Here is a 110,770-nt window from a genome sequence, read left to right on the forward strand (position 1 = left end):
GAACGGGCGGAGCCTGCGGCACGGGCGGGGGAGGCGGTGGCGCGGCCGCGCGCTCGGCGCGCACCGGGGGCACTTTCACCGGCTCGGTCTGCCGCGGGGGACGTGGCATCAGCGGAGGCTCGTTGCGGGCGATGCGCGGCGGAACCGGCTCGGGGCGTGCCTCGCGCTCGGGGCGCGGCGGCAGGATCGGCTCAGGCGGAAAGCCGGCCAGTGGCGGTTCGTTGCGGCGCTCGGCCAGTGCGGGAGCGGGCCGGCGTACCTCGTCGGCGAAGGAGGGGCGCGGCCGCGGCGGCGGCTCGGGCATTTGCGGTTCGGGATGATCGAGCAGTTCGGGCCGCGGAGCTTCGTCGGTCCAGCTGCTGGTATCGGGCATCGGGGCAAGGCGCGGCGGCTCGGCGGCATTGGAACGCTGCGGAAGCTGGTCGCGGCCGGGCGCTGCGCGCACGATATTGGGCTCGACGACGATGTCGGTGGGACCGCCAATCATCAGGAGATGCTCGACATTGTCACGCCGGACCAGCACCAGGCGGCGCCGGCCATCGACCGCGGCGGCATCGATCACGGCAAGCCGGGGCATCCGGCCGCGCTGGGTGTTGGCACCGAGCCGGCTGCTGGCGAATCGGCGAACCAACCATGCGGCGACGCCGATCAACGCCAGAACGACGATGAACGCCACGATGAAGGTGATTGGGCTGCCTTGCATACTTGTCCCCGACAAATGGCGCTTTTCTCGTGCCCATGGTCAGACGCGCCAACCATCGGCGTGGGATGCCCCAAACTGCGATTTCTTAACGTCCCACGGCAAGTTTTGCCGTCCCCAGCTCTTAATAACCTATGAATCGCTCGATCCAAAACGACTTCTTGGCCTGTGCATGGCCCGCCAAACGGTTGGGTTAATGCCGCTTTTGGATGCGTAGAATCACGGGGGGCGCAAAGTGGTGTTCCATCAAGGGACATGCATCGACGCCATCTTTAACCACCTGTTAACCATACACGCGGCAAATTCTGCCTAGCTTCGGGCCTTTGGTCCGAGAGGCGGAAGGAGCCGCAACGATGTCCATCAACGACCTCCCGGTGCTGTCGGCGCTTCGCACCAAGATGCAGTGGCACCAGGAGCGCCAGCGCGTCCTGTCCGAGAACGTCTCCAATTCCGACACGCCCAAATTCCGGCCGCGCGACCTGGTCGAGCCGAAGCTCGACAAATCAGGCGCCGTCACTGGCTCGATGGGCCCCCTGGCGCTCACCCGCACCAGCGGCTCCCACATGACGCCATCCGGCGCGGCCTCGGGCTTCGACCAGAACAGGAATGCGGGTTTCGAGACCCGTCCCGCGGGCAACGCCGTCAATCTCGAGGAGGAGATGATGAAGGCCGCCAGCAACCAGATGGACTACGCGGCGGCGACCTCGCTCTATTCCAAGAGCCTGCATCTGCTCAAGACCGCGATCGGCAAAGGCTAGAGCATGATCCGGAAAAGTGTGCGGGCGGTTTTCCCTCGCGACAAACGCGGAACGCGTTTGCGCGGAGATCATGCTCAAGAGCTGAGGGAAGCGCATCATGGCGAATGACAGCAGCGACTTTGCCCGCTCGATGGCGATCGCGACCTCCGGCCTGCGCGCGCAGGCCGGGCGCATGCGGGTGATCTCGGAGAACATCGCGAACGCGGATTCGACCTCGCAGACATCAGGTGGCGATCCCTACCGGCGCAAGGTGCCGACCTTCTCCTCCGCGCTGGACCGCACGCTCGACGCGCAGGTCGTCACCCTCGGCAGGATCAAGCCGGACCAGTCGAACTTCCGCACCAAATTCGAGCCGAACAATCCGGCCGCCGATGCGACCGGCAACGTCAAATATCCCAACGTGAACTCGGTGATCGAGATGACCGACATGCGCGACGCGCAGCGGTCCTATGAGGCCAATCTCAACATCATCAGTGCGACGCGCCGGATGATCCAGCGCACGCTCGACATCCTCAAGAGCTGAACAGGACAATTAAGCCATGGCATCACCGACAATCGCAGCCAATGCTTATGCCAACCTCGCCCGCGTGCTGGAGAACAGCGGCGCCGGCAAGGGCAGCGAAGCGAGCGGGCAGTCCTTCGCGTCGCTCCTGAAAGACGCTGTCGGCAGCGTCATGGAGTCCGGCCGCAAGTCCGACGCGCAGACGGTGGCGATGGCCGCCGGCAAGGCCAACGTGATGGACGTGGTGACGGCGGTCGCCGACACCGACGTCGCGGTGTCCACGCTGGTCTCGGTCCGCGACCGCGTGATCGCGGCATATGAAGACATCATGAAGATGCCGATCTGATCGGTCCTGTCATTCCGGGGCGCGACGAAGTCGCAAACCCGGAATCCATAACCACGATCGGGAGTATGGATTCCGGGCTCTCGCTTCGCGAGCCCCGGAATGACGAACAACTCATAGTGAGAAAAAGAACATGACCGGACCTGAAACCCTCGACGTCGCGCGTGATGCGATCTGGACCATCGTGATCGTGTCGTCGCCGCTGATGGTGGTCGGCCTCGTGGTCGGCGTCGTCGTGTCGCTGTTCCAGGCGCTGACGCAGATCCAGGAGCAGACGCTGATCTACGTGCCGAAGATCCTGGCCATCTTCGCCACGATGCTGCTGGCGCTGCCGTTCATGGCCGACGCACTCCATTCCCACATGATGCGGATCTCGTCGCGAATCATCGGCGGCTGAGGCACAATGCGCTCGTCATGCGCATCGACGTCTCGCTGCTGCCGGCGCTCGCCGCTTCCTTCATGCTCGCCTTCGCCCGGGTCGGTGCGATGGTGATGCTGTTGCCGGGGCTGGGCGAGACCAACATTCCGACGCGGATCAAGCTGGCGATCGCGCTGCTGCTGACGCTGATCATCCTGCCGCTGCATCGCAACGCCTACCACGTCGACATGGGCTCGATCGCGCCGCTGCTGGTCATGATGCTGCATGAGATCGTGATCGGCATCGTGCTGGGGGCGACCGCGCGCGTGACGTTGTCGGCGCTTCAGGTCGCGGGCGCCGTGATTGCGCAGCAGATGGGGCTCGGCTTCGTCACTTCGGTCGATCCGACACAGGGACAGCAGGGCGTGCTGGTCGGCAATTTCCTGACCATGCTCGGGGTGACGCTGCTGTTTGCCACCGACAGCCATCATCTGGTGATCGCTGCGCTGAACGACAGCTACACGATCTTCGCGCCCGGCGAGACCGTATCGAGCGGCGACGTCGCTTCACTGGCGACGCGCGCCTTTGCCGCCGCGTTCAGCCTGGGCTTGCAACTTTCCGGACCGTTTCTGGTGTTCGGCCTCGTCTTCAACATCGGGCTCGGCGTGCTGGCGCGGCTGATGCCGCAGATGCAGGTCTATTTCGTCGGCGTGCCGCTGTCGATCTTCGTGGGCTTCCTGGTGCTCGCCGTGGTGCTCACCGCGATGATGGGCACGTATCTCGACTATTTCATCGGTGTGATGCACCAGATGATGCCGCTCAAATAGGTGATCGATGGCAGACGACAACGATCCCGACAGTCAAACAGAAGACCCGACACAAAAGCGTCTCGAAGAGGCGCTCGAACGCGGCGACGTCGCCAAGAGCCAGGAGATCAACACCTGGTTCATGATCGCGGGCGGCACGCTCGTGGTCTCCACCTTCTCGGGCTCGGTGGGCAGCGGGCTGGTGACGCCGATGCGCAACCTGCTTGCCAATTCCTGGATGATCAAGACCGACGGCAGGGCTCTGCTCGCGCTGATGCAGCAGATCGAGGTCGCCGTGCTCGCAGCGATCGGCGTGCCCCTGCTGATGCTGGTGCTGGCGGCGATTGCCGGCAACGTGCTCCAGCACCGCCTGGTCTGGTCGGCCGAATCCCTCAAACCCAAATTCAGCAAACTGTCGCCGGCCGAGGGCCTCAAGCGCATCTTCGGCAAGCAGGCGGCCGCGAACTTCCTCAAGGGGCTCGGCAAGCTGATCGTGCTCGGCGCGGTCATGACCGTGGTCCTGTGGCCGGAGCGCCATCGCATGGAGGCGATGGTCAGGCTCGATCCGGCCGCCATGCTGGGCGCCAGCACCAGCCTGACCATTCATCTGCTCGGCGCAGTGGTCGCGGCGCTCGCGATCATCGCCATTGGCGACTATTTCTTCCAATATCGCAGCTGGTTCCAGCGGCAGAAGATGTCGCTCCAGGAGATCAAGGAAGAGTTCAAGCAGTCCGAAGGCGACCCGCACATCAAGGGCAAGCTCCGGCAATTGCGCCAGCAGCGCTCCAAGAAGCGCATGATGGCGGCGGTTCCCAAGGCCTCCGTGATCATCACCAACCCGACCCACTATTCGATCGCGCTGTCCTACGAGCGCGGCATGTCTGCGCCGATCTGCGTCGCCAAGGGCGTCGACAACCTCGCCTTCAAGATCCGTGAGATCGCGCGCGAGCACGACATCCCGATCGTCGAGAACGTGCCGCTCGCCCGCGCGCTCTACGCCACCGTCGAAATCGACCAGGAAATCCCGACCGAGCACTACCATGCGGTCGCCGAGGTCATCGGTTACGTCATGCGGCTGAAGCAGGGATTCGGCGCCGGACGCGGATAAAATGCCCGAAAAGTACCGGAAATGGCCGTAATCTGGGAATCAGCGTACCTTTCGCCCTTGCTGCCCTTGCGCCTGCGGGTCCGATTCAGGCAGGGAGGACCCCACGCGCCCCGTAGCGCGTTGATTCTCTGCCGACAGGCTGTGCCAGCTTGAAATGACTGCCGAGACCGACCACGACCTCACACGCGAGCCCGTTGCGGCGCACGAGCCGTCGCCGCGCTCGGGCAGCATTGCGCTGGTGCTGCTGGTGGCCGCCGGCCTCGTCGCCGTCGCCGTCGGGCTGATGACGCTCGGGCGCGCGCAGGCGCAGCCCTATATCCTCGGCATCCTCGCCGTGCTGGCGATGGTTGGCCTGTTCAACCTGTTCGCCTTCGCCGCCGGCATCATCCGCTTCGTCGACCGCAGTCTCGACGATCCCGTGATGGGGCGCATTGCCGACCACGCCTTCGACGGCCTGGCCGTGACCGATCCCCGCGGCCACGTGGTCTATTCCAACGCCGCCTATCTGACGCTCACCGGCGCCAGCGGACCGCAGGAGGTGCGGCCCGTGGAGCGCGTCTTCATCGGCAACCCCGACGTCTCCGAAGCCGTGTTCCGCCTGCTCAAGGCTGCGCGCGAAGGAAAACGGCAGCAGGAAGAGGTGCGCATCTCCGGCCATGACGGCAGCCAGGGCCGCTGGCTGCGCATGCGGGTGCGCCCGCTCGGCACCGGGAAGCGCGAGGCGAAATACGCGGTGTGGTCGATCTCCGACATCACCCGCGACCGCGAGCGCCAGGAGGACGTGTTCCAGGAACTCCAGCACGCGATCGAATATCTCGATCACGCGCCCTGCGGCTTCTTCTCGGTCAACCCGGCAGGCGAGCTCGCCTATGTCAACGCGACACTGGCGAACTGGCTCGACTACGATCTCGCCGAGATCGGCTCGGGCGGGCTGAAGCTCACCGACATCGTCTCCGGCGACGGCGCCTCGCTGCTCACCGCGATCGTGGCGGTGCCGGGCGAGGTGAAGACGGAAGTCTTCGACATCGACTTGCGCATGCGCACCGGCAAGACCATGCCGGTGCGGCTCTATCACAAGCTCGCCTTCGGCGCCGACGGCGCGCCGGGGCCGTCGCGCACGCTCGTCATCAGCCGCGCCCGCGACGAGCGCAGCGATCCCGACCGCGCCGCCGAAGTGCGCTTCATGCGCTTCTTCGACCATACGCCGATGGCGATCGCGACCGTCGACCGAGGCGGCAACGTCGTGCGCGCCAACGCGCGCTACGCCAAGCTCGGGCAGGCGCTCGGGCTCGACAGCGCCAGCAAGTCGATCTTCCGCGCGGTCAATTCGCGCGACCGGCAACTTTTGATCACGGCCATCAACCAGGCCGCGGAGGGCCAAGCCGACGTCGCGCCGGTCGAGGTGGCGCTCGAGGGAGCCAAGGAGCGCTGGGGCCAGTTCTTCGTCACGCCGGTGGATGCGGCCGAGAACGAGGCCGAAGCCGCCATCGTGCACATGCTCGAGACCACCGAGCGGCGCGCGCTGGAGAACCAGATCAACCAGTCGCAGAAGATGGAGACGGTCGGCCAGCTCGCCGGCGGCATCGCCCACGACTTCAACAACGTGCTCTCCGCCATCATGATGGCGAACGACTTCCTGCTGAACGCGCACAAGCCGACCGATCCGTCGTTCCAGGACATCATGCAGATCAAGCAGAACGCGACGCGCGCGGCGACGCTGGTGCGGCAGTTGCTGGCGTTCTCGCGGCGGCAGACGTTGCGGCCGCAGGTGCTCGACCTCGGCGATGCGCTGTCCGATCTCGCCATGCTGCTGCGCCGGCTGATCGGCGAGAAGGTCAAGCACGAGACCATCCACGGCCGCGATCTCTGGCCGGTGAAGGTCGACGTCTCCCAGTTCGAGCAGGTAATCGTCAACTTGGCGGTGAACGCGCGCGACGCCATGCCCGACGGCGGCAAGCTGATCATCCGCACCGCCAACGTCACCGCGGAAGAAGCGGCCAAGCTCGCCTACAAGGGCATGCCGGCCGCGGACTATGTGCGGATCGAGGTCGCCGACACCGGCACCGGCATCCCCGCCGATATCCGCGACAAGATCTTCGAGCCGTTCTTCTCGACCAAGGAAGTGGGCAAGGGAACCGGCCTCGGGCTCTCCACCGTCTACGGCATCGTCAAGCAGACCGGCGGCTTCATTTACGTGGACTCGGAACCGGGGCAGGGGACTTCGTTCCATATCTTCCTGCCGCGCCATCACGCCGAGCCGGAGGTGCAGGAGCAGCCCGCTGCAGTGGTCGGCGCGGCCAATGGCGCCGCGAAGGAGACCGCACCTGCGGCGGCGGAGGCCAAGCCGCGCACCGATCTCACCGGACAGGGCACCATCCTTCTCGTCGAGGACGAAGAGGGCCTGCGCGCGCTGAACGCACGCGGCCTGCGCTCGCGCGGCTACACCGTGGTCGAGGCCGAAAACGGCGTCGAGGCCATGGAGGTCCTGGAGGAGCAGAGCGGTGCGATCGATCTCGTCGTCTCCGACGTCGTGATGCCCGAGATGGACGGCCCGACGCTGCTGAAGGCGATGCGCGAGAAGAATCCCGACATCAAGTTCATCTTCGTCTCCGGCTACGCCGAGGATGCCTTCGAGAAGAGCCTGCCCGAAGGCCAGCAATTCGACTTCCTGCCAAAGCCGTTCACGCTCAGCCAGCTCGTGGCGGCCGTAAAGGAGACGATGGCAAAGGCGGGATGACGGCGACTATCACGGTCGATTTGCGAGAGTTCCTCGAAATGACGAGGAAAAAGCGGCATTCCTGTCGTAAACCCGCCGGTAACCCGCGACCGCAGTTCCTCCGGCTCCCCGGCCAAACCCCCGCCAAATATGGGCTTTTGCCACATCCCCGCGACTGAGGGCCGCAGCCATAAGTTCCGAAACCGGCTTCACTTTTCGGGAAGTCTGCCCATCTTAGGAGCACGTCCCCATGCCGGGGATTTGGGAAACGCACATGACTTTCTCGCAACGCTCCCGCACTCTCTTCAAGACCCTCGCCGTCATGCTGGCGCTTGCGCTGCCGACTGCGCTGGTGATTTCGTCCGCGGACGCCCGCGTCGGTGGTGGCATGTCGTCGGGTTCGCGCGGTTCGCGCACCTATTCGGCGCCGCCGTCGACCACGACCGCGCCGGGCTCGACCTCGCAGTTCAACCGCACCTATACCCAGCCGGGTGCCGGCATGAATTCGGCTGCCGCCGCACCCGCGCGTGGCGGCCTGTTCGGCCGCGCCGGTGGCTTCATGGGCGGCCTTGCGGCCGGCTTCCTCGGCGCAGGCCTGCTCGGCATGCTGTTCGGCGGCGGCCTGTTCGGTGGCCTCGGCGGCCTGTCGTCAATCATTGGCCTGATCATCCAGATCGCGCTCGTGGTGTTGGTGGTGCGGCTGGCGATGTCCTGGTGGCAGCGCCGCCACTCGCAGCAGGCGGCCTATGCCAATGCTGATGCAAGCAGCGGTCAGGGACCGCAGCCGAACTATCGCAGCGGCCTCGGTGGCGGTAGCGTCGGTGGTGGACTTGGCGGTGGTCTCGGCGGCTTCGGCTTCGGCGGCGCCAACAACGCGCCGCTCGAGATCAAGCCGGATGACTATGAGGCGTTCGAGCGCCTGCTCGGCGATGTCCAGGCCGCCTGGTCGAACGAGGACGTGGCCAAGCTGCACACGCTCGCGACGCCGGAAATGGTCTCCTATTTCGAGCAGGACCTCGGCCAGAACCGCGCGCGCAACGTCGTCAACAAGGTGACCAACGTCAAGCTGTTGCAGGGCGACCTCGCGGAAGCCTGGCGCGAAGGCGAGACCGAATACGCCACGGTAGCGCTGCGCTTCGCCCTCACCGACAAGACGCTGGACCGCAACAGCGGTACGGTTGTCGCCGGCAGCGAGCAGCCGGGCGAGGCGACCGAGATCTGGACCTTTGCCCGCCGTCCGGGCAGCGGCTGGGAATTGTCGGCGATCCAGCAGACCAACTGATCGTACGCAGATTAAAGACAAGGGCGTCGTGCTTCGGCACGGCGCCCTTTTTCTTTGAGCCGCTTATATCCTGATACGGCCGACCATTTTGCGCGAAGCACTTAATTGCTTGTTGCCCGCGCAGAGCTCCCGCAATTTCGCGCCTGCCGGTTAGAGAGGGAGATATTCGGTGAGCCAGTCTGTCGCGCGCTCCAGGACAAATCACGAAACCATTGCCAGGAATTCGTCCCTGCCGCTGGAGGCGATCGAAACGGCGTATGACCGGATCGAGGCCGAGCGCGACCGCAATTGCTGGATCTATCTCCGCCCGCGGGAGGAGGCGCTCGAAGCATGCCGGAAGCTTGTGGCGCGCGCGCGGACAGGCGAAAATCTTCCGCTGCTCGGCATTCCCTTTGGTGTGAAGGACAATATCGATGTCGAGGGAATGCCGACCACTGCCGCATGCCCCGCGTTCAGCTACACGCCCTGGCATTCCGCGCACAGCGTCGAACGCCTGACCGCGGCCGGCGCAATTTGCCTCGGAAAGACCAATCTCGATCAGTTCGCCACAGGCCTGTCCGGTGCGCGTTCGCCCTATGGCCCCTGCGCGTCGGTTGCCGATGCGCGCTATATTGCGGGCGGCTCCAGTTCCGGGTCCGCGGTCGCCGTCGCGGCGGGGCACGTCGCGTTCGCGCTCGGCACCGATACTGGCGGGTCCGGCCGCATACCTGCCGGCTTCAACAACATCGTCGGAATCAAGCCGACCGTTGGGCTGGTGTCATCACGCGGGCTGGTGCCGAATTGCCCGACGATCGATTGCGTTTCGGTGTTCTGCAACACTGTCAGCGACGGCGAGGCGATCATCGAAATCATCGAAGGGTTCGATTTCGAAGATCCCTACAGCCGCTTGCCCCGGGCCTTTTCTTTCGCCACAGGGACGGTGCCATCCTTCCGCTTCGGCCGTATCGCGTCCGCCGATCTCGAATGCTTTGGCATGCCGGAATGCGGCGAGCTCTATGAGCGCGCCTGCGAGCGTTTCACGCAGATCGGGGGAACGGCGATCGAGGTGGACTTCGCGCCGTTCCGCCAGGCCGGGGAGTTGATGTTCAGCGGACCCTGGGTCGCGGAGCGGCACTCGGCCATCGCTTCGCTTATGGACATCGATTCTGGCTCCCTGCTTGATGTCACGAGGACCGTGCTGGGCTCGGCCGCCGGCTATTCAGCGATCGACACATTTGGTGCCATTCACCGGCTGCACCGGCTTCGCCGCGACGCCGAGGCGATCTTTGCGGGTATCGATGCGCTGGTGGTCCCGACCGCACCGCGGCCGTTCACGCTGGAGGAGATGGATCGCGATCCGATCACCCTCAACAATCGCCTCGGCTACTACTCGTACTTTGCCAATCTGCTCGATCTCTGCGGCGTGGCGGTTCCGAACGCGACATTGCCGAACGGCATGCCGATGGGCGTGACCCTTCTGGCGCCGGCCTGGCATGATCGCGCGCTGATCGGACTGGCGCGGCGGTTCGAGGCCAGTGCGGGCCGAGCGGCGTTCGAATTGAAGTCTGGCGGTTGACGGACGGAATTTATTCCATCTCTTGCTCGAGTGTCGAAAGATCCAGGATCGAAATCACGGATCTGTCGTACCTGATCACGCCTTCCTCCTGGAGCCGCGCGAGCTGTACTGTCACCCATTGGCGGGTGGATCCGATGAGATTGGCGAGATCGCCGTGGGTAAACGGCATCCCGATGACGACCTCGCCGTCGCGCTTAACGCCGTAGACGTGCGACAGGAAGATCAACAGGCTATGCAGCCGCTCGGTCACCGAGCGCGTCCCGAGCATCTGGGCCATCGCCGAATAGCATCGCGCCTTGAATGCCAGGGCATCCAGCAGGGCGACGGCGATCGCCGGCGATTCCAGCGCAAGCCGCCGCAGCGCCAGTCCCGGCATGAACGTCAACAGGCTGGGTTCGGCCGCAACCGATGACCACATGTGCGGGCCCGTTCCGAATATATCGGGGCCGCCGACGAAGTTGCCGGGAAACCAGTAGGCGAGCGTGACCTCGCGCCCCGACGGCGCCGCATAGTAGCTGCGTATGCGTCCCTCGCTGATCAGGTAGATCCCAGCCTGTGTGTCGCCCTGAGACCAAACCAGTTGGCCGGCTTCCAGGGCCTTCTCGCGTCCGATCGCGCGCAGCCGATTGCAATCAGCCCGGTTGAGACCATCCAGCAAGCCGGGCAGCGGCCTGACGAGATTGTCCGACTCGGCCAGCATCACGCCTGCCGCTATCGCGCTATTCGCCCTGTGCATCGCCGGCTCCACGGTGAGACCCGGCATCGATTATTCAAGAACCATGCCAGCGCGCTGCGGGCTGCTTCGCGATTTCCAAGTTCTGGGGGATCAGCTCGCGTCCGACTGATTGAACGCCCGCAACCCTTCTGCGCGGATGACGTCGAGACAATCCTTCTTGAGGGAAAGATAGGTTGGCTCGACCATGACAGAGCTCGACCGCGGGCGCGGCAGCTTGACCGCGACTTCGCGCAGGATGCGGCCGGGTCCCGCGCTCATGATGAGAACACGGTCGGCCAGCACGATGGCCTCATCTATGTCATGCGTGACGAACACGATCGTCGCCTTGATCCGGTCGCGCAGCTCCAGCAGATTGTCTTGCATCACCGCCCGGGTCTGCGCATCGAGGGCCCCGAAGGGCTCGTCCATCAGCAGCACGCGGGGCTGATTGGCCAACGCTCGCGCGATCGCCACGCGCTGTTGCATGCCCCCGGACAGCGTGTTCGGATATGCGTCGGCGAAACGCTTGAGACCGACCATCGCGATCAGATCGTCGGCGATGGCATTCGCTTCCGTCCTGGACTTCCCAAGCATCCTGGGGCCGTGGGCGATGTTCCTGCGGACAGACTTCCAGGGGAAAAGATGCGGCTGCTGGAACACCATTCCGACATCGGGTCGCGGGCTGTAGACACGCGAGCCCTCTACCAGGATATCGCCTTCAAACGGCACCTCCAGTCCGGCGATCGTATTGAGCACCGTCGACTTGCCGCAGCCGGAGGGCCCGACGATGCAAACGAACTCGCCAGGTGCCACGTCGAAGGAAACGCGATCCACCGCGATGGTCTGCCCGCGGCGGGTGTCAAAAACGATGCTCAGGTCTGAGACTTGAATGGCCGGTTGTTTCCGCGCCGATTCGACGGAGGCTGGCGAATTTGCCAGAGCCAGTTTCATGGTCGATCGAGCTCCAGACATCAACGCCACCAGACAGTACGTTCCGCAAGAGCCGAAAACAGCCGGTCGGCAGTGAACGAAATCAACCCGAGCGCTGCGAGCCCGCCCATGACCTGGCCCGTTTGCAAATTCTGCTGCGCAATCTCGATCCTGTAGACGATGCCGGCGAAAGCGCCTGCGAGTTCGGCCGCGACAAGCGTGTAAAAGGAGATGCTGACGGCGGTGCGCAACCCGACCACGATGTAGGGAAGCGCGCCCAGCAGCACGATCTCCTGGAGCATCTGCCGCCGGGGCGTGCCGAGCATCAACGCCGCCCGAATCAGGCCGCGGTCGACCTTCTGCACGCCGATGTGGGTCGAAAGCCAAACCGTGAAGAACACGCCCCATACGACGAGGAATAGTTTTCCCGCCTCCGACAGGCCGAACCACAGGATGACGATCGGCACGAAAGCAATCGGCGGAATTGGCCGCAGGATGTGGAATAGCGGGGACAGCAAGCTCGAAACAACAGGGAATTGGCCGGTGAGGATACCGAGCAGGATGCCGAGCGCGCCGCCTAAGATGAACCCCGTGGTGACGCGAAAGAGGCTGGCCAGCAGATCGCCAAGGAACTGCCCGCTTCGTATCCACTCAAGGACCGCCGCAGCTACCACCGTCGGCGGCGGAAACAGCACCATGTTGACGGCCCCGGAACGAGAGACCAGTTCCCAGAGGCCGACGAACAGGGGAAGCGAAAGCGCCCCGATTAGAATATTGAGGCGGCGAAGACGAGCTGAATCCGGCCGCCGACCGCGACCGTCGGTGCGGAGAGCAATTTCTTGTCCTGCTGAAGTGCCGTCCTGCATGGCTGTGCGGGTGCCTATTTCCACGAGAGCGTCACGCGTGCGGGGTCGACCTTCTTCAGCGGCTCGGCGACGACGACCTTGCTGAAGTCGGGCATCGCCGCTCCCGGAGGATGGTTGCCGCTCTCGAGGCGCCATGCGGAGTGGGTCTTGAGAATCTCGATCAGCCGGTCGTCGAGACGCACCCGGTAAACATAGTCGGCCCAGATCGGAGCGAGGTCGTCCCGCTTCATGCCGACCGCGTCCGCCACGACCGTGATCGCTTCATCCGGGTGTGCTTTCATCCAGACCTCGGCGTCGATCAGTGAGGCGATGAACTTCTCAACCAGCGCAGGGTTGGCATCCAGATAGGTCCTCATGACAACGATGTTGAACGTCTCGGAGTAAGTGCCCGTTGTATCGAGCTCAACGACGGCTTCGCCGAGGGCCTTCTTGGCGTTGGCGATGTGGGGTTCCCAAGTGTCGATCGCGTCGATGCTTCCTGCTGCAAGTGCCGGCAGCATCTCCTGCGGCCGCAGGTTGACGAGGGTGACATCCTTGGGAGTCAATCCCGCCGACTTCAGCAAAGTCGCCGTGTAGACCTCGCTGCCGGTGCCGGCAGTGAATCCGATTCGCTTGCCGCGAAGATCTGCCTTGGTCTTGACGCCGGCCTTGGCCGCGACGACCGTCTTGAGGTCGGAATATTCCATGCCGGCGACGAAGGCGATGGGCTGGTTTGCCATCGCCGAAGCGGTGACCGGCGCCTCCGCCGTCGTCGCGATGTCGGCGCCGCCCCCGATCACGGTGTCCAGGCACTGCTTGCCGGACGTGAAGTTCGAGACGGTGATGTCCAGTCCGTTCTTTTCGAAAATCCCCTTCGATTTGGCGACGATCGCAAGGCCGGAGATCGGTCCGAGGTTTTGCGCAAGCCGGGCTTTGAGCAATTCCGCGGCCGAGGCGCGGCCCGGACTGATGGCAAGGCAGCAAAGCGCGGCATAGCCGGCAATTGCCGCGATTGGGCGGACGGTGTTCCAGTGCATGACGATCTCCCCTCGCGCCGCGCCCGGCGGCAGCCCCGATGTGATCGCGGATGCCGCCCTGAACGGCCCCGCAGCAGACTCCCGCGTCCCCTCCTGGGCGATCTCTTGAGGATCGGCCCCACGTTGGTATGCTCGCCCGGCGCTACGGTCTCTGGAAGCAATTAATCGACATGGCCCTCGGGGCGACCGGTCGAGCGCCGCCGCTCAAGGTGATGCGCGTGCGGCGGATGGCCGCTGGAATAATGTCTGTCGTGACGGGTTCATGTCAGCGGATCAAAGACCGTCCAGCGAGGCGCAATCGCAGGAACAATCGGGAGGATAGGATGAGCATTCTTGCCAGGGTCATCGTGCCAGCAGGCGTTGCGTTCGCGGTCTTCGCAAGTCCATCGGTGTGGGCGCAGTCAGCCGACATGACCTTCTTCGTGACTTCGAGCGGGCCGGGCAAGGGAGCCGATCTCGGCGGCCTGGAGGGAGCCGATGCGCAGTGCCAGAAGCTGGCGCAGGCCGGCGGCGCCGGCGGCAAGACCTGGCGCGCCTATCTCTCGACGCAGGCCGCTGACGGCAAGCCCGCCGTCAATGCCAAGGACCGCATTGGCAAGGGACCGTGGCAGAATGCCAAGGGTGCGGTGATTGCCAAGGACGTTGCCGACCTGCACGGCGCGGCCAATAACCTCACCAAGCAGACAGCGCTCAGCGAGAAGGGCGAGGTCATCAACGGCGCCGGCGACACGCCGAACCGGCACGATATCCTCACGGGATCGCAACCGGACGGCACCGCTTTTGCCGCGGGCGACGACAAGACCTGCAGGAACTGGACGTCGAGCACGCAGGGCGCGGCGGTCGTCGGCCATGCCGATCGTAAGGGCCTGCGCGACGACGAGCCGTCAAAGTCCTGGAACAGCTCTCACCCCTCGCGCGGTCCTGACGGCGGCTGCTCGCAGGCCGATCTGAAGAGCACCGGCGGCGACGGCCTGCTGTTTTGTTTCGCGGCGAATTGAGTTAGGGCGCGCAGCTCTCTCCCCGCGACATTGCGAGCGTAGCGAAGCAATCCAGACTGTCTCCGCGGAAAGATTCTGGATTGCTTCGCTTGCGCTCGCAATGACGGGGTATGTGGTGCCGCCGTTCCGTCTCGCTCTCACGGAACCTTCGGCCGCATGTTACATTGGTCCGACCGCTTCCACGCTCACGGACCCTTCCCATGAAATACGAGCTCTACTACTGGCCTGAGATCCAGGGCCGCGGCGAATATGTGCGGTTGGCCCTGGAGGAGGCGGGGGCGGCTTATGTCGACGTCGCGCGGGGGGCGCGCGGAACAGCTGCGATGATGAAGATGATGGACGCGCATGGCGGCACGCCGCCCTTCGCGCCGCCGTTCCTGAAAGCGGGCAAGCTCGTCATCGGCCAGACCGCCAACATCCTGCTCTATCTCGGCGCCCGTCATGGGCTCGCGCCGAAGACGGAAGCGGGCAAGCTTTGGGTGCACCAGCTTCAGCTCACCATCACCGACCTCGTGACCGAGATCCACGACACCCATCACCCGCTCGGGCCTTCGATGTACTATGAAGATCAGAAGGCGCCGGCGAAGAAGCGCACGGCCGAGTTTTGGGACGAGCGCGTGCCGAAATATCTCGGCTATTTCGAAGAGCTTTTCGCCGGCAATGGCGGCGCCTATGTCACCGGTCGAAGGCTGACTTACGTCGATCTCTCGCTGTTCCAGATCGTCGCCGGGCTGCGCTACGCCTTTCCCAAGCGCATGAAGGCGTTCGAGGGAAATATCCCGGGCCTCGTCGATCTGCATGACCGCATCGCCGCGCGGCCGAACATCAAGGCCTATCTCGAAAGTGAGCGCCGCATTCCCTTCAACGAGCAAGGCATTTTCCGCCGCTACAAGGAATTGGACAATTAGCCGGTCCGGATAGCGGCTCACCAAACGCCGGGCAGCAGGCGATAGCGCACGCGCGTCATATAGTCGGAATAGCCCGGCAGGCCCTCACGCAGCGTGCGCTCCTCGATGCCGATGCGAACAGCAAACAAAACGACGATGACCGGCGCTATCGCAAGGCCCCACCACGAGCCCAGCAGCAGCGGCACGCCGGCGAAGAACAGGATCATGCCGTTGTACATGGGATGGCGCACATGCGCGTAAGGCCCCGTCGAGACCACGCGCTGTGCGCGTTCGGCCTGGAGCTTCACCACGGGCGCGGCGAACGAGTTCTCGCGGAACACCCACAGGATGAACAGCGTCGAGAGGACGAACAGCACGAGACCGAGCGCCTGCAACGCAACCGGCACGTCGGAGGACTGCGTGCGCCGGTCGAGCCCCATCGCGGCCAGCCAGGCCAGCATCGCAATGGCGAAGACGATCATGAAGGCCTTGTCGGCGGCAGGCTGGTCCTTTTGCAGGACCGGCCGCAGACGTTCGGCGAGCAGCGCCGGATCGACCCGATAAAGCCACCAGCCGCAGAGCGGGCCGAGCAGGGCGCAGGTGGCGAGGAACACCCAGGCCGAAGGCCAATGCATCGTCCCGGCGCAAGCGAACAGCAGCGCGCCCATGCCGGCGGTGGTGATCGTGTTCTGCAACAGCAGTTTTGCGATCATGTTCGATCTGATTCAGTCATACGCCGGTGCATTGATAGCATTGTTCGGGCAAACATGCGGCCGGTGCGACAGGGTTGGCTTCAGATCTTGATGGGCGACGTAAAGGCCGCCAGGAGCCGAACCAGATCGGCCTGTCGTTTGGTTCCGGTCTTCGTGAAGATCCTGGTGAGATGGGTCTTGATCGTCGTTTCGGCGATGCCCATGCTTCTGGCCACGTCAGGAACCCCGCCGATTTCGACGATGGCCAGAAAGACGCGCAGCTCGGCCGGTGTCAGCTTGAAGAGCTTCCGGATGAGGTCGGGCGCGACGATCGTCTCGAGCGCTGCCTTGCTGACGAACAGGACGGCGCAGGCCTCATAGCCGGCCCCGAACATTTGCCGGCGTCCAGCCGTGAGCGGCAGGAGATTCCCGACATAATGCGAGCCGTTGCGGGCCGTCAGATGCAGCGAGATGCTCGCGCTCGTCATCGACCGGTCGCCGAGAGCGGTGCCCGCCAGTGCCTGCCGCAGCATCCGATCGGCATTCAGGTCCGACGTCACGAGCCGGCCATGGACCGAACGAAGGACGTCGGCCTCGTCCAAAATCTCTCGCGCGCTCGCATTGGCGTGCGTGATATGACCGTCGGCATCGAGCAGCAGAACGGCGGTGCGCAGAGCGTCGAGCGTGCGGACCGACGTCGTCTCCAATGCATTCTGCTGCTGCAGCTTCTGTCTGACGAGCATGGCCCGTTGCATGTGCGGCGTCAGGTGAGAGATGGTCTGATACATCCTGCGATCGACAGGCCCGCCGCCCTTCATGATCGAGAGACGGGATATTCCCTCGGCAGACTTGCCGAGCAGGATGTTGGCGGCGTCCTCGAGACCCTGCGGCTGCGCCCATTCGTTGTAGAATGTGGTCGTCCGGAATTCGTCGACGTCGATCCAGTCCCTGATCGTCTGGATTTGGCCGACCGCGGCGTGGAGCACGCTGCGCGACGGATCGAATGGCTCGTAGGTTTCGATGTAGGACTGAACATGGGCGGGTTCGACACCGACGGCATGCGAGATCACGGCCCCGCCGGCTGCCCCGATCCAGACCAGACCACCGCTCTGGCCGCCCGCTAGGTCGACGATGCTGCCAAGTGTCGCCGTCCATTGGGAATCGTCGAGCGCTGCATCGTAGATGTCCGTCACCAGCGAGAGCAGCTTTTCATTCAGTTCCATAGGCGTGTCCATGAACGGATGGATGGACTCGTTCAGCCTCACAGATGAGCACGCCGGATGTGGAAATTTGATGAGCCGGATCACACTTGAAGACGCTCTCGAAGCCCTGGCGGGCGCTGAGCGAGATGCCGGGAGGAACGGGCCGGCCGGACGTGGCGTGGGAACAGTCAGGCCGAAGGCCAGTGCATCGTTCCGGCGCAAGCGAACAGCAGCGCGCCCATGGCCGCGGCGGTGATCGTGTTCTGCAACGGCAATTTTGCGATCATGCGCAGGTCAGCCGCGCACGATGTTGGTCCCGCTATCCGGCGAAGATGCGGCTGGACACGCGAAAAGCCCGATCGACCGGATCGGGCGTTTCATCTTTGACCGGTCTGATCAGGCGAGCTGATCGATCCGCGTGCCCTGACCCGGCGGCAGCGGCGCGGGCGGCGGCGGCTTGTAGGTCGGGTCGTTGTCCTTGGTCTTCTGGTCGTCCTGCTGCTTGGTCGCGTCGTAGCTCGGCACCACGATCGCGATCGGCGGCGGCGCAACGGTAGAGACGCTCATCCACAAATCCTCACACATGGAAACAATCGACCTTGCGCTGCGAGGAGCGAAGCTTCCGTCAAGCCAATCGTTAAAATGCGAGGGAGTTGGTGCGGTGGGATGTGCCTTTTGTGCCTCCTTCGCTGTACGAGGGAGCGGACGAACCTCTCCTCGTCATTGCGAGCGCAGCGAAGCAATCCAGGACTGTCACCGCGGAGGGATTCTGGATTGCTTCGCTGCGCTCGCAATGACGGAGCGTGTGGAAAGAGCGAGTGCCCCGCTTATTCGTCCTTGCCGCGCGTGATCGCGATGGACGCATCCGTCTTGGTACGCGTGCATTCCATGTTGAGCCGGCGGTAGCGCATGACGACCTTGTCGCCGCGCAACAGTCCCATCCGCTTCAGGCAGCGTGTCGCGCCCGTCGTGGTGTCGTCCTTCGTGACGGTGAAGACGATCGCCGCCATCGACCCCACCAGTGAAAAGAACTCCGGTGTCGGCTTGCGATCGCCCTTGGCATAGAGCTCGATGGAATATTTGTCGCCGCGGCAACCCACGGACAGCTCCTTGGCCGCGGGGTGCGAGAGGTAGACGATGTTGGCGGCCCGGAAATTCACCTTGAGGCGCTCGACCTGGTTCGTCAGCTCCTTGGCGCTGTCATCGCAGCGATCCGCGCGGGCAGGCGAGGCGAGGGTCACAAGGCCGGTGATGGCGGCGGCGACCAGGATCGCGCCGCGGACGTTCAGTTTGAAAATCATGATGAAAAGCCCCTTAGGCCGCGCATTCAACCTTCGTCGCGCGCCGAGCGCAAGGGGTGCACCCAGAGCCTGCCGGGGACGGTCGTCGCCACCTTGCGTCCGGCCGACGGCAACCAAAAAGGGCCGTCGTGACGCCGAATCGGGATGCCTCGGCCGCGCCAGAACGCCTTCCATTCGCGGCAAAAAAGCTTAGAACGCTTCTACGCTTAGAGGCCCGCGAGGGCTCCAAAACCCCGAGATTTGCCCATGAACGCTCCCACCGCCTTCCCCGACCCCGCAAAACCCGTTCCGCCCTACAAGCACACCCCGCTGTTCCCGCTTGGCAAGGACGAGACGCCCTACAAGAAGATCACGGCCGAGGGTATCAGGGTCGAGAAGGTCCTGGGGAAGGACATGCTGGTGGTGTCGCGGGAGGCGCTGCGGGCGCTGTCAGAGGCGGCCTTCGGCGACATCAACCACTATCTGCGCCCCGGCCATCTGAAGCAGCTCCGCGCGATCCTGGAGGACGGCGAGGCGAGCCCCAACGACAAGTTCGTCGCGCTCGACTTCTTGAAGAACGCCAACATCGCGGCCGGCGGCGTGCTGCCGATGTGCCAGGACACCGGTACCGCGATCATCATGGGCAAGAAGGGCTGCAACGTCATCACCGATGGTGACGACGAGGCGGCGCTGTCGGAAGGTGCGCGCGACGCTTACCTCCGCCGCAATCTGCGCTACTCGCAGGTCGCGCCCTTGTCGATGTACGAGGAGAAGAACACCGCCAACAACATGCCGGCGCAGTGCGAAATCTACGCCGAGGGCGACGACGCCTACAAGTTCATGTTCATGGCGAAGGGCGGCGGCTCTGCCAATAAAAGCTTCCTGTTCCAGGCCACGCCCTCGGTGCTGACCAAGGACCGCCTGCTCGCCTTCCTCAAGGAGAAGATCCTGACGCTGGGCACCGCGGCGTGCCCGCCCTATCACCTCGCCATCGTGATCGGCGGCACCTCGGCCGAGCTGTGCATGAAGACGGTGAAGCTCGCCTCCGCCCGCTATCTCGACGCGCTGCCGACCCACGGCTCGCCCGACGGCAACGCCTTCCGCGACGTCGAGATGGAGCAGGAAATCCACAAGATGACGCAGTCGCTCGGCGTCGGCGCGCAGTTCGGTGGAAAGTATTTCTGCCACGACGTGCGCGTTATCCGCATGCCGCGCCACGGCGCCTCGCTGCCGATCGGGCTCGGCGTGTCGTGCTCGGCCGACCGCCAGGTGCTCGGCAAGATCACCAAAGATGGCGTCTATCTCGAAGAGCTTGAGCACAACCCCGCGCAATATCTGCCGCAGGTCGAGCAGTCGCTCGGCGGCGAGGTCGTCAAGATCGACCTCAACCAGCCGATGAAGGACATCCTGGCGACGTTCTCGAAGTACCCGACCAAGACGCGGGTCTCGATGACCGGCACTATGATCGTCGCGCGCGATAGCGCGCATGCCAAGCTGCGCGAGCGCCTCGAGAGAGGCGAGCCGCTGCCGGACTATTTCAAGAACCATCCGGTCTACTACGCCGGTCCCGCCAAGACGCCCGAGGGCTACGCCTCCGGCGCGTTCGGCCCGACCACCGCGGGCCGCATGGATTCCTTCGTCGACCAGTTCCAGGCCGCCGGCGGCTCGATGGTGATGGTGGCCAAGGGCAACCGGGCGCCTGCCGTGCGCGAGGCCTGCAAGAAGTATGGCGGCTTCTATCTCGGCTCGATCGGCGGTGCGGCTGCGAACCTCGCCGAGCACTGCATCAAGAAGGTCGAGGTGCTCGAATATCCCGAGCTCGGCATGGAAGCGATCTGGCGCATCGAAGTCGTCGACTTCCCGGCGTTCATCATCATCGACGACAAGGGGAACGACTTCTTCAAGGAATTGAATCTGGGCTAGCGCTCCGCGCAGTTGAACGGCGGTCCGCTGCTGATGGTGCGCTTTAGCGCGGCACCAGATACTGCGTCGGCGCGCCGTTTTCGGGCCCATCGAACATTACGAGCACGCGCCATGGCTCGCCGCTGATGTCGCTGAGCACCAGCAGGGTCTCTGCCTTGGCGGTGCTGTCGGCGACGTTGAGCGTGTGGATCGTTCCAAGCTTGCCGCTGCTGGTATTGTAGAAGACGACGGCGGGCGCAATCTGCTGTTCGTTGACCGGCCCGGTCAGGAGAAGCAAGCCGCCTGACACGGCGGCGATGTCCCTGATACCGGTCGTTGTACCAAGCGGCAGCGGAGGGTCGATGAGCTTGGCCTTGAGCGGCAGGTTCTCGGTGAAGACGGCCTTTGCGTCGACCGTGAGAATATAAGCATTGCCGTCTTTGGAAGGACCACGGAAACCAAGATACATTAGGTCCGCCTTGACCGCGATGCCTTCGATGTTGGCGCCGTTGTCGCCGAGGGGCTTGTCGTAATCCGCGGGCAGTGCGTCCTTGATTGCACCGCGCAGGCGCGTCACAGATGCTTCGACGCCGATCACCTCGTCCGCGGAGATCGGGAAGGGTGGCTCTCCAGTGAGCTTGTCGACGGGAAAGCGAAAGAGGTGATAGCTCGTCGGATTGCTGTCGTCGGGATGATAACGTTTGCGGCCGTGCGATCCGACCACGTAGAAATAACCGTCATCGTAAGCGGCGCCCTCGGCATCCGGATCGCCGCTGGCCTGATCGCTCATCGTCGTTGACGACGAGGCAGGATTTGAGGGGCGGGGATGTGGTCGCGCACGCCGCTCCACTGATGTTGGTGCGGGCATCCGCGCTCTTCTTGAACGGCTCGCTCAGTTGCCACGCCGGTGACTGCGGCTCGAGCACATCGGCACTCGCCGGCGCTGCTCCAGCAAGCGCGGCCACGGCGGAGGTCAGGAACAGGTGGATGCGATTGCGAGCGGGGAGGGAGACCATGCAAATTCCCCTTCTGCTGCAAGTGTGTTGAGATCAATAAAAATCTTTAGTTGTATGCTGTATCCTGCTCGTGAAGCCGGCTGTGGTCAACGACCTGAGCGCCTTGGCCCCGTGGCCAATGACCGCAGCCCGTTAGCTGCAATTCGTAACCTGGTTCGAGCACAGCGAGCGCCACCAGCCGCGGACGCCGTCCTGGCTCTCGACGAGGCCCCAGAGCCCGCTACAGGCAAAGATGCGCTTCGGGCCGCCGTCGGTGTCGATTGGGCCGCCGAGCTCGCGCTGGGCAGGCATCCATTTCGCATCGACGAACGGCGCCTGGAAAACTCCGCCCATGCGCGTCGCGCCATTGGCGTAGGACGCGCCGACCTTGTTGGACGCGACCCAGCCGCGCCCCGCATAGGGTTTTGGCGCGCTGCGCGGATATCTCTTCTCGTCCTCGTAATCCTTGCCGGGCGGCTTCGCGCCTTCAATCAGGAACCAGCCGTCCTTGAAGCCGATGATGCGGAATTCGGTGAGCCAGCCGCCGTCGGGCGTGTTCTCGGCGCCGCCAAGCTTCAGCCGGTAGGGCGGCGGCAGCGTGCCGAGCACGCGCGCTTTCGCCGAGGGCTCGGCGCGCACGTTGAGGCCATCAGGATCCTTGTCGATGGACCAGGCGCCGAGATCACACGGCTCGGTCCCATCGGGCAGCGTTGCGCGCCTGGCGGCGAGATCGGCGTGGAGCTTTGCGAAGTCAGTGTCGTCGTTATCAGGATCCGGCGCGCTGCGCGGCTTCAATTCGGCCGAGACCGCGCGCGTCGCATCCGGCGTCAGCGTGACGACGAGGGCCTGGCGTGCAGCGAACACGCTTGCCGGTGTCTTCGGATCATTCGACGAGGCCGGATAGACGGCGAGGGTGCCGGTCGAGCCTTCGGTCCGATAGGCCGTGCCGGTGACATAGCCCGCCGGCACCATGGCGAGCGCGCTTGCGCGCCACGCCGGTTCGGTGTCATCCGCGCGCGCCGCTTGCGTCGCGACACACAGGATCGTTGCCGCGATGAGACGGAGCACGCGCATGGTTCGCAACGTGCCTACGCGCGCGCGCCCGTGAACGGAAAGCTGCCCATCGGGCCGATGCCCATCTCGCCGCTCATGCTGTCGCCAGAGACCGTTCCGATGAACTCGAGCGTCAACGGCATCGGATTGGTGATCGAGACTTTCCAGTTGACGGCGTCGCCGCTGATGGTGCCGTCGAAGATCTCGGCCGAATTGCCGTCGGCGCCCTGCGTTCCGGTCAGTGTGCCGCCGGAGTTCAGCAAGGTCAGCGTGGCCTTGCGCTCGCCCATGGGCGTCGTCATGGTCAGAGTCCAGTTGCCGTCCACGGCCATTCGTGTCTCCCAACTTTTTCCCGGCACCTCGCGACAATCCGCAAGGTGAGCCAGGGACGCCTATAGCCTAACTCGGGGGACGTGCCTAACGCTCTCTTTGACGCGCCCTTAAGCGCGGGCTGCGCGAATACGGCTGCCGATGAGCAGGCGGAAGGCCACGTACTGGATCGCGAACGCAACGATCTTCGCGCCGATCAGGACCACCGAAATATAGAAGGCCCACAGCTTCATGTCGCCGGTCATGGCAACCGCAACGGTCCCCGCGGCGAGCGCAAACATCAGCGCGGCCCAGGCGTAGCCCGCGACGGTAACGTATTCCGGAATGGTCTCGGTCACGATCGCCGGCAGATAACGCAGCATCCAGCCGCGCTTGAGCATGATGATGCCGATCGCGACATGCCCGATCGCGGGCTTCGCCAGCACGAAGCGCGGATCGTGGGTGAGCAGCGTTGCGCCACCGAGCACGATGACGAGGCCGAGGCTCGCCCAGGTCATGTAGCCCAGCGTCTGGCCCTTGACCCGCGACCAGACCACCTGGCCGATGGCGCCAAGGATCGCGACTGCGGTCGCGAGGATGACGTTGTCGGTCACGAGATAGATTACCAGGAAGACGATGGTGGAGAGGAAATCAGAGACGAGCCGGCGGAATACGTCTTTCATCGTCTGTCCTGTCTTCAATGGGGGTGGGGCAGCGCGGCGGCGGGCGCAGCATATTTGATCTGGCGATACTCGGGATACCATTTTGTGAAGTAGATCGCGCTGTTGCGGGCGGCGAAGGCGACCGCAAGGCCCGACCAGAGCGGCAGGCCGGGGACGTAGAGCAGCGCGATGTTGGCGGCCATCATCAACAGCGCGGCGGTGGTCCAGGCGCCGGTGATGACGTAGTTGGCGGTGAGGAAGCCGGGCATCGCCGCCGTCTCGGCCGGGACCGTTTCAACCGCATATTGCAGCGTGAACGGGTGGCGGACCAGCATCGAGCCGAGCGAGATGACGAAGATGCCGATGTCGACCGACAGCTTGACTCCCAGCGTGCTGAGCTTCGGGTCGATCAGCGCGAGGTAGAGGCCGATTGCGGCGAATACGATCGCCGAGCCCGTCGCTAGGATCTTCACGGAGCGGCCGCGCGCGACATCGACCGTGATGGTGGCGAGGCAGATCGCAGACGCGGCAAACACGCTGATCGTGGCCGACGTCACCAGCATCAGGAAAGTGTAGGCGCCGTAGGGCGCGAGGATCAGGAAAATCGCCATGAGCCGCCTCGGTCTGGCTAATCTTTACGATGTAAAGATCAATAATTCAGGAGCGATGCTGGGTCAAGCGAAATCTTTACAGTGTCAAAATAACGTAGGTGACTTCCAAAAAGTGAAGGGCAGCAATGGCTTGGTCGGACGCCTCGTCGGCGAATTCCGCCCAGGGCAGGCGCGACAGGATCGGCAGCGCGGCGGCGAGCAGGAGGCCGACCGAGAGCAAGATGCCGCCGTTGAAGATGACATGGCCGCTCCGTCGCAGCCGGATCATCCGGAGTGCGAGCGCTGCGCAGGCCAGGGCGAGGACGGCAAGGCAATCTGCGGTGATCGAGGGCATATGCATGCGAGGCCTCTTTGGTGACATCCGCGATGTCATTCCGGGGCTCGCGACGTCGTCGCGCCCCGGAATGACAAGAGTTACTGCGCGCCCACCCAATTGCCGTGAAAGCCGTCGGGCACGCGGTGGCCGAGCTGCACCAGCGCAACGGGGCCGGCTTCGACATCGGTGGCGTTGAACACCGCGAGGTCGCTGCGGTTCTCCCGCGCGCGCCAGACCACCGCCAACAGCCAGCCGTCGCCTTCCGTGGCATCCGTCGCGCGCTCGACGAACACCGGCTCGGAGATGGTATCGCCGGCCGGCAGCAGATAATGACCGAGCCGTCTGCCGTTGCCGTCGACATGGACGATGCCCGACAGCGCGCCGAACATCGGCAGCCGCGGATTGGCGCAGGCGTACCAGCCGTGATGGCTTTTCAATCCGGCGCGGCGGTCGTCGATGCGGGGGAATTCGCCGGTGAGATCGTCGAGATAGGTCTGCTGGAAGCGGTCGGTCTTCCCCGAGAGATCGAACGTCCAGCGGCAATGGCGCGCGCGTGATTTCTCCGGATCCGTCGGCCGGCCATCGGGATGCGGAAACAGCGGCGCTTCCTCGAACTGCATGACGTCGGCGATGATGCGGTTGCCGTCCTCCCACGCGTTCATGATGTGGAAGACGTAGCAGGCTTCGCCGCGAAACCAGACGATGTCCTTCGCCGTGCCGTTGCGCTTCATCACGCCGACATAGGCGCCCTTGTCCGGCTCCCAGGCATAAGGCGGCCGTCCGCTCATCGCGCGCTCCATGCTGCCGGTGATCGGCAGGATCGGAAACAGCGCATGGTTCTCGGTGACGATGAAGTCGTGCACCATGCTGGCATAGGGCGCCTCGAAACGTTCGAAGCGCGTCGCCTTGCCGGAGGCGTCGATCGATCCGTAGGAGAGGGCAGGCGTCAGCGGACCCGCGGCGTTGTAGCCGAAGAACACGAGCTCGCCGGTGACCGGGTCGACCTTCGGATGCGCCGTGAAGCTGCCGGCGACACGACCCTGATAATCGTGATAGCCGCGCGTCGCCAGCGTGCCCGGCTCGATCTCGGTCGGCAGATGCGCTTCTTCCAGCGCCAAAAGCTTGCCGGCATGAAAGATGATGTTGGTGTTGGCGACGCCGCCGTCGGTGAGGTTTTGTGGCGCATCCGGCAGCTTGCGGCCGAAGCCGCCGAACAGCGCGCGGCCGGCATCGTGCTCGGCCAGCCATTTCGGCGTGCGGACCCAGCGGTTGCGATAGCTGGCGCGGCCGTTCTCGAGGTGGAAAGCATGCAGCATGCCGTCGCCGACGAACCAGTGCGCACCGGGCGCATCGAACTGCGGATTGGGACCGTTGCGATAGAGCACGCCATTCAGATCGCGCGGCAATTCCCCGACGATTTTGAGGAATGGCGCATCGGCTTCGAATGGAATCGGACCGAGGTTATGGCGGCGCTCGGTGACGGCGTCGTGCTGCACGGCGTATCCCTCCTTATCTTTACATCGTAAAGATCGAATAATGCCGATCACCGCATTCGTCAAGTGAAATCTTTACACTGTCAATATTGCGTCATATAGCTTGCAAATGGCCAAAAGCGACACCAACAGCGAAACAGCGCGCAAGCCGCGTACCCCGAGCAAGACATCGTCGGCCGCGAGCGCGCAGGCGCGTTCCACACGCCGTCCGGCAGTAGCGAAGACGGAGACGCCGTATCATCACGGCGCCCTGCGCGAGGCGCTGCTCCAGGCCGCCGAACGGGTGCTGGAGCGCGACGGGCTCTCCGGCCTGACCTTGCGCGCGGTGGCGCGGGAGGCGGGCGTCTCGCATGCCGCGCCGACCCATCATTTCGGCGATCTCACCGGCCTGCTCAGCGAGCTCGCGGCCGTCGGCTTCCGCCAGTTCAACGCGGCGATGGCCTCGTCCTGCGACGCCGCCACCACGCCGCTGGAGCGCGCGCTGGCGCGGCCGAAGGCCTATGTCGCCTATGCGCAGGCCCATCCCGGCATGTACGGCATCATGTTCCGCACCGAACGGCTCGATTATTCCAGACCCTCGCTGCACGAGGCGGCCGAAGCCTCCTTCGCCGGGCTCGCCAATGCCATCGGCATGATGCGTCAGGAGCAGATCAGCGAAGATTCGCTGACGCTGAACCAGGGTGCGGCGATCGCCCGCGCCTGGTCCATGGTGCACGGCTTCACCATGCTGCTGCTCGACGGACGGCTCGAAGACATTTTGGGGCGGCTGCCCGAGGGGACGACGGCCGAACAGTTGCTCGAGGCGATGCTGACGGCGCCCATCACGGCGAAGCTGCCGGCATAGCGCGTTCGGGCGGGCGCTGCCCTAGCGCATCGTCGCGAGTTCGACCGCACGTCCACGCGTGCCGACAATCTTCACCTCGTCCTTGCCGCAAGTGAAGCTGCGGGCGAAATCGTCCGCCGCCTTGCGAGCGAGCTCATTGGCGGTGGGGTTGGCGATGGCATCGACATAGGCGACGTGGCAGACCGACCCCGGCGGCAGCCGCGTCACGACGAGCATGGCCTTGGTGTTCGGCCGTCCCTGCTTGTCGGGATCGGTGCTATCGGCGATGTGCCAGCGCTGGATCATGGCAATCGGCTTCGTGCCCGCGCTACGCCATTCGACGGTGGCCTCCGACGAATTGAATGGCGCGAACCAGACCTTTGCCGCCGGTTCCTCCGCTGCGGCCTTGCGGTTGCGGCCGACCGAGACGATTTCGCGCAGATCATCCTCGGCGATCAGCACGATCAGGCCGTTTTTTCCCGGGCAGACCCGTGTGGTGCTGCCGTCGAGCTCGCTGGGCTTGCCGATCTGGCGGCAGTCTTTTGGCGCTGTGGAGGAATAGCTGCTGCCCATGGATTGGGCGGCGACGTGACCCGCGCTCAGGCAAGTCAGCAGCACGGTCAGACAAAGGAACGCGATACGCCTCATGACGACGCCTTGATACAGAGGGAACTTCCTCCATCAGACGTCTTCACTGTGGGCAAGGTTCAAACAGAGGCGGGATGTACCTGACAGCGGCGCGGAATCGTTCTAGAAGGGCGCCTTCCGCTGCGCTTACCGCGCTTCGTCCGCGACATCTCATTCGATCATGCCAGCCATCGCTTCCAGCAAATCCTACCGCGTCGGCCGTTCCAAGACCGGACTTGGCCTCTTCGCCACCATGCCGATCAAGAAGGGGACCCGGATCATCCGTTATTTCGGACCGATCCTGGACTCCAAAATTCCCGCGCATGACGAGATCGAGAACAAATACCTGTTCGAGCTCAACAACCGCTGGACCATCGACGGGTCGGTGCGCAAGAACCTCGCCCGCTACATCAACCATTCCTGCCGCCCCAACGCCGAGTCCGACGTCCGGCCGCGCGAGCGCAAGGTCTTCATCCGCGCCATCAAGAACATCGAGCCGGGCGACGAGATCAACTACGATTACGGCACCGACTACTTCAAAGCCTATCTCAAGCCGATCGGCTGCAAATGCCCTTCCTGCGAGGCCAAGCGCAAGAAGCTGCGCGCCGAGGCCCGCGCCGAACGCACCAAGGTGAAGGCGCGCACGGAAGCCAAGGCCAAGAAGGCGGGCGCGAAGGCCGGCAAGAAGAAGCTCAACGGCCATGCCGTTGGCAAGAAGAACGGTCGCGCGCGGGCTTAGCCATTAGCCGCGGTGTCATGCGCCGCGAAAGCGGGGCATCCAGTACGCCGCAGCCCATCCGCATCCGTCTACTGTCTCGGAATACTGGGTCGCCCGGTCGAGCCGGGCGACGACAGCGAGTGACGTGGTCTCACGCCGTCACCACATTCCCGCTCTTCCGCAATCCCACATATTGCAGCTCGGCAAACACGCCGGTCGCGATCGCCTGCGCGACGACCATGAGCTCGCCGCTGATGTTCGGCGACACCGCGCCCGAGAACAGCAGCGCGATGCTGCCGACCGTCCAGGCCGCGTTGCCGACCACGACCAGCAGCACGAGCGGCCTCGCCACGGAGGCACGCGAGGCAAGCCAGCCGACCAGCGCGGTGTAGGCGATCAGGAACAGGCCGGTCTCACGCAGCAGCGCTTCAGGCAGGTTGAACAGCGATGCGAACGCGCCGGCGCCGAAGGTGAAGCCGAGGGCGGCGACGCCGCTGAAGATGGCGTCGGCGAGAAGCGCGCGGCGCAGGAAGGTGGATGCGTCGATCATCGTGGTCTCCATGGTTGGGTTGGGCTTGGGGGTGAATTCAGTGCCGTCCGCGCCACCAGGCGCGGAGCAGGCGGGCGAGGCGGAACGGGCAGAGGCTCTTGCCGACGCCGTGCTCGAAGGCTGTTACCTGCGCGACGACATAGTGGCCGGTCGAATGCACCAGGGGCTCGGGCATGTTGAGGCTGCGTGCCAGCATGCGGGTCGCGAGCGTCACGGCCCAGGGAACAAGGTGGTCTGCGATGGTCCGGTAGAGCAGCAGCGCGATCATGGTCATTTCCTGTTGCGACCGAAGATGCGCCGTGGCGGGGACCAATTCGATTACCTCGCGGGTAAAGAATGCGCCCGTTCGCGACAGTCCTAAAGTGTTCGATGCTGTTCGCTAGGCGCGCGCAGGCTGGTCACCGTGCGCAGTCCCGAGACCATCGCTCTACTAGAAAAAGGATGGGCCGGTTATTTGAAGAAGCGTTTCGGCGGGCTCTACCGGCAAGACATCACGCGACCTAACGGGCGTGGTAGTTGGTTGAGCGTGTGTCACTTGCCAAGCGATGTTCTTGTTGCGCAGGAGCTGCAATCGAAAATTGGAAGGGCTGTAGACGCGTGGGTGACGGTGGGCGGGGCAACTATCTGCAGAATGATCGGTTAAGGAATGATCGCTCTCAGCCTCCTGCGATCGCGCGATGGACGAGCGCGATGACCTCGTCAGCATCCTGTTCGGTGCTGTCAAAGCGAGCCACAAACCGGATTACGTCCTGGCCCCGTCGCGCGAATTGCAGCCCGCTCGCTGCAAGACGGTTGATGGCCAAAGCGGGCAGGTTGATGAAAACCAGATTGGCTTCCACTGGCGCAATGAGCTGAACGTCGGGTAGCGCAGCGAGACCCGCTCCAAGACGCGCGGCCACGGCATTGGCCTTCGCCGCGAGCCGCAGATAAAGGCGATCCTCGACGTAGGCGAGCAGCTGTGCAGACGCAAAGCGCATCTTCGACGAGGTCTGGCCGGCGCGGCGAAGCCGATAGGACAGGGATTCGACGAGATCCTGGTCGAACACCACGATCGCATCCGCCGACATCGCCCCGTTCTTCGTCGCCCCGAAGGACAGGATGTCGACGCCAGCGCGCCATGTCATGTCGGCCGGGCTGCAATCGAGCCGCGCCAGCGCGTTGGCGAACCGGGCGCCATCCATGTGCAGCGACAGATTCCTGTCGTGGGCGATTGCTCCGATTTCGGCGATCTCGGCGAGGGGATAGATTGTTCCATATTCGCTGGCCTGAGTGATCGACACCGCATCGGGCTGGGAGCGATTGCGGACTCCCCAGGCCGCCTGGCCCAGCGCCTGGCGCAGGCTCGACGGCTCGATCCGAAAGTTTCGGCCGGACATGGCGACGAGCTTCGCGCCGCCTGTGAAGGCTTCGGTCGCGCCGCCTTCCGCGGTGTGGATATGCGCCTCTTCGTGACAATAGATGGCGCCATAGGGCCGCGCGCAGCTCGCGAGTGACAAGGCGTTGGCCGCCGTACCGGTCGAGACCGGGAACACGGTGACCGCGGTCTCGAACAGCTCCGAGAAGCGCGCATTCAACAATCTCGAATAATCGTCGTCCCCATAGGCGGCGGCCGGGCCGCGATTGGCCTCGGCGATCGCTCGCAGAATCTCGGGGCAGACCGGCGCGACATTGTCGCTGCGGAAATTCGGGAGCGTCGGGGCTGCTTCGTTCATACCGTCCTGTCCTGCCGTCATATCACGGTTGATTCCTGCTTGTTGATGCGCCGATTGATCAGGAGCAACGGGATTGCGGTGACGAGGATAAGCACCGCGGCCGCGGCGGCCGCCAGACCCGCGCCGGTGCCCTCGATGGCATGGTACATCACGACGGTCGTGGTGACCCAGCCGCTCGCATAGAGCACAATGGTCGCGCTCAACTCGGATGCCGCGGTGATCCAGACCAGCACCAGCCCGCCGACAAGGCCGCTGGCCATCAACGGCACGGTCAGGGTCGCGAAGGTTTTGCTTGGCGAGACCCCGAGATTGATCGAGGCTTCCTCGAGCGAGGGATCGAGCTGGTGCACGATTGCCGAGGACGACCGGATCGCGAAGGGGAGCTTGCGGACGACATAGGCGATGACCAGGATCAGCCAGCCGCCGGTCAGAATCAAGGGACCGCTGTTGAACGCGATGATGAGCCCGATCGCCAGGATCGTGCCCGAGACTGCAAACGGCACCATGCCGACGAAATCGAGCAATCCCGACAGGCGCGAGCGGTGCCGGGCCACGACATAGCCGATCGGGGCGCCGATCAGCATGGTGACGGCGGCCGCGATGCTGGCGAGCGTCAGCGTGTTGAGCAGCGGCCGATAGGAGCCCGACAATAGGGTGGCGTAATTGCCCAATCCGAACTCCCAGGTCAGGACAGGGCCGCGAAAGCGCAGGAGGGAGATCATCAACACGGCCGCGAACGGCAGCAGCGAGGCAATCACAATGCCCCAACTCACGATTGTGGCCGTGAGCCGCAGCCCCGGCGTCAGAGGCAGCTTCGCGGGCGCGCTGCGGGCATTGGTCGAAAACCGGCGCTTGCCAAGGTAGTGCCGCTGAACGAGCAGCGCGATCGCCGTGCAGGCGATCAGGAGCACGCTGAGTGCGCCCGCCGCGGCCGGGTTGGCATCAGATTCGCCGGCGAACAGCTTGAAGATGTCGACGGCCAGGAACGGCCGGTCCTCAGCCAGCACCGCTGGCACGCCGAAATTCTCCAGTGCCTCAATGAACACCAATAGTCCGCCGGCAAGGATCGCCGGCATCACGATGGGCAGCAGCACGGTGCGGATCACATAGGGCCGTGAGCCGCCGAGATTGCGGGCTGCCTCCTCCATCGAGGCGTCGACTGCCTGGAATCCGGCCAGCACGGGCATGACGACGTATGGATAGAGCGTCAACGTGAACACGATGACGATGCCGGGCACGCCGTAGATCGATCCGATCGGGATGCCGATCCCGCGCAGAGCGGTGGTGACGACGCCAGCATGGCCGAACAGCAGCACGAGGGCGTAGGCGCTGACGAAAGAGGGCAGGACCAGCGGTAAGGACGCAAGCGTCAGCAGCAGCGCGCGGCCCGGTATGTCGATCCGGGCGAGACAGAAGGCGAGCGGGATGCCGATCGCGCATGCGAAGGCCGTCGCGAGCGCGGCGCAGAGCAGACTGTTGCCGATGCTGCCAAGATAGTAGCGGCTCTTCACAATCGCCGCATAGTTCCCAAGTGTCAGGCCGCCCGTGCCGTCGATCCGAAAGCTTGCATCCAGGACGAGCGCCAGCGGGTAGAGCAGAAACACCGCGAGCAGCACCAGCGCCGCCAGCGTCACGATGGTGGCGAAGCGTTTCATGGCGCCGGATACGCCGTGATCTGGGCAGGGTCGTAGGCAAGGGTGAGCGGCGCGCCGGGCAAGAGATCGAGCGCCTGGCCGCCGAGCGCCGCAATCCGAATCTGGGTGCCGTCCGGCAGGGTTGCGTGGAGGCGTTGTACCGGGCCGAGAAATTCACGCAGCGCCAGACGCGCATGCACAAGCGAGCCACCGGAACCGTCTCGCAGCTGCAGGGCCTCCGGCCTGACCGACAGCAACACCGGCGCGCCCGGCGCTGCGACCTCGCCTCTGACCGTGAATTCCGTTCCGGCTGCTGCGACAGGGGTGTTACGGCCGTCGAAAGCTCCCGCGATGCCCGGCACCATATTGGTCGAGCCGAGGAATTCGGCGACGAAGGCAGTCTGCGGCATTCGATAGATGCGCTCCGGCGTGTCCACTTGCTCGATCTTGCCGTGACGCAAGACGGCGATGCGGTCGGAGATGGCGAGTGCCTCCTCCTGATCATGCGTCACGTAGATCGCAGTCAGGCCGAGCGCCTGCTGCAGCTGTCGGACCTCGATCCGCATTTCGGTGCGCAACTGCGCGTCGAGGTTGGACAGCGGCTCGTCGAACAGGAGCACGGCGGGCTCGATCACGAGCGCGCGGGCGATTGCCACGCGTTGCAGCTGACCGCCGGAGAGCTGGTGTGGCGAGCGCGGACCGTAACCTGCAAGGCGCACCCGCTCGAGCGCCTTATCGACGCGCGATGCGATCTCGGCAGCCGGAACCTTCCTGGCCTTCAGCCCGTAGGCCACGTTTTCGGCGACGGTGTGGTTCGGGAAGATCGCGTAGTTCTGAAACACCATGCCGGTGTCGCGGCGATGCGCGGGCAGAGCATCGATGCGCCGGCCGTCGAAGCAAATGGAGCCGGATTCGACGTCGATGAAGCCTGCGATCATGCGCAGCAACGTCGTCTTCCCGCAGCCTGACGGCCCAAGCAGCGTGAACAGCTCGCCATGCTTGATGTCGAGCGAGATGTCGTCCACGGCCCGCACCGCGCCGAAGGTGCGGGTCAGGTTTTCAATCCGGATCGCGGTCATCGGATCAGCGCGTGTTCTGGATCGTGGTCTTCAGCCGCGCGAGGGTGTCGCGACGGGCCGCTTCCCATTTGGTGTCGTCATAGGGCAGCACCTTGACTGCCGAGAACGGCAGCATCCCCGGTGCGACTGCCTCGAGCTCGATATCCTGACGGGCAGGGCGCCGGAACGTCGCCTTCAGCAACATCTCCTGGACTTCCTTGCTGCCCAGATAGTCGACCAGCCGTTTGGCAGGCTCGGGGTTCGGTCCGCCTTTCAGGATGGCCGCGCCTTCGACGCCCGCATAGGTGCCCTCGGCCGGATAGGCGACGCTCACCGGCGCACCGTTATGGGCCCACAGGAAGCCGGCATATTCGAGCGTGATGCCAAGCGGATATTCGCCGCTGCCGATCCCGTCGAAGACCTGGGTCGAGCGGTTGAGCACCTTCGCATTCGCAAGAAGCCCGTCCATCTTGGTCCAGGCTGCGTCGTCCGCGCCCCACAGCGAGAGAAGCGTGGTCGCGGCCGCATATGAGAATCCGGAATTGGCAGGGTCGGTAAAGGCGAGCTTGCCTTTCCATTTCGGATCGAGGAGGTCTGCCCAGGCTTTGGGCCCGCTGGCCTTGTCGATCGCCTTGGTGTTCTGGCCGATCACGACGACCTGGATGTTGGTGCCCAGCCAAAGGTCGTTCGGATCGCGAAATTGCGCCGGCACGGCTTCGCGGCCCTTCGCCGCGTAAGCCTGAAGGTGCGGGCTCGCCAGCCGCAGCAGCGTCGCGCTGACGCCCCAGATCACGTCGCCCTGCGGATTGGCGGCCTCGGACGCGACGCGGCGCACCAGCACACCTGATCCGGTCGAGACCACGTCGACCTTGATTCCGGTCGCCTTGGCGAAGCCTTCGGCTACAAGCTTGTTCACGGTGTCGTCGTTGGCCGAATAGAGCACGACGCTCTGCTGGGCCGAGACCAGCCCGGCCGCGAACAGCGATGCCGCGAGCGTCACGACTCGGGCGAGGATGGAGGCAGGAGGTCTCATCGTGGTTCGCCCTCGTGGGTTCAGCGATTGCTCATGCGGTTGCGGCGAGGTACTCGGTGGCCGCCTTGAGCCCGGCGCCGGGTTCGATCGGCAGGCCGAACTTCGTGAGTGCGTCCTCGAGATGCAGAAGGTCGGTCAGAATGGTCCCCGCGCTCAAAGCACCCATCGTGCCAAACCGGATGACACGGCCGGAGAGACGGTTGCGGGCGCCTGCGATCACCGTGCGGTGATCCTGGTAGAGCTGCCGCACGATGGCTCCGCCTTCGAGCCCGTCGGGGACCTTGAAAACCACGACCGTGTTCGAGCGTGGCTCATCGCGGCAAAAATCTGCGAGTCCGAGCGCCGCGCCGCCGGCGCGCAGCGCGGCGGAGAGCTTCTTGTGGCGCGCGAGCACATTGGCGAAGCCTTCCTCGTGCATCATCGTCAAGGCCTCACGCAGGCCATAGATGAGGCTCACCGGTGCCGTGAACGCGGTCTCGTTCTGCTCCGCGGATTTCAGCGCGCGACGGAAATCCCAATAGAAGGCCGATCGCTGCTCGTCCTGCCCGATCACGTGCCACGCCTTGGCGCTGACGCTGGCAAGTGCGAGGCCGGGCGGGCACATCAAGGCCTTTTGCGAGGCCGAGACAACGATGTCGACGCCCCATTCGTCCTGCCGCATCGCGATGCCGCCGAGACCGCTGACGGAGTCTGCGATGAGCAGCGTTGGCCGGTCGCGCACCAGTGCGCCGAGCGCCGCGAGATCGGCCACGATCCCGGTCGAGCTCTCATTGTGCACGACGACGACGGCGCGATAGGTGTGGTCGCGCAATCGGGCTTCCACCGCGGCGACATCGATCGCCTGGCCCCATTCGATCGCGACCGTGTCGACGGTGATGTTCATGGCCTTGGCGATCGTGGTGAAACGCTCACCGAACTGACCATGCTCGACTACGAGGATCCGATGGCCCGGTCCGGCCACGTTGACGAGCGCAGCCTCCATAACGCCGGTTCCGGAGCTCGCAAAGAACAGGATGCGGTTCGTCGTGCCTAAAATCGGGCGGATCATCTCCTCCGCCTCGCCGATTGCAGTCCGGCATTCGGGTCCGCGATGGTTGACCATCACCCGAGCCATCGCCTGCCGCACCCGCTCGGGCACTTCGGTTGGACCGGGAAGCCGAAGACGGTATCCCGTCGAGGCAATGGCGCTCGGAGTGTCTGTGATCGTCATAGCTTGAAGTCACCGTTCTGACGCATATAGGGAACGAGGCCGCCCGCGCGCAGGATCGCCAGCATGATCGGCGGCAGCGGCTCCGGGCTGAGGGTCTCACCGCTGCGTTCGTTGCGGATCGCGCCGGTGCCGTCGGAGATCAGGATGTCGCCCTCACGAATTCCGCCGGTTTCGCAGACAAGCGGCAGCAGGCCGTTGTTGATCGCGTTGCGGTAGTAGGTGCGCGAGAAGCTTCGCGCCATCACCGCCGGAATGCCGGCCCCGAGCACGGTTGTGACGGCAACCTCCATCGCCGAGCCGCAACCGAAATTCTTGCCCGCCACCAGGATGTCTCCCGGTTGCACAGAAGCTGCAAAGGTCGGATCGACATGCTCGAACAGGAATTGCCTGAGAACGGCGGGGTCGAGGCTCTCCCGCTTGCGGGTCGAGCTGATGATCGAGTCGGTGTTGACGTCGTCGCCGACAAGTCGCGCGCGTCCTCGCAGGGCTGTCATCGCGACACCTCGCGAGGATCGGTCACGACACCGCGGGTCGCGGCGGCTGCGCAAGCTGCCGGGGAGGCGAGGTAGATCGATGCCTTGGCGTTGCCCATGCGGCCCTTGAAGTTCCGGTTGGCGGTCGAGATCACCGAAACCCCGTCGCCGGGGATCACCCCGCAGGTCCCGCAGCAGGAGCCGCAGCCCGGCTCGACCACGGTTGCGCCGAAGCCGACCAGGGCGTCGAGCGTGCCATCGGCCGCCATGGCGTCGCGGACCTCGCGCGATGCCGGCGTGACCACGAGCTGCACGCCGGGTGCAACGCCTCCACCCGCCTCGAGCACCGCGAGAGCCTGATGGAAGTCGCGTAACCTGCCGCCCGTGCAGGTGCCGAGATAGACCATCTGTACCGGCGTGCCGGCCGCATCCTCGAGCGCCACGACCTGATCCACCAGATGCGGCAACGCGATCCGCGGCGTGAGGGCGTCGAGCGCGATCTCCACGGTCCGGCTGTAGTGCGCATCCGGATCCGCTGCGACCGGTTCGAAAGCCTGGCCGGTGCGGCCCTGCAGATAGGCGATGGTTTCAGCATCGGCCGGGAAGATGCCGGTCTTCGCGCCCATCTCGACCGCAAGATTGCTCAGGACGAGGCGGTCCTCCAGCGCGAGGGTGGCGACACCCGGTCCTGCGAATTCGAGTGCCTGATAGGCGGCACCGTCAGCGCCGAGCGTGCCCGCGAGGGCCAGTGCGATATCCTTCGCATAGACGCCGCTCGGCAGTTGTCCGGTCAGGACGACGCGGATCGAATCCGGCACGCGCAGCCAGATCCGGCCACACAGCATGACCGCGGCGAGATCGGACGAGCCGATCCCGGTCGCAAAGCAATTCAGTGCCCCGTATGTCACGGCATGGCTGTCGGCTCCGACGACCAGGCCACCCGGCAGAGCGCGGCCCGTCTCCACGATGAGCTGGTGACCGATTCCTTCACCGGCTTCATGCAGCGTGACGCTGAACCGCTTGGCGAAGTCCCGCATCACGCGGTGCAGCTCGATCGTCTGCGGGCTTGTCGGCGGCACGTAATGGTCGAGCGCAAAGACCAATCGGGCGGCATCGCGCACGTTCTCTCCGCCCATCGCCTTGAAATAGTCGAGCGCCATCGGGACCGAACCGTCGGTGCCGAGCGCGCAATCGACCTCGCAGACCACGAGGTCCCCGGCGTGCGCATCCTGCCCGGATTTTCGAGCGAGGATCTTCTCGGAGATCGTACGCCCGGCCATCGCTAGACCTCTGGCATCTCGCAGCCGAGACGTCGGAGCGAGGCGTCGACCCAGCTGCGATCGAGCGTACCGGCTTCGATCGCCGCCATTTGCTTGGTCTCGGCAGACTGCTTGGCTTCGGCGGCCTCGATCACCGCTCGGCAATCGTCGATGGCGACGGCTAGCACGCCGTCGTCGTCGCCCAGCACCAAATCGCCGGGCTGGATGACCATGCCGCCGATCGCGATCGGTCCGTTGATCTCGCCCGGACCGTCCTTGTACGGACCGCGATGGGTGACACCCGCCGCGAAAACGGGAAGGGGGTTTGCCCGGATCGCAGCGGCATCGCGGATCGCGCCATGGATAACGATGCCGGCGACGCCGCGCCGGGCGGCCTGCGCGAGCATCATCTCGCCGAAGATTGCGTTGCTGAGGTCGCCGCCCGCATCGACCACGATGACGTCGCCGGCAACCGCGATGTCGAGCGCTTTGTGGACCATCAGATTGTCGCCGGGGCGCGTCTTCACGGTCAAAGCGGGACCGGCCATGCCGCCAGCCGCATGCATCGGCCGGAGCGTGGCGCCGCCCGCGGCCATGCGCGACATCACATCGCTGATGTTGGCGACCGGAAGGGCGCGAGCCCGTTCGACCCATTCGCCTGCGACAACACGCTTGCGGGAAAGGATCCTGAACCCTACGGCCATATCAACCCCATTGAAAATGGAACGCCGTTACGCATAGTGTAACGGTGACGAGCCGAGGTCAACTGAAAATCGGCAGGACAGGGATTTTCGATGCCCAAGACGCAAGGGGTCGCCGCCGTGCAACGGGCGTTGGCGATCCTGGATACCTTCGCTGGAGCCGGGTCGCGCAGCCTGGCCGACATCGCCAAGATCACGGGCTTGGCGAAACCGACCGTGATGCGCTCGCTGGTGTCGCTGGATGAAGCCGGCTACGTCGTCCGCCTCAGCGACGGCCGCTACGCACTCGGCGCGAAGACTTTCCAGCTCGGCACCACCTATCGGGCCAATTTCAATCTCGAACAGCATGTGCTGCCGGTCCTTCAGCGGCTAAGCCAGGAGACGTTGGAGAGCAGTGCGTTCCACGTGCGTGAACGCGATAGCCGGCTCTGTCTGTTTCGGGTGGATTCGCCGCAGCTCGTGCGCGACGTCGCGCGGCCCACAAACCTCGCGCCACTCGATTTGACCTCGACGGGACAAGTGCTGCGGACGGCGCGCTGGGCAGACCGCACGGATGGCGGCGTGCAGGTCTTCGTCAGTTCCGGAATCTACGACGCTGTGACGGCCTCCCTCTCCACCGCCGTTTTCGGCCACGACGGAGCGCTGGTGGGCGCCATGACCGTGAGCGGCCCAATCGAACGCATCCGTCAGGCCGACCTCCAGGCGCTGGCGTCCCGGCTCACCGACGCCTCGTATCGGCTCTCACTTGTGCTCGGCGCGCCATTGCCCCGCGAGGTCGGCGCGCCGCGGATCATCAGTCTGCCATCGGCCGAAACAGGCTCTCCCTGACGCCGCCCCGTTCTCCATCAATCCTGATGGTTCTCACGATCATCCGGCCCGAGACGCTCGTGCGTCGGCACAGGGCCGGCTTTCGCTGCTACTGGCGTTGGAAGTGACATAGAGGGAGATCGGCCGATTAAAGCCGCCCCTGCGGAGGGTCTCGGCGTCTTTCTCGGGGGCGTTGTGGGTGGTAGGGCTTCCGCCCTCCTCGAAGGATGGAATCGAAGTGAAATTCTTTCCTAATTCTCGCTCGGGCAAATTTCTGCGAGGCGCGGCCGCCGCGTCCGACGATACGCGGTTTTGCCGAGGCGGTGAGGAATGCACTCGTAAAGAAGTGAGCTAGCCGGTTGCGCGCGGGAGCATGCCCTTGGCGGTAATCTCCGCCGAAAGCTCTTCGATCGTCTTGCGTTGTTCCATGGCGGCTTTGCGGATCAGCGCAAAGGCGGCTGGTTCTGCCAGCGCGTGCGAGTGCATCACCTGGAGAACGGCGGCGAGCACGACGCGACGCGACCGAAGACGCTGCTCGAGCTTGACCACCTGCTGCTTCAATTCGTTGGTGCGTTCGCTTCGCTCGATTGCCATGACGAGCGCCGCGTAGATGCCGGCCGAGCGCAACGGCTTGACCAGGAACGAGGCCGGATCGAGCTCGAACACTAGCTTCAGCCGGCTTGGCGTTTCGGTGCCGAGCAGGGCGATGACCGGGCAGCGTCCCAGGAACGCGCGTCGTGCCGGTTGCGTCAAAGGCAGGAACTCGTCATCGATCAACGCCAGATCCGGCGCGAAGTCGATCGCCTCTGTCGGCTCCCACGCGATGCTGTCGACCCCAAGACGCTCGAACTGGCGTCGCACGATGGTTGCGTCGCGTTCGTCCTTGATGGCGACGATTGCCTTACGCCCGCGCAGCGAAAATGAAGACGGTCTGCTCATTTTACAACCCGCAAATGCGGCGCATTCGGCAATGCGCCGCCCGCCGAGGTCTCCCTCGAAGGGCTGACGGCAACGTCGAGCTGCGTCAGGTAAGGATCAGGCTTAACAGGCGCGTCGGCTTCCCAGAAGATATCAAACTGTCCTCGCGGATTGGAAACGGCAAGCCGCGGTGTAAGGACGCAATGATTGTTGCCGCCGTCGATCCAGACCGGTCCTTGCGGCGAATTGTAGCGATGGCCGGCCGCGGCGCGCCGCACCTCGGCGATACTCGATGTGCCAGCGCGCTGCAACGCGCGCGCCAGCAGATAGACGGCGACATAGGCGGATTGCCCGTCGACCGAGGGGCTGCTGTCGTCGCCATAGCGCGCCTTCCAGCGTGCAACGAATGCGCGGTTCTCCGGCAGGCGGATGCTCTCGAAATAGGCCGATGACGTGATGCAGCCGGCCGACGCCGGTCCGACGATCGACAGTTCCGGTTCGCACAGGCTGCAGCTCAGCATCGGAATCTCGAGCCCGGCGGCCTTGGTGCCGGCGTGGAAGGCGCGAATGAAGTCGTAGCTCGAGCTTCCGACCAGCGTGTTGAAGACGATCGGCGGCTTGCGGCGGACGATCTCGTCGACGATGTGCCCGACGGCGCTTTCGCCGAGTTCGAGCAGCCGTTCGGCCAGGATGTGGCCGTCTGCCGCGCTGACCAACTCCCGGGTGACGCGATTGGTCTCCCATGTCCAAACGTAGTTGGAGCCGACGCAGAAGATCTCCCGGGACAGATTGTCGAGCACGTACCGGACGAGCGGCAGGACGTTGTGATTGGGCGAGGCGCCGACATAAATGACGTTGTCGGAGCACTCGAAGCCCTCGTAGCGCGCAGGATACCAGAGCAGGCGATCGGTGCGCTCCACGATCGGCAGAACTTGTTTGCGCGACGCCGACGTGTAGCAGCCGATGATGTGCTCGACGCCGACATTGCGGATGAGATCGTCGCAGACCGTATGGTATTCGGAGATGATGCCGCGAGGATCGCGGATATGAGCGGCAATCGAGAAGCCGAACTCCGTCTGGTTGTTGATCTCGTCGACCGCCATCATCGCGCTCTTGAGGATCTCGCGGCCCATAGCCTGATATGGCCCGGACTGCGAGCAGATGATGCCAACGGGAACAGACGGTTTTGTCATTGACGACTTTCGGTAGTGCAACGCGAAGATGAAATCATCATCGGCGATGACAGTGCAAGTGGCTTGCCGTTTTGCTGCGCAGCACTATCGAAATTTAGGCAGAGAGCATCGTTGACAATGCGATGGGCAGTTACTTAGACTTTTCTCCTACAGGGCTACCTGTCGAACCTCGCGTGCGCCGATCTGGCCGATGACGTCCAGCTCCTTGCACTAAGTGCTTCGTTCGATTGCGGCCCCTAAGCGACAGATCATAGCCGCGGCATTTGAGCCATTCGTCGCCTCATTCGGGAGGGACGGGTGGCTTTTTTCGTTTGCCGCCAAGGAAGCTGGCGATGCGTCCGCGTCGCCAGAACGGTGACGCATGCGCGGAGACGACCGCGTGTCACATCGAGTGTGAGGATGAAGAACGATGGCGGCAACAGATCTCCACTATCTCGGACTCGTCGACGTCGGGCGGAAGATCCAGGCGAAGGAGCTGTCGCCGGTCGAAGCGACCAAAGCGATGCTCGGGCGGATCGAGAAGCTCGACGGCAAGCTCAAGAGTTTCGCTTATGTGATGGCTGACTCGGCGCTCGCGGACGCTGCCACGGCCGAGAAGGAGATCGCTTCCGGAAAGATCAAGGGGCCGCTGCATGGTGTGCCAGTGGCGGTCAAGGATCTCTGCTGGGCCAAGGGCGCGCCGGCGGCCCATGGCATGACCATTCATCGAGATTTCCGTCCCTCCGAGGATGCAACGGTAGTTGCGCGGTTGAAGGATGCCGGCGCCATCATCCTCGGCAAGCTGCAGCAAACCGAAGGCGCCTACGCCGATCATCACCCGAAGATCGACCCGCCGAAGAACCCGTGGAACGCGGATCTCTGGCCCGGCGCATCCTCGAGCGGCTCCGGCGTCGCTACCGCGGCGGGCCTCTGCTTCGGCTCGCTCGGCACCGATACGGGTGGATCAATCCGCTTTCCGTCCGCGGCTAACGGCGTCACCGGGCTCAAGCCGACCTGGGGGCGCGTCAGCCGCTACGGCGCATTCGAGCTTGCGGCGACGCTGGATCATATCGGCCCGATGGCAAGGAGCGCGGTCGATTGCGGCGCCATCCTCGGCGTGATCGCGGGTCAGGACCCCAAGGACACGACGTCGGTTCCGCTGCCCGTACCTGACTATCTCGCCAGTTTGTCCGGCGACCTTCGCGGCGTGACGATCGGCGTCGACCGGCGCTGGACCAGCGAAGGCACCGATGGCGATGCGGCCAAGGTGTTGACCGAGGGTCTGCGTGTAGCGGCCGATCTCGGCGCGAAGATCAAGGAGATCGCGTTCCCCGATCCCAAGGCGGTCATCGACGACTGGTTCCCGCTGTGCGGCATCGAGGTCGCCGTCGCGCACGAGGACACCTATCCCGCGCGCAAGGACGAGTACGGCCCGGCACTCGCTGGCCTGCTCGATCTCGGTCGGCAGCAGTCCGGCATGGACTATCAGAAGATCGTGCTCCGGCGCGAAGCGTTTCGTGGCGCCGTCCGCCTTCTGTTCGAATCGGTCGATCTCCTCGCAGTGCCGGCCCAGGCATTCGCCGCGCCCACGCTCGCCAAGATGGCGTCGCTCGGCGAGGACGCCTCGCTGATCGCAGGCTTGCTTCGCTTCACATGCCCGTTCGACATGACGGGAAGCCCGACCGTGACGCTACCCGGCGGCTTCGCCGCGAATGGCGGTCCGGTTGGCTTCCAGTTCGTCGGTCGTCATTTCGATGAGGCCGGCCTCGTTCGCGCGGGCGATGCGTTCCAGCGCGTTACCGACTGGCACAAGCGTCATCCCGGGATCTGAGTTCAGGAGCCAATCATATGCCCGCAGAAGACTGGTTGAAGAATTCCATCATGGCCAAGCGTGCGGTCGCCAAAGGCGCGACCGGGGCGACGCATAGCCTGACGATCGAAGAGCAGGGCGGCTTCCACTACGTCTACGGTCCCTATGCAAAGCCGACCCTGTCGATCGACCCCGGCGGAGTGGTGGTTGTCGAGACGGAGGATGCGTTCGGCGGTGTGCTCACCAGCGAGAGCGACAGCCCCACCGCCAAACTGAACTTTCCCTATCTGAACCCGCAATGCGGGCCGATCGCGGTTAAGGGCGCCAAGAAGGGCGATTGCCTCGCGATCTACATCCGCGACGTCGAGACCCGCGGCGAGCAGCCGGCCGGCACGACCTGCATTATTCCTGAGTTCGGCGGACTCGTCGGGACAAGCTCGACGGCACTGCTCAATCCGCCATTGCCGGAGCGCGTGAAGAAGCTGCATGTCGACAGGAACGGCGTGCGCTGGAACGACAAGATTACGCTGCCCTACGAGCCGTTCATCGGCACCATCGGCGTCTCGCCGGAGATCGAGGCGATCTCGTCGCTGCAGCCGGATTACCACGGCGGCAACATGGATCTGCCCGACGTCGCCCCCGGGGCGATCATCTATTTCCCGGTGCATACCGACGGCGGGATGCTCTACGTCGGCGACTGTCACGCGACGCAAGGCGACGGCGAACTCTCCGGGGTGGCTCTGGAGCAGCGCGCGACCGTCACGCTGCAGGTCGACCTGATCAAGAACTGGAGCTTCGCCTGGCCGCGGCTCGAGACAAAGGACTTCATCATGACGATCGGCAGCGCGCGTCCGCTCGAGGACGCGGCGCGTATCGCCTATCGCGAGCTCGTGCGCTGGATGGCGGCCGACTACGGCTTCGACGAGATCGACGCCTACATGCTGCTCAGCCAAGCCGGGCGGATGCGCCTCGGCAACATGGTCGACCCTAAATACACGATGGGAGCATCGATCCTGAAGAATTACCTCAAGCCATGACATCCAGTCGCTTTCAGAAACAGGGGATATCACGATGAGTTCGGGACGCAAGTTAGGGATGGTTTTGCTCGGCGCCATGCTCGGTACCGCAGCGGCAATGACCGTTGCTCGGGCCGCGGAACCACCGTTGAAGGTGGGTCTGCTCGAGGACGTGTCGGGCGATCTCGCCTTCATGGGCATGCCGAAGCTGCACGGCTCGCAGCTGGCCGTCGAAGAGATCAACAAGAGCGGCGGCATCCTGGGGCGGCAGATCGAGCTGATCCATCTCGATCCGCAGGGCGACAACGCCCGTTATCAGGAATTCGGCCGACGTCTGCTCAATCGCGACAAGGTCGACGTGCTGATCGGCGGCATCACATCGGCCTCGCGCGAGGCGCTGCGTCCCATCGTCGACCGCACCTCGACGCCTTATTTCTACACCAACCAGTATGAAGGCGGTGTCTGCGACGCCAGCATGATCAGCATGGGCGCGGTGCCCGAGCAGCAATTCTCGACGCTGATCCCGTGGATGGTCGAGAAGTTCGGCAAGAAGGTCTATGTCATCGCGGCCGACTACAATTTCGGTCAGATCTCGGCGGAGTGGAACCGCAAGATCATGAAGGATCTCGGCGGCGAGGTCGTCGGTGAGGAGTTCATTCCCCTCGGCGTGTCGCAGTTCGCGCAGACGATCCAGAACATTCAGAAAGCGAAGCCGGATTGGCTACTTACGATCAATGTCGGCGCTGCCCAGGATTCGTTCTTCGAGCAGGCGGCTGCGGCCAACCTCAATCTGCCGATGGGATCGTCGATCAAGGTCATGCTCGGCTTCGAGCACAAGCGGTTCAAGCCGCCGGCGCTCAACAACATGCATGCGACTGCGAATTGGTTCGAGGAGATCGACACGCCAGAGGCTACCGACTTCAAGAAGCGCTGGCACGCGAAATTCCCTGACGAACTCTACATCAACGACATGGGCTACAATGCCTATAATGCGCTCTACATGTACAAGGCTCTGGTCGAGAAGGCGAAGTCGATCAAGCTCGACGACATGCGCAAGGTCATCGCGACCGGCGATGCATGCATCGACGCTCCCGAAGGCAAGGTGTGCATCGATCCGAAGAGCCAGCACACCTCGCACCGCATGCGCCTGATCTCGGTCGGGCCGAAGCATGAGGTGAAGGTCGAGAAGGACTATGGGACGATCCAGCCGTACTGGCTTGGCGAAATCGGTTGCGATCTCACCAAGAAGAACGACAAGGACCAATACACGCCGAGCCATCTCCCGAAGAAATCGTGACGCCTGACGGGCACGGATTTTGCTCGTATTGAGAGTTGCGCTCTTGGACAAGGCCGGCGCCGCAACGATGCGGCGCCGGGATCGGCAAAGGGACCAAGATGTCGGCTGAAGTATTCTCGGTATTCTATCAGTTCGCCGACGTGTTCGCGTTCCTCATTCTCTCGGCCGCAGGTCTCGCTATCGTGTTCGGCATGATGGGCGTCATCAATATGGCGCATGGCGAGTTCATCATGTGCGGCGCCTATGTCACCGTCGGCCTGGTGAATCTGGGCGTTCCGCTCGCGATTGCCCAGATCCTGGCCGCGCTGACGGCGGGGCTCATCGGTGTCGCCGTCGAGTTCCTGATCGTGCGGCGCTTCTACAAGCGGCCGCTGGATTCTCTGCTCGCCACTTGGGGGCTCAGCCTCATCGTGACGCAATCGATGCTCCTGATTGTCGGTTCAGCCGTGCGGGGCATCGGAACGCCCGAAGGAAGCTTCGCAATCGGCGGCTATACGTTCTCGACCTATCGTCTGGTTCTGTTCGGTTGCGCGGTGGCCGTGCTGGGCGGTCTCTACATCGTTTTCATGAAGACGCGCTTTGGTGTGATCGCCCGGGCGACGATGCAGAATGCGGCGATGGCGAAGGCGCTGGGCGCGCGAACGGGCCGAATCTATTCGATCAGCTTCGGGATCGGCACCGGCCTTGCCGGACTTTGCGGGGCGCTCTACGCGCCAACGATGACGCTGATTCCGACCATGGGGGCGACCTTCGTGGTCGAAAGCTTCGTTACGGTCGTCATTGGAGGGGCAAACGTGCTGCTCGGAACAGCGCCGGCCGCTGTGTTCCTGGCGATGATCCGGATGGCGCTGAACGCGAGCTACGGCCAGATCATCGGACAGATTGGCATGCTGGTCGCCGTTATTTTGATCATTCGGGTGTTGCCCGAGGGGCTCTCCAGCGTTCTGGTTCGTCGTGGGCGCTAAAGGGAATTTGTGATGTTCAAGCTGCTGGAAGGTCCGCAGACGCTCGGACGTGGCAAGATCTTCTGGTCCTGCTTTCTTGCAGTGCTCGCGGGCGCACTGACATATCCGCTGTTCGCCGACTCCTATGATGTGGGGAATTTCGCCTATTTCCTGATCTGGATATTCATGGCGCTCGGCCTCTGCCTGATGTGGGGCTATGGCGGGATGCTGTCGTTCGGCCAGACCTTGTTCTTCGGCATCGCCGGTTACGGTTATGGCGTGCTCGCGATTAACATGGGCGGCGGCACCGCAACGATCGCCGCGCTTGCGCTGTCCGTTGTCCTTGCGATGGTGGCGGCCGGCATCCTCGGCTATTTCATGATCTGGGGTGGCATCAACGGCATCTTCTTCGGGATCGTGACGCTGTCTGCGACGCTGGTGCTTGCCTTCTTCCTCGGCCAGACGGCGGGGCCGGAATGGCACATCGGCCCGGCGCGGCTGAATGGCTTCAACGGCATGAAGGGCATGGACCCGCTCGCCGTCGGCGACTTCTATATCGAAGGATCGGCGCTCTACTACGTCATGATCGCGCTGATCGTGATCGTCTATCTCGCGTTGCGCATGTTCGTGAATTCGGGCATCGGAAACGTCATCGTGGCGACGCGCGAGAACCCGCAGCGCGCCGAGATGCTGGGTTATGACGTCCGGAAATACCAGCTCCTGACCTTCGTGATCGGCAGCGGCCTCGCAGGGCTGAGTGGTGCGCTGTACACGTCCTGGGGCCAATTCATCACGCCGTCCAGCATCGGCCTGCCTGCGGCGGCGATGCCCATCGTATGGGTGGCTTTCTCCGGACGGAGCGATCTGACCGCAACTCTGGTCGGATCGTTCCTGCTGCTGTTCGGCTTTCAGACCATCACGGTCTACAGCCAGCAGGCAGCACTCGTGCTGATGGGAGCGCTGCTGCTCGCCACGGTGATGCTGGCGCCGCAGGGTTTTGTGCTCGGCATCGGCAAGCTTGCTGCCGACTGGTGGAGCGGACGTCGGCGGCGCGATGATAGCCCCGTCATGGCGGAGGCTGGTCGCTTGCAGTCGGAAGAGTCCTGATCATGGCGCTGGTCGAAGTCAAAGGCGTATCCAAGCGTTTTGGCGGATTGACCGCAGTCTCCGACGTCGACCTCACGGTCAACGCCGGCGAGGTCCACTGCCTGATCGGGCCCAATGGCGCCGGCAAGAGCACATTGTTCAAGTTGATCGTGGGTCTCTACCCGCCGAGCCAGGGCAGCATCCTGTTCGATACCGTCGACATCACCAAGGAGCGTCCCTACGCACGCGTGCAGCGGGGCATGAGCATCAAGATGCAGGCTCCGAGCGTGTTCAAGGAGCTGCCGGTTCGGCAAAACATCCAGACTGCGCTCCAGGAACGACTGTCCGGCGCGGAACGCATCGCCGAGGAGGATCGCCTGCTGACTCTGCTCAACCTGGGGCCGGACAGCGATAAGCTCGCGGGTGCGCTGTCGCATGGCCAGCAGCAATGGCTCGAGATCGGGATGGCGCTGGCGCTGAAGCCGCAGCTCCTGCTACTGGACGAACCGACTGCCGGCATGTCGCCGGAGGAAACCTTCAAGACCGGCGAGCTGATCAAGTCGTTCAATGCAGAGGGTATGACGGTTCTTGTCGTCGAGCACGATATGGCCTTCGTGCGCCAGGTCGCCCAGCGCGTCACAGTGCTGCATCTCGGCAAGATTTTCGCACGTGGCGATCTCGAAAGCATTTTGCAGGACGCGAAAGTCGCGGAAATTTATCTCGGTAAGACGCATGCTCACTGAACCCAAGCCCACTGACCGGATTCTGGACGTATCGGAATTATGGGCGGGATACGGTGCGACGCCGATTCTGCAGGGCGTCACCATGTCGGTCTCCCGCGGCGAGATTGTCGGCGTGATCGGCCGTAACGGTGTCGGCAAGTCGACTCTGATGCGGTGCCTGATCGGTTTGCTGCAAACCTGGCGTGGCACGATCAGCTTCATGGAGCAGGACGTAACAAAGCTCGAAGCCGACGCGCGGGCGAGGGCGGGCTTCGGCTACATCCCGCAGGGACGCGATGTCTTTCCGCAGATGACCGTCGAGGAAAACCTGCAGGTCGGCGAGTTGATCGGCGGTCCCGGCGGCAAGAAGCTGCCTGAACTCGTCTATGAGTATTTTCCGCGACTGAAGGAACGCCGGCGGCAGGCCGCAGGCACGATGTCGGGCGGCGAGCAGCAACAGCTCGCCATAGGCCGCGCGCTGATCGGCAATCCGTCCTTGATGATCCTGGACGAGCCGTCCGAGGGTATCCAGCCCTCGATCGTCCAGCACATCTGCGAGGCGCTGAGATCGTTCCGGAACGAGCTCGGGACCACCATCATCTTCGTCGAGCAGAACCTCGACACGATCCTGGCAATCGCCGAGCGTTGTTACATCATGGAGAAGGGCAAGATCGCGCAGTCGCTGGCAGGTGGCGAGGTTAACGAGGACAATGTCCGCGAGCAGCTCCTGCTCTGAACGGCCGCATGGCATGTTTTCAAGTCGTCAACAGGGAGGGAATGGACATGGATCTGGGACTCAAGGGAGCAAAGGTTCTCGTCACCGGCAGCACCAAGGGGATCGGCAGGGCGATCGCCGACACATTCGCGGCGGAAGGCGCGGATGTCGGCATCTGCGCGCGCAACCAGGCCGACGTCGACAGCGCAGTCGCCGCGATCAAGGCGAAGGGCGTCGCTGCCTTTGGTAGTTCGGTCGATGTCTCCAACGGCCCGGCGCTCAAGGCCTGGGTCGAGGACATGGCCTCGAAGCTTGGCGGCATCGACGTCGTGGTCGCCAATGTCAGTGCGCTGTCGATCGGACAGGACGAGGAGAGCTGGGAGAAGGAATTCTCCACCGACATGATGGGCACCGTGCGGCTGGTCAATGCGGCGATGCCGTATCTCGAGAAGAGCAAGGCCGCGGCGATCGTGACCATCTCCAGCGTTTCAGGGCGGGAGGTTGACTTCGCGAGCGGCCCCTACGGCACGTTCAAGGCCGCGATCATCCACTATACGCAAGGTCTCGCCTTCCAGCTTGCCAGCAAAGGCATCCGCGCCAATTCGGTGTCGCCGGGCAACACCTATTTCGAGGGCGGTGTCTGGAATCAGATCAAGGATGGCAATCCCGAGCTGTACAAGACCGCGCTGGCGCTGAATCCGACCGGCCGCATGGGCACGCCGCAGGAAATGGCGAACGGTGCGGTGTTCCTTGCCAGCAAGGCAGCGAGTTTCATCACGGGGACCAACCTCGTGGTCGACGGTGCCCTCACGCGCGGCGTGCAGTTCTAGGCGCTCCCTGAGTAGCGCAGTCACGAAACCGGGCCGTCTGCGGTGCCGGTGGGCGAAGCCGTTTCCGACAACAGCAGGACTGTCAGATGTCAGCAGATCCAATTCACTACAAGTCGATCATCGAAATCTCCGAGCTGTTCCGCCGCGGCGAGCTTCTACCTTCGAAAGTGACCGAGGTAATGCTGAGCCGGATCGCGAAGCTCGATAGCAAGTTTCACGGTTATGCCTTGGTGCTTGCCGAGCGAGCCATGGCGCAGGCGAAGCGCTGCGACGCCGAGCTTGCCAAGGGCATCTGGCGCGGGCCGCTGCACGGCGTGCCGATCGGATTGAAGGATCTCTGCTACACCACTTTCGCGCCGACCGCCGGCGGCACGACAATCCACGCCCGGTTCGTACCCTCCTTCAACGCGACAATCGTGGACCGGCTCGAACACGCCGGCGCCGTCACGCTCGGCAAGCTAAAAATGACCGAGGGCGCCTATACGAGCCATCATCCCGACGACCAGGCGCCGCTCAATCCCTGGGGGACCGACTACTGGGTCGGCTCCTCCTCAAGCGGATCGGGCGTGGCCACTTCGGCGGGACTTTGCTTTGGCTCGATCGGCAGCGACACCGGCGGCTCGATCCGGTTTCCGTCGGCGACGGGCGGGCTGACCGGGATCAAACCCACCTGGGGACGTGTGAGCCGCCACGGCGTCTTCCCGCTGGCTGACTCTCTCGATCATGTCGGGCCGATGTGCCGGAGCGCAGCCGATGCCGCGGCCATGCTCGGCGTCATCGCGGGCGCAGACGTCAATGATCCAACCGCCCTTCAGGCGCCGGTGCCGAACTATCTGGCGGGGATCGGTGACGGCGTGCGGGGCTTACGGATTGGCGTGGACCGCAGCTACACGCAGGACGGGATCGATCCGCAGGTGGTCGCCGCCTTGCTGGAAGCGGAGCGTACGCTTGCGGACCTCGGCGCCGATATTCGTGAGGTCAAGTTCCCAGCTTACGAGAAGCTCGTGAGCATGTGGATTCCGATGTGCTCCATCGAGACCGCAGAGGCGCATCTCGAGACCTATCCGTCGCGGAAGTCGGAATACGGTCCCGATCTGGCGCAGCTGATCGAGCAGGGCAGATCGATCAGCGGCCTCGAGATCGCTCAGATCCATCATGAGCGGTTGAAGTTCTGCGGCAGCCTCGCTGCGCTGTTCGGCGATATTGACCTGCTCCTGATTCCCACCATGCCCGTGCCGATCCCAACGCTGACCAAGATGGGCGAATACGGCGCCGATCCGAACGTGCTGCTCAGCATCCTGCGCTTCACGGCGGTATTCGACTTCTCGGGCAGCCCGACCATCACGCTACCGAACGGCATGGCGGCGGACCGATTGCCTCTCAGCATGCAGTTCGTCGGTCCGCATCTGTCCGAAGATACGCTTGCCCGCGCCGGGTATGCCTTCCAGTCAGTGACGGATTGGCATACGCAGCGTGCTTCCATCGAATGAAAGGCAGCGAAAGGCATTATAACGTGTCTGAAGTTGAAGGCGCAGCGCTGGCTGCATGCCGAAGCGCTTTGTGGCGTTAGCGGCGATGAAGTTCTGCAGTGCCGACGAGATCTCGGCGTCGGTGTCGGCCGCACGCCGAGCCAGTGCGTCGGTGACCTCGGAAGTCGCATCCCGCGACTACCCCTGGACGGGATTGAAGGATACAATTCGGACCGGATAGGCGTACTGGCCGGACCGCAGATTTTGCAGGATGATCTCGAGGTTGGTGTCAGCCTCGTCGGTCTCGCGCCGGGCGCAACCAGCGCGCGCCGACGTCTTCAAGCACCAGATAGATGTCGCGGTCGATGCGGTCGGCCGGCACGATCGAGGGCGAGGAACGTAATCCCGCGCGGCGGGAATGACGCGACGAGCACGACGTATCGCAGGGATTGTCATCCACAGAATTGGAGCGAGGTGTCGCGCGCGGTCTAGTGTGCTTGGCTAAGGCCGCCTCATCGCCATGGCTGTCACGCGTCGCCTATGCATCTACCTTTCTGTCGGCACACGCTTGTGCTGATCGATCGCGGGGCCTGCCTCCTCTCGCTTGGATGATCGGGTGCTTGCCGCCAGGACCGGATGGAGCGCGTCGTGAAGCTTTGCTCCGTTCCTGATGTTGAACAGATCCGCGGAAGGCCGGCTGTCTCTACTGACGTTCGCAACCGCACAAATCGAGATAGGGCCAGGGTTAGATCCGGCCCGGCGACGTGATCCGCCATTGACAGGTCGGCGGAGATGATAGAATTATAACAGGATAAGTTGCAAAAATAACAATATGTCACCATCGTACCAGCGTCTTGCGGGGCGACGGGAGGAAAGTTTGGAACTGTCCGGTTCGGTTGCAGCAGAACCTCGGTCGTCGACCTCGCTTGTGATGGTCAGTGGCATCAACAAGCGCTTCGGCGGCGTGCGAGCGCTGCGTGACGTCAACCTCGAGGTTCGCGCCGGCGAGGTCCATGCGCTACTGGGCGAGAACGGCGCGGGAAAATCTACCCTGATCAAGATTCTCAGTGGTGTTCATGCCCTCGACAGCGGCACGATCGAGATCGCCGGCAGGCCGGTGGAATTCGACAGCCCGGCGAAGTCGCGCGAGGCGGGGATCGCTGTCGTTTATCAGGATCTCAGCCTCGTCGAATCCTTGAGCGTTGCGGACAATCTGTTGCTCGGCCGTGAGCCGCGTGCGCGTTTCGGCTTCGTCCGGCAGCGCGCGCTGATGGCCAGGGCCGAGGCGTTCCTGAACGCGCTCGGCATTCCCCTGGATGCGAGTGCGGCTGTCGGCTCGCTGCCTTTCGCCTATCGCCAGATGACGGAGATCGCCAAGGCGCTGATGGGCGAGGTCCGGCTTCTGATCCTCGACGAGCCGACCTCCTCGCTGACATCGGATGAGGTCCGGATCCTGTTCGATGCGATCGGGAAGGCGACGCGCCGCGGAGTCGGCGTGATCTATGTGACCCATCGGCTCAATGAGGTGTTCGAGATCTCGCAGCGCGTCACGGTGCTGCGCGATGGCGCTAACGCAGGCACGTTTGTCACCGCCGAGACCGACATGAAGCGGCTGGTGAACGCGATCGTCGGAACCGATCGATCGGCACCCACGGGCCCGCGCACCGAACCTGTCGCGAAGCGTGAATTGGATCCGTCGCCGGTTCTGTCGCTGTCCGACGTGTCCAACGATCGGCTTCGCGCCGTCGATCTGTCCGTGCTGAAGGGCGAGATCCACGGCCTCGCCGGATTGATCGGCAGCGGCCGCACGGAGATTTTGGAGACAGTGTTTGGCCTCCGGCCGCTCGAGAGCGGCGCAATCGAGATCGAGGGCCGGCGATGGCTGCCGAGAGGGCCTGCCGATGCGATCGAGCAGGGCATCGCGCTGGTGCCGGAAGACCGGCATGTGCAGGGTCTGGTCCTGGACCATTCGATCGAGCGAAACGTCACCTTGCCGCGAATTCCCCACTTCTCGCGCTGGGGCTGGATGCAGCAACGCGCCGCCGCCAGGCGGGCGGAAACCGCGGTCGCCAGGCTTTCGGTGAAAGCGCCAGGCGCGTTCAGCCTGGTCAGGACGCTCTCCGGCGGCAACCAGCAAAAGGTCGTGTTCGGAAAATGGAATGATCCGCGGCCGCGCGTGCTGCTCCTGGATGAACCGACGGTCGGCGTCGACGTGGGCGCACGCGAGGAAATCTATGCCGTGATCCGGAATGCCGTCCGCGACGGCAGCGGGGTCCTGGTCGTCTCGTCCGATCTCGTCGAATTGATCGAGCTCTGCGACCGCATCTCCGTGATCGTCAACGGGCGTGTAGCTCGTACGCTGTCGCGCGGCGAGATCGATGATGCCGAAGAGCTGCATCATCTCCTCCAGATGTACCAGGCCTCCGGGCCGGGCCACTTGCAAGAGCTTCCCGCATGACCGAACTGACTGCTCCCAACGTGGTCGCCTCGTCGACCCCATCTGATCGCCGCCGCAAGATTCTCCAGAATTTGCTGCGGGGCGAGCGGCCGTACATGCTGTACATCGCCTTCGTGATCCTGCTGGTCGTGTTCAGCCTGTCTTCGCCCTGGTTTCTCTCGGTCGACAATTTCCTGAACATCGGGCGCCAGACCACGCTGGTGTCGATCATTGCAGTCGGCATGACCTTCATCATCATCGCACGTCAGATCGATCTGTCGGTTGCCTCGACGCTGGCGTTGTCGGGCATGGCGGCCGCTCTCGCGATGAGCCAGATCAACAACAGCTGGATCGTGGGGGCCGTGGCCGGGCTCGGCACCGGTGCGCTGGTCGGGCTGCTCAATGGCATCCTGACCACGCAGCTATCGATCCCGTCATTCCTGGTGACGCTGGGCTCACTGAGCATGGCGCGGGGACTGGCGATGATGGTGACCAACACCAAGCCGGTGATCATCACCAACGAGACCTATTTCGCGATCTTTGGCGAAGGCACGTTCCTCGGCATACCGGTTCCGATCGCCTGGACTTTGGCGGCGATGATTATCGGCATCCTGCTGCTGCACTACAATGTGTTCGGCCGGCGCATCTATGCGGTCGGCGGCAACCCGACCGCGGCGCTCTATTCCGGCATCAACACCAAACGGATCACGACTGCGGCCTTTGTCCTGACCGGCACGCTGGCCGGATTGGCGGCGCTGGTGCTGTCGGCGCGTTCACATGCTGCGCGGCCAGATGTCGTGCAGGGCATGGAACTCGACGTCATCGCCGCGGTGATCCTCGGTGGCTGCAGCCTGTTCGGCGGGCGCGGCTACATCCTGGGGACGCTGTTCGGCAGCTTGATCATTGGCACGCTCAACAACGGCCTTGTTCTGCTCGGCGTGAGCTCGCCGATGCAGCTCGTGATCAAGGGGGCGATCATCGTTGCCGCGGTTGCTTTCACGAAACGCTAGTCGACGTCAGGCGCGGCGCATGAACAACAAGTTCATTGCGCTGCGCGGGTAGGGGCAAGGTCGCTGGCCCTCCGGTGAATCGGCGACCAAAAAATGGAGGAAACAATGAAGCCAATCTTGCGACAAACCTTGCCTTTGACTGCGTTGGTGGCCGCTGCCGCCCTCTCGATGATCCCGTCGGCTCGCGCCGAAGTGCCCGCGACCTGCGTCAAGGGTGTCGATCTCGCGAAGCTCGGGCCGAAGTCGATCGTCGGCCAGGGACCCCACGGCGAAAAGGCGGCTTCCCCCGAGGTGCTCGCGCTGTCGGAAGCCGACGCCGCCAAGATCAAGGAGAAGAACTTCAAGGTCGGCATCTCCATGCAGACGGTCAACCTCGACTGGTCGCAGCTCCAGATCCAGGGCATCACCGATACGCTGAAGAAGTACGGCGTGACGGTGACGGGCGTCGCGTCCGCCGAATATCAGGTGGACAAGCAGATCGCCGATATCGAGAACACGATCCAGCAGCATCCGGACGGCATCATTTCGATTCCGGTCGATTTCACCGCGACCGCGCCGACCTACAAGAAGATCGCCAAAGCCGGCATCAAGCTCGTGCTGATGGACAGCATCCCGACTGGTCTGAAGCATCCCGAGGAATATGCGACGATGGTCTCGGCCGATAGCCAGGGCAATGGCCAGATCGCGGCACAGATCCTGGCATCCTGCGTGGCGCAGGGCGGCACCATCGGTCTCGTCAATTTCGGCGTCGACTATTTCAGCACCAACGAGCGCACCAAGGGCGTGCGGGAGTGGATGAAAGCAAACCGCCCTGACATCAAGATGAAGCAGGTCGACTTCACCGATCCGCCGAAGGTCTCGCAGATCGCGGGCGACTTCCTGACCGGCAATCCCGACGTCAAGGGACTGTACGCGGTGTGGGATCAACCGGCGCTCGACACGCTGAGCTCGATGCGGGCTCAGGGCATCGATATTCCCATGACGACGGTCGACCTCGGTCTGCAATCGGCGATCGAGATTGCCAAGGGCGGGCCGCTGAAGGCGACCGGCTCGCAGCGTCCCTACGACCAGGGCGTCGCCGAGGCGATGGCGATGATGAACGCGCTGTTGGGTAAGGAAACGCCTGGCTGGATCGGTGTGCAGTCGCTGCCGGTGACGCAGTCGAATGTGCTGGAGTCCTACAAGACCGTATTCAAGAAGGACCCGCCGGCCGAGCTGACGGATGCCTGCAAAAAGGCGAAGCCCGCCTGCAACTAGCCCGAAACAGCGATGCGCGATCCACCGAGACCGCGCATCGCTCAGCAAGCCTGATCCGGGCGAACCAGCCCCCGTCCGGATCAGGCCGTGCTGGTGACGTATTCGACGGGAAGGCTGCGGAAGTGCTTGCGCGTGTCTGCCGACACGGAGCCACCGACGATGATCCGCGAGAATGAGCTGACGTCGGAGAAGAACGCCGGCTTGAGGCTGCCGAGCTTGCTGGCGTCGACCACGAGGATGCTCTCCATCGCGGTAGCGATGACGGCCTGCTTGATGGCGACTTCGTGAAAATTCGAGCAGCTGGCGCCGCGGGTCCAGTGCAGGCCGCCGGCCGAGATGAAAGCCTTGTTGACCCCGAGCCGCCGCAGGTAGGACAGGCCGTCATCCGACGAGAACGACTGCGACGACGGATGGTAGAGCCCGCCCATCAACATCACCTGCGTCGCTGGCCGGTGGGTGACGATCGAGGCGACGTTCAGCGAATAGCAGATCACCGAGAGAGGCATGTCTTCGGGCAGGCAATCCGCCAGCGACTGCATCGTGGTGCCGCAGTCGATGAAGATGGTGTCACCTTCCTTGATCGAGGCGGCTGCGGATCGGCAGGCGAGGCGCTTGTCCTGTGTGTGCTGGTCGATTTCCTGTTCGAATGTGTACTTGATCCCGGTCGGCGACGCCGCGTTGACGACGTAGCCGCCGAGCAGGGCGAGCGCCGCCTCGGGCCCGGCAAGGTCGCGCCTGACCGTCATCTCCGACACCTTCAGCAGCTCTGCGGCGTCCTTCAGATGCAGTGCGCCGCTCGTCTCGACGGCGCGTCGCAGCCGTTGCAGCCGTTGGACGCGGGTCTCGCTGGGGCGTGCGGTCGGTGTTTCAGTCATTTTCGTCACCGAGCTTGCTTATCCGGTTGACAATGATCTTACAATGATGTGAGTTTAGCAACGTCAATCTGTTACAATAATAACATTTGGCCCAAGGGGTGTTTCGCTGTCGGCGACGGGAGGCAGCAGAAGCGCCGGCGGCCAAGGGATGGGAGGATCGCATGTTGCAATCGGCACATTCAGTCTATCTGCCGTTTCAGCCGATTCGCTAGCATTGCGCGGCGTACCGATGGCGCAGGGCGTCTTGATATCAAATCCATCCGCGGTGCCGGCGCAGCCCCATGCGCGGGATCACAATCATCCGCATCCGATCGCGCGCAACAGCGGCCGCGCGCTCGAGATGGACTGGGTCGATGATATCCGGATCAATCTGTCCGCCGCCGAGCGCCGCGTTGCGAGTCTGCCGGGCCGGCGCACCGTCAAGAAGGACGCGCAGGCGGCGTGGTTGCTCAAGGCGATCACCTGCATCGACCTGACGACACTCAACGGCGACGATACGGCCGAACGGGTGAAGCGTCTCTGTGCCAAGGCGAGGGCCCCGATACGAAGTGACCTCGTCGAGGCACTCGGTTTTGCCGGGCGCCGGCTGCACACGGGCGCGATCTGCGTCTATCACCGCTTCGTCGCAACCGCGGTCGAAGCGCTCGATGGGTATGACATTCCGGTCGCTGCGGTTTCGACTGGATTTCCGGCAGGCCTCGTGCCTCACGATCTGAAACTCAAGGAGATCGAGGCGTCCGTCAGGGACGGTGCGCAGGAGATCGACATCGTCATCACGCGTGAGCATGTGCTGACCGGAGACTGGCGGGCTCTCTACGCCGAGGTCCGGGATTTCCGCGCAGCCTGCGGCGATGCGCATCTGAAAACGATCCTGGCAACCGGTGACCTCAAAACGCTGCGCAACGTCGCCAAGGCGTCGATGGTCTGCATGATGGCCGGCGCGGACTTCATCAAGACCTCCACCGGCAAGGAAGGCGTCAATGCCACGCTGCCGGTGACGCTGGCGATGCTGCGCATGATCAGGGTCTATGAGGAGCGGACCGGCTTCAAGATAGGCTTCAAGCCGGCCGGCGGAATCTCGACGGCGAAGGATGTGCTCAACTACCAGTTCCTGATGAAGGAGGAGTTGGGACGCGATTGGCTCGAGCCGGATCTGTTCCGCGTCGGCGCCTCGAGCCTGCTCGCCGACATCGAGCGCCAGCTCGAGCATCACGTCACCGGCCGCTACTCGGCCTTCAACCGTCATCCCGTGGGCTGAGCATGAGTATCGCACATTACTTTGAGACCATGGATTATGGTCCCGCTCCCGAGGCGGACGGCGAGGCGCGCGCCTGGCTGAAGCGGCACGACGCGACGTTTGGGCATTTCATTGCCGGCAAATTCGTCGCGCCGGCTTCGGGCAAGCATCTGGCGACGATCGAGCCAGCCACCGGAAAGACGCTGGCCAAGATCGCGCAAGGCATCGCAGCGGATGTCGAGGCTGCAGTCGGCGCCGCGCGATCGGCGCAGTCGTCATGGGCAAAGCTCGGTGGTCACGGTCGTGCCCGTCATCTCTATGCGCTGGCGCGCATGCTGCAACGTCACGCTCGTCTGTTCGCGGTATTGGAAGCGATCGACAATGGCAAACCGATCAGGGAAACCCGCGATCTCGACGTGCCGCTGGCCGCGCGCCACTTCCTGTATCACGCCGGCTGGGCACAATTGCAGGACCGCGAATTCGCCGACCATGTCCCGGTCGGTGTGATCGGCCAGATCATCCCCTGGAACTTTCCGCTGCTGATGCTGGCCTGGAAGATCGCGCCCGCGCTGGCGACCGGCAACACCGTGGTGCTGAAGCCGGCGGAGTTCACGTCACTCACCGCGCTGCTGTTCGCCGAGCTCGCGGCGGAAGCCGGCCTGCCGCCCGGCGTGTTGAATGTGGTGACGGGTGATGGCGCCACCGGCGCGTTGCTGGTCGAAAATCCCGGTGTCGACAAGATCGCCTTCACGGGGTCGACCGAGGTCGGGCGGTTGATCCGTCAGTCGACCGCAGGCAGCGGCAAGTCGCTGACGCTCGAGCTCGGCGGCAAGTCGCCGTTCATCGTGTTCGACGACGCCGACATCGATGGCGCCGTGGAAGGCGTGGTCGATGCGATCTGGTTCAACCAGGGCCAGGTCTGTTGTGCCGGATCGCGGCTTCTGCTGCAGGAAGGGATCGCAGAGACATTCCGCAAGCGCCTCATCCGCCGCATGGAGACGCTGCGCGTGGGTCCGCCGCTCGACAAGGCGATCGACATGGGCGCGGTGGTCGCACCGGTGCAGCTCGAGCGGATCAAGGCGCTGGTCGAAACCGGCGTCAAGGAGGGCGGCGAGAAGTATCAGGCGCCGGGGCCGATCCCCGCTGAGGGATGCTTCTATCCCCCAACCTTGCTTTGGAACGTACATCCGTCATCGACCGTGGCGATCGAGGAGATATTCGGCCCGGTGCTGGTCGCGATGACGTTCCGCACGCCGGACGAGGCGGTGATGCTCGCCAACAACACGCGCTATGGCCTTGCCGCCAGCGTGTGGAGCGAGACCATCGGGCTGGCGCTCGATATCGCGCCGAAGCTTCAGGCCGGCGTGGTCTGGGTCAATGCGACCAATTTGTTCGATGCCAGCGTCGGCTTCGGCGGCTATCGCGAGTCCGGCTTCGGTCGCGAGGGCGGCCGGGAAGGTCTCTACGAATATCTCAAGCCGAAAGCCTGGAGCGGGCGGAAGCCGCGGGCGAAGGTGCCGCCGCCATCCCCGGCGGCTTCTAACGACGGCGCCGGATTTGGCACGCCGCCGATCGACCGAACCGCCAAGCTGTTCGTCGGCGGCAAGCAGGTTCGTCCCGACGGAAATTATTCGCGCGCGGTGCTGTCGCCGAAGGGGAAGCACCTCGGCGAAGCCGGCGAGGGCAATCGCAAGGATATCCGTAACGCGGTGGCCGCGGCGCGCTCGGCCGAGGGTTGGGCGCGGGCGACGACGCATAATCGCGCCCAAATCCTCTACTACCTTGCCGAGAATCTGTCCGCGCGTGGCGACGAGTTCGCCCGGCGCATCGGGGATATGACCGGCGTTTCGCCCGCCAAGGCGCGCGTGGAGGTCGAGGCGAGTATCGAGCGGCTGTTCAGCTATGGGGCCTGGGCCGACAAATACGAGGGGACGATCCATGCACCGCCGTTGCGCGGCGTGGCGCTTGCCATGCACGAGCCGATCGGCGTGGTCGGGGTGGCCTGTCCGGACGAGGCCCCGTTGCTGGGCTTCATCAGCCTGGTGGCACCGTTGATTGCGATGGGCAACCGCGTCGTCGCCGTCCCAAGCGAGCGGCATCCGCTTGCAGCGACCGATTTTTATCAGGTGCTGGAGACGTCGGATGTGCCGGCAGGCGTCGTCAATATCGTCACCGGCGAGCGCGATGCGCTCGCAAAGGTTCTTGCCGAGCATGACGACGTCGATGCGCTCTGGGTGTTCGGCTCGCAGGCGGCCTCGACTGCTGCGGAGCGGCTGTCGATCGGCAACCTCAAGCGCACGCTGGTCGACCACGGGCTGGCGCTCGATTGGTACGACCGGGTGGCGAGCGAAGGTCCGATCCTGCTCCGCCACGCGGTGCAGGTGAAGAACATCTGGATTCCCTATGGGGACTAAAGACGTCACCTTGCGGTGATACGGGTTGGCATCCGGACCATCAGAGTTCGGGCGATTTTGAAGACAAGGGAGGGACGCAACATGCTCAAGGGCATCAATCCACTGCTCAATGCCGACGTGCTTTATGCCTTGCGCGCAATGGGGCACGGGGACCGCCTCGTGGTGTGCGACACCAATTTTCCTGCCGACTCCATCGCGCGCCAGACCGTGTTCGGCGAGCTGCTTCGCATCGACAACGTCAGTACGGCAAAGGCGATCGAAGCCATCCTCTCGGTGCTGCCGCTCGACACGTTCGTCGACGATGCCGCAATCCGCATGGAGATTGTTGGCCAGCCCCAGGAGGTGCCGCCGGTGCAGCGCGAGGTGCAGGCCGCGATCGACCGCGCCGAGGGACGCTCCTGGCCGCTGGTCGGGGTCGAGCGCCATGCCTTCTATGAAAAGGCCAAGACGGCCTACTGCGTGATCGCCACGGGAGAGCGGCGCTTCTACGGCTGCTTCCTGTTTTCCAAGGGCGTCATCGCGCCGGACGGAGAGTGACGACCATGAGCAAGACTGGCGTCGCAGTGCTCGGCATCTTCGTCGTCGATCTGGCCTTCCGGGCCGGCAACATGCCCGCGATCGGTGAAACGATCGCCGGCTCGGGATTTGCCATGGGACCAGGCGGCAAGGGGTCGAACCAGGCCGTGGCCGCTGCGCGCGCAGGCGCAGGTGTGACCTTCATCTCCCGGATCGGCCGCGACGCCTTCGGTGATCTTGCCATCAAGACGTGGGAAACCGAGGGCATTCGACCGCGCGTCGCCAGGACTGCGGAGGCGCCGACCGGCGCGGCCTTCATCTATGTCCACGAGACACGCGGCGACAACGCCATCATCGTGGTGAGCGGAGCGGCCGACGGTCTCAGCCCCACCGACGTCGATGCGGCGGCGGATGCGATCCGCACCAGCCGCGTCTTCGTGACCCAGCTCGAGCAACCGGTCGCGGCCGCGCAGCGCGGGCTCGAGATCGCGCGCGCCGCGGGCAGCATCACCGTGTTCAACCCGGCACCTGCGGTCAAATTCGACGATGGCCTGTTTGCCTTGTGCGACTACGTCGTTCCCAATGAGACCGAGGCGGAAGCGCTGACGGGGATCGCGGTGAGCGATCTTGCCGGCGCCCGCCGCGCCGGCGAAGCGTTGGTGGCCAAGGGAGCGGGCACCGCGCTGATCACGCTCGGCGAACGCGGGGCGCTGTTTCACGGGCGAGATCGCTCGCTACACGTGCCCCCGTTTGCCGCCGGCAAGGTGGTCGAAACCGCGGGCGCGGGCGATGCATTCGTCGGCGGCTTCGCTGCAGCGCTTGCGGGCGGCGCCGATCCCCTGGAAGCGGCGCGCTTCGGTTCCGCCACGGCGGGGATTTCCGTGACGCGCGCGGGGACTGCGCCTGCCATGCCGCGGCGCGCTGAGATTGAAGCCCTGTTGAAGGGATGATCTGCTCATGATGCGGAATGATCCGATCAAGCATGTCTTCATCTGGCCGGCGGTGCTCGTCGTGCTGGCGATCTCGATCTTTCCGCTGATCTATTCGTTGACCACGAGCTTCCTCAGCTATCGCCTGGTTCCGCCGATCCCGCCGCGGGTCGTGTGGTTCGGCAATTATGCTACGCTCCTGCAAGAGCCGCGCTTCTGGAATGCGATCTTCACGACGACGCTGATCGCGTTCATTGCCGTCGGGTTGCAATACGTGATCGGGTTTGGCGTTGCGCTCGCGCTGAACGCGCGCGTTCCGGGCGAACGGCTATTTCGCGTGGCCTTGCTGCTGCCCATGCTTCTGGCCCCGGTCGCCGTCGCGCTTGTTGCTCGCATGATCTTCAATCCGACCATGGGGCCGCTCAACCAGTTCCTTTCCATGTTCGGCATGGCGAACCTGCCGTTCCTCACCAACGGTCATTGGGCGCTCGCCTGCATCATCGCTGTTGAGATCTGGCAGTGGACCCCGTTCATCATCCTGATGATGCTGGCTGGCCTGCAAACGCTCCCCGAAGATGTCTACGAGGCGGCCGAGCTTGAGAACGCCAGCGCCTGGCAACAGTTCTGGGGCATCACCTTTCCGATGATGCTGCCGATCTCCGCCGCGGTCGTCTTCATCCGCCTGATCGAGAGCTACAAGATCATGGACACCGTATTCGTGATGACGGGCGGCGGACCGGGGGTGGACACCGAGACCCTGACCTTGTTCGCCTATCAGGAGGGTTTCAAGAAGTTCAATCTCGGCTACACGTCGGCGCTCAGCTTCCTGTTCCTGATCGCCATCACGATCATTGGCGTCACTTATCTGGCGCTGCTGCGGCCGCATCTGGAGAAGCACCGATGAGCGGGCAGGGCCTTACCGGACTGTCGCGCTGGAGCCGCCGCCTGGTCGCGGCCGGTGTCTTCGCATGGTGCCTGATCACGGCGTTTCCGCTCTATTGGGTGGTCGTGACGGCGTTCAAGACCCCGCCGGGCGTGGTCGGCGGCCCGACCTATATTCCGTTCGTCGATTTCACGCCGACCCTGCAGCCCTTCATTGATCTCTATCAGGGTATCCGTGGCGAGTTCTTCCGGACCTTTTTGAACTCGACAATCGTTGGCTTGTCGGCGGCAGCGATCGCGACTGCCGTCGGCGCAATGGCGGCCTACGCGCTGGTGCGGTTCGAATTCAGGGTGCGCTTCGGCGCCGGCCTGATCTTCTTCCTGCTCGCGCTCGGCGGCTATCTGCTGTTCAACAATTCGCTCGGCTTCACCCGCCCGCAGGCGCTGCTGCTGGCGTTCCCGATCGCGCTTGTCGCTGCAATCCTGGCCAACCGCCTGCCGCTGCCGGGGCCGATCCTCGGCAATGAAGACATCCTGTTCTGGTTCGTCAGCCAGCGCATGTTTCCGCCGATCGTCACGGCCTTCGCGCTGTATCTCCTCTACAGCGAAATCGGCCGGCTCGGCTTCCAGCTCATCGACAGCTATGTCGGCCTGACGCTGTGCTACGTCGCGTTCTCGCTGCCGATCGTGGTCTGGCTGATGCGCGACTTTTTCGAGGCCATTCCGATCGAGGTCGAAGAAGCCGCGATGGTCGACAACGTGCCAAGTTGGCGCATCTTCCTCGGCATCGTGGTGCCAATGTCGATGAACGGACTGCTGGCGACTTTCATGATCACGCTCGCCTTCGTCTGGAACGAGTTCCTGTTCGCGCTGTTCCTGACCAATTCCAGATGGCAGACGCTGCCGATCCTGGTGGCGGGACAGAACAGCCAGCGCGGCGACGAATGGTGGGCGATCTCGGCCGCGGCGCTCGTCGCCATCATTCCGATGATGATCATGGCAGGTCTGCTCAGCCGCATGATGCGGTCGGGCCTGCTGCTCGGAGCGATCAAATAGCAAAAACCTATGTAGGGAGGACTGGACGATGTTGCGACGGACGTTTCTGATGCTGACCACCTCGCTCGCGATGGCTTGCACCGCGAGCCAGGCGAACGCTGCTTGTAGCCCGGATTACTCCGGCGTCACCCTGACTGTGGCGTCGCAGACCGGACCGTATATCGCCTCCGCGCTCAAGCTCGGCGCGGACGAATGGACCAAGAAGACCTGCGGCAAGGTCAATGTGGTCGAGTTCCCCTGGTCGGAGCTCTACCCGAAGATCGTTACATCGCTTACCGGATCGGACGCGGCGTTCGATCTGGTCAGCTTTGCGCCGGCCTGGCTGCCCGACTTCGTCACCTATCTCAGCGAGATGCCGAAAGCGATGCAGTCCGGCAAGGATTGGGACGATGTCGAGCCGGCCTACCGTGAGCGCCTGATGGTGTGGGAAGGCAAGATCTATTCGCAATCGATGGACGGCGACGTTCACACCTACACCTATCGCACCGACCTGTTCAGCGATCCCAAGGAGAAGGACGCCTTCAAGGCCAAGTACGGCTACGACCTGGCGCCGCCAAAGACCTGGAAGCAATATCTCGACATCGCGGAGTTCTTTCAGCGCCCCGACAAGGGACTCTGGGGCACGGCGGAGGCCTTCCGTCGCGGTGGCCAGCAGTTCTGGTTCTTCTTCAGCCACGCGGCGGCCTATACCAACAACCCGAACTATCCGGGCGCGATGTTCTTCGACCCCGAAACGATGGATGCCCAGATCAACAATCCGGGCTGGGTGAAGGGATTGGAGGAATATATTCGCGCTTCCAAGCTTGGCCCGCCCAATGCGCTGAACTTTTCGTTCGGCGAGGTCAATGCCGCCGTGGCCGGCGGCCAGGTGGCCGAGTCGATCGGTTGGGGCGACACCGGCGTGATCGCCGCCGACCCCAAGCAATCGAAGATTTCCGGCAAGGTGGGCTCTGCAGTGCTGCCCGGCTCTGACGAGATATGGAACGCCAAAACCAAGAAGTGGGACAAGTTTCCGGCAGTGCTGCCGGCACCCTTCATGGCGTTCGGAGGCTGGCAGATTGCCGTGCCAAAGGTGGGCAAGAACCAGCAGGCGGCTTGGGATTTCGTCAAGACGCTGACAAGTCCTGAAGTCTCCGGCAAGGCCGCGATTACCGGTGGCACGGGTGTCAACCCATACCGCAAGTCGCACACCACGAATCTGGAGTTGTGGAGCAAGATCTTCTCGCCGACGGAAGCCAAGGAATATCTCGGCGCCCAGGCCGACTCCATTAACGGCAAGAACGTTGCGCTCGACATGCGTTTGCCCGGCTATTTCTCCTACACCGAGGTTGTGGAGATTGAGCTTGGCAAGGCGCTGGCCGGCCAGACCACGCCGCAGGCCGCGCTGGACGCGGTCGCGAAGGAATGGAATCGCCTGACTGATGAGTTCGGCCGCGCGAAGCAGCTCGCCGCCTATCGCGCGGCGATGGGCCTCTCACCGAAGAACTAGCTTCCCGCAGAGACTGCCCCGGATGATGCGTGAGCATCATCCGGGCTTTGTTGGCCGTCGATATAGGGGACGGAAAAAGGAATCCATGGCGCACGTCGAGATCGAGAACGTCAGCAAGGCATATGGGCCCTACAAGATCATCGAGGGGCTTAATCTGAGTGTGGCCGACGAGGAGTTTGTCGTGCTTGTCGGGCCGTCCGGCTGCGGCAAGACCACGACGTTGCGCATGATAGCGGGACTGGAGACGGTCACCAGCGGAACCATTCGTATCGGTAATCGCGATGTGACGCAGCTGCGCCCGGGCTTGCGTAATTGCGCGATGGTGTTCCAGAACTATGCGCTCTATCCGCATATGACTGTTGGTGAGAATATCGGCTACGGCATGAAGGCGCGGGGCGAGTCGCGCGCCAAGATCGCGAAAGCCGTCGAGGACGTGGCGCGGGTTCTCGACCTCGAGCAATACGTGGACCGTCGGCCCAAGCAGCTCTCCGGTGGGCAGCGTCAGCGCGTGGCGATCGGCCGTGCCATCGTGCGCAGCCCGGACGTGTTTCTGTTCGACGAGCCATTGTCAAACCTCGACGCCAAACTCCGCATCGAGATGCGGACCGAGATCAAGGCATTGCATCGCCGTCTCGCCAAGACGATCGTTTATGTCACACACGATCAGGTCGAAGCGATGACCATGGCCGATCGGGTCGTGGTGATGAATCGCGGCCGCATCGAGCAGGCGGCTGATCCGATCACGATCTATGAGAAACCAAGCAATCTCTTCGTCGCGGGCTTCATGGGCGCGCCCAGCATGAATTTTATCCACGGGGAGATTGCCGCTCGCGACGGTGCACTGATCTTCACCGAACCCTCGGGTACGGCGTTGAGATTGCCGAAATCCCGAGAGGCGGCCTATGCAGGGAGCATCGGCAAGCCGGTTGTGCTCGGCGTGCGGCCCGACCACGTGCTGCGGCAAGATGCGCCATCGGGCTCCTCCGTCCGCATGATGGTGAAAGACGTGGAGCCGCTCGGGCCGCATACTCTCGTGATTGGAACCGTGGGCGCATTTCCATTCACGGCGCAGATGCAAGTCGGTGTTTCTGCGGCGCCCGATTGCCCAATAGATGTCGCCATCGATCTGGAGCGAACGCACCTTTTCGACAAGGTTTCCGGGGAGGCCGTTTCATAGTCGGCCGTCCTCTGGCGGTGCAGGTAATTCCAAATCTTTACTTCCAGCGTGCGCATGCCTCATCGCGGTCACTTGCGCTGCGGCGAGCTCGCACGTGATGCGGGCGACGTTGCCCCCTTCTTCGCAAACTTTGCTGGTCCGGTATTGGTGTCGAGCAGAGTCTGCGAAAAGAGATTAAGCGATTTCAGATGGTTACATGCCAATATTCATTACCTCGCGGGTAATGGAAGGGCTGAAATCCGCATGCTAGGTTTTCGAGCATGAACGCACATGCATCCACGGCACAGGCCGAACGCAGCCAGCCCGTCCATATCGGCGACCATTTGCGCGAATGGCGGCAACGCCGCCGCATGAGCCAGCTCGATCTGGCGGGCGAGGCCGAGATTTCCGCGCGGCATTTGAGCTTCGTCGAGACCGGCCGCGCTGCGCCCTCGCGCGACATGGTGCTCAGGCTCGCCGAACGTCTCGAGGTACCCTTGCGCGAACGCAACGTGCTGCTGGTCGCGGCCGGCTATGCGCCGGCGTTTCCGCAGCGCCCGCTGGAGGATCCCGCCTTGAAATCAGCTCGCCAGGCGATCGACCTCGTTCTCAGGGCGCATGAGCCCAATCCGGCGCTGGCCTATGACCGGCACTGGAATCTGGTTTCCGCCAACCGCATGGTGGCGCCGCTGCTCGACGGCATCCCGCAGCGGCTGCTCGGCCAGCCCTTCAACGTGCTGCGGCTCGCGTTTCACCCCGAGGCGCTGGCGCCGCGCACGGTCAATCTCGCGGAGTGGTGCGGGCACCTGCTGGAGCGGCTGCACCGGCAATGCGAGGCGACGGCCGATCCCGAGCTGATCAAGCTCTATAACGACCTCAAGAGCTACCCCATCCCGGCGCGCTCGGGGCCGCTGTCGAGCGACAATGTCGCGATTCCCTTCAAGCTGCGCCATGGCGGAGAGATACTAAGTTTCTTCTCCACCACCATGGTGTTCGGCACACCTGTCGACATCACGCTGTCGGAGCTGGCGCTGGAGACGTTCTTCCCGGCGGACGAGCGCACCGCCGAGCGGCTCAAGCAGATGGCAGCAGCTATGACCTAGCGCCCTTGCCTCGGGACGGGTTCGGCTTATCTTCGGCTTATCTTGGGTCAAACCCGCATCGCCCGAAGGAGGCGCTATGAGCACGTTGAAACCGCTCCAGATCGATGTCGTCTCCGACGTGGTGTGCCCCTGGTGCTATATCGGCAAGCACCGGATCGAGAGCGCGCTGGCGCTCGTGCCCGACGTTCCCGTCAAACTCAATTTCCGTCCTTTTTTCCTCAATCCGTGGGTGCCGCGCGAGGGCATCAGCCGCGAGGACTATCTCACCACCAAGTTCGGCTCGGTCGAAGCCTATAAGGGCATTGCCGGCCGCGTCGTCGCGGCTGCAAGCGAGGAGGGCCTTGTCTACAAGCCCGAGCTGGTCGCGCGCCAGCCCAACACCACCGACTGTCACCGCCTCATCCTCTGGGCCGAGGCGATCGGCAAGGCGCCCGAGATGAAGCAGCGGCTGATGGAGCTGTATTTCCGCGACGGCGGCGACCTCACTGACGTGAACGTGCTGGTGCAGGCGGCCGCCGATGTCGGCCTCGATGCCGACGACGTGCGCAAGCGCCTCGCCACCGACGAGGACGTCGCACGCGTGTCGGCCGACGCGCAGGAGGCCGCCGAGAAGGGCATCTCCGGCGTGCCGACCTACGTGTTCGCGCAGAAATACGCCGTCTCCGGCGCGCAGGATCCGAACCTGCTCGCCCGCGCCATTCGCGAGGTCTCGGCGGAGATCAACGCGCAGGCGGCAGAGTAGCTTTCGCTTATTTGCGGAGCAGACGCACCACGCGTCGCGCGCCGTCGTGCGCGACGTTGAGGCCAACCAGCGCCGCGTGAATGATCGCGACGACAGGATCGTGACGCCGCAGCGGAATCAGCACGTCGCCGATGGCAAAGCGCCCGCGCCAGATCGGGTTGATCATGGGGTGGTCGGCGCTCGCCGTGGAGTCCGCGCTGGCGATGGCCGGATCGGCGCAGAGATGCCGCGTGAGGTCGAGCGTGAGCTGCACGCCCGGCGAATATCTTGCAAAGCGTTCGTCGATACCGAGCTTGAAGAAGAAGGCGCGGTCCTGGTGGCGTAGCACGATGCCGGCCGCCACCGGCGTCGTGCCAGCGCGCAGCGTGATGACCTCGCACTGCGCGGTCTCTGCCAGCGCAAGAACCGCGCGGCCAATGAAGGTCGCATCGCCCGCATGCTGGATCAGCGCGGTGCCGCGCTTGCCTTTCCAGCCACTGGCCTCGAGTTGCAGGAATGTTTCGAGCGCCGGCCCGATCTCGTTGGGCTTGCGCGCGACCGCGAAGGCGACGGGCCCGTGCTCTTCGAGGCGATGGCGCTGGCGACGCAGCTCCTTGAGCTTCTTGGCGCCGAGCGCTTCATGCAACAGCGTTTCACCATCCTGCGTCGCGTCGAGGCTGGCGCGGATGTAGGAGGAGAGGATACGCGGCTTCAGGCCGTCGCGATTGAGAACGTCCTTGAGCGAACTCATCGCCGCGCCGTCGAGTGCAACGTCGTTGAGCACGAGCGCATGTGCTCCGGCCTCGCGCGCCTGCTGCAACAGGCGCGTGGCCGCTTCGATCGGCGCGTCGCGGTCGATCAGGGGGCTGCACAGGGTGCCATAGGGATGCGCGCTCACCAGCGCGGGCAGGGGGATCTTCCAGGCGCGCCAGAGCGAGACCACCGGCATCAGCCCGATCAGCCGCACCGACGAGCCGTCGAATGCGGGTAGCGCCGAGGCGTCGGTGCGGCCGCGTGCGGCCTCGCTCACGGCGAGCTCCCAGCCCGGCAGGTAGTAGCCGTTCGGCTCGATCGCGCGCTGAGCGAGCGCGCGCCATTGGCCGGGATCGATGGACGTGAGGGGGACGAGCGCGCGGGTTGCCGCGGCAGCCCTTGCCGATGCCGGATTGATCGCTGCCTGATGCGCGATATCGACCACGTCCCGTCGTTCCCCGTTCAGAAGGTCATGCTTAGCGCAAAGATTGGAAAATTCCGTTGGGACGCCGCTTCAATTCGAATGGTAATATTAACGTCTCATTGAGCATTCGGGCCGCCGCGGCGTGCCATGATGGAAGCTCTCGACCTGGAGGATCACAATGATCGCCACACCTTTCACGCCGATGGCGTCGCTCCTTGGTGGCGCGTTGATCGGCCTGTCCGCCGTGCTCCTGATGTGGGCGACGGGACGGATCGCCGGTGTCAGCGGCATCGCGGCGCGGCTGTTTCCGCCTTACGAGGACCGCGAGTTCGCCGGCCGGCTCGCTTTCGTCGCCGGCCTCGTCGCCGCACCCATCCTGGTGCGCATTGTCAGCGGAAGCCTGCCGGCGCAAACGATCGCGGCGGGAACGCCGGTGCTGATCGTCGCCGGATTGCTCACGGGCTTCGGTGCGGTCTGGGGCAGCGGCTGCACGTCCGGCCATGGCGTCTGTGGCCTGTCGCGGCTGTCGCTGCGATCGCTGGTCGCGACCATCACCTTCATGTCGGCGGGCATTGCCACTGTCTTCGTGATGCGGCACTGGGGCTGACGACGATGGCAATCCTCATCCAATTCGCGATCGGCCTCCTCTTCGGTATCGGGCTCATCGTCTCCGGCATGTCGAATCCGGCAAAGGTGCTGAACTTCTTGGACGTCGCCGGCATTCCCGCCGGAACGTGGGATGCGAGCCTCGCCTTCGTGATGGCGGGTGCTGTCGCGGTAACCTTCATCGGCTTCAGCCGTGTCTTGAAACTCGCGCGACCGTTTTTCGCAGACCGCTTTTACCTTCCGACGCGAAAGGATATCGATTCGAGAGTTATCGCCGGTCCCGCCATCTTTGGCATCGGATGGGGGCTCGCAGGCTTTTGTCCGGGCCCTGCGCTCACCGCGCTCGGATTCGGCTCGGCGTCCGCTTTCATCTTCGTGGCCGCAATGCTTGCCGGCATGGTGCTCGCCCGCTTCGTCGCGCAGCTCCTGTCGTCAACGCGCTTCGTCGCGCCGGCCGATCCGCTCGAAACCTGACATGGGCAGGACCGGGCGAGTGGATCTCGTCCGGTCCTGCCCTGTTACAGCTTCAGTGACTACCAGCGGTCGCCGCCGACACCGACGCCCACGCTGACGCCGGGCGCCCGAATGCCGACGCCGCCGCGCGGACCATCGTCCCAGTCGCGATAGGTGCGGCGCTCGTAATAGCGATCGCGCGGCATCGCGTTGTAGGAGTCGCGCACGATCACGCGCGAGCCGCCACGGGTGCGATAGCAATTGCCAGCGTCATCGCAGACAAGCCGGACTTCCTGAACGAGCTCAGGGTTGGCGTATTCGCTGGTCGTATAGATATCGGCGGCCTTCGCGCCGCTCGCCGCAGCGAGGGCGCCGACGCCAGCCAATAGTGCGATCGTGAATGTCCTCATCGTGTCCTCCTCCGAAACTGCCCTCGGGGGTAACAAGAAGGGGAGGCGGTGATCGTTCCGGGTCGAATTACAGGTTTTTCCCGGAACCGGAGCGCGTGTCGGCGTGATTTGTTTCTAGATCGGCTCGTAGGTTTCCGTCCCGCAGATGTCGTCCGCTTCCGCGCGGCGGCGATCGACGACCTTTCCGCCTGATATCGTCACGATGTAAATCTGGGTGCCGAGCGTGGAGCCGGTGGCGGAGGTGAGCTGCGCGCTGACGCAGGCGGTCCAGCCCTGTCCCCGCACCTCCCGATGGGGCGGGGCGACGTGCACCTCGCGCGGATAGGACGTGTTGAGGAAGACCACGTTGATCTGCTCGCGGACCACGCGCTTGACGTCGGGGGGCGCTTCGGGTGGCGGCTGCTCGGCTTCCTTCAGGCGCATGAACTCGGGCACCGGCGCGCGGCTGTCGGCGAAGCCGCAAGAACCAAGTGCGAGGGCGCTGGCCAGCAGCGCCGCATGAGCAACAATCCGCAACATCCGTGAAGGTCCCCTGCGGGCCAACAGATAGGCAGGAATGCGATCCGGCAAAGTCCCGGCCGATCAAGATTTGCTGAAATTCCGGCCCTCCGGCATTTGCTATTACGGGATTGCAGGCTAGTTTGTGCCCCAGACGAGGGGGATTGCATCAATGCGGATTTTGGTCATCGCGGCCGCCGTGCTCGCACTAACGGCTGCGTCGGCGCAGGCGCAGGGCCGCAGCAGAGGCCAGCCGAACGAAGCGAAGTCGGACAACAAGCCCAAGGTCGACGAAAAGGCCTACAAGGCCGCGCTCGAGCGCATTCCGGAGCCCAAGGAGAAGTACGACCCGTGGGGCGGAGCCCGTCCGGCTGAACCTGCCAAGAAGCCCAAATAAATGAGGGGGGCGTTGGCGAGCCGTCTATGTCAGTCGGCCGCCGCCATCGTGCTCCTCTTGTTTTCCTCGTGGCCAGGCATCGCCTGGGAGAGCTGGGGTGGCGATCCCGGCGGCTCACGCTTCTCGCCTTTGCGGGAGGTCACGCCCGACAATGTCGACAATCTGGTTCGGGCCTTCGAATTCCATACCGGCGATCTCGCGGCGCGGCCGCCCGAGGTGATGCGGCGAACCAAATTCCAGGCGACACCGTTGTTCGTCGAGGACAGCCTGATCTTCTGCTCGCCCTTCAATGAGGTGATCGCGCTCGATCCCGGCACGGGCGCGCAGAAATGGCGCTTCGATCCGAAGATCGCGACCAACCAGCGGCCCGCCAACCGCTACGTCTGCCGTGGCGTGACCTACTGGATCGACGATGAGGCGCCCGCGAATGCCGCCTGCCGATCGCGCATCTTCATGGGCACGAACGATGTCCGCCTGATCGCGCTCGATGCAAAGACAGGCATTCGCTGCGCCGGTTTCGGCACTGGCGGTGAGGTCAGGCCCGATATCGGCATGAAGCTGGATTGGCCCGGCGAATTCCAGATCACCTCGCCGCCGGCGGTCGGCCGCGGTGTCGTCGTGATTGGCTCCGCGATCGGCGACAACCGCCGCGTCGACGCGCCGAGCGGCGTGGTGCGCGCGTTCGATGCGCGCAGCGGCCAGCCGCGCTGGACCTTCGAGCCGCTCAAGCGCGACCGTGTCGAAGCTGGTCACGCCAATGTCTGGGCGCCGATGTCGGTCGACGCGGCCCGCGGGCTGGTTTTCCTGCCGACATCCTCGCCGTCGCCGGACTTTTGGGGCGGCAAGCGGCCGGGCAACAACGAGCACGCCAATTCGGTGGTCGCGCTGCGCATCGAGACCGGCGAGCTCGTGTGGGCATTCCAGACCGTGCATCACGACGTCTGGGATTACGACCTGGCGTCGCAGCCGACGCTGACGCGTATCGACACCGGAGACGGCCAGCGCGATGTCGTGATTCAGCCGACCAAGCAGGGATTTGTCTTCGTGCTCGACCGCGATACCGGCAAGCCGGTGTGGCCGGTGGAAGAGCGCGTGGTGCCGCAAGGCGGCGCGGAAGGTGAACGACTGTCGCCGACGCAGCCATTCCCGACGCATGTGCCGCCGCTGACATCGCAAAGAATCTCGACTGAGGATGCGCTCTCGCTCCTCCCTGGCCTGGGTCGCTCCGCTTGCGAAAGGCAGTTCGCGGAGGCACGTAACGAGGGGTTGTTCACCCCACCCTCGACGCAAGGCACGGCGGAGTTTCCCTTCACCGGCGGCGGCGTCAACTGGGGTAGCGCAGCCTTCGACCCGGTCAACCAGATCCTCTACGCCAACACCGCCCGCGCCGTTCATCTCATCAAGCTGATCCCGCGTGCGGAGGCCGCTGGATTCGATCCGCCTCCCGGTCATGATTTCGGCCAGCAGAAGGGCGCGCCGTTCGCGATGTCGCGCGCGGTGGTGATGTCGCCGCTCGGGCTTCTTTGCAACAAGCCGCCTTGGGGCGAGATGGTCGCAGTCGATCTGAAGGCCGGCAAGATCCTCTGGCGCTCGACGGTCGGCACCACGGAAGACCTTGCGCCGCTCGGCGTGCCGCTGCCGTGGGGCGCGCCGCTCGTCAACGGGCTCGCGGTCACCGCAGGCGGTCTCGTCTTCACCGGCGCGATGGATGCCTATCTGCGCGCCTTCGATGCGCGAAGCGGCCGCGAGTTGTGGCAAGGCCGGCTGCCGGTGCCCGGCGTCGCCAACCCCATGACCTATCTCTGGAAGGGCGAGCAATATGTCGCGATCGGCGCCGGCGGCCACTCCGAGGTCGGCACCTCGATCGGCGACAGCGTCGTTGCGTTTCGCCTGGCGCGGCCGGGTGAAGGGCCGTCGCTATGGTCGCGCACCATCGATCGTCCGGGCGGACGATTTTGGGTGTCGTCGTCAGCAATTGTGTTCGCGATCATCCTGCTGATCATCGCGAGCCTGCGCTGGCGTCGTCGACGTCGTATAAAGCAAGCATGATGCTGCGTTGTGTATGCGATGCGAACGGTTGTTCACATCGCGCACGCTATCGTACGAAAGCGAGGCCGATGCGCCTGTCATTGCGCCATACGGTGCGGCAATTCCGTACGAAATTGTCGCGCGCGATCGAGAGCGTGAATGATTTCGGCAATATGACGGGGGAATCGAGCTCGATCGCCGCGCCGCCTTCCGACATGTTTCGCACCGTGCACGCGATGCCGCTGCTTTCAAAGGTGATCGTTCCACCCTTGAAAACACGGTAACGCTGCGCTGCACGTTTCTCGATCATCGGCATTAATCCATAACGATGATTGTGAAGTAGTGCATAGAAATTACGTTGAAATAAACTCAATACTGGCGCTACTTGCACAGCGCTTCAGAGTTCGTTTACGACGTTGGAGCGGTGAGTCGCTTCCCGCCGACTTTCCCTCATAAGCCCTTCCTTTATGGCGTTACGCGCCGATGGAGATATTGATGAAGACTACGCTTTCGCTTCTGTTCGCCGCAGCGCTCTCGCTGTCATCGATGCCCGCCCACGCCGTCAAGTGGGACCTCTCGACCATGACCTGCAAGCAGTTCCTCGAGAGCGGCGAAGACAACATCGCGGTCGTGCTGACCTGGATGGACGGCTGGTACAAGGGCGACGAGGACAACGCGATCATCGACACCGAGGTGTTCATCGAGAACGCCAAGAAGTTCGGTGCCTATTGCGGAAAGAATCCGACCGTCAGCGTCGTCACCGCGGCTGACGAAATTCTCGGCAAGTAATTCCTGAAGCTGACTGAAGCGCGGACGCAATCGCGCTTCAGTCCCTCGTTTCGATGCGAAATTGATTGGAGAGCCGCGGAGCGCCTTGCGCGCTCACGCGGCTCTCTTCTTTTTGGATGATGCTCAGCCCGGCAGCATCGCGAACGCGCTCGACACCATCGCCACCTGCTTGTTGTCGGAGGCCGAGAGCAGCGTGACGCGGCCAAAGCTCATGGTGCGTCCGAGCCGCACCACGCGGGCGTCGGCGAGCACATCCGAGGAGGAGACCGCACGCATGAAATGCGTGGTCTGATCGACCGTCGTCATCGGACGATAGCGGCGATTGGCGGCGAGGTTCGCGATCACCATCGCGGTATCGGCAAGCGCCATCAGCGCCTGGCCGCACACCACGCCGCCGTTGCGGCACAGCCGCTCCGAGAATGGCATGCGCAGGAGCGCGCCTGGCTGCCAGTCCGGCTCGTCCAGCGGCGGCAGGTGCTCGAGGCGCTCGACGGCGAGGTTGAGATCCTGGACCCAGGGCGCAAAGACCTCGCCGAGTATGCGTCTGGCCTCAGCGATGCCGAACTCGGCTTCTGGCTGCGATGGCATTGCTGTCGGTCCCCCCTGTGTTGCTGGATGTTTCGGCTATTCTGCGCGCATCGGCGCGGCAAAGTCACCCGGCCTTCGGTCGGCTCTGTCGGCTTGAAAATGCCTGACTTGGGCCGATATGATACTGGGCTTGGGAGCGGGTGGGCGATGTTGCGTCGGTGTGTCCTTGTGTTTGGGTTGATAGCGCTAGGTCTCGCGCTGGACGGGTGCACCAGATGCGGCCCGATTTGGGACGACTGGCTGCAGGCGCCGAAATCGTGCAGATCGGACCGGCTCTAGCGCGCCATTCGGCCCTGGCGGGACGTTGACAAGAACGACAAGGCGCGGTTGACCCGCCCTTCATGGATGATCAAGGAGTCAATGATGAAGCTTTTCCGTATGGCGGCGGTGCTGCTGGCCGTGCTGGCGGGACCGGCCTACGCGCAAATGCCCAATCTCAATTTGCTGCAGGAGGGTCCAGGCAAGACCCCCGAGGAAAAGGCCGCGGAAGCCGAGCGTGACAAGGCCTACAAGGAAACGCTGAAGAAGATTCCGGATTCCAAGGCGTCCAACGATCCCTGGGGCGGCATACGTTCCGACCCGCCGAAGCAGGCGGCTGCGCCGAAGGCGTCGGCCGCAACCGGCGCGCCCAAGAAGAAGTCCGGCACGACCGCCAATTGACCTTGTCCCCGATCGGAGGCGGCTGATGCCTCCGGCCGGGACTCCTCTTCGGCCGGCCTGCTTCCTACATCTCCGAGAGCGTATTGCGTTGAGGAGGAACGGCATGGCCGATCGTCCGCGGGATCTCGCCGAGCGGATGGCGCGCCGGCGCAAGATGGGCGGCAAGCCAGGCGAGCGCGGCGGCGACGGCTTCTTGCGTGAGACTTTCACTCTGCCGCGCCCGGCGGCGCGGGCGAGGGCGGAGGCTTTCTTCGCCCGCTACCCCAAGGCCGGCTATATGAGCGCGGTCGAGACCTGGCGCGAACTGCCGGGCGGCGACATCGAATTCACCATGCGGCGGCTGCCCAGCGCCGACTAGACGTCAAGTCTCCTCGAAGGATTCGGCGATGATGCGGATCCGGAACACGGGCTCCTTGGCCTCGTCCAGCAGCTCCATGTGCCATTCGGAATTTTCGTTGAGCTTGCGCGCGAGGCCGGCGGCCATGTCGGCGCAGATGCTGGTCATCATCTTCCAGGCCGCATCGCGATCGGCAAATTCCGTCGCCTGGTCCGCGCAGCCGGAATAGCGGCCGTTCCGAATTCGAAAGAAGTAGAGCGGCATGGCTGGCACCGGTCACATGATGGTCCCGCCTCCCGGGCCATGGGCGCGCGCAGTGCAGTCCCAAACCAGGGACAGATCAATTCCGGGCCGCTACGGACGAGACCTCGCGGGGCGCGTATGCTGCTGAAACCGGCCCGGGTGGTCTATTCATGCGGTCTTGCGCCCGATCGCCTTCAGCTCCCGATCGATGCGCAACTGGACGCGCCGGATCGCCAACAGATCGATCTTCGTCTCGGTCTTGCCCGTCCTGGTCTCGTCACCGATGCGGAACTGCCACTGCCAGACCCCGGGAAGCGCCGTCTCGGCAACAGTGAACTCAACGCCCCTGTGATTCATGGTCATCTCCACGATTCACCCTCCATTCACCGTGAACATGTTGGGCGTCGCCCTATTCCTGCGACAAGCGAAATTTGGCGGTAAGCCTTGGATAATTCACGGTAATCTTTGGAACCGCGCGCGGTCCGAAACAAACGAAATTAGGTTCCGAAAACCGTGCACGGAATCCGGGCAAGGCATGGCAATTCACGCGGCCTTGCCGTGCCACGCCGAGGAACTTTGTTCATGGTCGGAGAACCCCGGAACGCGGGATCCGCGCATTTGACACATCGCTGCGAGCGAGGCGCGGTCCGGATTCCTTTCCGTATCGTGTGGAACCCAAAGCGGCGCGCGTTGCTACCGCCGCCATTCAAAGCGAACAGGTGTGGTCGATACTTTTCCACTTTTGCGTGTCATATATCTATGCTCTGCTTGTGAACGACGGTTCGAACGCGATGTCACGAAGGGGAAGGTGTGAGCTGGCTGAGACATCTTGTGCTGCGCTGGGGTGCACGGAATTTCTCGCTGACCTGTCCCCATTGCCGGCATCCCGCGTCCTCATCGAGCTTCAAGCGCGCGCGTTTCATGCTCGGTGACGAGAAGCTCGTCTGCGAAGAGTGCGGCGAGACCAGCGTCGTCACGTTCTGGCGTTTCGAAGGACTATCGTCGCGGCCCGATTGCACTGAAGCGAGGCGGCGCGCGCCGCTGTCCGATTCGCGGCACTGATCCGACGCCGGCGGTGTGCGTCGAAGTCCACTCCATGCGTGCTGCGGCATATGCCTTGCTTGGCCTCATGACGGCAAACAACATGGGCGCGTCATGCTCGGCATTCCCCGCCGCTACTCTCATTTCGTCTTCGGTGTCATCCAGTCCGGCCTGACCTCGCTGATCGCGGCGGGCATCGCCAGCTTTCCCGCTTCTGGCGCGACGGTCTTCCTCGCGCACTGGATGGTGTCGTGGCTGATCGCGTGGGCCGCGATGCTGCCGATCGTGCTGCTCGCGGCGCCTGCGATCCGCGCCTTCTCGCTGCGGCTGACGCAAGAGGAGAGGGCTCGGTGAGGCGGCCGGCAAGCATGAAAAAAAACCGCTTGGGGAGAGCCAAGCGGGTGAAAGGTTATTGGAGGCTGAGGTGCTGGGCTGCAACACCGTAGCCCGACGACCCTAGCCGGTTGAGCTTACGACAGCCTGACAGGGCCGGCAGATCGGCTTTCAACCTGCCGCGCCTCCGCGCCCGCAAACAGAAAACCCCGCTCGGGGCAGAGCGGGGTCCTCGACTGTGTATGGAGGCCCGGTGTTGGTCCACCGGGCAGAGCCAGACTAGGAGACCAGGCTTACGGGTGCCTGACGGCCGGCACCGAAATCCGCGTCGGGAGGCCGCAGACTGGCCCCGCACGCGTCCCAATTTGGCCACCCGATCGCACCACTGGAGCCACACCCCTCGGCGAGATTTCGTATCGTCGGCGACGCCATGGGGGAAACGTGGTGCGCCGGCAGCGGGGTGGCATCATGGATAACGTAGAGCGGTCATTCGCCGCCGCGACGGCGGCTGGCTTCGTCGTGCTGGTGATCGGCCTCGTGCTGCTGGCGCTGCTGTAAGGCGTACCGGCGGACGGCAGCCAAGGCCGGACCGGGCTAAAGCAGGCGCTTCGATCCTGGGTGGGCACCCAGGACGCCGCCGCGCCCTTTCAAAACATGGAAAACAACCCCATGCACAGTAGGGGGTCGGGCGATTTCGTTGTGCGATCAATGGCTTAGTTGTGGTATTTAGATACCTTAAATGCCACGCAATGGCTCCGGGGCGCACCCCGAGCGCAATGCCGGATCCTCGACATGAACAGGGGCTGGCTCTGCCGGCCCAATTCTGCGACGCGCATTCCCGACGGCCGGTACGACGGCTAGCCGCCCATCGCGGCGCAGCCTTGGTCAGATCGGAAGCCCGTCGGCAGGCTCAGTGGACCTTGATCTCACCCAGGGGAAGGCGGAGTTCGGCGGCGCGCTCTTCGCGGTCCTTCTTGCGAAACTCGTTTTCCTTCCGCTCGAATTTCACCATTTCCTCGTGCGCCGCCGCCAGGAGGTGATTGCGCCTGACAGCATTGGGGTGCGCGTCTTCCGTCATGTTCCTGGTCCCCGTCGTTGCGATCCGATCTCGAAGAAAGCCGGGCATCGCAGAAAGGTTCGATGCCGCAGGATTGCGGAATTATGACGGCGCACGGCGGCTGCGTCTTTGATGCGCGTCATCTTCAGTCGAAGGGTGACGAATGCGGAGGATCGGCAAAAATCAAAAAGGCCGCCAACCGAGGCGGCCTCTCATCATCTTTGAATCACTTGATCTTTGAATCGCTTGCCCGCTAGCGGCAGGGCTTCTAGCGGCAGGGCTTCTAACGACAGGGCTTGCCAATCATCTGGGCATGCCGGCTGTGGCAGCCGTCGTGCAACTGAGACTTCCTCGTCACCTTTGCGCCGACCTTCGGGGCGCCCGATGCCGTCGCGGCATTCGATATCTGGGCTTGCGCCGGCACCGAACCGGCGAGGACAGACAGCGCCAGAGCGATCTTGAGGATTGCCTTCATCGTGCCTCCCGAGGTTGTTCGAACGGTACGCAAAGTAGCGCTACCGATGTGAGCGTTACATATTGTAGCGCTACATTCAAGTTCGATCAGAGGCATGACGACGAGCCGCCGTCCTTGCGGCGGACCGAGATGGGGCAAAGTGAGGTAGATCGCAGATGAGGCGGGGCGAGCGCTCCGCGGAATGGACCGATCAGGCGGCCTCGGTCCGTCGCGACGTGCACGCCCAATGTGGCGAGCCGTGGCGGCCTATTGCTTCGTTGTCGGCGGCTCGAAGATGAGGGCGGCTTGGAACACCCGCCCGGCGTCGGTGCGGACTTCGATCGCAACGTCTGTTCGATCCTCGTGTCCCGCCAAGTCGCGCGCAAGGCCGCTCAATGTCTGCGTCGCCTCGATCTCTGCTTCGCGCTGGGTTCGAAACTCCAGTCCCTCATCGTCGGCATAGAGGCCGGTGTCGTCTCGGATATCGAAAAAGTACCGGACCATGGCGCCGCCTCTCAGAGAGAGTATCGCCGCCAACCCCGCCTTGGGAGGACCGTTCCTAATTATTTCGGCGGCTGGAATCCGGGTACTGTCCCAATCCCCGGGCGTGGTTGGCGTCCCGTTGGCCGGCGAGAATGCCAGGACCGCCGCTTGCAGGTTGGGCAATCGTAGACCTGGACGCCGAGCGCCGTTGAACCAGGTCAATCATAGCTGTCTTTACGGACGGTCTCGATCCGCCTTGCGTCCGCCTACATCTGTGGCGGCGTGACCCTTGCTTCGTCTCTCGTCAGGGCGGCAAGCCTGTCCAATTGGCTAGCCACGCCAGTGAGGCTCCGGGCGATGTTCTTCAACAGGAAGGCCCTGTCCGCCGAAACCCCGGACGATTGAGAGAGGACCTTGTAATGATTTGCGAGTTCCTCGCATTTAGCAGCGTCGATCATAATTGAGCCCATCTATGAAACAGGTCAACAGCTCAACCCTAATACGGTTCCCACGCGGGGCGCTGACGACCCTTGGCGTTGCAATGCCTCGCATCCTACCACAGCTATTCGTCGTCAGGTTGTGTTCTGCGCCACAAATCGCGTCACTCCCGAAATCAAAGGCCACCACGCCAGGAAACAGGCTCGTCCCTGAAGACGGCCCCGGCCGGTGGGGCTTGATAGGGGTGAAGGCCGGGGCCGCTTGGGGATGCTTGGCCCTTGGCAAAGACCAAGCGAATCCGAGTTTAGTCGACCCTCACCGCGCCTCTGTTCGTTTCAGCACATAATTGCCAAATTTTCCTGCCCCGCATTCGCATGCGCAAATGCATCTCGAGGCCGGCACGGTTTCCTTATCGTCTTCGATTGGCAGACCACGGAGACGTGCGTATTGCCTGACCGGCACCCTCGCAGGGCAGATTTTTTCATTCGGATGGGTGGCATCGGTTGGATGATCTCCGACCGAGAGCGCAAGGGCCTGGCGATCATCGAAACAGCTGCGCCCGATGTCTTCGCGGGTGCACGGCAGTCAAGTCCGCCGTATTGCCAAAAATTCCCGCGACCGATGGGCCGCGGCATACTCCCGTCCGGCTTCCTCGGTGCGCTCCGGATCGGGAGACGGGAGCGGCTTTGGGAGGGACTGATTTTCGGTCACCTATCTCGGTGTCTCAAACGCAGCTGTGGCAACTCTGACACCGGGACTGCCGAATGAGCTCACAAGAAATCCGTGCAATGAGCGATCCCCGGTAAGGTTGCAATCGCACCCGGTGCGCGCGCCCAGGCTCGGATCGCCAAATTGGCCGCCTTCAAAACCGAGGGGCGCAAGATTTGAAGCGCATCGCGGATCGTTGCGCTCAGGGGCTGCTGACGGATCCGTGTGCGCAGCCGGGCAACCCGCAATGCACGCACCATCGTTTCAGGATCGGGAAGTCCGCGCTTATCCTCCAGAAGGCTCCAGGCGAGGTGCTTGAGTTCGATGGTCTCCTGGTCAATCTGAGGGAACGATCCCAATGCCGTGATGCTCGCGTGGTTGGTCGTGTCGTAGAACACAAGACCGTCGTCGATCGCCACCATGTCGCCCTGGCAGGCGAGATCGAGAAAGAACAGTTGGTCCACGCCCCAACTGATCGACTTGTAGTTTCGCATCAGGCAACCGGCCCGGATGACCTTGCCGTTGATCAGCAGGGTCGACGGGACAATCCCAAGCAATCGGGTCTTGCCCGCCAGATAGAGATCCGCCAGGCACTGCTGGCCCGAATACAGATAAACCTGGCGTCCTCGCCGGTACCTTATGCCGCTGTCCTGAACGAGATGAGATGTGGAGGTCATGAACGCAGCGGCGGGGTACGTCCTCGCCAATTCCGCAAAAGTCGCAAGCGATCCTGGCGTGAGCCAGTCGTCGTCGTGCAGCACTTTGATCCAGTCGCCGCGACATGCGAGCATCGCGTTGTTGGTATTCTCAACCTGGCCGCGGCCGCGGTGGTTCTCGATAACGCGAATGCGCGGGTCGCTCCGCGCGTGCTCGGACAGGATGCTCCAAGTCGCGCCTTCCGGACCTTCGTCGTCGCTGATCACCATTTCCCAGTCGGCGTGCTCCTGCTGCAGCACGCTTTGAATCGCACGGCGCACCATCTCCGGTCGGCGGAAGGTGGGTATTGCCACCGAAATGAATGGGCGGTGTTCCGAACTCTGGGAGCTATCGAACCGCTCGGCGTACAATTGATCCATTCATCGTACCTCGTTGATCGAAGCGGTCGTGGCTGGAAGTGGCAGACCCTTCTTCGGTTTGAGCCTGTTCGCAGAGCATCTTGAATCGAAGCGAGTGAACGAGGCGCGTGAATGCTAGGGAGACGATCTCGATGCGGTCATCGTCCATTCGCATGAACTTTGTTCCCGCAGGCCGCGACGTTTCGAAGCGGCCGCTTGTCCGCCTTGGTGAAAGAGTGTTCTGGTTCCCCTCGCTTTCTGTCGCCGCAGCAGCCGCGCCAACGCGGTGACGGATCAAGACGGGGGCGGCCAATCGAGCCGGCGTTGGTTCAGTTTCTTGCGGAGCTCTTGGAGGATTTCGCGAAGCTCTGCCGAGTTGCTTCTTTCCGAGAGGGAAGCGAGGCGCGAGCGTGATGGCGTTTTCAATCACCGGTAGATTGCCAAGGGCCGCTCGGTGACAGGTGGAGGGTGACTGCGTCCTGCCGCGACGTGCTGTCTCACCTCGCGACAATTGAACGACTTCAAATCCGGCCACGGCTCGTTTCAAAGGCTCGTTTCAAAATCGGACAGTGAGGTCGGAAACAGACCACGCCCAAACCCGGGTGCTGTCCCAATTGGGCACTCGGAACATCAAGTCAGGACAGGCTGCTTGTTGGGCTTCAGAAGCAAGAACGCCGTCCGCTTAAATGAAGCGCGGACGGCGGCTTTCCAGCCCCGGGAGGGAAATTGTAAAATCCCGATATCGTTTTGTCTGCACGTCCCGTGCCAAGGTTCATCGGGCCAGCCGCAGGAATTGGGAAAACCTTCATCCTCAAGCGTTGATGCCGCCAACGCGAATGACCACGCCGGGACAGAAACCGGATCTGTGCCGGCAACGCGATACCTCAGGCGCGTCTGCTTCTAGGCTGGCTTGGGCGGTTGAAGCCCCGGCGATCTCAGCCACTCGCTCATGTGCGAGCCGGTCTCAGCCTGTCTGGCTTTGCGGAGGAGGTCCTCTCGTTGAGGACCGTGAGGGAGGGCTTTAGCTTGTTCGCGGAGGCGTTTCGCTTCTCCGGCAAGTCGTTCTTCCAGTGACACGGTCTGCGTGAAACGACGGCGCTGCTTCATGACACAACCTCGTCTTTACGGGTCCTAACCGCAGGGTTTGAGTTCCAGCGAACTTAATATGCAGACGGGCCACCTTCAGTTCCAAAGTGAACTTTTCAAATCAAGCCACGGTGAATTTCAAACCAGGCCACCGCGCTCGGAAACAAGCCAGCACCAAATCCGGGTGCTGTCCTAATTAGGACAGCGGGGCTGTCAGATTGCGACATCAATAAAAACGCCGCCCGCTTAAATGTCGCGCGGGCGGCGGCTTTCCAGCCCCGGAGAGGTGGATGCAAAACCCCGGTGATGATGAGTGTGCACAACCTGTGCCAAGGTTTTATGTCACGTTGCGGGACGCCGCAGCGGGGATCGGGCCACCACCTACCGCGAACTTCTGAGAATCAGTATTGTCTCGAAGAAAGAACGTCGTGGGGGCAGTACTTGTTACGGGATTGCCGAAGGACTATTCGCCTGTCTAGCCAGATTACCGGCCTTTGACGCGAGCTTTCGGCTGATTGCGAAGACGACGTCTTCAAGTGAAAGAGGCCGCCACTGAGGCGGCGTTATCATTGCTTGCTGAAAATCCTGGAATTGAAAATGGCCGTGACTTCGAGAACACGGCCAGTTCTGTTACGAACTTCCACCGCGAAATGCTGGCCCGTTGAACCTTCCATGACCGCATCGCGGGCGGCATCGACAAGTGCGCCGAGCGCCATATCGTGTGCCGCCTCGGCGTCCAGCAGTTCGACGCCATCTTTGTCCTGCGAGAAGATGCCATCCGACCTGAGGTCGAAAAAATACTGAGCCATGATGCTCAGCTTACTTCGGTGCCTGCAAACCCGAGGAATTGACCCACTCTTCGAGGTGACATGCAGTGTCAGCCTGACGGGCTTTCCTCAGCATATCATCCTTCAGAACGCCTGGCGAAAGCTCTGCCGCCCGGGTACGGATATCGTCAGCGAAGACCCGCAGCCTGTCCTGAAGAGATACGGATTGTCTGATGCGTTGCCGTCTTTGCAAGGCGCTGCTCCCTGTTCGAGGGGGCGGGAGCGCTGTGATGGAGCGTTCTCGTCACCGATGGTAGCCACGATCCGGGCGGTGATGGTGAAAGTGTGCGCTCGGATCAGGGGATTAGCGAGTCCTCAATTTGTCCCGCCATTCGGAACTTTTACGAATTAGGACACTGACGAATTCAACTTGGGACACAACGGCTCAAATGCGGACAGCACGCTCCGCCGCAACTAAGCGCCATGTTATTGAGCTGGGCGTGTCGCCAAAGCAGAAAGAACGGGCGCGGCATGGATCCGGCGGCCAGCATCTTCAAGATGATCTATCGGGATCAACCAGTCGGTACGGAGGGGCTTCCTTGGCGGAAGGAAGACTTCACGAAACGAAAGAGGCCGCCAACCGAGGCGGCCTCACGAGACCCGGCCCATCGCCAACGCGCGCATTGTACGATGGACCGTTCCGGGTGGATGGCGCGAGAGTGTCGCGCCACAGACCGGAATCTCAATCCCTTGGTTCGAGTCGTTCCCGTCAGGCCGCCTACTGAGGCGGCCTTGCTTCATCCGCCTACAAAGCGGGTTTGCGTGACCGGAAATACGAAGCCGATTCCGGTCACGGCGAGGAAGGTGCAAAAATACCGGATGCGATACATGCCGAACCAACCCGGGCGTGCCGCCATGGTTCAGGAGGTCGGCGAGCTCTCCGCCCATCTGGTGGTCTAGGCCGAGGTTGGACGGAGAGCCGCGCGCCGGACCCCCGTCGCATGACAATGCTAGGAACGTGCCATGACAGTCGTGTGAAACTGTCGGCGCCGCTCAGTGGAGATCAGGCCACAAATGAAATGAAAACGCCGCCCGCTTGAAATGAAGCGCAGGCGGCGGCGTTCCAGCCCCGAGAGGGATTAGCAAAATCCCGGATATTGATCAGTCCGAATGGATGACGAGAAGGTTCAACGGCACAACGCGACCAAGCTCAAATGGATGCGTGGCGGCGCTGCGTCGAACTGGGCATTGAAATCCCCCAGGCCAATAGATACGGGCAGGAGACGAGATCGTTTCACACGCGCAGAGGCGGATTAGGGCACTTCTTTTCCGTGGTTCTATGAATGGCGAGCTTGCGCGTTTTTCCCGGAGGGATTGTCGGCTGACAGCGTGGCTGACTTGGAAGGCTACATCGAAATCCTTTTGCGAAAGCTTCGCCGGGAAGCTGGCAAAGAAGCCGCCAACTGAGGCGGCCTTAACCGGTCTTCCGTTCGAGCATCGCCATTTCAACTTGGTCGGCCAGGACTGTGAGATGACTTGCGAGGCGGTCGAATAGTTCGCGCTTAGCGGCGTCGGTCGCGGATGAGAGCGCACTCCGCCGCGTCCTTCCGCAGCTTCTCAAGTTGAACCAGATGATCTTGCATGGCCCGCTGGCCCGCTGTTTCGAGAACCAGCGGAGTCAACGCGACGGGCTTACTTCGGCGGCTGCAAGCCGGATGATTTCAACCATTCCTCAATGCGGGCGGCGACATCGGATTCGTGGGCCTTCTTCAAAAGAGCCTCTTGCTCTGGGGCCGCCTGCAATTGTTCTGCCTTTTCTCGCGCTAGTCTGGCTTCCTTGATGAGCCGCTCTCCAAGCACTCTATCCGGTTTGAATCGGAAGCGCTTCATGACTTCCTCCTGTCACAAAGTTCGCTCTGCTTAAAACTTTCAAGGGGCACAGAAGTTCTACGGAACTCTACACCTCATGTTCGCTTAGCGGAACACATTCGTTTGCGGTCCGTTCTTCAAATCCAAATCGGGCCACCGCGAAAATCAAACTAGGCCACCGCGCTCGGAAACCAGGCCAGCATCCGGGTACTGCCGAAATAGGCCACTCGGGATTGCAAAGTAGGCCACTGGTAGGAACTAAGGGATTGCCCGCCCTGTTGCATGTTGTTCCTCCCTCTAAAGGAACAGCCTTATGGCCGACGACAACAATAAAAATCCAAATGAGAAGCAGCCCGGCGAGAATCCGGACGGCAAGTACCATTTCAATCCTGGGAACATGGCCGGGAAGAAGCCCGGGGATCCGGAGCAGACTGCCGAAAACCGTGGCGAGCAGCCGCACGAGGACAAAGAAAAACCCGCCGGTTAGATGCCGGCCACTCGCAGATGCGAAGTAGGGCCACTATAGGACCGCACCGGACGGCGGCTTTATGGCCGGCCACTCACCGAAGAAAAATGGGAATGGATTGTTTATCCCAGGATCGGGCAAGGAGATCGCTTCGCAGGAATGGCTCCCACTAGAGCGGCCTCAAAGGGAGCGCGGGCCTACATCGATGAGAAGCTGGATGGAAAAGAGGCCGCCAACTGAGGCGGCCTCAAATCATCAGGATCAGCCAGACGATTAGGCCAGCGTTCACGGTGCCTACGGTGACAATACCTGTCTGAATAAGTCGCTCGGTCATGGTGTCACCCCCCGATTGAGAGGGAACCCTGCGCTCAATCGGAACGAGCGTCTATGCAGATTGTGCCAGACCCGGGAAATTTCGGTAATATATGACGGCGTGTTCCGCCCGTGAATACACCTTATGGTTGGCCCAGAACAAAACAGGCCACGTGTCATTTCAAACCAGGGCAATGTCGCCGGAAACAGGCCAGTACCAAAATCCGCGAAAGAACATATTGCGAACTTGGAACAAATAGGGTACATTACTTTTATCGCCGGCCCGCCCCGCCAATCGTTTGTCCCTCTAGCGAATCCTCGCCATAAGGAGCACGACCCAATGTCCAACACTGCCCTGCGTATCGTCGAAGGATCTTCCATGGACAAGAGTAAAGCTCTGGCCGCCGCGCTCTCCCAGATCGAGCGCCAGTTCGGCAAGGGCTCGGTGATGAAGCTCGGCAAGAACGACCGGTCGATGGATGTCGAGGCGGTGTCCTCGGGTTCCCTCGGGCTCGACATTGCGCTCGGGATCGGTGGTCTGCCGAAGGGGCGCGTCGTGGAAATCTACGGGCCGGAATCCTCGGGCAAGACCACGCTGGCGCTGCACACGGTGGCGGAAGCGCAGAAGAAGGGCGGAATCTGCGCCTTCATCGACGCCGAGCACGCGCTCGACCCGGTCTATGCGCGCAAGCTGGGCGTCAACATCGACGAGCTCCTGATTTCGCAGCCGGACACGGGCGAGCAGGCGCTGGAAATCTGCGACACGCTGGTGCGCTCGGGTGCGGTAGACGTGCTGGTGGTCGATTCGGTCGCGGCTCTGGTGCCGAAGGCCGAGCTCGAGGGCGAGATGGGCGACGCGCTGCCGGGTCTCCAGGCCCGTCTGATGAGCCAGGCGCTGCGCAAGCTGACGGCCTCCATCAACAAATCCAACACCATGGTGATCTTCATCAACCAGATCCGCATGAAGATCGGTGTGATGTACGGCTCGCCGGAAACCACGACCGGCGGCAACGCGCTGAAATTCTATGCCTCCGTCCGTCTCGACATCCGCCGCATCGGCGCGATCAAGGAGCGGGACGAAGTGGTTGGCAACACGACGCGCGTCAAGGTGGTGAAGAACAAGCTGGCGCCGCCCTTCAAGCAGGTCGAATTCGACATCATGTACGGCGAGGGCGTCTCCAAGATGGGCGAGATCCTCGATCTCGGCGTCAAGGCCGGCATCGTCGAAAAGTCCGGCGCCTGGTTCTCCTATGACAGCCAGCGCCTCGGCCAGGGCCGCGAGAACTCGAAAGCGTTTTTGAAAGCCAACCCCGACATCACCGCCAAGATCGAGACCTCGATCCGCCAGAACTCCGGCCTGATCGCCGAGCAGATTCTCGCCGGTGCACCGGAGCGTGACGCCGACGGCGAGGAGCCGGCGGACGAGTAAGGCCTAACGCGAAGAACTTTCGCGAGGAGCGGGCGCTGAGGACGTTGAGTTGCCGACGTCGTCAGTGCCCGTTTCGTTTTGTGGGGCGTTCGCGATGAAACGCGTGATCCTGACCAGTTCGTCCGGCGTCGGTCTTGCCCATGCGGATCGCGCCGACATGGTCGTGCCGTTCATCTTTCGCTTCGTTTCGGGGCCACTGCCTACCTCGCATCACCTCGAGCAATACCTGACGGGAGGCTATGTCAGAGGCGATCCGGAGGTGCGTTGGTCCGATCTTGTTGGCCGGTTGCCTCAGACCGGTCTCGCGCACAAAGAGACAGGCCTGATTTGGTTTTGCGAGACCTATGGCGTCGATCTCATCGAGCTGTGGTTCGACCCTGAGCCCAATAGTCAGTTGCAACTGATCTGGATCCTCGATTATTTGCGGTCCCATCCATCGATCACCGATCGTCTGAGATTGCGACGTGTCAATTTCGATCTGCGCGGAGCGGACGGCACAGAGCTTCGCGATCGTATGGTGCGGGAATTGGAGGTCGCGGACTGCGACTTCGAGATCGCCAACATGGCCTGGGAAGCCTACCGGGCGCCAACGCCGGAGCTCTGTTTCGGATTGCTCGGCAGGGATTTCCCCAGGCTGCCCTTCCTGAAGCCTGCGATGGAACAATTGCTGGCAGAACTGCCATCACCAATCACCGGACTAGGTACGACGGAAGCGCGGCTTCTCGACCTGATTGCGCGGGGGCACAACCGTACCAAGGAGCTGTTTCAACCGGACGGTCCGCTGCAAACGCGCGTGTTCGATCAATGGGAATTGGGCCCGCTGCTCGAAGGGCTTGGGTCCGGCCCAATGCCGGTGATCACGGGTCTCGATCCGAAACTCGCGACGCTGGCCCCGCACGATGCGCGAGGCCGCAACGCCGCCTTTCGCCGAAGCCGGCTATCGCTCACCGAATTTGGGGAAGCGGTCCTTGAAGGCCGGGAGGATTTCCGCCGTCAAACCCCGATCAGACGCTGGTGGGGCGGAACGCTTCTGACCAACGAACGGCTGTGGCGTTGGGACCGACAGAACCGTTCGCTCGTTGCACCCTTGATACGCGTTCGGGGACGTAGGGTGGGCAAAGGCGCGCAAGCGCCGTGCCCACCATATTCCAACGCGCATAAAGGTGGTGGGCACGCTTCCGCCTTCGCTCTTCGAGCTACGGCGGACAAGTCGCTTTGCCCACCCTACGAAGCTACGATCCCTTACTCCGCCGCTTCCGCGTAATCGCTCACCGGCGGGCACGAGCACACCAGGTTGCGGTCGCCATAGACGTTGTCGACGCGACCGACCGGGCACCAGTATTTGTCGGTGCGCGAGACGCCGTCGGGAAAGCAGCCCTCGGCGCGGGTGTAGGCGCGATTCCAATCGTCGTCCGCGATGTCGTGCACGGTGTGCGGGGCGTGACGCAAAGGCGAAGCCTCGATCTTGAAGCGGCCGGCCTCGACCTCGGCGATCTCCTTCCGGATCGCGATCATGGCGTCGCAGAACCGGTCCAGCTCCGCCTTCGATTCCGACTCGGTCGGCTCGATCATCAGCGTCCCCGGCACCGGAAAACTCATGGTCGGGGCATGGAAGCCGTAATCGATCAGGCGTTTTGCGATGTCGTCCACGGTGACGCCCGACGTCGTCTTCAGCGCGCGCGGGTCGACGATGCACTCATGTGCGACGCGGCCCTTCGCGTTCTTGTAGAGCACCGGGAAGTGCGCATCGAGGCGCGCGGCAATGTAGTTGGCGTTGAGGATCGCGATCTCGGTGGCGCGCTTCAGGCCGTCACCGCCCATCATCAGAATGTAGATGTAGGAGATGGTCAGGATCGACGCCGAGCCGAACGGCGCGGCCGAGACCGGGCCGACCGGTGCTTCGGCTTGCGTCGCCGGATGACCGGGCAGGAACGGCGCGAGATGCGCCTTCACGCCGATCGGGCCCATACCGGGGCCGCCGCCGCCATGCGGGATGCAGAAAGTCTTGTGCAGGTTGAGATGGCTGACGTCGGCGCCGTAATCGCCGGGCCGCGACAGGCCGACCTGCGCGTTGAGGTTGGCGCCGTCCAGATAGACCTGGCCGCCATGGCCGTGCACGATGTCGCAGATCTCGCGGATGTGCTCCTCGAACACGCCATGTGTCGAGGGATAGGTGATCATGACCGCGGCGAGATCGGCCGAATGCTTCTCGGCCTTGGCGCGGAGATCGTTGACGTCGACGTCGCCGTTCTTTTCGCAGGCGACCACCACCACGTCCATGCCGACCATCGCGGCCGAAGCCGGGTTGGTGCCGTGGGCGGAGGAGGGGATCAGGCAGATTTTTCGGTGCGTCTCGCCGCGCGCGGCATGATAGCCGCGGATCGCGAGCAGCCCGGCATACTCTCCTTGCGCGCCCGAATTCGGCTGCAGCGAGATCGCGTCATAGCCGGTGATATCGCACAGCCATTTTTCCAGCCGCGCGAACAGTGCGTGGTAACCCTTGGCCTGCTCGCGCGGGGCGAACGGGTGCAGGCTGCCGAACTCCGGCCAGGTCAGCGGCATCATCTCGGTCGTCGCGTTCAGCTTCATCGTGCAGGAGCCGAGCGGGATCATGGCGCGGTCGAGCGCGAGGTCGCGATCGCTGAGCTTGCGCATGTAGCGCAGCATCTCGGTTTCCGAGCGATGCGCGTGGAACACGGGATGGGTGAGGAAGGCGGTGGTGCGCTTGAGCGACTCCGGCAGCGCCTCGCGCGTGGTGGCGTCGATCTCGGCATAGGTGAGCGTGCCGCCGAATGCGCGCCAGACCGCTTCGACGGTTGCCGGCGTTGTGGTCTCGTCGAGCGCGATGCGCAACGCCGTCTCACCGACGCTCAGGTTGATCTTCTCGGCAGCCGCGCGCGCGACGATCTCGGCGCGCTTGGCACCGGCGTCCACGCTGAGCGTGTCGAAGAAGCTATCCGACTGCGGCGCAAAGCCGAGCTTGCGCAAGCCCGCTGCGAGCACGGCGGCGCGGCGATGCACGTTGCGCGCGATCTGCGAGAGACCCTCGGGGCCGTGATAGACCGCGTACATCGAGGCGATCACGGCGAGCAGCACCTGCGCGGTGCAGATGTTGGAGGTCGCCTTCTCGCGGCGGATGTGCTGCTCGCGGGTCTGCAGCGCGAGGCGATAGGCCGGCATCCCGCGCGAGTCCACGGAGAGGCCGACGATGCGGCCGGGCAGCGAGCGCTTCAGTGCATCGCGCACCGCCATATAGGCCGCGTGCGGCCCGCCATAACCCATCGGCACACCGAAGCGCTGCGCCGAGCCGATCGCGATGTCGGCGCCCAACTCGCCGGGCGAGGCGAGCAGCGTCAGTGCCAAGAGATCGGCGGCAACGATCGCGAGCGCGCCCTTGGCCTTCAACGTCGCGATCGCGGGCCTGAGGTCGCGCACGGCGCCCGAGGAGCCCGGATATTGCAGCAGCGCGCCGACCACGTCGGCCTTGTCGAGATCGGCGAGGGGATCACCGACGATCAGGGTCCAGCCCAGCGGCTCGGCGCGGGTGCGCATCACCGCCAGCGTCTGCGGATGCACGTCCTTGTCGACGAAGAAGGCTTTTGCTTCGACCCGCGAGTGGCGCTCGGCGAGCGCCATGGCTTCGGCCGCGGCGGTCGCCTCGTCGAGCAGCGAGGCGTTGGCGACGTCGAGCCCGGTGAGGTCGCAGATCATGGTCTGGAAGTTGAGCAGCGCCTCCAGCCGGCCCTGGCTGATCTCGGGCTGGTAGGGCGTGTAGGCCGTGTACCAGGCCGGGTTCTCCAAAATGTTGCGCTGGATCACCGCGGGCAAAACCGTGCCGGAATAGCCCTGGCCGATCAGCGAGGTGAAGACCTGGTTCTCTCGCGCGAGCTCGGCCATGTGCGCGATCGCCTCGGTCTCGCTCAAGGGCTTGCCGAGGTCGAGCGGGGCGGTCTGCCGGATCGAGGCCGGCAGCGTCTCCGCCATCAGGGCGTCCACGCTCTTGGCGCCGACGGCCTCCAGCATTGCGGTGACGTCGCGCGCCGACGGGCCGATGTGGCGGCGAACGAAGGTGGCGGCGGTGTCGCCATTGGATTTGCGGTGCGCGGTCATCATGGGTCCTCGCTTTAGATTTCGCTGTCGCCGTCATGCCCCGCGAAGGCGGGGCATCCAGTAAACGCAGGCGTCACGGCTTGAGCCGAGAAGCCGCGGCGTACTGGATCACCCGCCCCAGTGCGCAGTGCGCACAAGGCGGGTGATGACACCGAATATGAGGTCAGAGTTCGCTTCATCTCACGCCGTATGTGCCTTGTAGGCGGCCTCATCCATGAGGCCGCCGAGCTCGCTCTTGTCGGCAATTCTGATCTTGAAGAACCACGCCTTGCCTTGCGCGTCCGAGTTCACCAGCGCCGGCTCGGCGGCGAGCGCGTCGTTGGTCTCGAGCACTTCGCCCGTAACAGGCGCGTAGACGTCGGAGGCGGCCTTCACCGACTCCACGACGGCGGCGGCTTCGGCCTTCTTCAGCGCACGGCCGGCTTTGGGCAGCTCGACGAACACGACGTCGCCGAGCTGGGACTGCGCGTAGTCGGTGATGCCGACGGTGGCGACGTCGCCGTCGATGGCCAGCCATTCGTGGTCGGAGGTGTACAGCGTCGTGGTCATTGTCTTGTCCTCAGCGTTTGTAGGTGTTTTTCACGAAAGGCATGGCGGCGACCGTGAGCGGCAGCCGCTGGCCGCGCACCTCGGCGAACAGTTTTGTATCGAGCGCGCTCGATGCCGTGGGCACGTAGCCCATCGCGACCGGCGCATTCAGGCTCGGGCCGAAGCCGCCCGAGGTGACCTTTCCGATCGGCTCGCCGCCGGCGTCATCCGCAAACAGCAGCGCGCCCTCGCGCACCGGCGCGCGGCCTTCCGTACGCAGGCCGACGCGGCGGCGGCTTGCGCCGTTATCGAAATGAGCGAGGATCGCATCAGTGCCGGGAAAGCCGCCGGTGCGCGCGCCGCCGCTGCGGCGACTCTTCTGCACCGACCATTCCAGCGCGGCCTCGACCGGCGTGGTGGCGGTGTCGATGTCGTGGCCGTAGAGGCAGAGCCCGGCTTCCAGCCGCAGGCTGTCGCGGGCCCCTAAGCCGATCGGCATCACATCGGGATTGTCCAGCAGCGTTTTGGCGAGGCGCTCGGCATCGGCCGCGGGGACCGAAATCTCGAACCCGTCCTCGCCGGTGTAGCCGGAGCGCGAGACGAAGCAGTCGAGGCCGGCGACCTTGTGCGGGCCGGCATCCATGAACTTCATGGCGGGCGCCTCTGCACACAATTTCGCCAGCACCGCTTCCGCCTTCGGGCCCTGCAGCGCGATCAGGGCGCGGTCTTGAAGCGAATCGATGATGCAGTCGTCCGAGAGATGCGCGCGCAGATGCGCCTCGTCCGCTTCCTTGCAGGCGGCGTTGACGACCAGGAACAGGTGATCGCCGAAATTGGCGACCATCAGATCGTCGAGAATGCCGCCGTCCGGATTGGTGAACTGGGCATAGCGCTGCCGTCCCGGGGCGATCGCCACGATATCCTGCGGCACCAGCCGTTCCAGCGCGCGGGCGGCGTCCTCGACCTTGCCCGACTTCGGCCGGAGCGCGAGCTGGCCCATATGGGAGACGTCGAACAGGCCGGCGGAGGAACGGGTATGGAGGTGCTCTTTCAGGACGCCCGCGGGGTACTGAACGGGCATGTCATAGCCCGCGAACGGCACCATCTTGCCGCCGAGGGAGACATGAAGCCCGTGAAGGGGCGTACGTTTGAGGGAATCTTGGTCGTGGCGCGCAAGCATTACGGGGCCCTCGGCGGTTCCCCGGGGACGATTCCCCGATGGACACCAGTCGAAGCCCCATCTGTCGCTGTGCCTGAGAGTATTATCCCGTCGGCGGACGCAGTCCGGGCCAACCCTTATGAAAAGGTATTTGCCCGTCGGCGCCTCTTTCCAGATGTCGTCAAAGCCACGCGGTCCTTTTGCCTGAGAGTTTCCGGGGCGGTTGCTCCTTCGGCGCCGGCACCAAAGCCGGTCTCTCCCGACGTGGCCGTACGATACAGATGGGTACAGACCACAGGCCGGCCAAGCCTGTCAACGCGCACCTGGCGGCTTTCAACGGGATTGCAAACGGGATTGCGCGCCTGCGGCAACTCACTGATCTCCTTGCACAGTTTCTGGACAGCGCAGCTGGCCTTGTCTAAAAGCGCTTTGACCCGCAGATATCAGCCCAAATGCCCGGTTTGGATGGCGTATCGCGGGTCCAAGCACACCCGATTGGATGAACATGAGCGGCGTCAACGAGATCAGGTCGACCTTTCTGAACTTCTTTGCCGAGAACGGCCACGAGATCGTGTCGTCCTCGCCATTGGTGCCGCGCAACGATCCCACGCTGATGTTCACCAATGCCGGCATGGTGCAGTTCAAGAACGTCTTCACCGGCGTCGAGAAGCGGCCCTATCAGCGCGCCACCACGTCGCAGAAATGCGTGCGCGCCGGCGGCAAGCACAACGACCTCGACAATGTCGGCTACACCGCGCGCCATCTCACCTTCTTCGAGATGCTCGGCAATTTCTCGTTCGGCGACTATTTCAAGGAGCGCGCGATCGAGCTGGCCTGGACCCTGATCACGCGGGAGTTCGGGCTCAAGAAGGACAAGCTGCTCGTCACCGTCTACCACACCGACGACGAGGCGGCCGGGCTGTGGAAGAAGATCGCGGGCTTCTCCGACGACCGCATCATCCGCATCCCGACCTCGGACAATTTCTGGGCGATGGGCGACACCGGGCCGTGCGGCCCGTGCTCGGAGATCTTCATCGACCGCGGCGACCACATCTGGGGCGGACCTCCGGGCTCGCCGGAAGAGGATGGCGATCGCTTCCTCGAATTCTGGAATCTCGTGTTCATGCAATACGAGCAGGTGACGAAGGAGGAGCGCGTGGATCTGCCGCGTCCCTCGATCGACACCGGCATGGGGCTGGAGCGCATGGCCAGCATCATGCAGGGCGTCGACAGCGTGTTCGAGACCGATCTGTTCCGCCATCTGATCGATGCGACGTCGTCGGCGCTCGGCGCCGGGCCGAACGAGCAGACCGTGGCCTCGTTCCGCGTCATTGCCGACCATTTGCGTTCCTCGGCCTTCCTGGTCGCGGATGGCGTGCTGCCCTCCAACGAGGGCCGCGGCTATGTGCTGCGCCGGATCATGCGCCGCGCGATGCGCCATGCGCAGCTGCTGGGTGCCAAAGAGCCGCTGATGCATCGCCTGGTCTGGGCGCTGGTCCGCGAGATGGGCCAGGCCTATCCCGACCTGATGCGCGCGGAGAATCTGATCGAGGAAACGCTGCGGCTGGAAGAGACCCGCTTCCGCAAGACGCTGGTGCGCGGCCTTGCCATCCTCGACGAGAAGAGCGCGTCCCTGAAGAAGGGCGACATGTTTGACGGCGACGTCGCCTTCACGCTGTACGACACCTACGGTTTCCCGCTCGACCTGACCCAGGACGCACTGAAATCGCGCGGCATCGGCGTCGACCAGGCCTCCTTCACCGACGCGATGGAGCGCCAGAAGGCCAAGGCGCGCGAGTCCTGGAAGGGTTCGGGCGAGGCGGCTTCCGAAGCGATCTGGTTCCCGCTGCGCGAGAAGCTCGGGGCCACCGAATTCCTCGGCTATGAGACCGAGAGTGCCGAAGGCGTGGTCTCCGCGCTGGTGAAGGACGGCCAGGAAACCGCGAGCCTCAAGGCCGGCGAGACCGGCGCGATCGTGCTCAACCAGACGCCGTTCTACGCGGAATCAGGCGGTCAGGTCGGCGACACCGGCGTGCTCAGCGGCGAGGGCGGCATCAAGTTCCGCGTCACCGACACGCAGAAGAAGCTCGGCGATCTCTTCGTTCACGTCGGCACCGTGGAGAGCGGCGAGCTGAAGCTCGGCACCGCGCTGCAGCTCGAGGTCGATCACGGCAGGCGTTCCTCGATCCGCGCGCACCATTCGGCAACGCATCTCATCCACGAGGCGCTGCGCCAGGTGCTCGGCGACCACATCGCCCAGCGCGGCTCGATGGTCGCGCCGGATCGTTTGCGTTTCGACTTCGTGCATCCGAAGCCGATCACGGCGGAAGAGCTTGCCCGCGTCGAGGACATCGCCAACGACGTGGTGCTGGAGAACGACGAAGTCACGACACGCGTGATGGGAGTCGATGAAGCGCGCGAGGCCGGCGCGCGCGCGCTGTTCGGCGAAAAGTATGGCGACGAGGTCCGCGTCGTCTCGATGGGCCGGACCGCGCGGGAGCGCGGCACCAACGCGCTCGGCTGGTCCGTCGAGCTCTGCGGCGGCACCCATGTGAAGCGCACCGGCGACATCGGCCTGATCACGCTGACCGGCGAGAGCGCGGTCGCCTCCGGCGTGCGCCGCATCGAGGCGCTGACCGGCAACTACGCGCGCAGGCACGCCAACGAGACCATGGCGCTGGCGAAGACCGCGGCCAACGAGCTGCGCACCTCGATCGACGACGTCCCGGCGCGCATCACAGCCCTGATGGAGGAGCGCAAGAAGCTCGAGCGCGAGCTCTCCGACGCCCGCAAGAAGCTCGCGATGGGCGGCGGTACATCCGTCGGGAACGGCGCAGCCGCAGGCGTGCGCGAGGTCGGCGACGTCAAGCTGATGGCGCGCGCGGTCGAGGGCATCGAGATGAAGGATCTCAAGAGCCTTGCGGACGACGGCAAGAAGCAGATCGGCTCCGGCGTGGTCGCCATCGTCGGCGTCACCGAGGACGGCAAGGCCGGGATCGTGGTCGGCGTCACCGCCGATCTCACCGCGCGCTTCAATGCCGTGAACCTGGTGCGCGTCGCCTCCGAGGCGCTCGGCGGCAAGGGCGGCGGCGGCCGGCCCGACATGGCGCAGGCTGGCGGTCCCGATGGCGCCAAGGCGCCCGAGGCGCTCGCGGCGATCGAAAAAGCGATGGCAGGCGCGTAAACGGCCATGCGCCTCGTTCCGCGAGGACGTGGCTCGGCCGATCCCAACCTAAGGGATCGCCTGTACGAATTGCTGGAGCACGATCCGCTCGCCTACTCGATCGGGTCGCGCTTCATCCAGGTGATCATCAGCGTCATCGTGCTCGACGTGGTCGCGATGATCCTCGCCTCGGTGCCGGAGCTCGACGCGCGGTTCGACACGCTGTTCAGCGCGGTCGCCGTCCTCGCCGTCATCGTGTTCGCGCTCGAATATCTGGCGCGGCTGTGGACCGTGGCGGGGCACACCCAGCGCAACGGCTCCGCGCTGTCCGACCGGCTCTCTTATGCCTTCTCCGCGCTCGGTATCATCGACCTCATGGCGTTCCTGCCGGCCGCGATCGTGCTGGCCACCGGCCGGCACGCGACGCTGGCTGGGCTCGGCGTGCTGCCGTTCTTCAAGCTGATCCGTTATTCGCCGGCGATGCGCTCGCTGCTCGCGGCCATCCATGCCGAGCGGCGTGCGCTGATCGGCTGCATCGTCATCCTGATCGGCGTGGTACTGACCTTCGCCTCGCTGCTCTACGCCATCGAGCGTGATGTGCAGCCCAGCAAGCTCGGCACCATTCCGGACGCGATGTGGTGGGCAATCGTGACGCTCGGCACCGTCGGCTATGGCGACGTCGTGCCGGTGACGCCGCTCGGCAAATTCGTCTCGGTGTTTGCGATCATCTCAGGTTTTGCCATGATCGCGCTGCCGGTCGCGATCATCTCGACCGCCTTTGCCGAGGAGGTGAGGCGGCGCGACTTCGTGGTGACCTGGGGCATGCTGGCGCGGGTGCCGTTGTTCTCGCATCTTTCGGCCGCGGAGATCGCCGACATCATGCGGCTGCTCCGCGCCCGCACCATCGAGCAGGGCGAGATATTGGTGCGCCGTGGCGATACCGCCTCGTCGATGTATTTCATCACTGCCGGCGAGGTCGAGATCACGCTGCCGAGCCAGCAGGTGCGGCTCGCCGACGGCACGTTCTTTGGCGAGATCGCGCTGCTGCACAAGACCAAACGCAGCGGTACGGTGACGGCGACGCGCAAGACGCGGCTGCTCGTGCTCGACGCCCAGGATTTTCACGCGCTGATCGAGCGCATGCCGACGCTCGCCGCCCACGTCCACCAGACCGCGAAGGCACGGCTCGAGGAGACCGGCGATCTTGCGGCGGCAGAATTGGCGCAGGCGGAGCGCGACGACACCGCCTCCTAAGCGGTCAGCCCTTCTTCAGGAAAATGTAGTCGGCCGAGTAGGGCGCGCTTTTGAATTCGCCGGCCTTGTCGCAAGAACCCTCGAGCTTGCCGCCGTGGGTGTTGATGCGCTGGACGGTGGTGACGGGCGTCAGCACGCCGCTGCCGCGGCGGGAGGCGACCTCCAGCTTGAGCCAGGGGATATCGGCGGCGGTTGCGCCCGGCGCGTTGCCGATGGCCTTGCTGGCCACGGCGCTGCCGTCGGCGAGTTCCCAGTTCGGGCCGGCATAGTGGCGGCCGACGGTCTTGCCCTCGGCGAGCAGCGTCGCCACCGGCTCGCGGAAGGCCCAGGCAAGCTTGCCGTCGGCGGCTGCCTTGCAGTCATAGACCTGCGCGCCTTCGGCATGGACGCTGAGCACGACGGTCTCGCCGGGGGCGGCGATGGCGTCGGGGAGCGGCTCCGCGGCGGCGGCCGGCCCGGCCAGGGCGGCCAGCAGCATCAGGCAGGGGACAGCGAACTTGACGATGGACATGGGTGGCCTCCGCGCAACGGTGTCAAAATGAATGGGCCGCGCCCAAGCGCGGCCCATAATGATGTCTAACCCCGATCAGGCAAAAATAATGCGCGGGCTTACGCCAACGCTTTCGTGAGGTTCTCTGCGACCTTGTCGAGGAAGCCGGTGGTCGAGAGCCAGCGCTGGTCGGCGCCGACCAGGAGCGCGAGGTCCTTGGTCATGTAGCCTTCCTCGACGGTGTCGACGCAGACCTTCTCCAACGTGCTCGCGAACTTGGCAAGCTCGGCATTGTTGTCGAGCTTGGCGCGATGCGACAGGCCGCGGGTCCAGGCGAAAATCGACGCGATCGAGTTGGTCGAGGTCTCCTTGCCCTTCTGGTGCTCGCGGTAATGGCGGGTCACCGTGCCGTGAGCGGCTTCGGCTTCCACGGTCTTGCCGTCGGGGGTGAGCAGCACCGAGGTCATCAGGCCGAGCGAGCCGTAGCCCTGCGCGACCGTATCGGACTGCACGTCGCCGTCGTAGTTCTTACAGGCCCAGACATAGCCGCCGGACCACTTCAGGGCCGAAGCCACCATGTCGTCGATCAGGCGGTGCTCGTAGGTCAGGCCCTTGGCCTCGAATTCCTTTTTGAACTCGCGGTCGTAGATGTCCTGGAAGATATCCTTGAAGCGGCCGTCATAGACCTTGAGGATGGTGTTCTTGGTCGAGAGGTAGACCGGGTAGTTGCGCAGCAGGCCGTAGTTCAGCGAGGCGCGTGCGAAGTCGATGATGGAGTCGTCGAGATTGTACATCTGCATCGCGACGCCGGACCCCGGGGTCTTGAACACTTCCTTCTCGATGACGGTGCCGTCCTCGCCGACGAACTTCATCGTCAGCGTGCCCTTGCCGGGGAACTTGATGTCGGTGGCGCGATACTGGTCGCCATAGGCGTGGCGGCCGATGATGATCGGCTTGGTCCAGCCGGGAACCAGGCGCGGCACATTCTTGCAGATGATCGGCTCGCGGAAGATCACGCCGCCGAGGATGTTGCGGATGGTGCCGTTCGGCGACTTCCACATCTGCTTGAGGTTGAACTCCTTCACCCGGGCCTCGTCCGGGGTGATAGTGGCGCACTTGACGCCGACGCCGACCTTCTTGATGGCTTCGGCGGCGTCGATGGTGACCTGATCGTTGGTCTCGTCGCGGTACTCCATGCCCAGGTCGAAATACAGCAGCTCGACATCAAGGTACGGGTTGATCAGCTTGTCCTTGATGTACTGCCAGATGATCCGGGTCATCTCGTCGCCATCGAGTTCGACGACGGGGTTGGACACCTTGATTTTTGCCATGATCGGGGAAGCCTCTTAGGAACGGCGCTTTGGCGCGCCACGGGAATATCCGCCGCCTCTTAGCACCGGACTGCAGCGGGCGAAAGCCAAGGGATTATGCACTTTTAGCTCATCCAGCTTGCCCAGATGGGGGGCGGGGCGGGCCCTGCCGCGGGGGCGAGCCTCAGGCTTCAGAAGAGATTCAAAAGTCGAATCCAACCCGTTATTTCCCTTGAGAATTTCGTCAGGACAGGCAAACGACAGGCGAACGGGCAGCCGGCCCCTTGGGCCGGCTTTGAATCAATTCCTGAAGAGCGCCTTGCCAAGGCCTTGAGAACCAGTGTGAAAGCGAAGCGAGATGTCGGGGACTGACAAGAGCAAGGCGGGCCTTTCCCTCGACGGTCCCATCGTGATCCTGGTCGAGCCGCAGCTTGGCGAAAACATCGGCATGGCCGCGCGCGCCATGGGCAATTTTGCGCTCAGCCGATTGCGCATCGTCAATCCTCGCGACGGCTGGCCCAATATCGCCGCGCAGCGCGCCGCGGCCGGCGCCGACTATATTCTGGAAGAGGTCGAATTGTTCGACACGGTCGGCGAGGCGGTCGCCGACCTCGATCTGCTGTTCGCCACCACCGCGCGTCCCCATGACCAGGCCAAGCCGGTGGTGGGGCCCGAGGCAGCCGCGGCCGAGATCTCGGGTCACGTCGCGACCGGGGGCAAGGCCGGCATCCTGTTCGGCCGCGAGCGCTGGGGGCTGACCAACGAGGAGGTTGGGCTCTCGAATCGCATCATCACCTTCCCGGTCAATCCGGGCTTTGCCTCGCTCAACCTCGCCCAGGCCGTGCTGCTGGTTGGCTATGAATGGTTCAAGCGGGCAACGTCAGGCGAGCTGCCGCACAGCATGCCCGAGCGGTCCGAGCGCGCCTCGCAGCACCAGATGCAGGCCTTCTTCGACAACCTCATCCGCGAGCTCGACCGGGTCGAATTCCTGCGCCCGGCCGAGAAGCGCGACACCATGCTGGTCAACCTGCGCAACATCTTCAGCCGGATGGAGCCGACCAAGCAGGACATGCACACCCTGCATGGTGTGGTGATGGCGATCGCGGAAGGGCGCAAGGGCCCGGCCAAGGGCGGCGTGCTCGACGGCGAGCAGGCCACGCGCCTGCGCGCGTTGCTGGCCGAGCACGGCCAGGGCGGCGGCGTACCCGACAGCGGATCGACCGTGCGCGGCCTCGCCCGCCTGCTCCGCCGCAACCCGACCGATGCCGAGCGCCTGCTCTGGCAGGCCCTGACCCGCGACCGCCGCTTCGCAGGAGGGTTCAAGCGCCAGACCCCGGTCGGCCGGCACATTCCCGATTTCGTCTCGTTCCCGCACCGGATCGCGATCGAGCTGGTCAACCCGGGCGAGGGCGAGACCATCGCGGCTGATCGTGCGGGTCGGCGGACGTGGCTGGAGGCGCGCGACTATCGCGTGCTGGAGATCCGGGCAGCGGACGTCGAGCGCGATCTCGAGGCGGAGCTGGTGCGGTTGCAGGGGATGATCGAGCAGAGCGCGTAGGCCGGAGCTCTCGTAGGGTGGGCAAAGGCGCGTAGCGCCGTGCCCACCATTTTGCCTTCGAGCGCGATGGTAGGCCCGCTTCGCTTTGCCCACCCTACGAGATCGCGCTTGTGGGGTGCGTTAGTCGTACTGCGTCAGGCGGCGCTTGCGACCGGGGCTTTTGGGCCGCTCTGCTGCAGCCGACGTAACGCCGCGAGGTTGGTCTCGACCGAGGCGAGGCAGCAACGCGATTTACCGCCTGACTTCGCCTCGTAAAGTGCTGCATCGGCGACCGCGAGCAATTCCTCGACTTCGGCGCCATGATCCGGCGACATCGCAATGCCGACGCTGGCGCCGACACCGGCGCGCACCTCGCCGCCGAGCTCATAGGAGACGGCAACCTCGCTGATGAGGCGGTATCCCGCCTCCTGGGCCATTTCGGCCGTGACGCCGTCGACGAGCACGACGAACTCGTCGCCACCCATCCGGGCGACCACCGCGCCGTCCGGCAGCGCCCGGCGCACGCGCCCGGCCACCGCTTTCAGCACCTCGTCGCCCGCCGCATGTCCGAACGTGTCGTTGACCGGTTTGAAGTCGTCGAGATCGAAGAACATCACAGCGAACCGTCGTTCGGCGTGGGCTCCAAGTCTGGCGCTGAGTGCCTCGACGAAGCCCGCGCGATTGAGCAGCCCCGTGAGTGCATCATGATGTGCGCGATGGCTGTTCTCGCGTTCGGCGCGCATGGTGGTGATCAGCATCCGATTGAGGCGGAAGGCGGCGGCCGTCATCGCGGCCAGATACATCGGCACCTGGAGGTAGACGATGTAGAACAGCGGCTCGCCGGCGAACGCAGCGCCGGGGATGATGGGACCGAGGCTCAGCAGGATCATGGTCCCGGCCAGCCGCGGCGCGCCGAAATTGCGGAAGCAGATGCCGCCAACCATCGCCGCCGCCGAGAGCGAGGCCAGCATGGCGACGACCCAGTCCCCGCTGGCCAGGCTGGCAACGACGCCAAATCCAACGCTGGCGCTCCAGGCGACCGCGAGCAGGAGATGAAGGTCGGTCGGCGTCGGGCAGTGGGCACGCGCCCTGCGATGCGCGCTGACGAGCACGGCGAGGCGGGTCAGGCAGATCGCGATCTCCATGACCAGCCAGACAATGAATGGTGCAGTCTGCTTGCGGCCAGCGATCACGGCGGCGACGGCAATGGTGTTGACGGCGCCGGCAGCAAAAACCGGCAGCGATCCATAGAGCTGGACAATGAGCGCGGCGCGGATGTCGTCGGGAACACCTAGCCCCGGCTCGGCGAGCCAGCGTGTCAGGCGCCAGCGTGGCGCACTGTAGAGTCCCTCGTCCGATTGCATTGCAGAGCGTCCCCGTATTCCGGGCGCCAACAACGATGACCACTCCTAACAAGCCTTTTAAGACAGCCATCGATTGCCGGGCGTGCTTGACGCAAGGTAAACCGTCGCAAGCGCGGCCGCGGGCGTGCAGGAGAATGCGGATTGGTGCAGGCCGAAGGTGCGGCGACGGATGTGTTGCGTGATTAGAGGTAGGTAGGGCAAAGCGACTTGTCCGCCGTAGCTCGAAGAGCGCAGGCGGAAGCATGCCCACCATGTCGCTCAACGGAGCTGAGACAGAAGTGGTGGGCACGGCGCTGTGCGCCTTTGCCCACCCTACGAAGTACGCCCGAGCTGCACCTCGCGCTCCACCGCAATCCATGTCGTCCTCGCCACGGCCAGCAGTCCCCCGGCTTCATCGTGGAGCGCGGCCTCGGCCATGCGCTTGCGGCCGTCGCGGCCGGTTGGCCAAGCCGTGATGACGCAGCGGTCTCCGGGGCGCGGCCGGGCTTCGATCCGTGCCGACATCCGGCCCAGCAGCAGTGGCGTCTTGTCGAAGGTCGCGCTCTGCTGATCGCAATTGCAGGCAAAGCCGGTGGGACAATCGAGCGCCGACCAGAGAAATTCTGACGCAACCAGGCCGTCCTCGGCGGCCAGATTCGAGTCCGGCGTCCAACTCGCCGCGAGAACGGCGTTGTGACGTCCGAGCGGGCCGGCGAAGATGCGCAGGCCGTCGCCTTTCGCTCTTGCGGGACCGCAGACGAAACAGTTCGGCAGCGGATGCTCGTGCGGCTTGAACAGCGCCAGCAATTCGGCTGCGCGTGCTTCCTGCAAACGGGCTGTCTCAAGGCGCGCAAGCTCGACGCTGGCCACCCGCGCGGTCGCGACGACCTTGGCGCCGTCACGAAGCTCCCATGTGCCGTCGGCGGTCGCGGCCGCATCGAGCGATTTGTCTAGAGGAGGCGGCGCGCGCAGCGTCACCTCGGCGCCGCCGGAAATGTGGCGGGCCAGCCGGCCGCAGACATAGCCGCCATTCCCGGAGTTCGGAGGACCGCAAAAGCGCTTGTCGATGATGATCTCGGTCATCGGTTCTGTCCTCTCTTCCTCGTCGGGCGCAGTCTACCTGATCTTGAGGACAATGCGTCCCAGAACCGCGCGATTGGCGACGGCGCGCATGGCGTCGCCGGCCTCCTCCAAAGGGAGGACGCGATCGATGTGCGGGCGGATCTTTCCGTCGGCCAGCAATTGCATCAGCGTGTCATTCATGCGCGCGGCCTCCGCGGAGAATTTCTCCGCCCAGGCGCCGACAAAGACGCCGATGATGGCGTAATTTTTCAGGAGAGGCAGGTTCATCGGGATCTGTGGAATCTCGCCGCCGGTGAAGCCGATCGGCATCAGCCGTCCGTCCCATCTCATCAGCCGGGCCATCTGCTCGAAGATCGCGCCGCCGACGTTGTCGAGACCGACATCGATGCCTTCTCCCGATGTGATCGACTTGATCCGGTCGCGCAGGTCTTCGCTGCGATAGTTGACGACTTCGCTCGCCCCGTAACGCCGCACCAGGGCGGCCTTGTCGTCGGAGCCGACGCCGGCGACGACGCGCAGGCCGAGATGACGGCCGAGGTCGACGGCGGCAAGGCCAACCCCGCCGGCTGCGCCGGTGAGGAACAGCGTTTCCCCGCGTTGTGCCCGTGCCCGCTCGACCAGCGCATAATAGGCCGTGCCGTAATTGTGCAGCACCGTCGCCCCGGCTTCGAACGCGACGCCATCAGGCAGCCGTACGCTCTTCGATTCCTTCACGATCATCCGTTCGGCGTAGCCGCCGGTCCAGGCACTGCACGCCACGCGATCGCCGGGTGCGAACATCGTGACCTTGTCGCCGACCACGACGACGACGCCGGAAGCTTCGGTGCCGGGCACGAAGGGCGTCGGCGGCCGCATCTGGTAGAGGCCCGAGACCAGCAACTGGTCCATGAAGCTCACGGACGCCGCATGGACGTCGATGAGAATCTCGTCGCCGGCAGGCCGCGGCGTCGCGATCTCACCGAGGCGCAGATCCGCAGGGCCAGTGAACGAATTGCACAGAACCGCTTTCATCGGGGCGCTCCGAAAATGCGCGGCAACAGCATCGGAACGCGCCGGCGATAGTCCTGGTAGGTCGCGCCGAACTCGGCGATCAAATCCCGCTCCTCGAACTGCAGGGCGACCAGGATGTAGGCCGTGTTCGCAATCGCGAACAGCAGATGGCCGGCGGTCATCTCGGGCGTCGCCCAGAACGCGAGCAGAAAGCCGAGCATGAGCGGATGCCGCACGATCTTGTAGAGCAGCGGCGTCCGGAAGGATTGACCTGATATCTCGGCTCCGCGCAACGCGACGAGAGCCTGGCGCAGGCCGAACAGATCGAAATGATCGATCATGTAGGTCGATGCGAACGCGATCAGCCAGCCGAGCCAATGTACGCCGGTCAGGAGCCACGCCGTAATGCCGCTGGCCTGCCAAATCGGCGTCGGGATCGGACGCCACTGCCAGAACAGCAGCACGAGGACCAGGCTGGAGAGCAGCACATAGGTGCTGCGCTGGCAGGCCACTGGAAGAAATTTGGCCGACCAGCGTTTGAAGGCCGGGCGCGCCATGACGCTGTGCTGGATGGCAAACAGGCTCATCAGCAGCAGGTTGACGACGATAGCCTCACCCAAATTCGCAGGCGCGCCGACGTCGATCGACGTGTCGATTGACTTGGGCACGACATAATTGCCGACGAAACCGAGCGCGTAGAGGAATGAAGCCGTGAAGACGGCGTAGCTCACGATGGCGTAGAGCAGGATTGCGAGGCGCGCGAACATGGTTTTTCCTATTGTGCCGATGGCGGCGGTGCCGCATTCAGGAGCCTGAACCGCTCGCTGGCGAGCGGGCTCGATCTGGCCTGACCGCTATCGCTGGACCGTCCCCTGCGCGTCCCCCGGGGGCGCCGACCGGGGAGGGAGGATCTCCATGACGGCCTTTTCGCTTGTCACGTTCGGGTTCCCCGAGGTCCATGCCGACGACCGCCCGATCAAGCTGGCCTTACGCAAGGGGCTAGCGCTGCTGGTCTATCTCGCGGAAGCCAAAGGCCCCGTCGCGCGCGACGTCATTGCCACGCTGCTATGGCCCGAGACTTCCCGCGAGACCAGCCTCGCGCGATTGCGGCGTCTGCTTCACCGCGTCGAGCTCACGCTCGGCCAGGCGGTTTTCGAGACCGACCGCACGAGCTTGCGTTGGTCTCCGGAGGTCGAGCTGAAGATCGACTCGCATCAGTTCGAGCGCGCCTGCGACCGCGGCGACTTTGAAGAGGCCTGCCGGATTTATCGCGGCGACTTCCTGGCGGGCTTTTCTCCGGACGACTGTCCTGAGTTCGACGATTGGGCGTTCTTTCGCCGCGAGGCGCTGCGGGGGCGGCTCGTGCAGGCGCTCGAGCGTCTGGTGCAGGACAGGAATGCCGCGGGCGATCATCTCGCCGCGACACTGCATGCGGGCCGTCTGGTCGAGCTCGATCCGCTCAGCGAGGTGTATGGCCGGCACCTGATCCGCAGCCTGCTGCTGGCGGGCGACCGAAGCGCGGCGGAACGGCATCACGCCGCACTAGCGCAGCGGCTTCGGGACGAGCTTGGGGTCGCGCCGGAAGCCGAGACCGAGGCGCTCATGAGCCGCGCGGCCGCGCCGCTGCGCGATGCTCTTCCAGCGACACGCTACGTGAAGGGCGCCGGCGTGCATCTGGCGTATCAGACCTACGGAAGTGGTCCGCTCGACATCCTGGTTATGCCCGGCTTCGTCTCGCATGTGGAGCGCGCCTGGGAGAACCCTGCGAGCCGGACGTTTCTGGCTTCATTGATGAGGCTTGGGCGGCTGATCGTTTTCGATCGCCGCGGCATCGGCCTGTCCGACCGGGTCGGATCGGCCCCCGGCATCGACGTCACCGCGGAAGACATCGGCACGGTGCTGCGGGCGGCGGACTCGCGCCGCGTCGTGTTGTTTGGCGCATCCGAATGCGGGCCGGCCTGCATCAAATTTGCGGTCGAGGAATCCCGCCATGTGGCCGGGCTCATTCTGTTCGGCGCACTGGCCAAGGGCTGCTGGTCGGAGGACTATCCGCACGCGCTGCGCGCCAGCCAGTATGACGCCTGGAGCAAGCACCTGATTGCGCAATGGGGCGGCCCGGTCGGGATCGAAGCCTTCGCGCCGAGCCTGGCCAATGATCCGCAGGCGCGCGCGTGGTGGGCGGGGCTGTTGCGCGCGGCGTCCAGTCCCGGCGGCATCTTTGCCGTGCTCGAGGCCTTTCGCGACGCCGACGTGCGACACCTTCTGGCGCGGATTGCGGTGCCGACGCTGGTGCTGCATCGTCGGGACGACAAGGCCGTGCGGATCGCGGCCGGGCGCGACATCGCGAGCCGGATCACCGGTGCGGAATTCGTTGAGCTCGACGGCAATGACCATTGGTTCTTTGCCGGCGATCAGCAGCCGGTGCTCGAGGCGATCAAGCGGTTCACGGAGGCTTTACCGCGTGAGGGGAGGTCGAGGCGGTGACGCCTCAAGCCTCATTTATTGGCACGTTTCGTGCCTCCCAAAGCGGCACAAACGACGTGACACGATGCCTGGCGAAGGGAGACCCCGACATGAAACGCGAAGACCTCACCGAAAAGCTGCTCGACATCAAGCGCGAGAACGGCTGGAGCTGGAAACACATCTGCGACAAGGTCGGCGGCTATTCCGAGGTGCTGATCGTCGGTGCGATTCTCGGCCAGATGAAGCTGACGAAACTGCAGGCCGCCAATGCCGGCGAGCTGTTCGGCCTGTCGAAGGCCGAGACCGCGATGCTCAACGAGGTGCCGATGCGCGGCACCGGCACGCCGATGCCGCCGACCGATCCCCTGATCTATCGCTTCTACGAGATGGTGATGGTCAACGGTCCGGCGTGGAAGGCGCTGATCGAGGAGGAGTTCGGCGACGGCATCATGTCGGCGATCGACTTCGACATGGCAATGGAGCGCGTTGCCAACCCGAAGGGCGACCGCGTCAAGATCACCATGAGCGGCAAGTTTCTGCCGTACAAATATCACGGCGCCAGCGGCAATGTGCCGGAATACGGCTTCAAGGAGGGGTGAGGGACGCGAATGGCGAATCGCGAGTAGCGAATGGGGTTCATTCGCTACTCGCCGCTCCCTATTCGCCTATTTGCCCGCCTTCACCTCGGCCGCGGCCACGGCGATCAATTCGCTCATCTTGGCCCGAATCGCCTGTTCGGTGATGGCGACATTCTTGGCGGCGAAATCGGCCATGACCTTGCGCAGGACGTCGGCATCGCCGGCCTCCTCGAAATCGGCCGCGACCACTTCCTTGGCGTAGGCGGTGGCGGCCTCGCCGGTGATGCCGAGCTTCTCGGCGGCCCAAAGGCCGAGCAGCCGGTTGCGGCGGGCTTCCGCCTTGAATTTCTGCTCCTCGTCGAGGGCGAACTTCTTCTCGAAGCCTTCCTCGCGCTTGTCCAAACTGCTCATGCCTTTTTCCAATTCCCTGCTGACTGGATCCGGTGGCCGTCGTTGCGACGGCCCCGGCGCATGCCTAGATAGGGGGCACGAATCGGCAAAACAACGAGCCGTTAAGCCGCAGGCAAGACGGTATAAGTTGATGCCGGGCGGCCGGATCGATTGTGCTGGGACAGCCAATCGGATAGGTTGCCTGAAGGTTTGGTTCCCGTTCTGTTTCCAAGGGGTTATAGACGGGTTCCCAGCCGTTCACGGCAGCTCCGCTGTGGGTCGTAGCCTGGTAACCGGAGCACACCAAATACATGGATTTCAACAAAACACGGTACATCCCCATGAGCCGTCGGCGTCGTATTTATGAAGGCAAGGCAAAGGTTCTTTACGAAGGCCCGGAGCCCGGTACCCTGATCCAGCACTTCAAGGATGACGCCACCGCGTTCAATGCGAAAAAGCATCAGGTGATCGAGGGCAAGGGTGTCCTCAACAACCGGATCTCGGAGTACCTGTTTCAGCACCTCAACGACATCGGGGTGCCGACCCATTTCATCCGCCGCCTCAACATGCGCGAACAATTGATTCGCGAGGTCGAGATCGTGCCGCTGGAAGTGGTGGTGCGGAACGTTGCCGCCGGCTCGCTGTCGCAGCGCCTCGGCATCGAGGAGGGCACGCAGCTGCCCCGTTCGATCATCGAATTCTACTACAAGAACGACCAGCTCAACGACCCCATGGTGTCGGAAGAGCACATCACCGCCTTCGGCTGGGCCACGCCGCAGGAGATCGACGACATCATGGCGCTCGCCATCCGTGTCAACGACTTCCTCACCGGCCTCTTCCTCGGCATCGGCATCCGCCTCGTCGACTTCAAGATGGAGTGCGGCCGGCTGTTCGAGAACGAGATGATGCGGATCATCGTCGCCGACGAGATCTCGCCGGATAGCTGCCGTCTGTGGGACATCAAGTCGAACGAGAAGCTCGACAAGGACCGTTTCCGCAGGGACCTCGGCGGCCTGCTCGAGGCTTACACCGAAGTCGCAAAACGCCTCGGCATCCTCATGGAGAATGAGCGTCCGCAGGGCACTGGCCCGGTGCTGGTGAAGAGCTAAGAGGGATTTGACGTGAAGGCACGTGTTACCGTTACCCTGAAGACGGGCATCCTCGATCCTCAGGGCAAGGCCATCGAAGGCGCGCTGAAGTCGCTCGGCGTCGACGGCGTCGCCAGCGTCCGCCAGGGCAAGGTGTTCGACATCGAGCTTGCCGTCGCCGACAAGGCCAAGGCCGAAGCGGCGCTGAAGGAGGCCGCCGACAAGCTGTTGGCGAACACCGTGATCGAGAACTATCGCGTCGAGATCGTCTAACCCGCGCGGCGCTTCACAGCCATCCGACGCGGTGGAAGCGCCAGTACAACCCGAGGCAGGCGAGGGCCATCGTCCCCATGACGACGAAATAGCTGTACTCCCATTGCAACTCGGGGATGTACTTGAAGTTCATCCCGTAGATGCCTGCGACTGCGGTGGGCACGGCGAGGATCGCCAGCCACGAGGCGAGCTTCTTGGAGACCGCGGTCTCCTGCGCCTGTCCGACCAGCAGGCTCGCCTCGAAGGCGAAGGCCAGCACCTCGCGCATGGAATCGATGCGCTCCTGGATGTTCCTGACGTGGTCGGTGACGTCGCGGAACAGCGGCTGCATCGTCGCGCGCACCATCGCAAGTTCGTCATGCTCGAGGCGGCGGCAGACTTCCACCAGCGGGCCGATCGCGGTCCTGAGCCGCAACAGGTCGCGGCGCAGCATGTAGAGCCGCTCGATCTGCGCCTTGCTGATCGGCTTGGAGAGCACGTCGTCCTCGATGCCCTCGACCTCCTCGTGGATGCTCTCCAGCACGGGCGAGTAGTTGTCGACGATGAAATCGAGGATGGCGTAGAGGATGTAGTCCTCGCCGCGCGCCAGCGCCCGTGGGCAGCTTTCGCAGCGTTCGCGCACCGGCGTGTAGGATGTCGAGGCGCCATGGCGCACCGAGACCAGATAGCCTTCGCCGACGAAGATGTGCGTCTCGCCGAAGGCGATCCGGCCCTCGAGCAGTTGCGCGGTCCGCGCCACGATGAACAGGGCCTCGCCATATTGCTCGATCTTCGGCCGCTGATGGGCGTTGTTGGCGTCCTCGATGGCAAGGTCGTGCAGGTCGAACTGCTTCTGCACGGCGCCGAGCAGCGCCATGTCAGGCTCGTGCAGCCCGATCCACACCACGTGGCCGGGCTTGGCCCGCCAGCTCGAGGCCTCGCTGATGGCGATATTGGCGACACGCCGGCCGTCGACATAGGCGCCGGCAGCGATGACGCCCTGAGTGGACACCGGTTCGGAGAGGGAGGCGGGCAGCGACGGGACGTTCATGGCTTCAATCCCGGGCAAAATCGTCAGGCAAAATTGCCGTGGCTATGGCCTGTGTACAAGGCCGCCCGGCGAGGCTAGCACTGGTAAAATCCCCGTCAAATGGCTATGTCTCCTGACGAATTGGCCCTTTGGCCAGCCCGATTCCCATCACCGTCGGAACCCGAACCATGAAAGCCGCCATCCTCGTCTTTCCCGGAATCAACCGCGAGCGCGACATGGCGCGCGCATTGAGGCTGATCTCCGGCAGCGAGCCCGCGATGGTCTGGCACGCCGAGACGTCGCTGCCCGCGGGCACCGACCTCGTCGTGGTGCCCGGCGGCTTCTCGTACGGCGACTATCTGCGCTGCGGCGCGATTGCGGCGCGGTCGCCGGTGATGGACGCGGTGCGCGACTATGCGGCCAAGGGCGGTCTCGTGCTCGGCGTCTGCAATGGTTTTCAGATCCTCTGCGAGTCCGGCCTGCTGCCCGGCGTCCTGATGCGTAACGCACGGCTGAAATTCATCTGTCACGACGTGCATCTGCGCGTCGAACGCTCCGACACGCCGTTCACCCGCGGCTACAATGCGGGCCAGGTGA

General features: G+C 63.9%; 111 protein-coding genes, 1 pseudogene and 1 riboswitch (1 of these 113 cut by a window edge). Of the genes and pseudogenes, 57 read left to right on the forward strand and 55 right to left on the reverse strand.

Going from position 1 to position 110,770, the window contains the following annotated elements:
• Positions 1–703 (reverse strand): flagellar biosynthetic protein FliO (locus AC1DW2_RS22565; protein WP_477007170.1); only part of this gene is annotated, 703 nt, incomplete at its 3' end.
• A 350-nt stretch (positions 704–1,053) separates the two neighbouring features.
• Between AC1DW2_RS22565 and flgB the strand changes: the two genes are divergently transcribed.
• From flgB to atzF, 9 genes are all read left to right on the forward strand, one after another.
• The gene (flgB, locus tag AC1DW2_RS22570) at positions 1,054–1,458 is read left to right on the forward strand and encodes a flagellar basal body rod protein FlgB (protein ID WP_063982288.1); all 405 of its coding nucleotides are present in this window, start codon (positions 1,054–1,056) and stop codon (positions 1,456–1,458) included.
• 97 nt (positions 1,459–1,555) lie between these two features.
• Entirely contained in the window at positions 1,556–1,981 is a 426-nt protein-coding gene (gene flgC, locus AC1DW2_RS22575; protein WP_354130456.1) for a flagellar basal body rod protein FlgC, read from the forward strand.
• Between the two features lie 16 nt (positions 1,982–1,997).
• On the forward strand, positions 1,998–2,306 hold the full coding sequence (fliE, locus tag AC1DW2_RS22580) for a flagellar hook-basal body complex protein FliE (protein WP_008142413.1): 309 nt from the start codon (positions 1,998–2,000) through the stop codon (positions 2,304–2,306).
• Between the two features lie 130 nt (positions 2,307–2,436).
• Positions 2,437–2,700: a flagellar biosynthesis protein FliQ gene (fliQ, locus tag AC1DW2_RS22585; protein ID WP_014494021.1), complete on the forward strand. Its 264-nt coding sequence runs from the start codon at positions 2,437–2,439 to the stop codon at positions 2,698–2,700.
• 17 nt (positions 2,701–2,717) lie between these two features.
• Complete coding sequence (gene fliR, locus AC1DW2_RS22590) at positions 2,718–3,488, forward strand: flagellar biosynthetic protein FliR (protein WP_028148497.1); 771 nt, start codon at positions 2,718–2,720, stop codon at positions 3,486–3,488.
• 7 nt (positions 3,489–3,495) lie between these two features.
• A complete protein-coding gene (gene flhB, locus AC1DW2_RS22595) occupies positions 3,496–4,575 on the forward strand; it encodes a flagellar biosynthesis protein FlhB (RefSeq protein WP_063982289.1) in 1,080 nt (359 codons plus the stop codon).
• Positions 4,576–4,729: 154 nt separating this feature from the next.
• Positions 4,730–7,312 carry a cell cycle histidine kinase CckA gene (gene cckA, locus AC1DW2_RS22600; protein WP_085404225.1) on the forward strand — a complete coding sequence of 861 codons (2,583 nt, stop codon included), beginning with the start codon at positions 4,730–4,732 and terminating at the stop codon, positions 7,310–7,312.
• A gap of 229 nt (positions 7,313–7,541) precedes the next feature.
• Positions 7,542–8,573, forward strand: coding sequence for a Tim44 domain-containing protein (locus AC1DW2_RS22605; protein WP_231142304.1), 1,032 nt, complete (start codon positions 7,542–7,544; stop codon positions 8,571–8,573).
• A gap of 169 nt (positions 8,574–8,742) precedes the next feature.
• Positions 8,743–10,128, forward strand: coding sequence for an allophanate hydrolase (gene atzF / locus AC1DW2_RS22610; RefSeq protein WP_283017039.1), 1,386 nt, complete (start codon positions 8,743–8,745; stop codon positions 10,126–10,128).
• A gap of 10 nt (positions 10,129–10,138) precedes the next feature.
• On the opposite strand, the gene AC1DW2_RS22615 is transcribed toward atzF, so the two are convergent.
• The 4 genes from AC1DW2_RS22615 to AC1DW2_RS22630 form a co-directional block, all read right to left on the reverse strand.
• Positions 10,139–10,864 carry a Crp/Fnr family transcriptional regulator gene (locus tag AC1DW2_RS22615; RefSeq protein ID WP_063986244.1) on the reverse strand — a complete coding sequence of 242 codons (726 nt, stop codon included), beginning with the start codon at positions 10,862–10,864 and terminating at the stop codon, positions 10,139–10,141.
• 90 nt (positions 10,865–10,954) lie between these two features.
• Positions 10,955–11,794 (reverse strand): ABC transporter ATP-binding protein, encoded by an 840-nt coding sequence (locus AC1DW2_RS22620; RefSeq protein WP_081369229.1) that lies wholly within the window; start codon positions 11,792–11,794, stop codon positions 10,955–10,957.
• A gap of 20 nt (positions 11,795–11,814) precedes the next feature.
• A complete protein-coding gene (locus tag AC1DW2_RS22625; RefSeq protein ID WP_259256845.1) occupies positions 11,815–12,639 on the reverse strand; it encodes an ABC transporter permease in 825 nt (274 codons plus the stop codon).
• Between the two features lie 14 nt (positions 12,640–12,653).
• Positions 12,654–13,655: an NrtA/SsuA/CpmA family ABC transporter substrate-binding protein gene (locus tag AC1DW2_RS22630; RefSeq protein WP_354130455.1), complete on the reverse strand. Its 1,002-nt coding sequence runs from the start codon at positions 13,653–13,655 to the stop codon at positions 12,654–12,656.
• A 323-nt stretch (positions 13,656–13,978) separates the two neighbouring features.
• Here AC1DW2_RS22630 and AC1DW2_RS22635 point away from each other — a divergent pair, with 323 nt between their 5' ends.
• On the forward strand, positions 13,979–14,653 hold the full coding sequence (locus tag AC1DW2_RS22635) for a lectin (RefSeq protein ID WP_063982296.1): 675 nt from the start codon (positions 13,979–13,981) through the stop codon (positions 14,651–14,653).
• A 200-nt stretch (positions 14,654–14,853) separates the two neighbouring features.
• Positions 14,854–15,561 (forward strand): glutathione S-transferase, encoded by a 708-nt coding sequence (locus AC1DW2_RS22640; protein WP_354130454.1) that lies wholly within the window; start codon positions 14,854–14,856, stop codon positions 15,559–15,561.
• A 17-nt stretch (positions 15,562–15,578) separates the two neighbouring features.
• On the opposite strand, the gene AC1DW2_RS22645 is transcribed toward AC1DW2_RS22640, so the two are convergent.
• The 4 genes from AC1DW2_RS22645 to AC1DW2_RS22660 form a co-directional block, all read right to left on the reverse strand.
• Positions 15,579–16,253 (reverse strand): methyltransferase family protein, encoded by a 675-nt coding sequence (locus tag AC1DW2_RS22645; RefSeq protein ID WP_354130453.1) that lies wholly within the window; start codon positions 16,251–16,253, stop codon positions 15,579–15,581.
• 80 nt (positions 16,254–16,333) lie between these two features.
• Entirely contained in the window at positions 16,334–17,455 is a 1,122-nt protein-coding gene (locus AC1DW2_RS22650) for a helix-turn-helix transcriptional regulator (RefSeq protein WP_354130452.1), read from the reverse strand.
• A gap of 375 nt (positions 17,456–17,830) precedes the next feature.
• Positions 17,831–18,001 (reverse strand): hypothetical protein, encoded by a 171-nt coding sequence (locus AC1DW2_RS22655; protein WP_166090739.1) that lies wholly within the window; start codon positions 17,999–18,001, stop codon positions 17,831–17,833.
• Between the two features lie 260 nt (positions 18,002–18,261).
• Positions 18,262–18,735, reverse strand: coding sequence for a hypothetical protein (locus AC1DW2_RS22660; protein ID WP_071912253.1), 474 nt, complete (start codon positions 18,733–18,735; stop codon positions 18,262–18,264).
• Positions 18,736–18,981: 246 nt separating this feature from the next.
• Here AC1DW2_RS22660 and AC1DW2_RS22665 point away from each other — a divergent pair, with 246 nt between their 5' ends.
• Positions 18,982–20,637: a fumarate hydratase gene (locus AC1DW2_RS22665; protein WP_028158349.1), complete on the forward strand. Its 1,656-nt coding sequence runs from the start codon at positions 18,982–18,984 to the stop codon at positions 20,635–20,637.
• A 43-nt stretch (positions 20,638–20,680) separates the two neighbouring features.
• On the opposite strand, the gene AC1DW2_RS22670 is transcribed toward AC1DW2_RS22665, so the two are convergent.
• The 7 genes from AC1DW2_RS22670 to AC1DW2_RS22700 form a co-directional block, all read right to left on the reverse strand.
• A complete protein-coding gene (locus AC1DW2_RS22670) occupies positions 20,681–21,466 on the reverse strand; it encodes a DUF3616 domain-containing protein (RefSeq protein ID WP_477007171.1) in 786 nt (261 codons plus the stop codon).
• Between the two features lie 298 nt (positions 21,467–21,764).
• Entirely contained in the window at positions 21,765–22,685 is a 921-nt protein-coding gene (locus AC1DW2_RS22675) for an SH3 domain-containing protein (RefSeq protein WP_354131406.1), read from the reverse strand.
• A 14-nt stretch (positions 22,686–22,699) separates the two neighbouring features.
• Positions 22,700–22,996 carry a hypothetical protein gene (locus AC1DW2_RS22680; RefSeq protein WP_071912259.1) on the reverse strand — a complete coding sequence of 99 codons (297 nt, stop codon included), beginning with the start codon at positions 22,994–22,996 and terminating at the stop codon, positions 22,700–22,702.
• A gap of 108 nt (positions 22,997–23,104) precedes the next feature.
• Entirely contained in the window at positions 23,105–23,656 is a 552-nt protein-coding gene (locus tag AC1DW2_RS22685) for an inner membrane-spanning protein YciB (RefSeq protein ID WP_085404236.1), read from the reverse strand.
• Positions 23,657–23,670: 14 nt separating this feature from the next.
• Complete coding sequence (locus AC1DW2_RS22690; RefSeq protein WP_354131407.1) at positions 23,671–24,246, reverse strand: hypothetical protein; 576 nt, start codon at positions 24,244–24,246, stop codon at positions 23,671–23,673.
• A 76-nt stretch (positions 24,247–24,322) separates the two neighbouring features.
• On the reverse strand, positions 24,323–24,586 hold the full coding sequence (locus tag AC1DW2_RS22695) for a hypothetical protein (protein ID WP_071912263.1): 264 nt from the start codon (positions 24,584–24,586) through the stop codon (positions 24,323–24,325).
• Between the two features lie 74 nt (positions 24,587–24,660).
• Entirely contained in the window at positions 24,661–26,058 is a 1,398-nt protein-coding gene (locus AC1DW2_RS22700; RefSeq protein WP_354131408.1) for a carotenoid oxygenase family protein, read from the reverse strand.
• A 106-nt stretch (positions 26,059–26,164) separates the two neighbouring features.
• On the opposite strand from AC1DW2_RS22700, the gene AC1DW2_RS22705 reads away from it, so the two are divergent.
• Complete coding sequence (locus AC1DW2_RS22705) at positions 26,165–26,899, forward strand: TetR/AcrR family transcriptional regulator (protein WP_354131409.1); 735 nt, start codon at positions 26,165–26,167, stop codon at positions 26,897–26,899.
• A 21-nt stretch (positions 26,900–26,920) separates the two neighbouring features.
• Here the strand turns inward: AC1DW2_RS22705 and AC1DW2_RS22710 are convergent, their stop codons facing one another.
• Entirely contained in the window at positions 26,921–27,526 is a 606-nt protein-coding gene (locus tag AC1DW2_RS22710) for a hypothetical protein (protein WP_439035196.1), read from the reverse strand.
• A 160-nt stretch (positions 27,527–27,686) separates the two neighbouring features.
• On the opposite strand from AC1DW2_RS22710, the gene AC1DW2_RS22715 reads away from it, so the two are divergent.
• Positions 27,687–28,244 carry an SET domain-containing protein gene (locus tag AC1DW2_RS22715; RefSeq protein WP_354131410.1) on the forward strand — a complete coding sequence of 186 codons (558 nt, stop codon included), beginning with the start codon at positions 27,687–27,689 and terminating at the stop codon, positions 28,242–28,244.
• A 130-nt stretch (positions 28,245–28,374) separates the two neighbouring features.
• Here the strand turns inward: AC1DW2_RS22715 and AC1DW2_RS22720 are convergent, their stop codons facing one another.
• The 10 genes from AC1DW2_RS22720 to AC1DW2_RS22765 form a co-directional block, all read right to left on the reverse strand.
• Positions 28,375–28,773 (reverse strand): hypothetical protein, encoded by a 399-nt coding sequence (locus tag AC1DW2_RS22720; protein WP_354131411.1) that lies wholly within the window; start codon positions 28,771–28,773, stop codon positions 28,375–28,377.
• Positions 28,774–28,810: 37 nt separating this feature from the next.
• Positions 28,811–29,041 carry a hypothetical protein gene (locus tag AC1DW2_RS22725; RefSeq protein ID WP_014494050.1) on the reverse strand — a complete coding sequence of 77 codons (231 nt, stop codon included), beginning with the start codon at positions 29,039–29,041 and terminating at the stop codon, positions 28,811–28,813.
• A gap of 388 nt (positions 29,042–29,429) precedes the next feature.
• Entirely contained in the window at positions 29,430–30,485 is a 1,056-nt protein-coding gene (locus AC1DW2_RS22730; protein WP_208087669.1) for a threonine aldolase family protein, read from the reverse strand.
• A gap of 17 nt (positions 30,486–30,502) precedes the next feature.
• Complete coding sequence (locus tag AC1DW2_RS22735) at positions 30,503–32,140, reverse strand: ABC transporter permease (RefSeq protein ID WP_354131412.1); 1,638 nt, start codon at positions 32,138–32,140, stop codon at positions 30,503–30,505.
• On the reverse strand, positions 32,137–33,198 hold the full coding sequence (locus tag AC1DW2_RS22740) for an ABC transporter ATP-binding protein (RefSeq protein ID WP_063982310.1): 1,062 nt from the start codon (positions 33,196–33,198) through the stop codon (positions 32,137–32,139). Before AC1DW2_RS22740 ends, AC1DW2_RS22735 begins: the two co-directional genes overlap by 4 nt.
• Positions 33,199–33,202: 4 nt before the next feature.
• A complete protein-coding gene (locus tag AC1DW2_RS22745; RefSeq protein ID WP_354131413.1) occupies positions 33,203–34,210 on the reverse strand; it encodes an extracellular solute-binding protein in 1,008 nt (335 codons plus the stop codon).
• Positions 34,211–34,241: 31 nt separating this feature from the next.
• The gene (locus AC1DW2_RS22750) at positions 34,242–35,324 is read right to left on the reverse strand and encodes a pyridoxal-phosphate-dependent aminotransferase family protein (RefSeq protein WP_477007172.1); all 1,083 of its coding nucleotides are present in this window, start codon (positions 35,322–35,324) and stop codon (positions 34,242–34,244) included.
• 92 nt (positions 35,325–35,416) lie between these two features.
• Positions 35,417–35,914 carry a LeuD/DmdB family oxidoreductase small subunit gene (locus tag AC1DW2_RS22755; RefSeq protein ID WP_085404246.1) on the reverse strand — a complete coding sequence of 166 codons (498 nt, stop codon included), beginning with the start codon at positions 35,912–35,914 and terminating at the stop codon, positions 35,417–35,419.
• Positions 35,911–37,173: a 3-isopropylmalate dehydratase large subunit gene (locus tag AC1DW2_RS22760; RefSeq protein ID WP_354131415.1), complete on the reverse strand. Its 1,263-nt coding sequence runs from the start codon at positions 37,171–37,173 to the stop codon at positions 35,911–35,913. The genes AC1DW2_RS22755 and AC1DW2_RS22760 overlap by 4 nt, the downstream gene beginning before the upstream one ends.
• Before the next feature lie 2 nt (positions 37,174–37,175).
• Positions 37,176–37,856 (reverse strand): RraA family protein, encoded by a 681-nt coding sequence (locus AC1DW2_RS22765; RefSeq protein WP_354131416.1) that lies wholly within the window; start codon positions 37,854–37,856, stop codon positions 37,176–37,178.
• Positions 37,857–37,946: 90 nt separating this feature from the next.
• On the opposite strand from AC1DW2_RS22765, the gene AC1DW2_RS22770 reads away from it, so the two are divergent.
• On the forward strand, positions 37,947–38,681 hold the full coding sequence (locus tag AC1DW2_RS22770) for an IclR family transcriptional regulator (RefSeq protein WP_049807412.1): 735 nt from the start codon (positions 37,947–37,949) through the stop codon (positions 38,679–38,681).
• Between the two features lie 330 nt (positions 38,682–39,011).
• On the opposite strand, the gene AC1DW2_RS22775 is transcribed toward AC1DW2_RS22770, so the two are convergent.
• Entirely contained in the window at positions 39,012–39,599 is a 588-nt protein-coding gene (locus AC1DW2_RS22775) for an ANTAR domain-containing response regulator (protein ID WP_028151206.1), read from the reverse strand.
• On the reverse strand, positions 39,596–40,771 hold the full coding sequence (locus AC1DW2_RS22780; RefSeq protein WP_028151205.1) for a transporter substrate-binding domain-containing protein: 1,176 nt from the start codon (positions 40,769–40,771) through the stop codon (positions 39,596–39,598). Before AC1DW2_RS22780 ends, AC1DW2_RS22775 begins: the two co-directional genes overlap by 4 nt.
• A 409-nt stretch (positions 40,772–41,180) precedes the next feature.
• Between AC1DW2_RS22780 and AC1DW2_RS22785 the strand changes: the two genes are divergently transcribed.
• The 9 genes from AC1DW2_RS22785 to AC1DW2_RS22825 all read left to right on the forward strand — a co-directional run bounded on the left by AC1DW2_RS22785 (position 41,181) and on the right by AC1DW2_RS22825 (position 50,660).
• Positions 41,181–42,581, forward strand: coding sequence for an amidase (locus tag AC1DW2_RS22785; RefSeq protein ID WP_354131417.1), 1,401 nt, complete (start codon positions 41,181–41,183; stop codon positions 42,579–42,581).
• A 17-nt stretch (positions 42,582–42,598) separates the two neighbouring features.
• Positions 42,599–43,597 carry an acetamidase/formamidase family protein gene (locus AC1DW2_RS22790; RefSeq protein WP_208087657.1) on the forward strand — a complete coding sequence of 333 codons (999 nt, stop codon included), beginning with the start codon at positions 42,599–42,601 and terminating at the stop codon, positions 43,595–43,597.
• A 58-nt stretch (positions 43,598–43,655) separates the two neighbouring features.
• Entirely contained in the window at positions 43,656–44,873 is a 1,218-nt protein-coding gene (locus AC1DW2_RS22795) for an urea ABC transporter substrate-binding protein (RefSeq protein ID WP_439035763.1), read from the forward strand.
• 98 nt (positions 44,874–44,971) lie between these two features.
• The gene (locus AC1DW2_RS22800) at positions 44,972–45,838 is read left to right on the forward strand and encodes an ABC transporter permease subunit (RefSeq protein WP_028151201.1); all 867 of its coding nucleotides are present in this window, start codon (positions 44,972–44,974) and stop codon (positions 45,836–45,838) included.
• A gap of 12 nt (positions 45,839–45,850) precedes the next feature.
• The gene (locus AC1DW2_RS22805) at positions 45,851–46,924 is read left to right on the forward strand and encodes a branched-chain amino acid ABC transporter permease (RefSeq protein ID WP_071912300.1); all 1,074 of its coding nucleotides are present in this window, start codon (positions 45,851–45,853) and stop codon (positions 46,922–46,924) included.
• A 2-nt stretch (positions 46,925–46,926) separates the two neighbouring features.
• A complete protein-coding gene (locus AC1DW2_RS22810) occupies positions 46,927–47,646 on the forward strand; it encodes an ABC transporter ATP-binding protein (RefSeq protein WP_085404254.1) in 720 nt (239 codons plus the stop codon).
• The gene (locus AC1DW2_RS22815; protein ID WP_135214633.1) at positions 47,636–48,361 is read left to right on the forward strand and encodes an ABC transporter ATP-binding protein; all 726 of its coding nucleotides are present in this window, start codon (positions 47,636–47,638) and stop codon (positions 48,359–48,361) included. The genes AC1DW2_RS22810 and AC1DW2_RS22815 overlap by 11 nt, the downstream gene beginning before the upstream one ends.
• A 47-nt stretch (positions 48,362–48,408) precedes the next feature.
• Positions 48,409–49,170, forward strand: coding sequence for an SDR family NAD(P)-dependent oxidoreductase (locus AC1DW2_RS22820; protein ID WP_028158375.1), 762 nt, complete (start codon positions 48,409–48,411; stop codon positions 49,168–49,170).
• Positions 49,171–49,256: 86 nt separating this feature from the next.
• Positions 49,257–50,660, forward strand: a complete 1,404-nt coding sequence (locus AC1DW2_RS22825; protein WP_354131418.1) for an amidase — start codon at positions 49,257–49,259, stop codon at positions 50,658–50,660.
• 33 nt (positions 50,661–50,693) lie between these two features.
• On the opposite strand, the pseudogene AC1DW2_RS22830 reads toward AC1DW2_RS22825, so the two are convergent.
• A pseudogene (locus AC1DW2_RS22830) lies at positions 50,694–51,099 on the reverse strand (hypothetical protein); the annotation flags it as partial.
• Between the two features lie 372 nt (positions 51,100–51,471).
• Here AC1DW2_RS22830 and AC1DW2_RS22835 point away from each other — a divergent pair.
• From AC1DW2_RS22835 to AC1DW2_RS22845, 3 genes are all read left to right on the forward strand, one after another.
• Positions 51,472–53,097 carry a sugar ABC transporter ATP-binding protein gene (locus tag AC1DW2_RS22835; RefSeq protein ID WP_404979442.1) on the forward strand — a complete coding sequence of 542 codons (1,626 nt, stop codon included), beginning with the start codon at positions 51,472–51,474 and terminating at the stop codon, positions 53,095–53,097.
• A complete protein-coding gene (locus AC1DW2_RS22840; protein ID WP_283017018.1) occupies positions 53,094–54,086 on the forward strand; it encodes an ABC transporter permease in 993 nt (330 codons plus the stop codon). Before AC1DW2_RS22835 ends, AC1DW2_RS22840 begins: the two co-directional genes overlap by 4 nt.
• A 147-nt stretch (positions 54,087–54,233) precedes the next feature.
• Positions 54,234–55,343 carry a substrate-binding domain-containing protein gene (locus tag AC1DW2_RS22845; RefSeq protein ID WP_247309287.1) on the forward strand — a complete coding sequence of 370 codons (1,110 nt, stop codon included), beginning with the start codon at positions 54,234–54,236 and terminating at the stop codon, positions 55,341–55,343.
• Positions 55,344–55,423: 80 nt separating this feature from the next.
• Here the strand turns inward: AC1DW2_RS22845 and AC1DW2_RS22850 are convergent, their stop codons facing one another.
• On the reverse strand, positions 55,424–56,218 hold the full coding sequence (locus AC1DW2_RS22850; protein ID WP_085404259.1) for a DeoR/GlpR family DNA-binding transcription regulator: 795 nt from the start codon (positions 56,216–56,218) through the stop codon (positions 55,424–55,426).
• A gap of 340 nt (positions 56,219–56,558) precedes the next feature.
• Between AC1DW2_RS22850 and deoC the strand changes: the two genes are divergently transcribed.
• From deoC to AC1DW2_RS22900, 10 genes are all read left to right on the forward strand, one after another.
• The gene (gene deoC / locus AC1DW2_RS22855; RefSeq protein WP_224580998.1) at positions 56,559–57,476 is read left to right on the forward strand and encodes a deoxyribose-phosphate aldolase; all 918 of its coding nucleotides are present in this window, start codon (positions 56,559–56,561) and stop codon (positions 57,474–57,476) included.
• 2 nt (positions 57,477–57,478) lie between these two features.
• Positions 57,479–59,869, forward strand: a complete 2,391-nt coding sequence (locus AC1DW2_RS22860; protein ID WP_354131419.1) for an aldehyde dehydrogenase family protein — start codon at positions 57,479–57,481, stop codon at positions 59,867–59,869.
• 81 nt (positions 59,870–59,950) lie between these two features.
• The gene (locus tag AC1DW2_RS22865) at positions 59,951–60,406 is read left to right on the forward strand and encodes an RbsD/FucU family protein (RefSeq protein ID WP_014494077.1); all 456 of its coding nucleotides are present in this window, start codon (positions 59,951–59,953) and stop codon (positions 60,404–60,406) included.
• A 5-nt stretch (positions 60,407–60,411) separates the two neighbouring features.
• Entirely contained in the window at positions 60,412–61,335 is a 924-nt protein-coding gene (locus tag AC1DW2_RS22870; RefSeq protein WP_354131420.1) for a ribokinase, read from the forward strand.
• Positions 61,336–61,342: 7 nt separating this feature from the next.
• Positions 61,343–62,218: a carbohydrate ABC transporter permease gene (locus AC1DW2_RS22875; protein ID WP_354131421.1), complete on the forward strand. Its 876-nt coding sequence runs from the start codon at positions 61,343–61,345 to the stop codon at positions 62,216–62,218.
• A complete protein-coding gene (locus AC1DW2_RS22880) occupies positions 62,215–63,252 on the forward strand; it encodes a carbohydrate ABC transporter permease (RefSeq protein WP_354131422.1) in 1,038 nt (345 codons plus the stop codon). The genes AC1DW2_RS22875 and AC1DW2_RS22880 overlap by 4 nt, the downstream gene beginning before the upstream one ends.
• A 49-nt stretch (positions 63,253–63,301) precedes the next feature.
• The gene (locus AC1DW2_RS22885; RefSeq protein ID WP_354131476.1) at positions 63,302–64,741 is read left to right on the forward strand and encodes an extracellular solute-binding protein; all 1,440 of its coding nucleotides are present in this window, start codon (positions 63,302–63,304) and stop codon (positions 64,739–64,741) included.
• Positions 64,742–64,826: 85 nt separating this feature from the next.
• Complete coding sequence (locus tag AC1DW2_RS22890; RefSeq protein WP_354131423.1) at positions 64,827–65,918, forward strand: ABC transporter ATP-binding protein; 1,092 nt, start codon at positions 64,827–64,829, stop codon at positions 65,916–65,918.
• Between the two features lie 260 nt (positions 65,919–66,178).
• Positions 66,179–67,000: a helix-turn-helix domain-containing protein gene (locus AC1DW2_RS22895; RefSeq protein ID WP_354120621.1), complete on the forward strand. Its 822-nt coding sequence runs from the start codon at positions 66,179–66,181 to the stop codon at positions 66,998–67,000.
• A 76-nt stretch (positions 67,001–67,076) separates the two neighbouring features.
• Positions 67,077–67,742 carry a DsbA family oxidoreductase gene (locus tag AC1DW2_RS22900; RefSeq protein ID WP_039152160.1) on the forward strand — a complete coding sequence of 222 codons (666 nt, stop codon included), beginning with the start codon at positions 67,077–67,079 and terminating at the stop codon, positions 67,740–67,742.
• A 7-nt stretch (positions 67,743–67,749) separates the two neighbouring features.
• Here AC1DW2_RS22900 and AC1DW2_RS22905 read toward each other — a convergent pair whose 3' ends face one another.
• A complete protein-coding gene (locus AC1DW2_RS22905) occupies positions 67,750–68,919 on the reverse strand; it encodes a GNAT family N-acetyltransferase (RefSeq protein WP_477007173.1) in 1,170 nt (389 codons plus the stop codon).
• A gap of 157 nt (positions 68,920–69,076) precedes the next feature.
• Between AC1DW2_RS22905 and AC1DW2_RS22910 the strand changes: the two genes are divergently transcribed.
• Positions 69,077–69,505, forward strand: coding sequence for a YeeE/YedE family protein (locus tag AC1DW2_RS22910; RefSeq protein WP_085404266.1), 429 nt, complete (start codon positions 69,077–69,079; stop codon positions 69,503–69,505).
• Between the two features lie 5 nt (positions 69,506–69,510).
• Positions 69,511–69,978: a DUF6691 family protein gene (locus AC1DW2_RS22915; RefSeq protein ID WP_477007174.1), complete on the forward strand. Its 468-nt coding sequence runs from the start codon at positions 69,511–69,513 to the stop codon at positions 69,976–69,978.
• 59 nt (positions 69,979–70,037) lie between these two features.
• Here AC1DW2_RS22915 and AC1DW2_RS22920 read toward each other — a convergent pair whose 3' ends face one another.
• Both AC1DW2_RS22920 and AC1DW2_RS22925 read right to left on the reverse strand, forming a co-directional pair.
• Positions 70,038–70,367 (reverse strand): hypothetical protein, encoded by a 330-nt coding sequence (locus AC1DW2_RS22920; protein ID WP_028152664.1) that lies wholly within the window; start codon positions 70,365–70,367, stop codon positions 70,038–70,040.
• A gap of 114 nt (positions 70,368–70,481) precedes the next feature.
• Positions 70,482–70,886 carry a hypothetical protein gene (locus tag AC1DW2_RS22925; RefSeq protein ID WP_085404268.1) on the reverse strand — a complete coding sequence of 135 codons (405 nt, stop codon included), beginning with the start codon at positions 70,884–70,886 and terminating at the stop codon, positions 70,482–70,484.
• Between the two features lie 151 nt (positions 70,887–71,037).
• Here AC1DW2_RS22925 and AC1DW2_RS22930 point away from each other — a divergent pair, with 151 nt between their 5' ends.
• Positions 71,038–71,262: a hypothetical protein gene (locus AC1DW2_RS22930; protein ID WP_085404269.1), complete on the forward strand. Its 225-nt coding sequence runs from the start codon at positions 71,038–71,040 to the stop codon at positions 71,260–71,262.
• The gene (locus AC1DW2_RS22935) at positions 71,263–73,311 is read left to right on the forward strand and encodes a pyrroloquinoline quinone-dependent dehydrogenase (protein WP_477007175.1); all 2,049 of its coding nucleotides are present in this window, start codon (positions 71,263–71,265) and stop codon (positions 73,309–73,311) included.
• A 46-nt stretch (positions 73,312–73,357) separates the two neighbouring features.
• Here the strand turns inward: AC1DW2_RS22935 and AC1DW2_RS22940 are convergent, their stop codons facing one another.
• Positions 73,358–73,600 carry a PilZ domain-containing protein gene (locus AC1DW2_RS22940; RefSeq protein WP_071917354.1) on the reverse strand — a complete coding sequence of 81 codons (243 nt, stop codon included), beginning with the start codon at positions 73,598–73,600 and terminating at the stop codon, positions 73,358–73,360.
• A gap of 185 nt (positions 73,601–73,785) precedes the next feature.
• On the opposite strand from AC1DW2_RS22940, the gene AC1DW2_RS22945 reads away from it, so the two are divergent.
• Positions 73,786–74,079, forward strand: coding sequence for an HdeA family protein (locus AC1DW2_RS22945; protein ID WP_014494092.1), 294 nt, complete (start codon positions 73,786–73,788; stop codon positions 74,077–74,079).
• 123 nt (positions 74,080–74,202) lie between these two features.
• On the opposite strand, the gene AC1DW2_RS22950 is transcribed toward AC1DW2_RS22945, so the two are convergent.
• Positions 74,203–74,667 (reverse strand): PaaI family thioesterase, encoded by a 465-nt coding sequence (locus AC1DW2_RS22950; RefSeq protein ID WP_354131429.1) that lies wholly within the window; start codon positions 74,665–74,667, stop codon positions 74,203–74,205.
• A 363-nt stretch (positions 74,668–75,030) separates the two neighbouring features.
• Between AC1DW2_RS22950 and AC1DW2_RS22955 the strand changes: the two genes are divergently transcribed.
• Positions 75,031–75,327, forward strand: a complete 297-nt coding sequence (locus AC1DW2_RS22955; protein WP_084795357.1) for a hypothetical protein — start codon at positions 75,031–75,033, stop codon at positions 75,325–75,327.
• A 103-nt stretch (positions 75,328–75,430) separates the two neighbouring features.
• Positions 75,431–75,685: a hypothetical protein gene (locus AC1DW2_RS22960; RefSeq protein WP_085404272.1), complete on the forward strand. Its 255-nt coding sequence runs from the start codon at positions 75,431–75,433 to the stop codon at positions 75,683–75,685.
• A gap of 3 nt (positions 75,686–75,688) precedes the next feature.
• Here the strand turns inward: AC1DW2_RS22960 and AC1DW2_RS22965 are convergent, their stop codons facing one another.
• Together AC1DW2_RS22965 and AC1DW2_RS22970 are read right to left on the reverse strand one after the other, a co-directional pair.
• Positions 75,689–75,928, reverse strand: a complete 240-nt coding sequence (locus AC1DW2_RS22965; RefSeq protein ID WP_028152656.1) for a DUF6894 family protein — start codon at positions 75,926–75,928, stop codon at positions 75,689–75,691.
• Positions 75,929–76,075: 147 nt separating this feature from the next.
• Positions 76,076–76,264: a hypothetical protein gene (locus AC1DW2_RS22970; RefSeq protein ID WP_085404370.1), complete on the reverse strand. Its 189-nt coding sequence runs from the start codon at positions 76,262–76,264 to the stop codon at positions 76,076–76,078.
• 453 nt (positions 76,265–76,717) lie between these two features.
• Between AC1DW2_RS22970 and AC1DW2_RS22975 the strand changes: the two genes are divergently transcribed.
• Together AC1DW2_RS22975 and AC1DW2_RS22980 are read left to right on the forward strand one after the other, a co-directional pair.
• On the forward strand, positions 76,718–76,969 hold the full coding sequence (locus AC1DW2_RS22975; RefSeq protein WP_148312138.1) for a hypothetical protein: 252 nt from the start codon (positions 76,718–76,720) through the stop codon (positions 76,967–76,969).
• 93 nt (positions 76,970–77,062) lie between these two features.
• Positions 77,063–77,302 carry a DUF2798 domain-containing protein gene (locus tag AC1DW2_RS22980; protein ID WP_085404273.1) on the forward strand — a complete coding sequence of 80 codons (240 nt, stop codon included), beginning with the start codon at positions 77,063–77,065 and terminating at the stop codon, positions 77,300–77,302.
• An 889-nt stretch (positions 77,303–78,191) separates the two neighbouring features.
• Here the strand turns inward: AC1DW2_RS22980 and AC1DW2_RS22985 are convergent.
• From AC1DW2_RS22985 to AC1DW2_RS23010, 6 genes are all read right to left on the reverse strand, one after another.
• Entirely contained in the window at positions 78,192–78,359 is a 168-nt protein-coding gene (locus tag AC1DW2_RS22985) for a hypothetical protein (RefSeq protein ID WP_094184405.1), read from the reverse strand.
• A gap of 262 nt (positions 78,360–78,621) precedes the next feature.
• Complete coding sequence (locus tag AC1DW2_RS22990; RefSeq protein WP_085404274.1) at positions 78,622–78,813, reverse strand: hypothetical protein; 192 nt, start codon at positions 78,811–78,813, stop codon at positions 78,622–78,624.
• Positions 78,814–79,059: 246 nt separating this feature from the next.
• Positions 79,060–79,296 (reverse strand): DUF6894 family protein, encoded by a 237-nt coding sequence (locus AC1DW2_RS22995; protein ID WP_063986255.1) that lies wholly within the window; start codon positions 79,294–79,296, stop codon positions 79,060–79,062.
• A 1,187-nt stretch (positions 79,297–80,483) separates the two neighbouring features.
• Positions 80,484–81,497, reverse strand: coding sequence for a glycosyltransferase family 2 protein (locus tag AC1DW2_RS23000; protein WP_085404276.1), 1,014 nt, complete (start codon positions 81,495–81,497; stop codon positions 80,484–80,486).
• A 1,631-nt stretch (positions 81,498–83,128) separates the two neighbouring features.
• Positions 83,129–83,371 (reverse strand): DUF6894 family protein, encoded by a 243-nt coding sequence (locus tag AC1DW2_RS23005; protein WP_085404277.1) that lies wholly within the window; start codon positions 83,369–83,371, stop codon positions 83,129–83,131.
• A gap of 1,650 nt (positions 83,372–85,021) precedes the next feature.
• Positions 85,022–85,219: a hypothetical protein gene (locus tag AC1DW2_RS23010; protein WP_063982347.1), complete on the reverse strand. Its 198-nt coding sequence runs from the start codon at positions 85,217–85,219 to the stop codon at positions 85,022–85,024.
• A gap of 292 nt (positions 85,220–85,511) precedes the next feature.
• Here AC1DW2_RS23010 and AC1DW2_RS23015 point away from each other — a divergent pair, with 292 nt between their 5' ends.
• The 3 genes from AC1DW2_RS23015 to AC1DW2_RS23025 all read left to right on the forward strand — a co-directional run bounded on the left by AC1DW2_RS23015 (position 85,512) and on the right by AC1DW2_RS23025 (position 88,669).
• Entirely contained in the window at positions 85,512–85,685 is a 174-nt protein-coding gene (locus tag AC1DW2_RS23015) for a hypothetical protein (protein WP_166091088.1), read from the forward strand.
• Positions 85,686–86,316: 631 nt separating this feature from the next.
• The gene (recA, locus tag AC1DW2_RS23020) at positions 86,317–87,405 is read left to right on the forward strand and encodes a recombinase RecA (RefSeq protein WP_085404279.1); all 1,089 of its coding nucleotides are present in this window, start codon (positions 86,317–86,319) and stop codon (positions 87,403–87,405) included.
• 94 nt (positions 87,406–87,499) lie between these two features.
• Positions 87,500–88,669, forward strand: coding sequence for a hypothetical protein (locus AC1DW2_RS23025; RefSeq protein ID WP_354130341.1), 1,170 nt, complete (start codon positions 87,500–87,502; stop codon positions 88,667–88,669).
• On the opposite strand, the gene gcvP is transcribed toward AC1DW2_RS23025, so the two are convergent.
• From gcvP to gcvT, 3 genes are all read right to left on the reverse strand, one after another.
• On the reverse strand, positions 88,648–91,515 hold the full coding sequence (gene gcvP, locus AC1DW2_RS23030; RefSeq protein WP_085404371.1) for an aminomethyl-transferring glycine dehydrogenase: 2,868 nt from the start codon (positions 91,513–91,515) through the stop codon (positions 88,648–88,650). The genes AC1DW2_RS23025 and gcvP overlap by 22 nt on opposite strands.
• Positions 91,516–91,695: 180 nt before the next feature.
• Positions 91,696–92,064, reverse strand: a complete 369-nt coding sequence (gene gcvH / locus AC1DW2_RS23035) for a glycine cleavage system protein GcvH (protein WP_085404280.1) — start codon at positions 92,062–92,064, stop codon at positions 91,696–91,698.
• Between the two features lie 10 nt (positions 92,065–92,074).
• Positions 92,075–93,223 (reverse strand): glycine cleavage system aminomethyltransferase GcvT, encoded by a 1,149-nt coding sequence (gene gcvT / locus AC1DW2_RS23040; protein ID WP_085404281.1) that lies wholly within the window; start codon positions 93,221–93,223, stop codon positions 92,075–92,077.
• A gap of 162 nt (positions 93,224–93,385) precedes the next feature.
• Positions 93,386–93,474: riboswitch (glycine riboswitch) on the reverse strand.
• Positions 93,475–93,707: 233 nt separating this feature from the next.
• Here gcvT and alaS point away from each other — a divergent pair.
• Positions 93,708–96,386, forward strand: a complete 2,679-nt coding sequence (gene alaS, locus AC1DW2_RS23045; RefSeq protein ID WP_085404372.1) for an alanine--tRNA ligase — start codon at positions 93,708–93,710, stop codon at positions 96,384–96,386.
• A 6-nt stretch (positions 96,387–96,392) separates the two neighbouring features.
• The gene (locus tag AC1DW2_RS23050) at positions 96,393–97,619 is read left to right on the forward strand and encodes a cyclic nucleotide-gated ion channel (RefSeq protein WP_085404282.1); all 1,227 of its coding nucleotides are present in this window, start codon (positions 96,393–96,395) and stop codon (positions 97,617–97,619) included.
• A 4-nt stretch (positions 97,620–97,623) separates the two neighbouring features.
• On the opposite strand, the gene AC1DW2_RS23055 is transcribed toward AC1DW2_RS23050, so the two are convergent.
• A complete protein-coding gene (locus AC1DW2_RS23055; protein ID WP_477007176.1) occupies positions 97,624–98,130 on the reverse strand; it encodes a DUF3455 domain-containing protein in 507 nt (168 codons plus the stop codon).
• 98 nt (positions 98,131–98,228) lie between these two features.
• Entirely contained in the window at positions 98,229–99,440 is a 1,212-nt protein-coding gene (locus tag AC1DW2_RS23060; protein WP_071912356.1) for an NADP-dependent isocitrate dehydrogenase, read from the reverse strand.
• Between the two features lie 337 nt (positions 99,441–99,777).
• Between AC1DW2_RS23060 and AC1DW2_RS23065 the strand changes: the two genes are divergently transcribed.
• Positions 99,778–100,977 carry a TrmJ/YjtD family RNA methyltransferase gene (locus AC1DW2_RS23065; protein WP_477007177.1) on the forward strand — a complete coding sequence of 400 codons (1,200 nt, stop codon included), beginning with the start codon at positions 99,778–99,780 and terminating at the stop codon, positions 100,975–100,977.
• Between the two features lie 134 nt (positions 100,978–101,111).
• Here the strand turns inward: AC1DW2_RS23065 and AC1DW2_RS23070 are convergent, their stop codons facing one another.
• From AC1DW2_RS23070 to mddA, 4 genes are all read right to left on the reverse strand, one after another.
• Entirely contained in the window at positions 101,112–102,320 is a 1,209-nt protein-coding gene (locus tag AC1DW2_RS23070; RefSeq protein WP_477007178.1) for a diguanylate cyclase domain-containing protein, read from the reverse strand.
• Positions 102,321–102,632: 312 nt separating this feature from the next.
• Positions 102,633–103,382: a hotdog family protein gene (locus AC1DW2_RS23075; RefSeq protein ID WP_085404287.1), complete on the reverse strand. Its 750-nt coding sequence runs from the start codon at positions 103,380–103,382 to the stop codon at positions 102,633–102,635.
• Positions 103,383–103,415: 33 nt separating this feature from the next.
• Complete coding sequence (locus AC1DW2_RS23080; RefSeq protein WP_477007179.1) at positions 103,416–104,393, reverse strand: NADPH:quinone oxidoreductase family protein; 978 nt, start codon at positions 104,391–104,393, stop codon at positions 103,416–103,418.
• The gene (mddA, locus tag AC1DW2_RS23085; protein ID WP_477007180.1) at positions 104,390–105,139 is read right to left on the reverse strand and encodes a methanethiol S-methyltransferase; all 750 of its coding nucleotides are present in this window, start codon (positions 105,137–105,139) and stop codon (positions 104,390–104,392) included. Before mddA ends, AC1DW2_RS23080 begins: the two co-directional genes overlap by 4 nt.
• A gap of 148 nt (positions 105,140–105,287) precedes the next feature.
• Between mddA and AC1DW2_RS23090 the strand changes: the two genes are divergently transcribed.
• Together AC1DW2_RS23090 and cynS are read left to right on the forward strand one after the other, a co-directional pair.
• Positions 105,288–106,856, forward strand: coding sequence for a bifunctional AfsR/SARP family transcriptional regulator/alpha/beta hydrolase (locus tag AC1DW2_RS23090; RefSeq protein ID WP_477007181.1), 1,569 nt, complete (start codon positions 105,288–105,290; stop codon positions 106,854–106,856).
• A gap of 89 nt (positions 106,857–106,945) precedes the next feature.
• Positions 106,946–107,434, forward strand: coding sequence for a cyanase (cynS, locus tag AC1DW2_RS23095; RefSeq protein ID WP_477007182.1), 489 nt, complete (start codon positions 106,946–106,948; stop codon positions 107,432–107,434).
• Between the two features lie 66 nt (positions 107,435–107,500).
• On the opposite strand, the gene AC1DW2_RS23100 is transcribed toward cynS, so the two are convergent.
• Entirely contained in the window at positions 107,501–107,824 is a 324-nt protein-coding gene (locus tag AC1DW2_RS23100; protein ID WP_014494124.1) for a DUF1476 domain-containing protein, read from the reverse strand.
• Positions 107,825–108,144: 320 nt separating this feature from the next.
• On the opposite strand from AC1DW2_RS23100, the gene purC reads away from it, so the two are divergent.
• Positions 108,145–108,912: a phosphoribosylaminoimidazolesuccinocarboxamide synthase gene (gene purC, locus AC1DW2_RS23105; RefSeq protein ID WP_172782948.1), complete on the forward strand. Its 768-nt coding sequence runs from the start codon at positions 108,145–108,147 to the stop codon at positions 108,910–108,912.
• Positions 108,913–108,924: 12 nt separating this feature from the next.
• Positions 108,925–109,164, forward strand: coding sequence for a phosphoribosylformylglycinamidine synthase subunit PurS (purS, locus tag AC1DW2_RS23110; protein WP_304490478.1), 240 nt, complete (start codon positions 108,925–108,927; stop codon positions 109,162–109,164).
• Between the two features lie 13 nt (positions 109,165–109,177).
• Here purS and AC1DW2_RS23115 read toward each other — a convergent pair whose 3' ends face one another.
• On the reverse strand, positions 109,178–110,194 hold the full coding sequence (locus AC1DW2_RS23115; protein ID WP_477007183.1) for a magnesium and cobalt transport protein CorA: 1,017 nt from the start codon (positions 110,192–110,194) through the stop codon (positions 109,178–109,180).
• Positions 110,195–110,361: 167 nt separating this feature from the next.
• Between AC1DW2_RS23115 and purQ the strand changes: the two genes are divergently transcribed.
• Positions 110,362–110,770 carry the 5' portion of a phosphoribosylformylglycinamidine synthase subunit PurQ gene (gene purQ / locus AC1DW2_RS23120; protein ID WP_063982360.1) on the forward strand. 293 nt of this gene lie beyond the right edge of the window, so the window shows 409 of its 702 coding nt (coding positions 1–409); it begins with the start codon at positions 110,362–110,364; its stop codon lies beyond the right edge, outside the window.

The organism is Bradyrhizobium sp. P3_C3 (genome assembly GCF_056402655.1).

Coding starts and splice junctions, on each gene's coding strand:
- AC1DW2_RS22995 (WP_063986255.1), bottom strand. CDS start 79,296: ATGGTCCGGTACTTTTTCGATATCCGAGACGACACCGGCCTCTATGCC.
- AC1DW2_RS22715 (WP_354131410.1), top strand. CDS start 27,687: ATGCCAGCCATCGCTTCCAGCAAATCCTACCGCGTCGGCCGTTCCAAG.
- AC1DW2_RS22660 (WP_071912253.1), bottom strand. CDS start 18,735: ATGATTTTCAAACTGAACGTCCGCGGCGCGATCCTGGTCGCCGCCGCC.
- AC1DW2_RS23005 (WP_085404277.1), bottom strand. CDS start 83,371: ATGGCTCAGTATTTTTTCGACCTCAGGTCGGATGGCATCTTCTCGCAG.
- AC1DW2_RS22930 (WP_085404269.1), top strand. CDS start 71,038: ATGCGGATTTTGGTCATCGCGGCCGCCGTGCTCGCACTAACGGCTGCG.
- AC1DW2_RS22690 (WP_354131407.1), bottom strand. CDS start 24,246: ATGGCGATTTTCCTGATCCTCGCGCCCTACGGCGCCTACACTTTCCTG.
- AC1DW2_RS22625 (WP_259256845.1), bottom strand. CDS start 12,639: ATGCAGGACGGCACTTCAGCAGGACAAGAAATTGCTCTCCGCACCGAC.
- gcvP (WP_085404371.1), bottom strand. CDS start 91,515: ATGACCGCGCACCGCAAATCCAATGGCGACACCGCCGCCACCTTCGTT.
- AC1DW2_RS22680 (WP_071912259.1), bottom strand. CDS start 22,996: ATGGCCGTGGACGGCAACTGGACTCTGACCATGACGACGCCCATGGGC.
- AC1DW2_RS22825 (WP_354131418.1), top strand. CDS start 49,257: ATGTCAGCAGATCCAATTCACTACAAGTCGATCATCGAAATCTCCGAG.
- AC1DW2_RS22605 (WP_231142304.1), top strand. CDS start 7,542: ATGCCGGGGATTTGGGAAACGCACATGACTTTCTCGCAACGCTCCCGC.
- AC1DW2_RS22755 (WP_085404246.1), bottom strand. CDS start 35,914: ATGACAGCCCTGCGAGGACGCGCGCGACTTGTCGGCGACGACGTCAAC.
- purC (WP_172782948.1), top strand. CDS start 108,145: ATGAGCCGTCGGCGTCGTATTTATGAAGGCAAGGCAAAGGTTCTTTAC.
- cynS (WP_477007182.1), top strand. CDS start 106,946: ATGAAACGCGAAGACCTCACCGAAAAGCTGCTCGACATCAAGCGCGAG.
- AC1DW2_RS22950 (WP_354131429.1), bottom strand. CDS start 74,667: ATGCCATCGCAGCCAGAAGCCGAGTTCGGCATCGCTGAGGCCAGACGC.
- alaS (WP_085404372.1), top strand. CDS start 93,708: ATGAGCGGCGTCAACGAGATCAGGTCGACCTTTCTGAACTTCTTTGCC.
- AC1DW2_RS23060 (WP_071912356.1), bottom strand. CDS start 99,440: ATGGCAAAAATCAAGGTGTCCAACCCCGTCGTCGAACTCGATGGCGAC.
- AC1DW2_RS22890 (WP_354131423.1), top strand. CDS start 64,827: ATGGCGCACGTCGAGATCGAGAACGTCAGCAAGGCATATGGGCCCTAC.
- AC1DW2_RS22885 (WP_354131476.1), top strand. CDS start 63,302: ATGCTGACCACCTCGCTCGCGATGGCTTGCACCGCGAGCCAGGCGAAC.
- AC1DW2_RS22880 (WP_354131422.1), top strand. CDS start 62,215: ATGAGCGGGCAGGGCCTTACCGGACTGTCGCGCTGGAGCCGCCGCCTG.
- AC1DW2_RS22710 (WP_439035196.1), bottom strand. CDS start 27,526: ATGAGGCGTATCGCGTTCCTTTGTCTGACCGTGCTGCTGACTTGCCTG.
- AC1DW2_RS22785 (WP_354131417.1), top strand. CDS start 41,181: ATGGCGGCAACAGATCTCCACTATCTCGGACTCGTCGACGTCGGGCGG.
- deoC (WP_224580998.1), top strand. CDS start 56,559: ATGGACTGGGTCGATGATATCCGGATCAATCTGTCCGCCGCCGAGCGC.
- AC1DW2_RS23080 (WP_477007179.1), bottom strand. CDS start 104,393: ATGAAAGCGGTTCTGTGCAATTCGTTCACTGGCCCTGCGGATCTGCGC.
- AC1DW2_RS22965 (WP_028152656.1), bottom strand. CDS start 75,928: ATGCCGCTCTACTTCTTTCGAATTCGGAACGGCCGCTATTCCGGCTGC.
- AC1DW2_RS22655 (WP_166090739.1), bottom strand. CDS start 18,001: ATGAGCGTCTCTACCGTTGCGCCGCCGCCGATCGCGATCGTGGTGCCG.
- AC1DW2_RS22900 (WP_039152160.1), top strand. CDS start 67,077: ATGAGCACGTTGAAACCGCTCCAGATCGATGTCGTCTCCGACGTGGTG.
- AC1DW2_RS22805 (WP_071912300.1), top strand. CDS start 45,851: ATGTTCAAGCTGCTGGAAGGTCCGCAGACGCTCGGACGTGGCAAGATC.
- flgC (WP_354130456.1), top strand. CDS start 1,556: ATGGCGAATGACAGCAGCGACTTTGCCCGCTCGATGGCGATCGCGACC.
- AC1DW2_RS23065 (WP_477007177.1), top strand. CDS start 99,778: ATGTCGGGGACTGACAAGAGCAAGGCGGGCCTTTCCCTCGACGGTCCC.
- flgB (WP_063982288.1), top strand. CDS start 1,054: ATGTCCATCAACGACCTCCCGGTGCTGTCGGCGCTTCGCACCAAGATG.
- AC1DW2_RS22695 (WP_071912263.1), bottom strand. CDS start 24,586: ATGCATATGCCCTCGATCACCGCAGATTGCCTTGCCGTCCTCGCCCTG.
- AC1DW2_RS22765 (WP_354131416.1), bottom strand. CDS start 37,856: ATGGCCGTAGGGTTCAGGATCCTTTCCCGCAAGCGTGTTGTCGCAGGC.
- AC1DW2_RS23015 (WP_166091088.1), top strand. CDS start 85,512: ATGGCCGACGACAACAATAAAAATCCAAATGAGAAGCAGCCCGGCGAG.
- AC1DW2_RS22770 (WP_049807412.1), top strand. CDS start 37,947: ATGCCCAAGACGCAAGGGGTCGCCGCCGTGCAACGGGCGTTGGCGATC.
- AC1DW2_RS22820 (WP_028158375.1), top strand. CDS start 48,409: ATGGATCTGGGACTCAAGGGAGCAAAGGTTCTCGTCACCGGCAGCACC.
- fliQ (WP_014494021.1), top strand. CDS start 2,437: ATGACCGGACCTGAAACCCTCGACGTCGCGCGTGATGCGATCTGGACC.
- AC1DW2_RS23115 (WP_477007183.1), bottom strand. CDS start 110,194: ATGAACGTCCCGTCGCTGCCCGCCTCCCTCTCCGAACCGGTGTCCACT.
- AC1DW2_RS22970 (WP_085404370.1), bottom strand. CDS start 76,264: ATGAATCACAGGGGCGTTGAGTTCACTGTTGCCGAGACGGCGCTTCCC.
- AC1DW2_RS22985 (WP_094184405.1), bottom strand. CDS start 78,359: ATGACGGAAGACGCGCACCCCAATGCTGTCAGGCGCAATCACCTCCTG.
- AC1DW2_RS22940 (WP_071917354.1), bottom strand. CDS start 73,600: ATGATCGAGAAACGTGCAGCGCAGCGTTACCGTGTTTTCAAGGGTGGA.
- AC1DW2_RS22720 (WP_354131411.1), bottom strand. CDS start 28,773: ATGATCGACGCATCCACCTTCCTGCGCCGCGCGCTTCTCGCCGACGCC.
- AC1DW2_RS22705 (WP_354131409.1), top strand. CDS start 26,165: ATGGCCAAAAGCGACACCAACAGCGAAACAGCGCGCAAGCCGCGTACC.
- AC1DW2_RS22935 (WP_477007175.1), top strand. CDS start 71,263: ATGAGGGGGGCGTTGGCGAGCCGTCTATGTCAGTCGGCCGCCGCCATC.
- AC1DW2_RS22685 (WP_085404236.1), bottom strand. CDS start 23,656: ATGAAAGACGTATTCCGCCGGCTCGTCTCTGATTTCCTCTCCACCATC.
- AC1DW2_RS22925 (WP_085404268.1), bottom strand. CDS start 70,886: ATGTTGCGGATTGTTGCTCATGCGGCGCTGCTGGCCAGCGCCCTCGCA.
- AC1DW2_RS22860 (WP_354131419.1), top strand. CDS start 57,479: ATGAGTATCGCACATTACTTTGAGACCATGGATTATGGTCCCGCTCCC.
- AC1DW2_RS22835 (WP_404979442.1), top strand. CDS start 51,472: ATGTCACCATCGTACCAGCGTCTTGCGGGGCGACGGGAGGAAAGTTTG.
- AC1DW2_RS22630 (WP_354130455.1), bottom strand. CDS start 13,655: ATGCACTGGAACACCGTCCGCCCAATCGCGGCAATTGCCGGCTATGCC.
- AC1DW2_RS22810 (WP_085404254.1), top strand. CDS start 46,927: ATGGCGCTGGTCGAAGTCAAAGGCGTATCCAAGCGTTTTGGCGGATTG.
- recA (WP_085404279.1), top strand. CDS start 86,317: ATGTCCAACACTGCCCTGCGTATCGTCGAAGGATCTTCCATGGACAAG.
- mddA (WP_477007180.1), bottom strand. CDS start 105,139: ATGTTCGCGCGCCTCGCAATCCTGCTCTACGCCATCGTGAGCTACGCC.
- AC1DW2_RS22635 (WP_063982296.1), top strand. CDS start 13,979: ATGAGCATTCTTGCCAGGGTCATCGTGCCAGCAGGCGTTGCGTTCGCG.
- AC1DW2_RS23010 (WP_063982347.1), bottom strand. CDS start 85,219: ATGAAGCGCTTCCGATTCAAACCGGATAGAGTGCTTGGAGAGCGGCTC.
- AC1DW2_RS22895 (WP_354120621.1), top strand. CDS start 66,179: ATGAACGCACATGCATCCACGGCACAGGCCGAACGCAGCCAGCCCGTC.
- AC1DW2_RS23075 (WP_085404287.1), bottom strand. CDS start 103,382: ATGACCGAGATCATCATCGACAAGCGCTTTTGCGGTCCTCCGAACTCC.
- AC1DW2_RS22675 (WP_354131406.1), bottom strand. CDS start 22,685: ATGCGCGTGCTCCGTCTCATCGCGGCAACGATCCTGTGTGTCGCGACG.
- AC1DW2_RS22800 (WP_028151201.1), top strand. CDS start 44,972: ATGTCGGCTGAAGTATTCTCGGTATTCTATCAGTTCGCCGACGTGTTC.
- AC1DW2_RS22990 (WP_085404274.1), bottom strand. CDS start 78,813: ATGAAGGCAATCCTCAAGATCGCTCTGGCGCTGTCTGTCCTCGCCGGT.
- AC1DW2_RS23025 (WP_354130341.1), top strand. CDS start 87,500: ATGAAACGCGTGATCCTGACCAGTTCGTCCGGCGTCGGTCTTGCCCAT.
- AC1DW2_RS22775 (WP_028151206.1), bottom strand. CDS start 39,599: ATGAGCAGACCGTCTTCATTTTCGCTGCGCGGGCGTAAGGCAATCGTC.
- AC1DW2_RS22760 (WP_354131415.1), bottom strand. CDS start 37,173: ATGGCCGGGCGTACGATCTCCGAGAAGATCCTCGCTCGAAAATCCGGG.
- AC1DW2_RS23070 (WP_477007178.1), bottom strand. CDS start 102,320: ATGCAATCGGACGAGGGACTCTACAGTGCGCCACGCTGGCGCCTGACA.
- AC1DW2_RS22840 (WP_283017018.1), top strand. CDS start 53,094: ATGACCGAACTGACTGCTCCCAACGTGGTCGCCTCGTCGACCCCATCT.
- AC1DW2_RS22960 (WP_085404272.1), top strand. CDS start 75,431: ATGGCCGATCGTCCGCGGGATCTCGCCGAGCGGATGGCGCGCCGGCGC.
- AC1DW2_RS23050 (WP_085404282.1), top strand. CDS start 96,393: ATGCGCCTCGTTCCGCGAGGACGTGGCTCGGCCGATCCCAACCTAAGG.
- AC1DW2_RS22875 (WP_354131421.1), top strand. CDS start 61,343: ATGATGCGGAATGATCCGATCAAGCATGTCTTCATCTGGCCGGCGGTG.
- AC1DW2_RS22795 (WP_439035763.1), top strand. CDS start 43,656: ATGGTTTTGCTCGGCGCCATGCTCGGTACCGCAGCGGCAATGACCGTT.
- AC1DW2_RS22790 (WP_208087657.1), top strand. CDS start 42,599: ATGCCCGCAGAAGACTGGTTGAAGAATTCCATCATGGCCAAGCGTGCG.
- AC1DW2_RS22750 (WP_477007172.1), bottom strand. CDS start 35,324: ATGGCTCGGGTGATGGTCAACCATCGCGGACCCGAATGCCGGACTGCA.
- AC1DW2_RS22945 (WP_014494092.1), top strand. CDS start 73,786: ATGAAGACTACGCTTTCGCTTCTGTTCGCCGCAGCGCTCTCGCTGTCA.
- cckA (WP_085404225.1), top strand. CDS start 4,730: ATGACTGCCGAGACCGACCACGACCTCACACGCGAGCCCGTTGCGGCG.
- AC1DW2_RS23100 (WP_014494124.1), bottom strand. CDS start 107,824: ATGAGCAGTTTGGACAAGCGCGAGGAAGGCTTCGAGAAGAAGTTCGCC.
- AC1DW2_RS23090 (WP_477007181.1), top strand. CDS start 105,288: ATGACGGCCTTTTCGCTTGTCACGTTCGGGTTCCCCGAGGTCCATGCC.
- AC1DW2_RS22955 (WP_084795357.1), top strand. CDS start 75,031: ATGAAGCTTTTCCGTATGGCGGCGGTGCTGCTGGCCGTGCTGGCGGGA.
- AC1DW2_RS22665 (WP_028158349.1), top strand. CDS start 18,982: ATGAACGCTCCCACCGCCTTCCCCGACCCCGCAAAACCCGTTCCGCCC.
- flhB (WP_063982289.1), top strand. CDS start 3,496: ATGGCAGACGACAACGATCCCGACAGTCAAACAGAAGACCCGACACAA.
- AC1DW2_RS22640 (WP_354130454.1), top strand. CDS start 14,854: ATGAAATACGAGCTCTACTACTGGCCTGAGATCCAGGGCCGCGGCGAA.
- AC1DW2_RS22730 (WP_208087669.1), bottom strand. CDS start 30,485: ATGAACGAAGCAGCCCCGACGCTCCCGAATTTCCGCAGCGACAATGTC.
- AC1DW2_RS22745 (WP_354131413.1), bottom strand. CDS start 34,210: ATGAGACCTCCTGCCTCCATCCTCGCCCGAGTCGTGACGCTCGCGGCA.
- gcvT (WP_085404281.1), bottom strand. CDS start 93,223: ATGCTTGCGCGCCACGACCAAGATTCCCTCAAACGTACGCCCCTTCAC.
- AC1DW2_RS22815 (WP_135214633.1), top strand. CDS start 47,636: ATGCTCACTGAACCCAAGCCCACTGACCGGATTCTGGACGTATCGGAA.
- AC1DW2_RS23055 (WP_477007176.1), bottom strand. CDS start 98,130: ATGTCCATCGTCAAGTTCGCTGTCCCCTGCCTGATGCTGCTGGCCGCC.
- AC1DW2_RS23000 (WP_085404276.1), bottom strand. CDS start 81,497: ATGGATCAATTGTACGCCGAGCGGTTCGATAGCTCCCAGAGTTCGGAA.
- AC1DW2_RS22740 (WP_063982310.1), bottom strand. CDS start 33,198: ATGACCGCGATCCGGATTGAAAACCTGACCCGCACCTTCGGCGCGGTG.
- AC1DW2_RS22865 (WP_014494077.1), top strand. CDS start 59,951: ATGCTCAAGGGCATCAATCCACTGCTCAATGCCGACGTGCTTTATGCC.
- AC1DW2_RS22850 (WP_085404259.1), bottom strand. CDS start 56,218: ATGACTGAAACACCGACCGCACGCCCCAGCGAGACCCGCGTCCAACGG.
- AC1DW2_RS22645 (WP_354130453.1), bottom strand. CDS start 16,253: ATGATCGCAAAACTGCTGTTGCAGAACACGATCACCACCGCCGGCATG.
- AC1DW2_RS22980 (WP_085404273.1), top strand. CDS start 77,063: ATGCTCGGCATTCCCCGCCGCTACTCTCATTTCGTCTTCGGTGTCATC.
- AC1DW2_RS22725 (WP_014494050.1), bottom strand. CDS start 29,041: ATGATCGCGCTGCTGCTCTACCGGACCATCGCAGACCACCTTGTTCCC.
- AC1DW2_RS22780 (WP_028151205.1), bottom strand. CDS start 40,771: ATGACAAAACCGTCTGTTCCCGTTGGCATCATCTGCTCGCAGTCCGGG.
- AC1DW2_RS22870 (WP_354131420.1), top strand. CDS start 60,412: ATGAGCAAGACTGGCGTCGCAGTGCTCGGCATCTTCGTCGTCGATCTG.
- AC1DW2_RS22615 (WP_063986244.1), bottom strand. CDS start 10,864: ATGCACAGGGCGAATAGCGCGATAGCGGCAGGCGTGATGCTGGCCGAG.
- AC1DW2_RS22650 (WP_354130452.1), bottom strand. CDS start 17,455: ATGGAACTGAATGAAAAGCTGCTCTCGCTGGTGACGGACATCTACGAT.
- AC1DW2_RS22920 (WP_028152664.1), bottom strand. CDS start 70,367: ATGAGGACATTCACGATCGCACTATTGGCTGGCGTCGGCGCCCTCGCT.
- AC1DW2_RS22910 (WP_085404266.1), top strand. CDS start 69,077: ATGATCGCCACACCTTTCACGCCGATGGCGTCGCTCCTTGGTGGCGCG.
- fliE (WP_008142413.1), top strand. CDS start 1,998: ATGGCATCACCGACAATCGCAGCCAATGCTTATGCCAACCTCGCCCGC.
- AC1DW2_RS22735 (WP_354131412.1), bottom strand. CDS start 32,140: ATGAAACGCTTCGCCACCATCGTGACGCTGGCGGCGCTGGTGCTGCTC.
- gcvH (WP_085404280.1), bottom strand. CDS start 92,064: ATGACCACGACGCTGTACACCTCCGACCACGAATGGCTGGCCATCGAC.
- fliR (WP_028148497.1), top strand. CDS start 2,718: ATGCGCATCGACGTCTCGCTGCTGCCGGCGCTCGCCGCTTCCTTCATG.
- AC1DW2_RS22620 (WP_081369229.1), bottom strand. CDS start 11,794: ATGAAACTGGCTCTGGCAAATTCGCCAGCCTCCGTCGAATCGGCGCGG.
- AC1DW2_RS22915 (WP_477007174.1), top strand. CDS start 69,511: ATGGCAATCCTCATCCAATTCGCGATCGGCCTCCTCTTCGGTATCGGG.